Source organism: Archaeoglobus sp. (assembly GCF_017656475.1).
Taxonomy (GTDB): domain Archaea; phylum Halobacteriota; class Archaeoglobi; order Archaeoglobales; family Archaeoglobaceae; genus Archaeoglobus.
The window spans coordinates 1-90,960 of the sequence record NZ_JACDNT010000003.1; the positions used below are offsets into that span (position 1 = coordinate 1).

88 protein-coding genes and 1 tRNA gene are annotated in these 90,960 nt (G+C 46.6%); 54 read left to right on the forward strand and 35 right to left on the reverse strand.

Annotation, left to right across the window (positions count from 1 at the left end; all coding sequences use genetic code 11):
• Positions 1-970: ABC transporter substrate-binding protein (locus tag H0Z19_RS01215; protein WP_290723014.1), on the reverse strand; the 970-nt coding region annotated here is incomplete at its 3' end.
• Between the two features lie 322 nt (positions 971-1,292).
• On the opposite strand from H0Z19_RS01215, the gene H0Z19_RS01220 reads away from it, so the two are divergent.
• The gene (locus H0Z19_RS01220) at positions 1,293-2,090 is read left to right on the forward strand and encodes an MBL fold metallo-hydrolase (RefSeq protein ID WP_290723016.1); all 798 of its coding nucleotides are present in this window, start codon (positions 1,293-1,295) and stop codon (positions 2,088-2,090) included.
• Between the two features lie 47 nt (positions 2,091-2,137).
• Here H0Z19_RS01220 and H0Z19_RS01225 read toward each other — a convergent pair whose 3' ends face one another.
• On the reverse strand, positions 2,138-3,319 hold the full coding sequence (locus H0Z19_RS01225) for an Nre family DNA repair protein (RefSeq protein ID WP_290723019.1): 1,182 nt from the start codon (positions 3,317-3,319) through the stop codon (positions 2,138-2,140).
• A gap of 32 nt (positions 3,320-3,351) precedes the next feature.
• Here H0Z19_RS01225 and H0Z19_RS01230 point away from each other — a divergent pair, with 32 nt between their 5' ends.
• Complete coding sequence (locus H0Z19_RS01230) at positions 3,352-3,639, forward strand: DUF1805 domain-containing protein (protein WP_290723021.1); 288 nt, start codon at positions 3,352-3,354, stop codon at positions 3,637-3,639.
• Between the two features lies 1 nt (position 3,640).
• Here H0Z19_RS01230 and H0Z19_RS01235 read toward each other — a convergent pair whose 3' ends face one another.
• Positions 3,641-4,510, reverse strand: a complete 870-nt coding sequence (locus H0Z19_RS01235; RefSeq protein ID WP_290723023.1) for a twin-arginine translocase subunit TatC — start codon at positions 4,508-4,510, stop codon at positions 3,641-3,643.
• Positions 4,511-4,545: 35 nt separating this feature from the next.
• Positions 4,546-5,469: an MBL fold metallo-hydrolase gene (locus tag H0Z19_RS01240; RefSeq protein WP_290723025.1), complete on the reverse strand. Its 924-nt coding sequence runs from the start codon at positions 5,467-5,469 to the stop codon at positions 4,546-4,548.
• A gap of 125 nt (positions 5,470-5,594) precedes the next feature.
• Between H0Z19_RS01240 and H0Z19_RS01245 the strand changes: the two genes are divergently transcribed.
• The 12 genes from H0Z19_RS01245 (at position 5,595) to H0Z19_RS01300 (ending at position 16,555) form a co-directional block, all read left to right on the forward strand.
• Positions 5,595-7,112, forward strand: coding sequence for an AMP phosphorylase (locus H0Z19_RS01245; RefSeq protein WP_290723027.1), 1,518 nt, complete (start codon positions 5,595-5,597; stop codon positions 7,110-7,112).
• Positions 7,109-8,623 (forward strand): AMP phosphorylase, encoded by a 1,515-nt coding sequence (locus H0Z19_RS01250; protein WP_290723029.1) that lies wholly within the window; start codon positions 7,109-7,111, stop codon positions 8,621-8,623. The genes H0Z19_RS01245 and H0Z19_RS01250 overlap by 4 nt, the downstream gene beginning before the upstream one ends.
• Before the next feature lies 1 nt (position 8,624).
• Positions 8,625-9,743 (forward strand): citrate/2-methylcitrate synthase, encoded by a 1,119-nt coding sequence (locus H0Z19_RS01255; protein ID WP_290723031.1) that lies wholly within the window; start codon positions 8,625-8,627, stop codon positions 9,741-9,743.
• A 37-nt stretch (positions 9,744-9,780) separates the two neighbouring features.
• Entirely contained in the window at positions 9,781-10,305 is a 525-nt protein-coding gene (gene rplJ / locus H0Z19_RS01260; RefSeq protein WP_290723033.1) for a 50S ribosomal protein L16, read from the forward strand.
• Positions 10,306-10,338: 33 nt separating this feature from the next.
• Positions 10,339-11,733, forward strand: coding sequence for a cobyric acid synthase CobQ (gene cobQ, locus H0Z19_RS01265; RefSeq protein ID WP_290723035.1), 1,395 nt, complete (start codon positions 10,339-10,341; stop codon positions 11,731-11,733).
• A gap of 59 nt (positions 11,734-11,792) precedes the next feature.
• Positions 11,793-11,930: a hypothetical protein gene (locus H0Z19_RS01270; protein ID WP_290723037.1), complete on the forward strand. Its 138-nt coding sequence runs from the start codon at positions 11,793-11,795 to the stop codon at positions 11,928-11,930.
• Between the two features lie 45 nt (positions 11,931-11,975).
• Positions 11,976-12,872 carry a DsbA family protein gene (locus H0Z19_RS01275; protein ID WP_290723038.1) on the forward strand — a complete coding sequence of 299 codons (897 nt, stop codon included), beginning with the start codon at positions 11,976-11,978 and terminating at the stop codon, positions 12,870-12,872.
• A gap of 96 nt (positions 12,873-12,968) precedes the next feature.
• Positions 12,969-14,012: an acyltransferase gene (locus H0Z19_RS01280; protein WP_290723040.1), complete on the forward strand. Its 1,044-nt coding sequence runs from the start codon at positions 12,969-12,971 to the stop codon at positions 14,010-14,012.
• The gene (locus H0Z19_RS01285; RefSeq protein ID WP_290723041.1) at positions 13,972-14,235 is read left to right on the forward strand and encodes a DUF2095 family protein; all 264 of its coding nucleotides are present in this window, start codon (positions 13,972-13,974) and stop codon (positions 14,233-14,235) included. Before H0Z19_RS01280 ends, H0Z19_RS01285 begins: the two co-directional genes overlap by 41 nt.
• Positions 14,228-15,391, forward strand: a complete 1,164-nt coding sequence (locus H0Z19_RS01290; protein ID WP_290723042.1) for a redox-regulated ATPase YchF — start codon at positions 14,228-14,230, stop codon at positions 15,389-15,391. Before H0Z19_RS01285 ends, H0Z19_RS01290 begins: the two co-directional genes overlap by 8 nt.
• 688 nt (positions 15,392-16,079) lie before the next feature.
• Positions 16,080-16,397 (forward strand): hypothetical protein, encoded by a 318-nt coding sequence (locus H0Z19_RS01295; protein ID WP_290723044.1) that lies wholly within the window; start codon positions 16,080-16,082, stop codon positions 16,395-16,397.
• 86 nt (positions 16,398-16,483) lie between these two features.
• Positions 16,484-16,555, forward strand: a tRNA-Cys gene (locus H0Z19_RS01300).
• Positions 16,556-16,881: 326 nt separating this feature from the next.
• Here the strand turns inward: H0Z19_RS01300 and H0Z19_RS01305 are convergent.
• Positions 16,882-17,616, reverse strand: coding sequence for a hypothetical protein (locus tag H0Z19_RS01305; protein WP_290723046.1), 735 nt, complete (start codon positions 17,614-17,616; stop codon positions 16,882-16,884).
• Positions 17,617-17,684: 68 nt separating this feature from the next.
• Positions 17,685-24,911 carry a right-handed parallel beta-helix repeat-containing protein gene (locus H0Z19_RS01310; RefSeq protein ID WP_290723048.1) on the reverse strand — a complete coding sequence of 2,409 codons (7,227 nt, stop codon included), beginning with the start codon at positions 24,909-24,911 and terminating at the stop codon, positions 17,685-17,687.
• Between the two features lie 113 nt (positions 24,912-25,024).
• Between H0Z19_RS01310 and H0Z19_RS01315 the strand changes: the two genes are divergently transcribed.
• The 21 genes from H0Z19_RS01315 to pth2 all read left to right on the forward strand — a co-directional run bounded on the left by H0Z19_RS01315 (position 25,025) and on the right by pth2 (position 40,694).
• On the forward strand, positions 25,025-25,966 hold the full coding sequence (locus H0Z19_RS01315; protein ID WP_290723050.1) for a beta-ribofuranosylaminobenzene 5'-phosphate synthase: 942 nt from the start codon (positions 25,025-25,027) through the stop codon (positions 25,964-25,966).
• Positions 25,947-26,732 carry an RNA-processing protein gene (locus tag H0Z19_RS01320; RefSeq protein WP_290723052.1) on the forward strand — a complete coding sequence of 262 codons (786 nt, stop codon included), beginning with the start codon at positions 25,947-25,949 and terminating at the stop codon, positions 26,730-26,732. Before H0Z19_RS01315 ends, H0Z19_RS01320 begins: the two co-directional genes overlap by 20 nt.
• The gene (locus tag H0Z19_RS01325; protein ID WP_290723054.1) at positions 26,729-27,364 is read left to right on the forward strand and encodes a fibrillarin-like rRNA/tRNA 2'-O-methyltransferase; all 636 of its coding nucleotides are present in this window, start codon (positions 26,729-26,731) and stop codon (positions 27,362-27,364) included. Before H0Z19_RS01320 ends, H0Z19_RS01325 begins: the two co-directional genes overlap by 4 nt.
• Before the next feature lie 37 nt (positions 27,365-27,401).
• Positions 27,402-27,698: an OadG family protein gene (locus tag H0Z19_RS01330; RefSeq protein WP_290723056.1), complete on the forward strand. Its 297-nt coding sequence runs from the start codon at positions 27,402-27,404 to the stop codon at positions 27,696-27,698.
• Entirely contained in the window at positions 27,695-28,129 is a 435-nt protein-coding gene (locus H0Z19_RS01335; RefSeq protein WP_290723057.1) for a biotin/lipoyl-containing protein, read from the forward strand. The genes H0Z19_RS01330 and H0Z19_RS01335 overlap by 4 nt, the downstream gene beginning before the upstream one ends.
• Positions 28,130-28,133: 4 nt before the next feature.
• Positions 28,134-29,198 (forward strand): sodium ion-translocating decarboxylase subunit beta, encoded by a 1,065-nt coding sequence (locus H0Z19_RS01340; RefSeq protein WP_290723058.1) that lies wholly within the window; start codon positions 28,134-28,136, stop codon positions 29,196-29,198.
• Positions 29,199-29,340: 142 nt separating this feature from the next.
• Positions 29,341-29,592 (forward strand): winged helix-turn-helix domain-containing protein, encoded by a 252-nt coding sequence (locus H0Z19_RS01345; RefSeq protein WP_290723060.1) that lies wholly within the window; start codon positions 29,341-29,343, stop codon positions 29,590-29,592.
• Positions 29,593-29,690: 98 nt separating this feature from the next.
• Positions 29,691-29,837 (forward strand): hypothetical protein, encoded by a 147-nt coding sequence (locus H0Z19_RS01350; RefSeq protein ID WP_290723062.1) that lies wholly within the window; start codon positions 29,691-29,693, stop codon positions 29,835-29,837.
• A 113-nt stretch (positions 29,838-29,950) separates the two neighbouring features.
• Positions 29,951-30,541 carry a DUF1102 domain-containing protein gene (locus H0Z19_RS01355; protein ID WP_290723064.1) on the forward strand — a complete coding sequence of 197 codons (591 nt, stop codon included), beginning with the start codon at positions 29,951-29,953 and terminating at the stop codon, positions 30,539-30,541.
• Complete coding sequence (locus H0Z19_RS01360) at positions 30,541-31,071, forward strand: DUF1102 domain-containing protein (protein ID WP_290723067.1); 531 nt, start codon at positions 30,541-30,543, stop codon at positions 31,069-31,071. The genes H0Z19_RS01355 and H0Z19_RS01360 overlap by 1 nt, the downstream gene beginning before the upstream one ends.
• Before the next feature lie 34 nt (positions 31,072-31,105).
• The gene (locus tag H0Z19_RS01365; RefSeq protein ID WP_290723069.1) at positions 31,106-31,564 is read left to right on the forward strand and encodes a DUF1102 domain-containing protein; all 459 of its coding nucleotides are present in this window, start codon (positions 31,106-31,108) and stop codon (positions 31,562-31,564) included.
• Positions 31,551-32,573, forward strand: coding sequence for a signal peptidase I (locus H0Z19_RS01370; RefSeq protein WP_290723070.1), 1,023 nt, complete (start codon positions 31,551-31,553; stop codon positions 32,571-32,573). Before H0Z19_RS01365 ends, H0Z19_RS01370 begins: the two co-directional genes overlap by 14 nt.
• On the forward strand, positions 32,570-33,400 hold the full coding sequence (locus H0Z19_RS01375; RefSeq protein WP_290723072.1) for a hypothetical protein: 831 nt from the start codon (positions 32,570-32,572) through the stop codon (positions 33,398-33,400). The genes H0Z19_RS01370 and H0Z19_RS01375 overlap by 4 nt, the downstream gene beginning before the upstream one ends.
• The gene (locus H0Z19_RS01380; protein WP_290723074.1) at positions 33,390-34,301 is read left to right on the forward strand and encodes a hypothetical protein; all 912 of its coding nucleotides are present in this window, start codon (positions 33,390-33,392) and stop codon (positions 34,299-34,301) included. The genes H0Z19_RS01375 and H0Z19_RS01380 overlap by 11 nt, the downstream gene beginning before the upstream one ends.
• A 222-nt stretch (positions 34,302-34,523) precedes the next feature.
• Positions 34,524-35,741, forward strand: coding sequence for an acyl-CoA dehydrogenase family protein (locus H0Z19_RS01385; RefSeq protein ID WP_290723076.1), 1,218 nt, complete (start codon positions 34,524-34,526; stop codon positions 35,739-35,741).
• 28 nt (positions 35,742-35,769) lie between these two features.
• On the forward strand, positions 35,770-37,299 hold the full coding sequence (locus tag H0Z19_RS01390) for an AMP-binding protein (RefSeq protein WP_290723079.1): 1,530 nt from the start codon (positions 35,770-35,772) through the stop codon (positions 37,297-37,299).
• A 53-nt stretch (positions 37,300-37,352) separates the two neighbouring features.
• Positions 37,353-38,360 carry a PAS domain-containing sensor histidine kinase gene (locus tag H0Z19_RS01395; RefSeq protein WP_290723081.1) on the forward strand — a complete coding sequence of 336 codons (1,008 nt, stop codon included), beginning with the start codon at positions 37,353-37,355 and terminating at the stop codon, positions 38,358-38,360.
• Between the two features lie 31 nt (positions 38,361-38,391).
• Positions 38,392-39,024, forward strand: coding sequence for a thiamine phosphate synthase (gene thiE, locus H0Z19_RS01400; protein WP_290723082.1), 633 nt, complete (start codon positions 38,392-38,394; stop codon positions 39,022-39,024).
• Between the two features lie 47 nt (positions 39,025-39,071).
• Entirely contained in the window at positions 39,072-39,977 is a 906-nt protein-coding gene (locus H0Z19_RS01405; protein ID WP_290723084.1) for a formylmethanofuran--tetrahydromethanopterin N-formyltransferase, read from the forward strand.
• 97 nt (positions 39,978-40,074) lie between these two features.
• On the forward strand, positions 40,075-40,347 hold the full coding sequence (locus tag H0Z19_RS01410) for a DUF5749 family beta-barrel protein (protein WP_290723085.1): 273 nt from the start codon (positions 40,075-40,077) through the stop codon (positions 40,345-40,347).
• Positions 40,347-40,694: an aminoacyl-tRNA hydrolase gene (gene pth2, locus H0Z19_RS01415; protein WP_290723087.1), complete on the forward strand. Its 348-nt coding sequence runs from the start codon at positions 40,347-40,349 to the stop codon at positions 40,692-40,694. The genes H0Z19_RS01410 and pth2 overlap by 1 nt, the downstream gene beginning before the upstream one ends.
• Here pth2 and radB read toward each other — a convergent pair whose 3' ends face one another.
• Positions 40,695-41,360: a DNA repair and recombination protein RadB gene (radB, locus tag H0Z19_RS01420; protein WP_365892179.1), complete on the reverse strand. Its 666-nt coding sequence runs from the start codon at positions 41,358-41,360 to the stop codon at positions 40,695-40,697. It abuts the gene before it with no gap.
• Complete coding sequence (gene larC, locus H0Z19_RS01425; RefSeq protein WP_290723091.1) at positions 41,329-42,516, reverse strand: nickel pincer cofactor biosynthesis protein LarC; 1,188 nt, start codon at positions 42,514-42,516, stop codon at positions 41,329-41,331. The genes radB and larC overlap by 32 nt, the downstream gene beginning before the upstream one ends.
• A gap of 71 nt (positions 42,517-42,587) precedes the next feature.
• On the opposite strand from larC, the gene H0Z19_RS01430 reads away from it, so the two are divergent.
• Positions 42,588-45,008, forward strand: a complete 2,421-nt coding sequence (locus H0Z19_RS01430) for a CDC48 family AAA ATPase (protein ID WP_290723094.1) — start codon at positions 42,588-42,590, stop codon at positions 45,006-45,008.
• A 160-nt stretch (positions 45,009-45,168) separates the two neighbouring features.
• On the opposite strand, the gene H0Z19_RS01435 is transcribed toward H0Z19_RS01430, so the two are convergent.
• The gene (locus H0Z19_RS01435) at positions 45,169-46,125 is read right to left on the reverse strand and encodes a mandelate racemase/muconate lactonizing enzyme family protein (RefSeq protein WP_290723096.1); all 957 of its coding nucleotides are present in this window, start codon (positions 46,123-46,125) and stop codon (positions 45,169-45,171) included.
• A gap of 94 nt (positions 46,126-46,219) precedes the next feature.
• Here H0Z19_RS01435 and H0Z19_RS01440 point away from each other — a divergent pair, with 94 nt between their 5' ends.
• Both H0Z19_RS01440 and H0Z19_RS01445 read left to right on the forward strand, forming a co-directional pair.
• Complete coding sequence (locus H0Z19_RS01440) at positions 46,220-47,950, forward strand: thiamine pyrophosphate-binding protein (RefSeq protein WP_290723098.1); 1,731 nt, start codon at positions 46,220-46,222, stop codon at positions 47,948-47,950.
• A complete protein-coding gene (locus H0Z19_RS01445; protein WP_290723100.1) occupies positions 47,947-49,155 on the forward strand; it encodes a zinc-binding dehydrogenase in 1,209 nt (402 codons plus the stop codon). The genes H0Z19_RS01440 and H0Z19_RS01445 overlap by 4 nt, the downstream gene beginning before the upstream one ends.
• On the opposite strand, the gene H0Z19_RS01450 is transcribed toward H0Z19_RS01445, so the two are convergent.
• From H0Z19_RS01450 to H0Z19_RS01460, 3 genes are all read right to left on the reverse strand, one after another.
• Positions 49,145-50,293 (reverse strand): MFS transporter, encoded by a 1,149-nt coding sequence (locus H0Z19_RS01450; RefSeq protein ID WP_290723102.1) that lies wholly within the window; start codon positions 50,291-50,293, stop codon positions 49,145-49,147. The genes H0Z19_RS01445 and H0Z19_RS01450 overlap by 11 nt on opposite strands.
• Positions 50,294-50,355: 62 nt before the next feature.
• Complete coding sequence (locus H0Z19_RS01455; RefSeq protein WP_290723104.1) at positions 50,356-51,495, reverse strand: radical SAM/SPASM domain-containing protein; 1,140 nt, start codon at positions 51,493-51,495, stop codon at positions 50,356-50,358.
• Positions 51,492-51,761, reverse strand: a complete 270-nt coding sequence (locus H0Z19_RS01460; protein ID WP_290723106.1) for a MoaD/ThiS family protein — start codon at positions 51,759-51,761, stop codon at positions 51,492-51,494. The genes H0Z19_RS01455 and H0Z19_RS01460 overlap by 4 nt, the downstream gene beginning before the upstream one ends.
• Positions 51,762-51,839: 78 nt before the next feature.
• On the opposite strand from H0Z19_RS01460, the gene H0Z19_RS01465 reads away from it, so the two are divergent.
• From H0Z19_RS01465 to H0Z19_RS01475, 3 genes are read left to right on the forward strand one after another with little or no spacing between them, the layout of a single operon-like run.
• Positions 51,840-52,505, forward strand: coding sequence for a winged helix-turn-helix domain-containing protein/riboflavin kinase (locus H0Z19_RS01465; protein ID WP_290723108.1), 666 nt, complete (start codon positions 51,840-51,842; stop codon positions 52,503-52,505).
• On the forward strand, positions 52,502-53,218 hold the full coding sequence (ribB, locus tag H0Z19_RS01470; protein ID WP_290723111.1) for a 3,4-dihydroxy-2-butanone-4-phosphate synthase: 717 nt from the start codon (positions 52,502-52,504) through the stop codon (positions 53,216-53,218). Before H0Z19_RS01465 ends, ribB begins: the two co-directional genes overlap by 4 nt.
• 54 nt (positions 53,219-53,272) lie before the next feature.
• Positions 53,273-54,115, forward strand: coding sequence for a DUF166 domain-containing protein (locus H0Z19_RS01475; RefSeq protein WP_290723113.1), 843 nt, complete (start codon positions 53,273-53,275; stop codon positions 54,113-54,115).
• Here H0Z19_RS01475 and H0Z19_RS01480 read toward each other — a convergent pair.
• Positions 54,096-55,844, reverse strand: coding sequence for a PAS domain S-box protein (locus H0Z19_RS01480; protein ID WP_290723115.1), 1,749 nt, complete (start codon positions 55,842-55,844; stop codon positions 54,096-54,098). The genes H0Z19_RS01475 and H0Z19_RS01480 overlap by 20 nt on opposite strands.
• Before the next feature lie 73 nt (positions 55,845-55,917).
• Between H0Z19_RS01480 and H0Z19_RS01485 the strand changes: the two genes are divergently transcribed.
• Positions 55,918-56,643 carry a queuosine precursor transporter gene (locus tag H0Z19_RS01485; protein WP_290723116.1) on the forward strand — a complete coding sequence of 242 codons (726 nt, stop codon included), beginning with the start codon at positions 55,918-55,920 and terminating at the stop codon, positions 56,641-56,643.
• On the opposite strand, the gene H0Z19_RS01490 is transcribed toward H0Z19_RS01485, so the two are convergent.
• Genes H0Z19_RS01490 through gatB form a run of 6 tightly spaced genes read right to left on the reverse strand, consistent with a single transcriptional unit; the run spans position 56,629 to position 61,744 of the window.
• On the reverse strand, positions 56,629-57,270 hold the full coding sequence (locus H0Z19_RS01490) for an NAAT family transporter (protein WP_290723117.1): 642 nt from the start codon (positions 57,268-57,270) through the stop codon (positions 56,629-56,631). The genes H0Z19_RS01485 and H0Z19_RS01490 overlap by 15 nt on opposite strands.
• A 2-nt stretch (positions 57,271-57,272) precedes the next feature.
• A complete protein-coding gene (locus H0Z19_RS01495) occupies positions 57,273-58,208 on the reverse strand; it encodes a methionine synthase (protein WP_290723119.1) in 936 nt (311 codons plus the stop codon).
• A gap of 1 nt (position 58,209) precedes the next feature.
• A complete protein-coding gene (locus H0Z19_RS01500; RefSeq protein ID WP_290723121.1) occupies positions 58,210-58,512 on the reverse strand; it encodes a hypothetical protein in 303 nt (100 codons plus the stop codon).
• Positions 58,513-58,554: 42 nt separating this feature from the next.
• Positions 58,555-59,400, reverse strand: coding sequence for a hypothetical protein (locus H0Z19_RS01505; protein WP_290723123.1), 846 nt, complete (start codon positions 59,398-59,400; stop codon positions 58,555-58,557).
• On the reverse strand, positions 59,370-60,332 hold the full coding sequence (locus H0Z19_RS01510) for a glycosyltransferase family 2 protein (RefSeq protein ID WP_290723125.1): 963 nt from the start codon (positions 60,330-60,332) through the stop codon (positions 59,370-59,372). The genes H0Z19_RS01505 and H0Z19_RS01510 overlap by 31 nt, the downstream gene beginning before the upstream one ends.
• A complete protein-coding gene (gene gatB / locus H0Z19_RS01515; protein WP_290723127.1) occupies positions 60,329-61,744 on the reverse strand; it encodes an Asp-tRNA(Asn)/Glu-tRNA(Gln) amidotransferase subunit GatB in 1,416 nt (471 codons plus the stop codon). Before gatB ends, H0Z19_RS01510 begins: the two co-directional genes overlap by 4 nt.
• Positions 61,745-61,783: 39 nt before the next feature.
• Between gatB and H0Z19_RS01520 the strand changes: the two genes are divergently transcribed.
• On the forward strand, positions 61,784-62,671 hold the full coding sequence (locus tag H0Z19_RS01520; protein ID WP_290723129.1) for a DNA-3-methyladenine glycosylase: 888 nt from the start codon (positions 61,784-61,786) through the stop codon (positions 62,669-62,671).
• On the forward strand, positions 62,671-63,225 hold the full coding sequence (locus H0Z19_RS01525; protein WP_290723131.1) for a CBS domain-containing protein: 555 nt from the start codon (positions 62,671-62,673) through the stop codon (positions 63,223-63,225). The genes H0Z19_RS01520 and H0Z19_RS01525 overlap by 1 nt, the downstream gene beginning before the upstream one ends.
• Before the next feature lie 41 nt (positions 63,226-63,266).
• On the opposite strand, the gene H0Z19_RS01530 is transcribed toward H0Z19_RS01525, so the two are convergent.
• Both H0Z19_RS01530 and H0Z19_RS01535 read right to left on the reverse strand, forming a co-directional pair.
• Positions 63,267-64,877 carry a cation acetate symporter gene (locus tag H0Z19_RS01530; protein ID WP_290723132.1) on the reverse strand — a complete coding sequence of 537 codons (1,611 nt, stop codon included), beginning with the start codon at positions 64,875-64,877 and terminating at the stop codon, positions 63,267-63,269.
• A complete protein-coding gene (locus tag H0Z19_RS01535) occupies positions 64,877-65,056 on the reverse strand; it encodes a hypothetical protein (RefSeq protein ID WP_290723133.1) in 180 nt (59 codons plus the stop codon). The genes H0Z19_RS01530 and H0Z19_RS01535 overlap by 1 nt, the downstream gene beginning before the upstream one ends.
• A 182-nt stretch (positions 65,057-65,238) precedes the next feature.
• On the opposite strand from H0Z19_RS01535, the gene H0Z19_RS01540 reads away from it, so the two are divergent.
• The 6 genes from H0Z19_RS01540 to H0Z19_RS01565 all read left to right on the forward strand — a co-directional run bounded on the left by H0Z19_RS01540 (position 65,239) and on the right by H0Z19_RS01565 (position 74,044).
• On the forward strand, positions 65,239-67,041 hold the full coding sequence (locus H0Z19_RS01540) for a putative nucleotidyltransferase substrate binding domain-containing protein (protein ID WP_290723135.1): 1,803 nt from the start codon (positions 65,239-65,241) through the stop codon (positions 67,039-67,041).
• A complete protein-coding gene (locus H0Z19_RS01545) occupies positions 67,041-67,658 on the forward strand; it encodes an exonuclease domain-containing protein (RefSeq protein ID WP_290723136.1) in 618 nt (205 codons plus the stop codon). The genes H0Z19_RS01540 and H0Z19_RS01545 overlap by 1 nt, the downstream gene beginning before the upstream one ends.
• Before the next feature lie 88 nt (positions 67,659-67,746).
• The gene (locus H0Z19_RS01550) at positions 67,747-69,075 is read left to right on the forward strand and encodes a CoA transferase (RefSeq protein WP_290723137.1); all 1,329 of its coding nucleotides are present in this window, start codon (positions 67,747-67,749) and stop codon (positions 69,073-69,075) included.
• 9 nt (positions 69,076-69,084) lie between these two features.
• Positions 69,085-70,437 carry a CoA transferase gene (locus tag H0Z19_RS01555; protein WP_290723139.1) on the forward strand — a complete coding sequence of 451 codons (1,353 nt, stop codon included), beginning with the start codon at positions 69,085-69,087 and terminating at the stop codon, positions 70,435-70,437.
• 27 nt (positions 70,438-70,464) lie between these two features.
• Positions 70,465-72,384, forward strand: a complete 1,920-nt coding sequence (locus H0Z19_RS01560; protein ID WP_290723141.1) for an AMP-binding protein — start codon at positions 70,465-70,467, stop codon at positions 72,382-72,384.
• 4 nt (positions 72,385-72,388) lie between these two features.
• Complete coding sequence (locus H0Z19_RS01565) at positions 72,389-74,044, forward strand: acyl-CoA synthetase (protein ID WP_290723143.1); 1,656 nt, start codon at positions 72,389-72,391, stop codon at positions 74,042-74,044.
• Positions 74,045-74,081: 37 nt separating this feature from the next.
• Here H0Z19_RS01565 and H0Z19_RS01570 read toward each other — a convergent pair whose 3' ends face one another.
• The 12 genes from H0Z19_RS01570 to H0Z19_RS01625 form a co-directional block, all read right to left on the reverse strand.
• Positions 74,082-74,714 (reverse strand): heme exporter protein CcmB, encoded by a 633-nt coding sequence (locus H0Z19_RS01570; protein ID WP_290723145.1) that lies wholly within the window; start codon positions 74,712-74,714, stop codon positions 74,082-74,084.
• Positions 74,701-75,354, reverse strand: a complete 654-nt coding sequence (locus H0Z19_RS01575) for an ABC transporter ATP-binding protein (protein WP_290723146.1) — start codon at positions 75,352-75,354, stop codon at positions 74,701-74,703. The genes H0Z19_RS01570 and H0Z19_RS01575 overlap by 14 nt, the downstream gene beginning before the upstream one ends.
• A 2-nt stretch (positions 75,355-75,356) precedes the next feature.
• Positions 75,357-75,896 (reverse strand): imidazoleglycerol-phosphate dehydratase, encoded by a 540-nt coding sequence (locus tag H0Z19_RS01580; RefSeq protein WP_290723148.1) that lies wholly within the window; start codon positions 75,894-75,896, stop codon positions 75,357-75,359.
• On the reverse strand, positions 75,883-76,599 hold the full coding sequence (hisA, locus tag H0Z19_RS01585; RefSeq protein WP_290723149.1) for a 1-(5-phosphoribosyl)-5-[(5-phosphoribosylamino)methylideneamino]imidazole-4-carboxamide isomerase: 717 nt from the start codon (positions 76,597-76,599) through the stop codon (positions 75,883-75,885). The genes H0Z19_RS01580 and hisA overlap by 14 nt, the downstream gene beginning before the upstream one ends.
• A gap of 37 nt (positions 76,600-76,636) precedes the next feature.
• Entirely contained in the window at positions 76,637-77,029 is a 393-nt protein-coding gene (locus tag H0Z19_RS01590) for a universal stress protein (RefSeq protein ID WP_290723151.1), read from the reverse strand.
• A gap of 2 nt (positions 77,030-77,031) precedes the next feature.
• Complete coding sequence (locus H0Z19_RS01595) at positions 77,032-77,736, reverse strand: ABC transporter ATP-binding protein (RefSeq protein ID WP_290723154.1); 705 nt, start codon at positions 77,734-77,736, stop codon at positions 77,032-77,034.
• Positions 77,737-77,740: 4 nt separating this feature from the next.
• Positions 77,741-78,478 carry an ABC transporter ATP-binding protein gene (locus H0Z19_RS01600; RefSeq protein WP_365892190.1) on the reverse strand — a complete coding sequence of 246 codons (738 nt, stop codon included), beginning with the start codon at positions 78,476-78,478 and terminating at the stop codon, positions 77,741-77,743.
• Position 78,479: 1 nt separating this feature from the next.
• Positions 78,480-79,463, reverse strand: coding sequence for a branched-chain amino acid ABC transporter permease (locus H0Z19_RS01605; RefSeq protein WP_290723157.1), 984 nt, complete (start codon positions 79,461-79,463; stop codon positions 78,480-78,482).
• Positions 79,464-80,354 carry a branched-chain amino acid ABC transporter permease gene (locus H0Z19_RS01610; RefSeq protein WP_290723159.1) on the reverse strand — a complete coding sequence of 297 codons (891 nt, stop codon included), beginning with the start codon at positions 80,352-80,354 and terminating at the stop codon, positions 79,464-79,466.
• 37 nt (positions 80,355-80,391) lie between these two features.
• Positions 80,392-81,696 carry an amino acid ABC transporter substrate-binding protein gene (locus tag H0Z19_RS01615; protein WP_290723161.1) on the reverse strand — a complete coding sequence of 435 codons (1,305 nt, stop codon included), beginning with the start codon at positions 81,694-81,696 and terminating at the stop codon, positions 80,392-80,394.
• Between the two features lie 90 nt (positions 81,697-81,786).
• Entirely contained in the window at positions 81,787-82,977 is a 1,191-nt protein-coding gene (locus H0Z19_RS01620; RefSeq protein WP_290723163.1) for a CaiB/BaiF CoA-transferase family protein, read from the reverse strand.
• Between the two features lie 4 nt (positions 82,978-82,981).
• Entirely contained in the window at positions 82,982-84,169 is a 1,188-nt protein-coding gene (locus H0Z19_RS01625; protein ID WP_290723166.1) for an acyl-CoA dehydrogenase, read from the reverse strand.
• Between the two features lie 270 nt (positions 84,170-84,439).
• Here H0Z19_RS01625 and H0Z19_RS01630 point away from each other — a divergent pair, with 270 nt between their 5' ends.
• From H0Z19_RS01630 to H0Z19_RS01640, 3 genes are all read left to right on the forward strand, one after another.
• Positions 84,440-85,249, forward strand: a complete 810-nt coding sequence (locus tag H0Z19_RS01630) for a hypothetical protein (protein ID WP_290723169.1) — start codon at positions 84,440-84,442, stop codon at positions 85,247-85,249.
• Between the two features lie 248 nt (positions 85,250-85,497).
• Positions 85,498-85,698 carry a hypothetical protein gene (locus H0Z19_RS01635; protein ID WP_290723171.1) on the forward strand — a complete coding sequence of 67 codons (201 nt, stop codon included), beginning with the start codon at positions 85,498-85,500 and terminating at the stop codon, positions 85,696-85,698.
• Positions 85,686-87,242, forward strand: a complete 1,557-nt coding sequence (locus H0Z19_RS01640; RefSeq protein ID WP_290723173.1) for a CHASE4 domain-containing protein — start codon at positions 85,686-85,688, stop codon at positions 87,240-87,242. Before H0Z19_RS01635 ends, H0Z19_RS01640 begins: the two co-directional genes overlap by 13 nt.
• A gap of 39 nt (positions 87,243-87,281) precedes the next feature.
• Here the strand turns inward: H0Z19_RS01640 and radA are convergent, their stop codons facing one another.
• Positions 87,282-88,295, reverse strand: coding sequence for a DNA repair and recombination protein RadA (gene radA / locus H0Z19_RS01645; protein WP_290723175.1), 1,014 nt, complete (start codon positions 88,293-88,295; stop codon positions 87,282-87,284).
• 56 nt (positions 88,296-88,351) lie between these two features.
• On the opposite strand from radA, the gene H0Z19_RS01650 reads away from it, so the two are divergent.
• Entirely contained in the window at positions 88,352-88,867 is a 516-nt protein-coding gene (locus H0Z19_RS01650) for an HD domain-containing protein (RefSeq protein ID WP_290723177.1), read from the forward strand.
• Here the strand turns inward: H0Z19_RS01650 and H0Z19_RS01655 are convergent.
• Entirely contained in the window at positions 88,844-90,799 is a 1,956-nt protein-coding gene (locus H0Z19_RS01655) for a type II secretion system F family protein (RefSeq protein WP_290723180.1), read from the reverse strand. The genes H0Z19_RS01650 and H0Z19_RS01655 overlap by 24 nt on opposite strands.
• Positions 90,800-90,960 lie beyond the last annotated feature (161 nt).

The following is a 90,960-nucleotide window of genomic DNA, read 5'->3' on the forward strand; positions in this document are numbered from 1 at the left end:
TGACCTCAGGAAGCTTCACCAGAGCCTCCGGCGCTGAAGTTCCTGCAGTTTTATCTAGGAGTGAAAGGTCTCCCTTCTTGACCGTCTTTGTCGCGAAATCGTACTCTATTCCGAGGAAGTGCATGATCTCCTCAATCTTGGCCTGTTCTGCCACCAAAAAGCCACCCTCATAACCCATGTCTCTTGCAGTCTTTATCAGGTTGGCGATGGGTTCAGATGGGCCAACCACGAGAATCACTTCGGGATCTGCAGCAAGTACTTTCTGGAGGTGTGTTGTAAAGTCCGTCTCTGTATAGTAATTTACTGGAGCCTCTGCAACGATTTCTCCTCCCTTGGACGTCCAGTATTCCTTGAATTTCTCACCCCAGAGAACGCCGTATTCGTGCGTTCCCTCCATCGTTGCTGCCCTCTTTATACCCTTCTCAAGGAATACGTTTGAAAGGAAAGGCACGTAAACAAGCTCGAAGTTGGGCGGAATTTGGAAAATGTGCTTGTTTCCACCCTGCAGTATTGCGGGACTTGAGGTGTAGGCACCAATTATAAAGCCTCTCTCCTCGTTTATTTTCTCCAGTGCAAGGACTCCACCGCTGTGTGGACAGAAAATAACCGGTGTATTGTACATTTCAAGCATTTTCTCCGCGTTTGGAATCGTTAAAGCCGGGCTGTATTTGTCATCTGCTGAAACGACTTCAAGTTTGTACTTCTTTCCTGCTATTTCGACACCACCATGTTCGTTTATGTCTTCAACAGCATACTGAATTCCCTGAAGGTTGTTCTGCCCGTAGAGAGCCGCGCCGCCACTAAGAGGTCCGCTGTAGCCGATGTAGATGGTACCTGCGAACTCCTCAGTTGGGGTTTCACCGGGGGTTGTTGCCGGTTGTTCTGGCTGCTGGCAACCTGCAATCATCAAACCTACGGCTAGCAGCGCTACAATTACTATACTCTTTAATTTCACACTCTTTATTTTCATCTATATCACCATTTACCATTTTACATCATTACATTTATAAGCTTTTCTGAATCTACGAATTTAAAGATTTTAGATTTTGCATAATTTAGAAATGTTTGAGGAAATTATTTCGGAGTGTAATAAGGCTAACTCACTATTTTGTGCTTCCAAACTATTTCGCAGCCTTAAATGCAATCTCCATCCACACTACCGCAAAATTAGTAAAATGTTGTCTGAGCATATATAAATAATGATAAAAAATTACTTTTAATCAGTCACATTTAAACCTAATCAATTCGACAATTTTGAAAAACTTGAAATAAGACTCAGCTAATGAATGAGCATGCTAATTTCTGAGATGCATGGAGACGTTGAGGCTGTTAAAGTTGGTACAGAGGTGCAGGGAAGAGTTTTACACTGGGTTTACCTTTACTACTACCGCAGCCTACTTTTTGATGCCGGCTGTCCCAACACGGCAAGAGAGGTTTTTGAGCACTTCAAAGGGAGAGAAATCAAGGCAGTGCTTATAACGCACTACCATGAAGACCACGTTGGGGCTGTAAACCTCTTCAAGGAGATAACTGACATCTACGTCCCTGAAGAGTCAATCGAAATTTTGAGGAACCCTCCGGACATACCAGAGTACAGGAAGATTGGCTGGGGGCAGCCGGAAAGGATAGAGGGAGTTAAGGTAGCGAGAGAGGTAATGAAGTTTGATGGTGTTGAAGTGAGGATGATAAAAACCCCTGGCCACAGCTTCGACCATGTCAGCTACCTTGTCGATGACAAGCTCTTCTGCGGAGACCTCGTTATCAACACCTCCCAGATGGTCTGCATGCGGGAAGAGGACTTGCTTAAGACGATAGAGTCAACCGAAAAAGTCCTGAAATACGATTTCAGCTACGCCTACACGGGTGTCGGTGTGGCGAGCAGAGATGAGGTGGTTGAGTACCTGAACTACCTTAAAGGGCTCAAAGAGAAGGCCGAGAAGCTTTATGCTGAGGGGAAGAGCATTGACGAGATAGTGGCTGCATGCTTTCCCAAGCCATCTCAGAAGGCAATACTGATGGAGTTTGTCAGCGAGAAGGAGTGGGCGAGAGAGAACATGGTGAAATCGCTTCTGGGATTGCCGAGGGGGTAGTTTAAAGAAAGGTTTAATTAGATAAGATATACCAAACTCCTCCTATCTCAAAACCCGAAAAATGACGAAAGGGAGGTCTGCCTTGTAATCAGTTCCTTCCACTTTACGTTTTCCACTCTCCGTGAAGCAGTGGCTATTGCCTCCTCAAAACTGTCGAACGATTCCGGCTTTTCTTTGAGGGCTTTCCTCACACCCTCCTCAACAACCCACACGCCGAGAGGGGCGTAGTATGAGGGCTTTATTTCCCTCACAACAAGAACCGAAGCCTGCCTCCTAATTTTTCTCAGATACTCAAGTACTGGAAGGCGTGCAGCATAGTAGCCACCGCTCAGATTTGAGTACTCCTTTTTAGGCCTTACGTCCTCGCTGTCAACACCAATCCAGTCCTCTTTGGGGCTCCAGAACGATTTTCTCTGCCAGATTTCGATAAGCTGGAAGAAGTACCTCTCAGGAGACAGGATTATTTCAAAATGGTTGCCGAAATGCTCGTAGTGGAAGAGAAGTGTGTTTTCAATTACTTTGAAGTCCGCAATCTCCCTCTTTATGGCCTCGCCGAGAATGCTGTGGACTGCAGTGATACTCCATCTTGTTGGGACAAGCTTTCTGTTTTGCTTTTCTCCGAGAATTCCGGCTGAGAAAATTTTCTGAAGGTAATAGGTTGAGAATCCGTGGTTGTAGAGGTATTTAAGCCCATCAAAGGCTTTCATGTCGTCGTAGTATACTTTCTCCACCTTATCGGGGATTTCTGGATTTTCAGCAAGCCTGATGGATTCTGCAATTGCTGAGTAACCCATTGGCTGCATCACGTCATCGAACTCTGCCTTTCTGTTCACCTTCTCAATTTCCGCCTCAACATCCACTGGCTTTATTGCTGCCGTCATCTCCTGAAGTTCCACAATTTCCCTTTTCTCCTCTCTGACGTCTTCAATTCTGAACCTCCTCGAAACTCTGAGCAGAGAGGTTCTAAGTTTGATAACCTCCTCCACACTCTTCCACAACCATGGCGAGTCTGCGTAAACAGGGTCGGCGTTTAGGGAAACGAGTGGGCCAACGTAAACCTTTGGATAACCAATCCTGCCAACGAAAATTGATGGTGGGGTGGGGTCGAGAATTCTGCTGTCTATCTTAACATCTTTCAGAAACCTGTACTTTTCAAGCAGGGGGCATTTGCTCCTTCCGCACAGCAGTTTCCCCTTGCACTCGGTACACTTCACAAAATAACTTGGCATCAGTTTTTAAGTGTGCTTCCATAACTTAACGTATGATTGAGGTGGATATAGTCAATGTTGATGGAAAATCGCTGCTTGGTCTGAGGGTAGAGCTTCCGAACGCCCCTTTGCTGCTTTTACTTCATGAAAAGCTTGTTGTTGGCTGTGGTTACATCAGTGCTGAGGTTATGGAGAAAATGGGCAATGCTGCGTGCATTGTAAAAGGAGTCAGAAGCTTTCAGGAAATGCTTGATGCAGAAATTGCAGAAATTACTTCAAAGACTGAAGAGCTTGGGTTGAAAAAAGGAATGAAGCTGGAGGATGCCTTGAAAATGCTATAATTCATCTGGCAAAAATTCTGACAAAGAGGAGACTAATCTCGAAAAAGGCCACCATCGGCACCGCGACCATTAGCTGTGTGAAGACGTCGGGAGGAGTGGTGATCGCTCCGATGACGAAAAATGCAACGTAAATGTGCCTTCTGTAGTATGAAAGCGTCTCGTAGCTTACGATGTTGTTTCTAACGAGGAAGAACATGATGAGGGGGAGCTCGAAAACCATCCCGAAGAGAACCAGCATCAAGGCAACAAAGTTCACAAACTCTGATAGGCTGTAAAGCGGTATCGCTCCCTGCGAAACTGCCATCGTGTAGAGGAAGCGTATGAAGAACTTCATCATGTTGTAACCGTAGATTACCCCGAGAATGAAAAGCAAGACTGCAACAATTCCGTACTTGAATGCTGTTGTTCTTCTCAAACTGAAATTCACAACTCCCCTGTCCTTAAGCGTCGTAAGAACGAGGTGGAAGATGTAAGGCAGAGCGGCAGCAATTCCAACCGCGAGAGAGATTTTAAGGTATAGCAGCAATCCCTCCAGCGGTGTGAGGAGAACTGGGGATGTTGAGAGCTGCATGGCTATCCTCACAAGACTTTTTGATGCTGCTAATGCAAGGCTCTGGTTCGTTTCTGATGGGTGTAAGGCGTAGCTCTCCAGATCTGAGGCTATCTTCCTCAGCTCCTCTGCAATCGCCAGTATTTTCTCCCTGTTCTCGATAACCGCCTCGCCAGGGAATAGGTCTCCAATAATTTTTCCGATGACTACGTTTGCACCGAATGTGAAGAAAATGGAGCTGACCACTATGACTATTAAAGCGACTTTGAGAAATTCCCTCCTGAGTCGGGCGATTATTGCCAGCCAGTCCCTTGCCTCCACAATACTTCAAGTTGTTTTGTTGGGGGTATTTAAACTTAGGGCTGGCAGTAGTTTGTGTAGACATAATCGACTATTCCTCTCAGAGAGTTCTCGATGAAGAAATCCTCCCTTTTCTGGATATCCTCATCAAGGAGATGGTAGCGGGCAAACCTCCTGTCTTTCTCAAGCAGCTCCTCCTTGGCCAGCTTTACTATTTCATCCTCATCCTCGAAGTCCCTCCTGCATGCAATGTCGTAAACAGTGTCGAACCAGATTCCCAGCTGCTTTCTCGCTTTTTGTATTATCTCCACGCTGTCTCTCTTGAAGCCGAAGTGGGCGAAGCAGACTCTCAGACTGCCAAGTTTTTCAAGTCTGTCAAGAGTGGACTGCGCAACTTCGAGTATAAACCTCTTGGGTGTGGCGGGGCGGAGGTAGTAGTCGTTTTTGAGGGGCATGTGAACTCCCGCAGCCTCTCCAATGAACAGAAATTCCCTGAAGACGTAGCACTGGTGGTGAGGAGCATGGCCCGGAGCATCGATAACTTCTATACTCTCTCCTGCAAATTCAATCTCCCCGTCCCATATCGCGTCGGCACTTATCGGCTTTGGTGGTCCGTAAACTTCTGCAATATCACCCAAGGCGACCTTTGAAGCTTCCCAGAGCTTTTCAGTGTTAACGAGGTGCCTTTTACCTTTCTCGTGAACCACAACCTTTGCATCTGGAAAGTTCTCAAGAATGTCGGATATCCCGCCTGCATGGTCAAGGTGGATGTGGGTGAGAAGAATATACGGAACCTTCTTTATTCCCAAATATTTTAAAGATTCTAGGAGCCTTGGAATGGTTGACGATGGCCCCACATCAACCAAAACGGCCTCATCACCACTTTTTATTACCCAGGAGCTTATAAACCTCCTGAAACCCTCCTTTTTTTGTGGAAGGTCTATCAAGTAGAGATTTTCCGCCACTTCAAGTATGTTCATAATGTTAAATTGTCGTCAGCTTTAAAACCTTTTCAGGTGAGGATTTTTAAATATAAACAGCATTATTTGTAATTTCTTCACGATAACGAGAAAAAGTTAATATTCTTTCAGAGATTTTAACTTCAATGAAGTTCAGGATTAAGACCTTACCTCTAAGGACGGAAAGGATAGCTGTAGTCCTCAGTCAGGATGATGCGGCTGAGCTTGGATTACTTCCCGGAGACAGGGTGAAGGTTAGTTACGATGGCAAGTCATTCGTGGCTGAGGTTGAAGTATCTCAGGAGTTTATCGGCAGTGGAGAGGCTGGGGTTTGCAGCTTCACCGCTGAAGCGTGCAGCCTTACAGAGGAATGTCTTGTTGAAATAGTCCCATTCGCAAGACCAAAATCCGTTGAATACATAAGAAAGAAGCTTGATGGGGCCAAATACGAAAGAGAGGAGATAAAGGACATAATAAGTAGCATATCTTCGGACATACTTTCAGACATCGAAATTTCAGCTTTCATCCTCGCCAACGAGATTGTGGGAATGCTGAACGATGAGATTCAATGGATGATTGAGGCGATGGTTGAAGTAGGCAAGAAAATCGTTTTCGAAAGGGGAACTGTTGTGGACATGCACAGCGTTGGAGGGTTGCCAGGGAACAGGTTCTCGTTAATTGCCGTCCCAACAGTTGCGGCAGCGGGGCTTCTGATTCCCAAAACAGCAAGCAGAGCAATAACCTCGGCCAGTGGAACTGCTGACACAATGGAAGTTCTGGCGAACGTGAACCTGAGCGTTGATGAGATAAAGGAGATTACTGAGGAGGTTGGAGGGGTTATAGCCTGGAACGCCGCTACCGGAATAGCTCCGGCGGATGAAAAAATAATAAGGGTTGAATATCAGCTCGAACTCAGTCCCAAGCCTCACCTCATGGCGAGTGTGTTATCCAAAAAGCTGGGTTGCGGGGCAAAGTTTGTTGCTATCGACATCCCGGTTGGGAGTAAGGCCAAAATCGAGAACGTGGATGTTGGAAGGAGTTTTGCAAACTCCATGATGGAGATTGGCAGAAATCTTGGTCTGAAGGTTGCGACTGCGTTGACTGACGGCTCTCAACCACTTGGGAGGGCAATAGGGCCAGCACTTGAAGCTAAGGAGGTTCTGGAAGTTATGGAAAAGAAGCATGAAGGAGACCTGCTTGAAAAGGCTCTGGGCATAGCGGGAATCCTCTTTGAGATGACCGGAATTGCTGCCAACGGCTACCAGCATGCGAGAAAGATATTCGAGAGCGGTAAGACACTTGAGAAGTTCAGAGAGATTGTTGCCGCCCAGGGGGGAGATGAAAACATTAAGGCTGAGGATATTGCTGTTGGAGACAAAACCTACACTCTCACATCCTCCGTTGAGGGTGCGGTGGTTTCGGTAAACAATAAAAGCATAGTGAAAATAGCAAGAACAGCAGGCGCTCCCAAGGACAAGGGAGCGGGAGTTTATGTGCACAAGAAGAGAGGTGAGGTTGTAAAAGCTGGTGACCCCCTTCTCACGATATATGCCGAGAAGGAGTGGAAGCTTGACAACGCGATTGAGGTTGCGAACACCAAACAGGCTTTCGAGATATCTGGTGTGATTATCGAGAGGTACACGATGGGAAGGTGGTGGTCATGATTTTCAAAGCTGTAAGGGTTCCGTTCAAGTCGGGGAGGTATGCGGTAATTCTGAATGAAGAGGATGCAAGCGAGCTGGGAGTCAGAGAGGGAGACAGGGTGAGGGTAAGGTTTGGCAGGACAGGAGTCGTTGCGACTGTTCAGATAACGAGAGAAATCGTTGAGAGAGGGTTTGTTGGATTAACCGACCTCGCTTCGAGAGAACTCGGAATATCGGATGGTGTTGAAGTTGATGTTTATCCATCGCCAAAACCGAAAAGCGTTGAACTGATTAAGAAAAAGACGCGCGGTGAAAAGCTAAATCAGGACGAAATCAGGAAAATTGTTGAAGACATCACTAACAACGCTCTGAGCGAGGTGGAGCTGACGGCATTTGTCATTTCTTCGATGCTTCGCGGAATGGACTTTGACGAAATAGAGTGGTTGACAAGGGCTATGATTGAAACCGGCGAGAGGATAGAGTTTGACAGAGGGACAGTTGTGGACAAGCACAGCATTGGGGGTGTGCCGGGCAACAAGATATCTCTGCTCATCGTTCCTACAGTTGCGGCAGCGGGGCTTCTGATTCCCAAAACAGCAAGCAGAGCAATAACCTCGGCCAGTGGAACTGCTGACACAATGGAAGTTCTGGCGAACGTGAACCTGAGCGTTGATGAGATAAAGGAAATTACAGAGAAAGTTGGTGGAGTTATAGCCTGGGGCGGAGCAACGAACATCGCTCCAGCGGATGACAAGATAATCAGAGTTGAGCATCCGCTTTCCATCGACCCCCGACCCCAGCTTCTTGCCAGCGTCATGGCCAAAAAAGGCTCGGTGGGGGCAAAGCACGTAGTCATCGACATTCCTGTTGGAGAGGGGGCGAAGATAGAGAAAATGGATGTGGGCAGGTCATTATCGAACGACTTCATAGAGCTTGGCAGGAGACTTGGTTTGAATGTCATGACGGCCATCACCTACGGAGGTCAGCCGATCGGAAGAGCGATAGGGCCTGCAATCGAGGCCAAGGAAGCCCTTAAAACAATGGAGGACAGACATGGCCCCTCAAGTCTGGTTGAAAAGTCCCTCGGTATAGCGGGAATCCTCTTTGAGATGACCGGAATTGCTGCCAACGGCTACCAGCATGCGAGAAAGATATTCGAGAGCGGTAAGACACTTGAGAAGTTCAGAGAGATTGTTGCCGCCCAGGGGGGAGATGAAAACATTAAGGCTGAGGATATTGCTGTTGGAGACAAAACCTACACTCTCACATCCTCCGTTGAGGGTGCGGTGGTTTCGGTAAACAATAAAAGCATAGTGAAAATAGCAAGAACAGCAGGCGCTCCCAAGGACAAGGGAGCGGGAGTTTATGTGCACAAGAAGAGAGGTGAGGTTGTAAAAGCTGGTGACCCCCTTCTCACGATATATGCCGAGAAGGAGTGGAAGCTTGACAACGCAATTGAGGTTGCAAACACCGAGAGGCCAATCGTGGTTTCGGGAATGGTGCTGGAAGTTCACGGAAAAAGAGGTGTTTGAAATGAAGGAAGGATTAGAAGGTGTGATTGCATGTCAAACCACAATTTCGAGGATTGCCCTTGAGAACGGCAGGGCAGTTCTTGAGTACAGAGGTTACGATATCCGCGACCTTGCGAGAAAGGCGTGCTTTGAGGAGGTGGTTTACCTTCTGCTTTACGGAGAACTGCCCAAAAGATACGAGCTTCAGGACTTCAAGATTGAGCTGGCTGAAAGAAGAGAGCTCCCTCCGCAGATAATAGGGCTGCTCACTCATCTACCCCCTTACACTCATCCGATGGTTGTACTGAGAACGGCAACGAGCTATCTTGGTAGCCTTGACAAAAAAATAAATGTGAAAACAAGGGAGGAGACCTTTAACAAGGCAAAAGATTTGATTGCCAAATTTCCGACAATTATTGCTTACTACCACAGAATCAGAACAGGGAGGAATATTATCCCACCTGCTCTCGAATTCAGCCACGCTGCAAACTTTCTGTACATGCTTCACGGAGAAGAGCCCTCTAAAACCGCTGAAAGGGCTCTGGACATGGATTTGATCCTCCATGCCGAACATGAGCTGAATGCATCAACCTTTGCAGCAAGAATTGCTGCCTCAACTCTTGCCGACATTTATGCATGCGTTGTTGCCGCCACAGGAACATTAATGGGGCCACTGCACGGTGGAGCAGCGCAGGAAGTCATGAAAATGCTCAGAGAGGTTGCATCTCCAAGAAGGGCTGATGAGTACGTGAGAAGAAAAGTGGAGGCTGGAGAGAGAATAATGGGCTTCGGACACAGAGTTTACAGAGGTGTGATTGACCCAAGGGCCGAGTTGCTGAGATACCTTGCCAGAAGGCTTGCTGCAGAGGGATCGACGAAGTGGTTCGAGATCAGCGAGTCCATTGCGAAGGCCGCTTACAAGTACAAGAAGTTACTTCCAAACGTTGACTTCTATTCTGCTAGCGTTTACGCCAATCTTGGCATTCCAGACGACCTATTCGTTAACATCTTTGCGATGGGTAGAATTTCCGGGTGGACGGCTCATATCATAGAGCAGTACGAGAACAACAGGCTCATAAGACCCAGAGCGGAGTATGTTGGGGAGAAGGGGAAGAAGTTTGTCCCCATTTCCAAGAGGTGACGAAACCTTTATTTGACATGCTGAGGTGGTGGGGAGCATGGCAAGAAAACCAGCGAGAATGTGGAGAAGACTTGAAAGACCATACACGAGAACCGAGTATATTGATGGTGCTCCAGGAACGAGAGTCAGGATGTTCGACATGGGTAACAAGAGCGCTGACTTCCCCGTCATGGTCACACTTGTCGCAAAGGAGGCTGTGCAGATCAGGGAGAATGCTCTGGAGGCGGCGAGAGTTGTAGCGAACAAGTATGTATCAAGGAGGGCTGGAGCGAGCAACTACAAGCTGAAACTCCGCATCTTCCCGCACCACATTCTGAGAGAGCACAAGATGGCTGTTGGTGCTGGAGCTGATAGAATTTCTCAGGGTATGAGGGCAGCGTTCGGCAAGCCTGTTGGCAGAGCTGCGAGAGTCAAGCCCGGGACAAAGATAATGTCCGTCTGGGTTAAGCCAGAGCACTTTGAGATAGCCAAGGAAGCTCTGAGAAGGGCTGCAATGAAAATGCCAACCCCCACAAAAATTGTTGTTGAGAAAGGGCACGAGCTGCTCAAGGGCAAGGTTTAGTAAAGTTTTTTTGATTTGAATAAACTTTTATTGATGCTCTCATTAATGGTAGGTGGCACTACAAGCAGTGCCGGAAAGAGTCTGATCGTTGCCGCCTTCTGCAGAATTTTGGCAAGAAGGGGCTATGATGTTGCCCCTTTTAAGGCTCAAAACATGAGTCTCAACTCCTACGTGACCAGAAATGGTAAGGAGGTTGCGATAGCACAGGCTTATCAGGCTTTTGCTGCCGGGATAGAGCCGGATGAGAGGATGAATCCGATACTCCTGAAGCCGAAAGGGAACTTTACTTCTCAGCTTGTTGTGATGGGTGAGGCTGTTGGAGATGTGGATTCAAGGAATTACTATGAAGAGGTTGAATGGCTGAAGAAGGTTGTCGAGGATGCATACACGAGCCTCGCTGAGGAGTATGATGTTGTGGTTATTGAGGGTGCGGGTGGAATGGCTGAGATAAACCTCTACAAGAAGGATCTGGCGAACATACACATCGCGAGGTTTGCCAAGCCCGATATAATCATAGTGGGGGATATAGACAGAGGGGGCGTGTTTGCATCCCTTTTCGGCACCTTCTCTCTTTTGCCCGAAGATGTCAGAAGAATGGTGAAGGGGTTCATTATAAACAGGCTGAGGGGTAGAAAGGACATTCTGCAGAGTGGGATAACGCAGCTTGAAAGGTTGACCGGCATTCCCGTTCTTGGAGTGCTCCCCTTTCTTGACTACAACTTTCCCTCGGAAGACTCCCTGAACATTGATGAGTGGGGAAAAGATGGGCCTGTGGGGATAGTAAGGCTGCCCAGAGTTTCAAACTTCACGGATTTTGAGTTCATAAGGGGTTATACGCGCTTTCTCGATCTGAACTCAAAACTGGATGGGTGTGAAGCAGTCATAATTCCGGGAACGAAGGACACCATTGCTGATTTGATGGAGCTGAAGAAGTCGAGGCTTGGTGAGGAAATTGTCAGAAAGGCGGGTGAAATTCCGGTTATAGGAATATGCGGTGGCTACCAGATTATGGGGAAGGAGCTGATTGACTACGGGGTGGAGCATGGGAAAGTCAGGGTGAAGGGGTTGGGGCTGCTTGATGCCGTAACGAGATTTGAGAACTACAGAAAGAGGACGGTTCAGGTTGTGAAGAGGGTCAGGGGCAATGCAGTGATTCTGGACAGGATTGCCGGGCAGGATGTCTGGGGTTATGAGATACACAAGGGTGTTACGGAGACGTCAAGGCCTTTGTTTGAGGATGAAGGGTGTGTTAGCGAGGACGGGATGTGCTGGGGGACTTACCTGCACGGTTTGTTCTGGAATGAAAACGTTGTGGATGCCTTGGGGAAGTATCTCGGTGTGAAAATTAAAAGGGAGGATGACTGGGCGGAAGTTATTGCTGGGGAAGTGGAGAGGAGGCTGAAACTCGGAGTTGTTCTCGATTTCTGAATTTTGGAGTATTGTCGCAATTCTCAGTTCAAGATTAGCTTTAACCAATGGTGTTCATTGTGACTGCAGCTCCGCTTGCAATTTACATTGAGGCTTGCGGAGCTTGCAGGGAGTTTGCCTGCAATCTGGGTGTGCGGGAGTGCAGCATCTTGTGGAGAGGTATATTGGAAGTGCAGACTAAATGCTTATGCAAGTAATCACTTCACGCTTAACTATTTATATCCCCACAATGTTTGTTGTCCATGAGAGATTTGGCAGCAGGAATCGTTATAGGCTTGATAATAGGCGCCATCGCCGTTTACGCAATCACCGCAACGCCATCGGGAGAGGAATTCTGCCCAGCGAGTCCGGGATCATCATCTTTGGACCAGCAAACTATAGAAAGTGTCACCAAGAAGCTAAACAATCTTGTTCACCAGAACAATCCTGAGGTCAATGTGAGAATCGCCGATTATTCTCTGTATGGGGAAGTTTACAAGGTGAGAGTTGAATTTTACGACGAGAATGGAACTCTCGAAAGTTACGACATGTTTTTAACTGGCAACGGCTCCCTCCTTTTCACGAATCAAATTGATTTGACTAAATTGAGCGAAGAGCAGAAGGAAGATAGGATAAATGTAAGTGCTGACGACGACCCTTATAGGGGGGCTGAGGATGCAAAGGTCGTAATTATCGAGTTCTCTGACTATACATGTCCCTACTGTGCCAAATTCGCTACTGAGGTTGAACCGAAAATTCTGGAAAATTATGGTGACAAAGTAAAAATCGTTTTCAGAAACTTTCCGGTGCATGGAGAAACAGCCTACTTTGCAGCAGAAGCGGTAAACTGTGCAGGGGAGCAGGGGAAGTACTGGGAGATGCACGAGATGCTTTTTGGAAACCAAAAGAAGTGGATTGGTAACAACTCAAAAGTTTACGACTACGCACAGCAGCTTGGGCTGAACGTTGACGAATTCAAGGCCTGCATCGAGTCTGGCAAATACAGGGAGGAAGTGGAAAAGGACCTGCAGGATGGAATTAGCTACGGAGTTACAGGCACTCCCACGTTCTTCATCAACGGAAAGAAGGTTGTTGGATACAGGAGTTACGACCAGTTTGCGGCTTTGATAGAAGAGGAGCTTCAGAAGGTAAACTCTTAAACTTTTTTGAATTTAGAATTTTGTGCCTCATTGTAATAATTTTCATCCAAAAACAGCATGCAAACCTTTAAAAGTGAGAAAAGCAACAATCGTTGGATGCTGGAGAAACTTGCAATCCCTCCCAACACGAGATTTGAAGAGAGAAACATAGTGGCCAGTGGGGATGTTATCATAGGCCCAAACTCGAAGCTCAGCTACGGTATAATTGCAAAGAAGATAATCGTGGGGGAAAGAACCACAATCGATGGTGACCTGCTTGGGGAGGAAATAAGGCTCGATGCATGGTGTAGCGTTACCGGGAGCGTCACCTCAAAGCAGGACGCCTACATTGGGGAGTTCGCGTCAATCGGAGGGAAATTAACGGTTTACGGTGACCTTGAAATTGGGAGAAACGTCAGAATTAAGAATGGTTTTGAGGCCAAGGGTTTGATTACCATTCAAGATCCAACGCCAGCACTTTTCTTCATCTTCCTGTATCTCATGGTTCTCCTGCGTCTTGGAAGGCTTGAGGAGGCTGAAAAGCTGCTGGAGGAGGTGGAGGAGTTTGACACTCCACTGATTATCCCCGAAAACTCTCAGGTCAGCATCGACAGAATTTCGGCGAGAAAGGATGCGGAGATTGTAGGCAGCAGAGTTCTTGGGAATATCAAAGCGAGGGATGTTTACGCAGAGGACAGCGAGATTTTTGGCAGCGTGAGGGGCAGAGACATAGTTGTGAGCAACTGCAGAATTCATGGGGCAATAGAGGGCAGGGTGGTTTATCTCGTAAACAATTCGGAAGTTTTTGGATACATAAGGGCTGACAGGGTTTACATGGAGGATGGATGCAGCGTAGAGGGCGGGATTATGGGCAGAGAGGGAGTCTGGATTAAGGAGAAGGTCGAGATTCCGGGAAGAGAGGAAGTGGACGAGGAAGAGACTGAAGAGGAGGAAGAAGCTGAAGAGATGGGGGAAACGGTTGAGGGCGATGAAGCAGAAGCAGAGAAAAGCGAAGAAAACGAGAAAGAAGAGGTGGTTGAGCTTAACACTCAAGAGCAGAAAGAGGAGGCAAATGAGTTAAAAGAAGCTCCCCCCGAAGTAAAAGCAGAGGAAGAGAAGGATGGAGTGGAAGAAGGAGAAGTTCAAAAAGATGTTTCCTAACCTTTTTCACGAGATAGAGGGCGAAAATCTGCCCACCGTCTTAGACCACCTTGAGGTATGCAAGACGATTAGTGAAGCAATCGAAGTTATAGATTATTTTGAAAAACGCGGGGAAATAAGCAAGGAATACTCCAACTTTTTAAAGAGCAACCCGTCACTTCTCAAAAGTATCATAGGAACGAGGGAAAGAGGAGAATACACAAGGAGGGGTTTGAGTGATTGAGATAGGAATTGCTGGTAAGCCAAATGCAGGAAAGTCCACTTTTTTTAAGGCCGCAACACTTGCTGATGCTGAAATCGCAAACTATCCTTTCACGACAATAAAGCCCAATGTCGGAATTGGATATGTGAGGGTTAAATGTGTATGCCAGGAGCTTGGAGTGAAGTGCAACGAATGTATAGACGGCTGGAGATTCATTCCCGTTAAGCTGATTGATGTGGCAGGGCTTGTGCCGGATGCACACAAAGGTAGGGGGCTGGGCAACGAGTTTCTCGACAATCTGAGGCAGAGTGAGGCAGTCATACATGTTGTCGATGCTTCAGGCTCAACAGATGAGGAGGGAAACGAAATAGGTTTGGGAGAGAGAAATCCTGTCGAAGATGTCAGGTTTCTGTATCATGAAATTGACATGTGGCTTTTCGGCATCCTCAAGAGAAATTGGGACAAGATAATCAGGAGAATGAAGGCTGAGAAGAGAGATCCGGCAAAGTTTTTGACAGAGCAGCTTGCAGGTCTTGGTTTTGAGGAGTGGATGGTCAGAGAGGCGATGAGAGGGTTTGACGTCTCAGCACTCAGCGATGAAGAGCTCAAGAGTTTTGCAGTTGAATTGAGGAAGAGAAGAATGCAGATGGTCATCGCAGCAAACAAAGCTGACAAAGCACCCAGAAAAATGCTGGAAGAGTTGATGAAGCTCGACGAGATAGTTGTTCCAACGTCTGCGGCTTACGAGCTGATTCTCAGAACAGCCGCCAAAAACGGCTACATAAAGTATCTTCCCGGCGACTCTGACTTTGAAATCATCAAAGAGCTGAACGAGAAGCAGGTAAAGGCTTTGGAGAAAATAAGGGAGTTTTTGAAAGAATTTAGGAGCACCGGTGTTCAGGAGGCAATAAACAGAGCCGTCTTCGATCTCCTTGACTACATAGTCGTTTATCCTGTCGAGGATGAGAACAAGTTTACCGACTCGAAGGGAAATGTTCTACCGGATGCGATGCTGGTTAAGAGAGGTACGACGGCAAAGGAACTTGCCTTTAAAATCCACACGGATATAGGAAAGCACTTCATCTACGCCCTTGATGCAAAAACTAAGATGAGGGTGGCAGACGATTATGAGTTAAAGAACAATGATGTGATTAAGATCGTTTCAGGTGCGAAGTGATAATTGTAATGATGAAATTCATGATAATGAAGCAATATAAAAAAGAAAGATTTAAATACTTTCAAAACTGAAATTACAATATGGTGTGCAGGATGTGTAAATTCTGGTTGAGGGACCTCTCATTTCCAGATCATTCAGGATTCTGCTCATTGAAACAGGGTGTTACTGCCGCCTCGTTTTCATGCGAGCTATTCAGAAGGAAAGATGAGGAGTCAGTGGCCATAAGAGTAATTTCTTACTAATTTTAACACAGGTGCAATAAAATCGACATTTGCAAGACTTTTACTGAGTCATTTAATTTTATAAGTTTTCTTATTATAGAACTAATTCTAAATGTCAGCAAAACCGGTGAGAAGAGTACATTCCGAGGAATATATGAAGGAAGCAGACATTATATAATTCGATACATCGGTGCAGCTACCTATTTTTTTGTTGATTAATTGTCTTTGCCTTGACAACACCTCTAACACCAACTATCTAAATTCCTTGTTTGCATACCTGGCCATCTCTGCATTATAAAACTCCAAAAGCCATCGATAAAAGATGGAAACACAAAGAAGCCCTTGACCTCAACCTTTTTCATCCTCACGATGCACCTTTTTCTTCTATCCCACTCGAACTATTAGAGTATACAAATCCTGCAAATTTAGAAAAAAGATATATAGTATCAGGACACATAAACTAAACAATGGATGCGAGAGACGTTGTGCTGTCGGTTATTAGTGTGTTCTCTGCGGCGGCACTTGTGTACAGATGGCTTTCACTTTACGACCGTGTCGATGCGACGGTGATTTTTTTTGCCACACTACTCATAGCATCTCTGACTCTACTTCTGATCAGCATTGAGCTGAGAATGCAGAAGATTATGGACGAGTTTAAGAGCGTAAAGAGAACCATAGCTGTTAACTCCGACGATCTTGAGGGGAGAATCGAGAGACTTTTCATAGAAAAAGTGAGAGATCTGGAGGACAAACTTGAATCAATAGAGAGGAGAATGTACAGGTAAAAGCAGCGAACCCAATTTTTCCGTGTAGCAGATGGCATCATCGACAGCAACCTTTAAATACAAATTTATACACTTACTTCTATCAAGCCAGGGTGGCAGAGGGGCTATGCGGCGGACTGCAGATCCGCTTTACCCCGGTTCGAATCCGGGCCCTGGCTTCTCTTCTTCGAGTTCTAATCCCTACTGTAATCCTCAGCAAGCTTGATCTCATAGAACTTTATATCAAAAACTAAACTGGGGACACTTGTCATATTTTTTTGGGGTTTAAGGGTACTACTATAAAAACTCAATTGGGTAATCGGGACATATTCGCGGCGCGAGTCTGGATACTTTGCCGATTGTAAAATTAAGTGTAGAAGATTATTCCAACATTTGCCAATACTGTTGGAGGCAAAAGGTGGGAAAGAGGAGAACTATTACTTCTCAATAATCTAGCAGAATCCAACAAATGTTTCAACAGCGATAAAAAGCAGAAAAAGCAAAACTAGTCCAGCTCCTTAACATCCACTCTCCAGTAGGTGCTGACAAGAGCAGCAGCTTTGGGGTTCTTAAAGCCCTTCAGCAGCTTGAAATCCTTTGGATAGCCTATAAACGGATCAATTGTTTTTTCTTCAGGATTTACGACCCAGATTTTAAGCCCTGCTCTTTTTGCGTCCTCCGAATAACGCTTGAAAAACTTCAAGAATGGGTTGAGTTCCTTTTCAGTTGGAACTACAACCACGTACTCTCCATCCACCTTTGATAGCATGTTTAAATGATGCTTCACATCATCAAAGACGTCATCAATCGTGGAATAGAAGACGCTATAGCTCTTATCCTTGCTATATTTTCTCAAATACAATCCATTTGCAGAATACCCCTCAAAAAACCTGTCAGTAGTTTCAATCATGGCTTCAAGACCCTCAAGATATCTTGTTGACTTGAGGTACTCCTCATACGCCAGCTCAAAATCCTCCTTTTCCGGCTTCTCTGTGTGCAGGTAGTAGAAGAAGATATCACCAATCTTGACCTTCTCCGAAAAGTGAAGACTTTTAAGGCTGATTGGGCAATCTATAAGGCTGCAGGTAACGTCTTCAATAAAAACATCATCTGCTTCAGCGAGCTTTGGCCCAAGAACTTTGAGGGCACATCTTATTGCCTTCCGTCTTACTTCTTCTTCAGTTACTACTTTTCTTCCAACAAGCATTTTTGAGAGTTCCTCAACTACCTGAACATCCATGTAACATTCTTTTCATTCCTTGTTTATTATCTCTTTCGGGGTTGGGAGTGCTGAGTAAACTCCTCTGACTACCGAGGGTCAATACCGATGTTAAAGGCCCGGAGCATACTATAGTCTCCCGTGGGCCGTACTGCCAAATCCACATACTTCGTTTCTCCAGCAGCGATGCTGCTGAACTCCCACCAGTAAACGTTTCCTGACGTGCCGTTTGCATCAAAATCGCCTGTCATTGATGTTATGGACAGGTTGTCCGGTTTTATCCAGTAGACTTTTATGTCGTTTAGATCTCCCCTCGCCTTTACGGAAATATTAACAGAGTTTATATTGACATTAAGCGTGGCTTCAGCGTTAATACTCTTCATGGATACTGTTGTGTCTGGGCCAAACTCAGAAATGTTGTTGTTTAGGTTCGTGACTGCAGAGATGAGAGAACCAATTTCGACACCTTTTCCTGAAACGTCTAGATTTCCTGCGAAGCTACCGGAAGCGTCAGTTGAAAGCGATCCGAGGTAGATCCACCCCTCTCCATAGAAATCGCTCAGGACAGAGCCGTCAGAGGACACATTATTACCATTTAAGTTATCTCCGCGATTCGAATTCTTGACAAGGTATACATCAACAATAGCATTTGCAAAGCTTGGATCTCCTCCCACATTATCTGGACCAACGAATCCTGTTAGGTGAAGTGTGTCATCATTGAGCACAGCCGAAGTTATCACAGGATAGTCAATTCCGCAGTTGGGTTGTGAACAATCAATCTGGCCATCGTTTTGCGTAACATTGTCTCCAGTGTAGGTACCGGGGTTGTTTAAGCGTTCATCTATGTCGATTCCTATCCTGTCATTGTTGTAGATTGAATTAAATCTAACAAGTACACCTCTAACGCTGTATTCGCTCATTCTACCAATGACAACTCCAGGCCCGTTGTTTTCCCTTATCAGATTGTAGAAAACGAAGCTTTCGTTCGTTAGAATTCTTATCCCTCCAGTCTCTGTTATCTGTCCTGCCTCATTGCCGATGCCGTTGTATTCAAAAGTGCTGTTGTTAACGCTCAGACCTTCATCACCGTACCATGTGTCGATACCCATAGCCGCATTGTTTGAAGCAAGACACTTGTTGAATGATACATTACTCGCTCTTTGGTCGTAACCGTCAGTTAAATATCCTTCAACAGCGGATCCATCAGCATTTGAGCTTTGCAATCCATTTCTGTAAGCTATTACTTCATCAACTTTTCCGTAGTCAACACCACCACCCCAGAAGTAAAGTCCCGTCCCTCCATTGAATGCAAAGATTGAATTGTGGATGCTTGTGTTGTTAGAATAAACAACCATTCCAATCCCAGCGTTTCTGCTCAATCCACTTTCCGCAGGATCAGTACCATTTGCTCTCGACCCAACAAATACATGGCTTAATTTGGCGTTGTTGCCATATATCCTTTCAGCTTCACCAATTTTAATTCCATTACTGCTGGAACCGAAGAGTGCAAGCCCGCTAATCTCCACATTGTCTGCTGTTACGTTAATAATTTCCGCAATTCCACTTCCATAAATTTCCACTTCTGGCTTGGGAATTGCCTCAAGCACTTCTTCATCTCCACTGAAGGGAATTCCATCTTTACCAACTCCGACTGGTATTGTTTTCTGGCTTGCTGTTGATTCAAGGCTTTGGGTGGAGTAGTTGTAAATCACATATCCCGGATTTGAGTCCCTTATCGTCATGTCTGGATTGAGCACCGTTCCGCTCAGCTCCACTGAATCGGTGATGGTCGGTAACTCTGAGTTCAATTGTATGCTCCACCAGCTTCCGCTTGAATCCTGAGAGTTTGGATTAACAGCCATTACGAAATAAGATCTTTGCTTTCCTAGTATGGCATTTGAGTTAAGAATGAACTGCCTTAAACAGCCTTGGCAGGCTCTTTCCGAATCGATGCGAGCAGTTAAAACCCCTGACTTGTTGAAAACCCAGTAGGCAACCTGTTCATGTGTGTGTCTTCTCTCATCGTCACTAATTTGATCTTCATCTATTGCAAGCTGAATTACATTGCTAACAGGATTTGAACCGTAAAGCACAGCCCATCCACCGTTCCCACCATCCATGGCGTTTTGAGTAGCTATACTTATGGAATAGTCACCAGTGAGAGTGTAGGTGTAGGGTGGGCCGTTATCCACGCCCCGTATACTGTCATCACCGAGCTTTGCTTCATAACTCATACCGTTCACAACTCCTGAACCCTGTTCAACGACTATAACTCCAAGCAGTTCTGGATTTCTTGTTGTGTCTATATCTTCACCAATGTGCTTTCCTACATAGAGGTTTGAAGAATCAGGAGGATTATTTTTATTTCCGTTGCAAGTCCAGAAGACGCTCCATCTACTGTCGTTATAGCTCATAACCTGTCCTAAGACCACAGGGTTTGTGTAACTCCAGTTGTAAGATATTTGCTCCATTAGCGAAGATTGCCAGTTACCCAGCCTATTTGTCCCGCCGCTCAAAACCCTATGTGCCTCAACCTTCCTCTCATCCTCAAGCGTCCAGCTTCCTTCCTCCATCACAATGCAGTGAACATCTGAAGGTGTTGGACTCATCGAATCTCCGGGGTTCTGGATTCTGATCTCAAAGCTGTAATGGTCTACGTTTCTCAATCTTACGACAGCAGAAGGATCAGATGAGCTTGGTAAATTGTACGTGCAGACGATGACGGGATTTTCGTAGTAGTTATGGAGGTAAACTTTCTTCCAGCTCGATCCAACGTCATTTACAATGAAAACTTCTCCGATTGGTTTTAATGTAGCTGCATTCTCATCCTTTGTGTTAACCACTACATCGAAGCTGAATCCGAAGTCTATGCTCTCCCCGTTATAATGGCTCAAGTTGACACCTGTATAGTGTTCAAAGTTCAATCCAAAATTGTCGCTAATTTCTGGATTTTGACCTCCAAATTTTTTAACAACGACCCAATTGCTACCGTCCCATTCTGTCTGGTAAGTTTGCTCTGCCCATGTCTGGGATTGAGTATAGCCGGGGTTTAATCCTCTTGTAGAACTTACAGTTTTCGAATCAACAGCAACGATAAAATTATCTACGTTTCTTGTGATGGTAAAAATGTAATTTCCATTGCTATCTGTGTAGGAAATTTGCCTGATTTTGTCGGAGAAATCTATCTGACCATTTCCGTTTCTATCTTCGAACAACGCCACTCTTACGTTCGAAACTCCCACATCTTCGCCGTTGTTGACCCCAAGGGGGTAAAAATCTTCTAAAACTCTTCCTTTTATATTAACAACGGGTTTGAAGAACAATCCACCACTTAGGTTTACAGCAACTCTCATAAAGTTACCGGTAGAGTAATCGTCAAAATTATTTGTTTGATTAAGCAGAATTCTAAACCATCCAGCATCAAAAACATCTATCGATTGGGTCCACCATCGATTGTTCCCAGCGGGTGCAAATAACAGAGTAGTCCCATCTGGATATGTAACCTCAAGAGTTGCTACATTAGAGTCTGGATCGAAAATTGCAATTTCAAAATCGTTGTCAGCATAAACCCAGAACTCTCTCGTGTTTGATATTCCAGAATTATCGTACTCGAGAATTATTGCATCTGGAGTTCCGTAAAAAGTTTCACCGCCGATATTCCAGCTCTCGTTCACTTTAATGTTGATAGCATCACTACCTGTGATGTTCAGTCCGTAGTAGTTGCCGTTGTAACCAGACCAATCGTCTGCATGAACTTCAACTCTCCACCAGCCGAACTGATTGTTCGTGTTTATGTTGAAATAATCCCAGGCATCACTTGAGGTAGCGTTAAAGCTATTGTAAAATGTTCCACCATTTGGATAATAAACATCGAGCCAGAAATGATAGGTTCGCCTGTTATACACAAAGCCGTCATCCCCATCGTAAACACTTATCGTAAATCTATCCCCGTATGGAACGTAAACCCAGTAGGTATGCACTTCATTTGTTTTTCCATCCCTGCAAATTGATGCACTCCATTCTCCTGTGAAACCAGCCCACCCTATACCTCCATCATCCACTAAAACACCATTCTCCTTTCCATCCTCATCCCCATATCCGCCATCTCTCAGTTTTAAAATCACGGTGCTGTTTTCAGCCATTGCATAAAAATTAGACCAGTTAAGGCTTTCAGGATTGAACTTGTAGTATTTCACTCCGTTATCCGTTAAAGCACCTTCAAGGTTTGGATAGGCAATCTTAACCTCAACCTCCTCCCCAGCTTCCAACCCTTCAACCCTAAACTTAACGAGCTGGTATGGAAACTCTGCAGGCCTTTCAGGCAGGTTTTCAGAATCAACGAAAGCTAAATAGCTCAGATTTCCCTTGCTGACCTCAACCTTCACATCATAAAGCTTCGTTCCGTTCAAATCGAAAACATGCAGCTTCCCCGATTTACCATTCAACTCTCTCTCAACCTTAAAGCGAGGTATGTAGAACTTTATGGGGTCAACTATAACTCCATCGGCTTTTCCGTCCTCATCCACAACACCATCCTGAAGTGTAAATGTAATCTCCCTTCCGTGGGCTGTGTAGTTAACTGGAATGAACTTCCCATCAAACTCCTTCCAGTAGTAGATGTGCATGCCCTCTGGAATTTCGAATGGCAGTTCAACAGTAACGTTAACTTTCTCCCCAACTTTCAGGTTTGCTATAACAATCGAGACGTTTTCACCGTCAAACTTGAGTTCGTCAAATTTACCCTTGTCTAAGGAAACGTTAAACTTCATTCCCTCGAATTCAACAACTCTTTTATCTGATACGATTTTCCAGCTCAGCTCCAACTCAGCATTTCCACACCTTAGCCTTACAGAGGTTACGTTCTCCGGTATGGGAATAACGAAGCTCCCATTAATGACATCAACATTACCACTTAAGTTCATGGGCAACAAAACATATTCTACAAACTCTGGCTTGACGAAGTTCCACTCAACCTCTCCAACCACTTCTGAACCAACAGCTTCAGCTCTCAACTTATAGGAATCGACAATGAAACTGAAAGTTGAATTGTCTAGAACCAGCTCGTAAATTCCTACCTTCTCTGGTTTAAATGTTGCTTTTCCATCCTCAAAAGTCAAATCAAAGGTCTCATTACCCAACCTGATAAAGGCCACTTTGGGTTCAAATCCAACATCCAATACAACGGTCTCATTAATGAAGTAAAAATCCCTTAAACCAACCGTAAGGTTGAGTTTAAATTCAGCATTACCGCATTCAATCAAAACGAATTCTGAGTTCCCAGGAATCTCTATCCTGAAGCTACCGTTTGTCAGCTCTGCAACACCGGAGATTTTTGATGGTTCAAAGGTGTAGTTTACAAACTCCGGCTCAACAAAATGCCAGCTAACTTTTCCTTCCACAAAGCTGCCGTTCAGTTCTGCTTCTATCTGGTAATCATCAACATAAAAACTCACACTCACGTTATCAGCGTAAACCTCGTACTTCCCAACTCTCTCTGCCTTAAAACTGTAAACCCAGTCTTTTTCAGACCTTTCAAAAATGATTGGTGTGGTGTTATTCTCAAAAATGATGTAAGCATTAGCAGGTTCAAAGTTGGCCTTTACAACAACTTCTTCGCCAATGAAATACAGGTCCTTTGCTATCAGAGTCCTTTCCATCACGATTTCCAATGAAAACTTGGCATTCCCACACTCTATCTCAATTTTCTCAGCCTTAGAGGAGATGTGCTTAACTGGAATGACAAACCTGCCCTCATCATCCACCTCAACCTTGCCAGTCTCTTTTCCTGCAGTGTAGAAAACAAACTCTGGCTTAACGAAATGCCATTTAACTTCCCCGACAACTGCTGAACCATTAAAACTCACATTAATGCTGTAATCGTCAACGAAAAAGCTCTTGTTGAGTTCATCAACATGCAACTCGTATTTCCCAACCTCTTCAGCCAGAATTTCGGCAACATATAATTCTCCCTTCTTTGAAAAGTTCAACTCCACCGTCCTGTTTGATGGTGTAATGATATAAGCTTCCAAGGGCATGAAGTTCGCCTTAACCTCCACCGTATCGTTGATGAAGTATAATTCTTCAACAAAAACCTCCTTATGGCTGATTTTGAGGGTAACTTCGGCATTACCACACCTTATAAAAACCTCTCCTGCCTTTTCTGGCAGTTTAACCTCAAAGGTGCCATTTATAACCTCTGCAACACCCTCAAATTTCTCATCCTCGGTAACAATTTGGTACTCAACGAAGGGTTTCGAGAAGAAACAGCTTGCTTCTCCCTCAATCACGCTTCCGTTAGTTTTGGCATTAAGCTCGCAGAAGTCAACTGTGAATCTCTTCACAACACCATCCACAACAACTGTGTAGTTTCCGAGAACTACATCCTTTTTCAGCTCAAATTTCGCTGTATAATTCTCAAACTCAAGCTTATACTTTACATCAGCCGGACTTAAAACAAACGCTTTCTTAAGCTTGAAATTCGTCTTAATAACTACAACATCTCCGGGATAGTAAACTTCACCTACCTCAACTTCCCTCTTTTCTTTACCGATTTTCAGAACCTTCTCGACAATCAGGCTTCCAACCTCTGCCCTCAAATGGAGCTTACCGGTCTTGTTCAAAACTAACTCAAAGCTTCCATTTACGCGAATCTCTTTTTTCTCCTCCCCATCAAACCAGTAGCTTAGATTTCCTCTGACATTTTTGCCATCAACGGTTATTAAACCCCAAACCACGCTGGTGTTGTTGGCAGCCTCAACCTCAACATTCAGTTCCAGCTTTGGCGATATGTTCAGCTTGTGCCCGGCATTTCCACATTTTAAAAGCACTTCATACTCCCCAAAACCGACAGGAATTGTAAAGCTACCATTAATTACTTCAACGCTCCCCTTTCTACCATCAGGTTTGATCTCGTACTCAACGTATTTGGGCTCAATAAAAAAGTAGCTCACGTTACCGACAATTGCTCCATCCCTGTAATCTGCCGAGATGGAATAGCTGTCCACATAAAATTCAGCGGTAATGTTGTCCACAAAAACCAGATATTCCCCCAAAACAATGTCTTTCTTTAGCTCGAATTCTGCCTCAAAGCCACTATCCTTTTCCTCAAACTTCAGCTCATGAACCTTGCCCGATGGATCGACCAGCTTTGCCACTTCAGGCACAAAACTTGACCAGACAACAACTTTTTCACCGGGAAAGTAAACTTGTCCCACAGAGATTGTTTTATTTCCAGAAACGTCATTCTCCAAACTACCGGCTAAGTTGGAGATTAGAACTAATGCTACTGCAACTGCTATCAGTCTAACCTCTTTCATCTTTACTCTCTGAAAAGTAATTACACTATATTAAAACCTTTAGCTGATGACTATTATTGTAATCAAGGCCAATATTTGAAAAGCGTTTTTAAACCTTAAATCAATAACCTGCTATGCTAAAATTGAGGACGCCCTCAAGAGTTCACATCACGCTCATCGACCTCAACGGTGCGATAGGGAGAGTGGATGGTGGTGTGGGGCTGGCTCTGGAAGAGCCCCACATCGAAATCAGAGTTAAAGAACACGATGATTTTATTCTCAAAGGAGAGCCAATCAACCGCGAGAGATTCAATCTCTCAGCAGAAAAAATGATCAAATACTGCGGGAAAGGTGCCGAAATTGAGGTGCTCTCCGATTATGAAGCTCACGTCGGACTTGGAAGTGGTACGCAGATCAGCCTTGCCGTTGGAAAAGCGTTCAGCGAGCTTTACAGTTTGAATCTAACAACGAGGCAGATTGCAGAAATAATGGGCAGAGGGGGGACTTCTGGCATTGGAGTTGCTGTCTTTGACTACGGAGGGCTGGTTGTAGATGGCGGCCACTCAACGAAGGAGAAGAAGAGCTTCCTGCCATCATCAGCCAGCAAGGCCAAACCTGCCCCTATGATTGCGAGGCTCGACTTCCCTAACTGGGATGTTGTTCTTGCAATTCCTGAACTGAAGGGCTTTTTTGGGGATGCGGAAATCAACCTGTTTCAGAAAAGCTGTCCCGTTCCGCTTGATGATGTCAGGGAGATTTGCCACCTCATACTCATGAAAATGCTCCCGGCGGTTGTTGAAGCCGATCTCGACAGTCTTGCAGCGACAATAAAACGAATTCAGGAGCTTGGCTTCAAGAAAGCGGAAGTTGAGCAGTATGGTGATCTGATTAAAGGTTGCTTCGACCTTGCAGACTGCGCGGGAATGAGCTCCACTGGCCCTACAGTTTACGCCATCACAGACACGAATGCTAGGGAGATTGAGAGGAGCTTTAGAGATTACTTCGCAGAAAGGGGGTATGAGTGCAGGACTTTGATAACAAAGGCGAGAAACAGAGGTGTCGAAATTGAAATATAACCTCTGGTTTGGTGTTTACGACGGAAAAGAAGTTAAGCTCAGTGAGAATTTCGAAGAATCTTTTTTAAAGGCCGAAAATCCCTCTCCGCTTCCTTTTAACGTTTCTGAGCTTGGAATGCAGGTTTTGGGGGAGAGTTATTACCGAATTTTACGCAAAACCGCTCTGCAGGTGTCTGAAAAGCAGGTTGAGAGGGAACTGAAGAGGGAGGACAGGTATGTTGTTGCACTCGTGAAAGCTCTTGAGGAGATTGATGAAGCAATAAACATGCTCAACGAGAAGCTTGAGGACATAAAAGCCGTCAAGGAGTCCGATATAACGGAGAGCTTTGAGAGTAAAATCAGAGAGTTGAGGGAGCTGAGGAAGGAAGTGGAGAGAGAAATTGAAGACGTAATGAAAAAGATAGCACCGAACATGACGGAGCTTGTTGGGGCAAAGATTGCAGCAAAGATCCTCGAAAGGGCTGGGAGTATGGAAAAGCTGGTAAGGTTGCCGGCAAGCAAGGTTCAGGTAATTGGAGCTGAAAAGAGCCTTTACAAGGCATTTGCAAGAATGAGGAAGGGTAAGAAGGCAAAAATACCAAAGCACGGAATTATATTCCTGCACCCCTTCATAAGAACTCTGCCTAAAACCAAAAGGGGAAAGATGGCAAGGTTCTTGGCTGCAAAGCTTGCTATTGCGGCAAAAATCGACTATTTCAGGGGAGAGGTCGATGAAAACCTTTACGAGAGCATCAGGAGGAGATACGAGGAGTTGAGGAGGAAATGAAAGAACTAATGAGAAACGTTTACCTGAAGGACGGAACGCTGGTGACTAAGAGCAAGTACGGCTCTCACTACGGCGAAAAAGTCTTTGATGGCTTCAGAGAGTGGATTCCGTGGAGAAGCAAGCTTGCAGCGATGATTTTAAAAGGTCACAGGCTTAAGCTGAAAGGGGATGAGAAAGTACTCTACCTTGGTGCTGCAAGCGGGACGACTGTAAGTCATCTGGCAGACATCGTGGATGAAGGGGTGATTTATGCTGTTGAGTACGCAGCCAAGCCCTTTGAAAAGCTTTTAGAGCTTGCCAGGGAAAGGGACAACATAATCCCCCTTCTATTCGATGCATCAAAGCCCTGGAAGTACAGCGGAATAGTTGAGAAGGTCGACCTCATCTATCAAGATATTGCCCAGAAAAACCAGATTGAAATACTGGAGAGCAATGCTGAGTTCTTCCTCGAAAAGGGTGGTGAGATAGTTATAATGGTCAAGGCGAGGAGCGTAGACTCCACTGCTGAGCCTGAAGAGGTTTTTGAGTCGGTTCTGAGAAAAATGGGTGAGAGGTTTAAAATCGTCAACCATGGAAGCTTGATGCCCTACCATAAGGATCACATATTCGTCCACGCTTACAAATCCGAGTAAACCAAAACTTTTTAATCATAAGGTTTAGGGAGGATGGATGATAGATCTGGCCTTAATGCTCACAGTGGAGGGAATGAGCGTTGTATTTCTCGTTCTATCTGTTTTGGCGCTATTTATGTGGATTATGGGAAAGCTGGCAGGAAGGGGAGAGGTTAAGGAGAAAATTGAAGTAAAACCAGTCTCCGAGTTGAAGGAGGCAGGGTTTAGCGATAAGGAGATTTTTGCAATCGTTGCCGCACTGATGAGGCATGAAGGGGTGCAGGTTGTGGATGTTAAAGCTCCAAAGAACTGGAAAAAGGTTGCCAGGCTGTATGCAATGAGGTGGGTGGAATGAGGTTTTACAGAATCAGGGTGGACGGAGCGGACTTCAAAGTTGGGGTGGAGAAGCTCAGAGAGGGTGTTTACAGAGTAAAGGTTGGCGAAAAGGAGGCTGAGGTTGTTGTTGAGGACATCTACGAGAGGGTGGAAAGAACAGTGGAAAGAACACAGTTCGAGCCAGTTGCACCTTCTGCTCTGATATCTGAAGTCAGGAATGAGCTGAAGGGAACTGGAGATGCTGTAACGTCGATGCTTCCGGGAGTCGTGCTGAAAGTCCTTGTTAATCCGGGAGACAGGGTAAAGGCTGGAGATCCGGTTGTGATAATCGAGTCGATGAAGATGGAAAATGAAATCGTAAGCCCCGTTGATGGTGTTGTGGCCGAAATCACGGTGAAGGAGGGGCAGAGGATAGAAGCGGGAGATGTTGTGGCAATCATTCAGCGGTGAGCTGATGCTCGGAAGCCTTGTGATGATAGGTGCTGGATTGGTTTTGATTTATTTAGGGATAGCCAAGAAAATGGAACCCCTCCTCCTCGTCCCGATCGGGATAGGGGCAATTCTAGTCAACATTCCCTGTGCGGGGCTGGCTGAGGAGGGAAGCATTTTCGACCTCTTCCTGAAGTACCTCATCCACACTGAAATAGTCCCCCTGCTAATATTCCTCGGTTTGGGAGCTTTAACGGACTTCTCGCCTTTACTCGCAAATCCGAAAACGTTCTTGCTGGGCGCTGCAGCCCAGATTGGCATTTTTGCAGCCCTGATTGCCGCCCTATTTCTCGGCTTCACCCCGCAGGAGGCTGCATCAATAGGCATAATCGGCGGCGCTGACGGCCCGACGACGATTTACACAACAACGATCCTCGCCCCACACCTGCTCGCAGCTACAGCTGTTGCAGCCTACAGCTACATGTCTCTCGTCCCGATTATCCAGCCGCCCATCATCAAAGCACTCACGACGAGCAGGGAGAGAAAGATAAAGATGAAGCAGCTCAGAGTGGTGTCAAAGAGGGAGAAAATAATCTTTCCGATTGCAACAATAATCATTTCCGGTTTCCTCGCCCCTAAAGCTCTCCCCCTTGTGGGAATGCTCATGACGGGCAACCTGTTCAGAGAGAGCGGTGTCACCGACAGGCTGGCGAAGGGGGCGAGTGAGGAGCTGATGAACATAATGACGATAATTCTCGGCCTCTCCGTTGGAAGCACGATGAGGGCAGAGAGTTTCCTCACTCAGAAAACACTTCTTGTCTTAGCTCTTGGAGTTGTTGCCTTTGCCGCAGCAACTGCAGGAGGTGTGCTGCTTGCCAAGCTGATGAACCTGTTTCTTGAGGAGAAGATCAACCCAATGATTGGTGCTGCAGGAGTTTCAGCTGTTCCAATGTCAGCAAGAGTCGTGCAGAGGCTCGCAGTCGAGGAGGATCCTTCAAACCACATTCTCATGCATGCGATGGGGCCGAACGTGGCTGGGGTTATCGGATCTGCGGTTGCTGCAGGAGTGCTGATTCAGCTTCTTGGCTGAGCCTGAATCAGAATAAAAAGCTTTAGAGAAAAAGATTTTATAAATATTTGATTCTTTTATTTATTCACGAATTTCGAAATATTATGATGATAACAATAATAGAAACAGAAATCTATAAATAATTTGTAAATTTAATGTGGTTATGGGAGAGAAAAGGTCGCGTTTCGAGATTTTCGTTGCCATTTTGAAAGTGACAGGCAGCGGGGCAAATATGACCAGGATAGTTTACGGTGCGAACATAAACTTCAAAATGGCTCAAAATTACATTGAATACCTTCTCGATAAAGATTTTCTTGTGTTAACCTCAGAAAACGGGAAAAAGATATACAGCACCACTGAGAAGGGGAGAGATTTTGTAAAAAAATACGGTGAACTGGAAGTGTTAGCTGAGTAAACCTCAGAGCATAAGTTCAGTAGCTATACTTCGAATTCTTTAAATATTCTTGCCACACAATTCAAACCATGTTAAAAAATATTGACAAAATCCTGGAAATGATAAAAGACAAAAGGCTGCCAAAAGAAAAGTTATCGCGAAAAGAACTCAATATTTTGCTTGAACTCGGATTGGTAGAAATAAAAGACGGAGAAATCGTGATTACTGAGTGGGGAGATAAGTTTCTGAACCTTCCTACTGAGTAATCTTACTGAAAATCCTTTCTAATTTTGGCTTCTGATTTTATTTTCAAATATTATATATAACATTTTGAACAACATATCTTATCGGCTGAATGCCGAGAAAGTGAGGTGAAAAAATGAGAAAAATGCCATTGGGTATATTGGGAGCAATGGTGGCTCTGAGCCTTGTCATTGGTGTAAGCGCTACCTTTAGTGACTACAACGCAGATAGAAGCATCCACTGGAACATAACAACTGACGATACGGAGCTGATAGACCTGAAACCTATTCAGCCCTATGCTTATATCGCTGACAACGGAGAGCTTGTAGTTGACTTCTCGCCCAACAACCCGAATTATCCGGGTTACGGCGATGGAATTAGCCCGGCAAGCGAGTACAACTTCAACGAGGTTTTTGCAGTGAGCAACCATCTCTGGGAAAACATGCCAATAGTTGTGAGAATTACATCATCCAACACGCACGTTGAATTCTACTCACACGAGGGTGGAGTTTATGCGGTGGATGGTGGTGCAGCAGCAACAGCTTCAGACAGTGCCAGGGATGATGTGTGCTTCGTTCTTGGGCCAAACTCAGAGAAGAAGATTGGAATGGACCTCAGCGCTAACGGAGACAGTCCGGGAGATGTGTGGGATTTGACAATGACAGTGAAGGCCTACAGGCTTGGAACAGAGCCTGCTGAGCTGAGTAACTGTGGACAGGTGATATAATGAAAAAGTTAGCAGGTCTTCTGCTTCTGATTGTTGGCTTAACGCTGACGATAGGGGCGGGAGCAAACTTTAGGTATTACGAAGCTGAAAGGAGCATAACCGTGAACATTACGTCAGATGACAACGAGTTCATCGATCTAACTCCATTGCAACCCTATGCCTACCTGAATAATGGAAAGTTGACCATTGAGATGTCACCCAACAACCCGAATTATCCGGGTTATGGTGACGGAATGAGCGTCAACACAATATACGTGTTTGAAGAGATGTTCAACGTAAGCAACGAGCTTTGGGAGAATGAAAATGGTGATTTCCCGGTTTGCGTGCAGATATCGATAAGTGATGGTGTTGAAGTCTTTGCCGGGGACTACGACAACCCAATTAGTGGTCCAGGAACGCAATTGCAGTTTACCGTGTACCATGACGAGCCAGTTCCAGTTGGATTCGTATTCAACAACACCGACAAAGAAATGGGCGCACAACATGTTCAGATGAGTATTGTTGCCGTAGCAGGAGCTTGCGGTGAGTAAGCTCCCAACTTTAATTTTTTTATGAGGAAAGCAAATGAAAAAAATCATAATTGCGATAATATTACTTCTCATAGCTCTCGGATTGAGAGCTCCAGCCATATCTGTCATGGCTGCAGATACCATTAGTGGAATTTTGCTTTACTCTACCTCACCCTACGCAAATAACGAGAACAACCTGACGATAGATATTACCGAAAACAACCCGAACTATCCGGGCTATGGCAATGGCCTGAGTCCGGGGTCAGTTTACAGATTTGATGACCTTTTAACCATAGAAAACAGCAACAGCTTTCCGGTTTGCGTTGAACTCGAGTCTCAGAGTGATCTGGTAAAATTTTACACTGACGGAGACTCTTTGCCAGCAATCAGCTTCACACTCGCTGTGAATGAAAGCATGTCTGTGGGTGTGGAGTTCAACGCAGCAGAGCTTGGACTGATGGAGGAGTATTACAGCATTCAGATACTGGAAGGCGGTTGCAATGAAACTGTCTGATATTCTCCTGCTCGTTTTACTGGCGTTCCTGCTGGCATCAACAGCAGGATTCGTGCTTAACAGGCCAGTTCTGCTGTCTTACGTAACTTCAGACAGCATGACTCCAACTTTAAACAGAGGTGACCTTTTCCTCATAAATCCACTTGCAGAAGCAAAGCCGGACGACATAGTCGTTTTCAACCTGAACGGTCACTGGACAGTTCACAGAGTTGTGGCGGAGACTGATGGAGGTTACATTACCAAAGGTGACCACAATATTGCCACAGACCAGCAGGGAGGTACGAACACGGTCAAAAGGGAGAGCGTTGCTGGAGTAGTTCCAATAATCTTTGGCACTCCACTAAAAGTTCCAGAAGTTGGAAACTATATCCAGAAACTTTCTGGAACAACGATAAACATATTGTTGGCAGTTTTCATGATAATAGGCGGAGCGACGCTGTTAACAGGGAGGGGAGAAGAAAGGAAAAAGGAAAAGAAGGTTTACAGGCTGAGATACGAGACTCTCTATGTTGCAGTCTCAACAGTGTCGATTGCCATGCTTCTTCTCTCCATACTGGCCACATGGGGGACTGCTGGTTTCAGCTATGCCTCAACCTTAGCAGGTGGTCAGAGGGAGGGATGGTATCTGCCCGATTCGGAGTTTGATAAGCAGATTGAGATAAAGAACAACGCCCTATTCCCGCTCATTTACGTTTTCAGTTTAGAAAGTGATAGGGCTGAATTGCAGGAATCAAGCAAAATTCTCTCAGCAGGGGAGAAGGCAGAATTGAACGTTCACGTTAAAGTTCCTTCAGAAACGAGAATTTATTATGACGAAATAGTGGTTCAGGCTTATCCGCTAATTCTTCCGTCGGAGATCATAATCAGAATGCACAGTTTAAGTCCTCTCCTACCGCTTGCAGCCTTCGCAATGGAGTTTGCGGTGGTTTTGAGTGTAATCTACTACGCAACAAATGCGGGAGAGGAGGAGGTTATAAGATTGAATAAAAGAAGGAGGTTGAAATTATGAAAAAGTTAATATTAATTCTTGCAGCTACTCTCGTGCTCGTTCTGGGGGCGAGCGGGAACTTCAGAGAGTATTATGGAGCGAGGGGTGTTGCCGTCAGCATCGCGGACAACAACAGCTCTTACATAGCATTTGAATGTCCGGAAATAACGCTCTACTTGCAGAGCGGAGAAAGCTCAGGTGTAATTTCAGTTAGAAACAACCTTGGAGAGGACGCTGAGCTGTATTTCTCCACACCTGATGACATTTTAACATTCACCAATCCAACGTTTCTGTATGCAGGTGAGGAGAAGCTTGTTCAGGCTGAGTTCACAGGAGATCAGGGTGAATACACAATCCCGATAGATATCGAAGCGTTCTGGGCAAACGGCTCAGCCAGAATCCCTGCGTGCAGCGTTAAGGTTGTTGATCCGCTGGTAAAAATAAGCAAGATACTTTTCGAAGGGGACACAGAAGTTCCGCTGTTTGAGAGAGAGGTCTGGACGTTCAGAATTCTTGTTGAAAGTAAAATCGGGGGTAATTATACAATCCTTGACACAATCCCGGCAGAATTCGAGGTTCTGAGTATAACTTCATCCAGTGGCAGTCACACAGAGCATCATCCTGGAGTGGGAAGAAGCGGTGTGACTAAAATAGTATGGGAAGTCCACGTTGAAGGGTCAGAATTTATGGACGTTACGGTTGCAACGAAGCTCAACCCTGCAGGGAAGCAGGAGTTCACGAGTCCGGGAAGTTACAATCTTAACGATGGTGCGGAAATAAAGGGGCTTGGAATAGTCAGCAATCCCATCATCGTTAATGCAGTGAGAGGTGTTAATAATGGAGAGTAAGTATAAAAATATAGCCACGGTGGCGCTGTCAGTCACAGGGGTTCTGCTGGCTGTTATGGCTGTTTACGCGTTCTCAACGCCATCTGAGAACGTCAAAAATGTTGTTGATGAGGTTGTTGTGCAGAAGGGGAACTTTGAGCATTATGCAACGCTCTCGAATGAATCAATTTACGGCAGGAAGGCGTCGCTTGATTACTATCCTGAGGGGATAACCGAGAGCATTGAAGGTGTTTACAGCTACACTGTAAGCCCTGAAAAGGTCGGAGAGTATAGAATGGTTGTAAAGACAACATACTACGTGCAGGAAGGCAGGAGCAAGGTTCAGGTCTGGGAGGAAACGCTGAGGGAAGAGCAGGGAGAATTTGTTGGAAACGTAACCATTCCAGTTACGCTGAACTTCGCCGAGATGAATGAAATGCTCAATGTGGTGAAAGATGGGACGGCATTGCCGAGACTTGCAGGAGTTACGGAAATCATTTTCACGGCAAACACCGAAAATGAGAGTTTTAACCACACAGTTACGCTGAATGAAGGTAGCAGCCTTTACAGCTTCTCAGATACATCGAAGAGCACAAGAACGGTTTACAGTACGAGAGAGGTTACGGAGAACAGCTTTGGCGGTGTCAGTGTGAACAACGCAAGGATATTCTATGCTGCGATGGCCATTTTTACTGCAATACCAGTTGCGGTGATCAACAGAGACTTGATAAGGAGGGAGAAGAAGAACCCACACGTCGTCAGCGGTAGAAGAGAGGGGGACAAAATTATACTTGAAAGTGAGGAAGACCTCAAAAAGGTTTTTGCAATGTCGGACAGCCCTGTAGTCAGAACGGAGATTGACGGTGTTGCTGTTTACTCGATAGTAGCAGAAGGTGTGGTTTACGAGTATCGGGAGCGGTAATTTTAAAAACTCAATTTTTATTTTTCATATGATATCTTGAAAGACTTAACACGTAGTTGTAAAATTTATTCCACTAAGTTCCATTAGTCAGCCCTCTAAGAATCTATCTTCCTCGCAGAATTGGTAGTTATATAGTCGTTCATGGTGATAATTACAATTTATCACAATATATAACGAAAAATTAAAAAATGGTTGTTAGTTGTGTGTTTTGGTGAGGATGATATGGAGTTGGAATTCAGCCAAGAGCACAGACTGTTTAGGGATAGCCTGAGGGAGTTTCTGGCAAAGGAAATAGAACCGATTGTAGATGAAAAGGAAAAGAAGGGGCCACTGACGAAGGATGAGGTTCTGGACCTTTATGCCAAATTCAAGAAGCTCGGAATTGGCTACGATCCGGAAAGTCTTTCAGTATACTTCGAAGACCCGTTTTATTACGGAATAGCAAGTGAGGAGATAAGCAGGGTTTGGGCGAGTCTAAACGTTGTTCTCGGGATGTCCTTCCCGGTTGTTTTTGTAAATCTCGCCTCAGAACAAACGAAAGAGGTGATGATGCCGAAGCTGGAGAAAAATCAGCTTATAGGGTGCTTGGCAGCTACAGAGCCTGAGGGGGGAAGCGATACAACCACAATGAAGACAACAGCAGAGCTTGACGGGGATGAGTGGGTTCTGAATGGCACAAAGACGTGGATCAGCAACGCCACAATTGCTGATGTTGCATTGGTGGTGGCAACGAACAAGGAAACGGGAATGCAGGACATGTTTCTCGTTGATAGAGTTAACTCTCCCTTCGAGACGAGTGAGCTTCACAAGCTTGGATGGAGAGCATCACCGACAGGTGAGATATACCTCAAGAACTGCAGGGTGCCAAGGGAAAATGCCCTGAGCATAATGATTCAGAAGGCGTTGAGTGAGGGGACTATGGTCGAGTCTCTGCCCATCGCAGCCTCAATATCAAAACTTTACGCGTACATGTCTCCCCTAAGTGCTGTTTTCTGCTTGATGCGTTCAGGGATGGCGTTAATGGCCACTGGAATCTCTCAGGCAGCGCTTGACGCTTCCGTAGCCTACGCAAAGCAGAGAAAAGCCTTCGGAAAGCCGATAGGTAAGTTCCAGCTTATTCAGGACATGCTTTACAAGATGGCTGCTATAACTGAATCTTCAAGGCTGCTTGGCTACAAGGCGCTTTACATGATACAGAAAGGCGATCCCAAGGCAAGATACATGTCATCTCTGGCAAAGGGGTATGCTTGTGAGGGATGCGTGAAGGTTACCTATTACGGCATTCAGATACACGGCGGTCTTGGGCTCAGCGATGAATATCCGCTGGAGAGGTACTTCAGAGATGCGAGGGTTATGACAATTCCCGACGGCACAACGGAGATTCAGAAGCTCATAGTCGGCAGAGAGTTGCTTGGCAAGGGATTCTCGGCATATTCTTAGCATGAAGCCTTGGTTTAAATCCTACCAGATGATGGGTCTCAGGGAGTCCATTGAGCCGTATCCAGAGGTTCCCTTATATTATTTTCTTGAGGAATCCGCAAAGAACTTTCCCGATTCAACAGCAATCACATATCTCGAAAAGCAGATGACATATTCAGAGCTGCTCGATGCTGTCAACAGGCTGGCCAATGGATTCTCGGAGTATCTGAGCAGGGGAGACAGAGTTCTGATAACTTTAAGAAACTGTCCTCAGCTCCTCATTGCCGAGCTTGCAGCTCTGAAGTGTGGAGCTTCAGCCGTGCTCGTAAGTCCGCTACTGCCAGAAAAAGAGTTGAAGGATATCGCTGAAAAAACCGAACCAAAAATTGTGGTGGGAGAAAAGAAATTTTCTGAATACGGAATCTTTGTCGAAACCAAGCCGTCCAATTTAATGGGAGATGACGACTTCTGGAGTATTATCAAATCAAGCCAACCCGATCCACCTGATGCAGAAATTAATCCAAAAGAGGACGTTGCGGTTATCCTGTTCACGGGTGGAGTCACGGGCGTGCCGAAGGGGGTTATGCTCACCCACCACAATCTGACGACCAACGTTCTTCAGGTCTTGCCGTGGCTTCTTGGCGGTGCGGCAGAAGCTGTAAGGGGTTCCGGTTCTGTATTGCTCGCATCTCCAGTCTTCCACTCGTACGGACACTGGGGCATGCATGTGGGGCTTTATTGGGCATTCAACTTGCTTATAGTCTCCGATCCGAGAAACTACGATGAAATACTTGGCTACATGAAGAAATACGGCCCTTGGGTTACTGTTGGCGTTCCCGGACAGTATATGAAGCTCATAAAAAGGGAAATCGAGGGGCTATGGACCATAAGCGTGTCTGGTTCGGCACCGCTGCCAAAAAGTACCGCAAAGGAGTATGAGAAAAAGGCCGGTATTCCAATAGTTGAAGGCTACGGGTTGACGGAAACCTCCCCGGTTACGCACATCAACATCGCAAGCATTGCAAGATTCCTCGGCCTGGATGCTCCGGACAAGACTGGCTCAATAGGTGTCCCTGTCCCAGATACCGATGTCAGGATTGTAAGAGAGGATGGAAGTGAGGCAGAATTGGGAGAGGAGGGAGAGATGCAGATAAAAGGCCCCCAGCTCATGAAAGGATACTGGAACGCTGAAGACCCATTCATTGACGGCTGGTTACCAACGGGTGATGTAGCCTACGTGGATGAGGACGGATTCTTCTACATCGTTGACAGGGTTAAGGATATGATAAACGTGTCTGGTTACAAGGTGTATTCGAGAGTTGTCGAGGAGGTTCTTCACCAGCACCCTGCTGTTGAGCTTGCTGCGGTGGTAGGAATTCCGGACAAGGAAAAAGAGGGGTCTGAGAGGGTCAAGGCCTTTGTAAAGCTCTTTGACGGAGCATCAGCAACGCCGGATGAAATAAAGGAGTTCTGCAGGGAGAGACTTCCCCCTTACGCCGTTCCCGTTGAAATTGAGGTGAGGGAAACGCTGCCACAGACGGAAACGCAGAAGATTCTGAAGAGGTTACTATTACAATAGAAATAGAATTAGTAAAACGTCAAAGTTAAATCTTACGAGTAAAGTCTCAGTATATGTTCGACTGGAAGGTTGCGGCGGATGAATTTCCAGCAGCTTTATTTATTGTTAATCAATACGGCAGGGTAATTTACATCAACAAGATACTGTCGGAAAGAGGTGAGGTGGACTTCAAAGAAGCGAGCGAGGAGCCTTACAAGTTTTATCCGCCTGAAGATTATACAAAACTCGTAAATTTAATTATTAAGACGTTCCAGGAGAAAAAGAAGAATCCAGATCCCGCTTTAATCATAAGGTCTTTCTCAAAAACCAGGGAGGAATTCTGGCTTGAGGTGAGAACTAGGTATGCGGAGATAGGCGGAGAACCTTACTGTCTGGTTGCACTTACAGACGTTACGGATAGGGTGAGACTTCAAAGGGAGGTAAATTCGCTCAACGAATACCTCAGGTTTTTGAACAGCATGCTGAGGCACGATATACTGAACATCTTCACGAGAATGCTGGTGTATATCGAACTCTTAGAAGAAAAGTGCAATGGTAACGAAGTTAAAAAAATAAAAGAGAGCATAGAGGCCGGAGTAAGCCTCATCCGCAAGATCAGGGAGCTTGAACTATCAACAGACCAAACAAAGAAGATTTACAGCCTTAAGGAGGTTATCGACGAAGTTTCCAGAGGGTACGATGTAAAAGTCACTGTAGATGGGGATGCTAAGATTCTCGCCAATGAGGGAATATTCAACGTGTTTGAAAACCTAATAGGCAATGCCGTCAAGCACGGTGGGGCGACGGAGGTAAAAGTAACAATAACCGAAAATCAGAAGGTCACGGTCAGAGTGGAGGACAACGGAAAAGGCATCCCCGAAGAAGTCATAGAAATAATTTTCGAGCGCGGGTTCACAACAGGTAAGGGGAGCGGTCTGGGACTTTACATCGTCAAGAAGCTCGTAGAAAGTTACGGAGGGGAAATAAAAGTAGAGAAAGCTGATAGAGGAGCCGTTTTCGTGATAGAGTTGCCCCTGTCAAAGCAATCCGGAGGAGCAGGTATGACAAAATCTTCCGAATAAAAACTTAAATCTCAATGAAAAATGTGGTGTGATGGGCAAGCTTGAAGATTACTTGGGCGTTTACTTCATAACAGACTCAAGGTTTGGTTACACACACGAGGAACTTGCAGAAAAAGCTCTAAGGGCGGGAGTCAGGGCTATACAGTTCAGGGAAAAGAAGCTGAGCACCAAGAGAATGTACGAAATAGGGAAGAAGATACGGGCACTAACGAAAGATTACGGGGCATTATTTTTCGTAAACGACAGAATAGATGTGGCCTTGGCTGTTGATGCAGACGGCGTCCACATCGGTCAGGACGATATGCCTGCGGAGGTTGCAAGAGAGGTTTTTCCCGGCTACATTGGTGTCTCAGCGAGCAGTATTGAGGAGGCAAAGAAAGACGAGAAGTATGCGGACTATCTTGGCGTGGGTTCAGTTTTCCCAACAAAAACGAAGGAGGATGCGGGAGAGGCGATAGGTGTTGAGGGGCTGAGAAAGATAGTTGAGAGCGTTAGAATTCCCGTTGTTGCCATCGGCTCGATAAATATAGAAAATGCAGTTGAAGTTCTGAAGACCGGCGTGGCAGGAATTGCGGTTATATCAGCCATAGCTGCGGCTGAAGACCCTGAGAAAGCTGCAAGAGAGCTGGTTGAGCTCGTAAGAAAGTTTAAATCGAGATTGTAATCAAAGCAAATTCGCAGGATTTTTATAGTTTCATGAAACCTTATAACATGCTTGAGCTGAATGGTGTGCCGGTTGACGACACCTACTGTGAGGCATTTGACGGTATCTACTCGAGAATTATCGTAACTGCAAAGCACAAGTGGTTGCTCAAGAAAGCTGCTTATTCCGCTACTGCTTTGCCCTCAACAGTTTTTGGAGAGGCTGAGGGTGGAGTTGAGCTGTGGCTGTCCCCTCAAGAAACTCCAGATGGACGGCTGGGGGCAATCTGTCAGATATGGGTTCAGAAGTCCAAGAAGTTTTTGGACGTGCTGATGAGGGAGATGGGGAAAAGAATAAGGCAGGGAATCCTCGTCGTCCCCACAACCAGAGTATTCAACGCCACGGACAGCGAAACGACTTTCGATGCCGAAATCAATGTGGGAAGGTGCGGAGACGGCTACGAGTGGGAAGACGAGATGTGGGGTAGGAAAGTCATCAGAGTGCCGATAATGTTCGGGGAGTTTATAATCGAGCGCTATATCGGCTACGCTGAGGGCATAGCGGGTGGAAACATCTGGTACTTCTGCGAGAGTGAGGAAGCAGCTCTGGAAGCAGGAGAGGCAGCGGTTGAGGCCCTCAAGAAGATTGAGGGGGTCATTACCTCCTTCGACATCTGCTCTGCCGGAAGCAAGCCCGAAACCAAGTATCCGGAAATGGGGCCGAGCACCAACCACTACTTCTGCCCAACGCTGAAAGGCAAAATCCCCGACTCGAAAGTTCCCGATGGTGTCAAATCGATTCCCGAAATCGTCATCAACGGAATAACAAGGGAAGCAGTTGAGAAGGCCATGTACGTTTGCATGGATGTCGTGAGCAGAATCGATGGTGTTGTGAGAATTTCTGCTGGCAACTATGGAGGAAAGCTCGGCCAGCACAAGATATACCTGAAGGATATTATAGAGAAGTACTCTTAAATATTTTTGATTTTATTTCCTAGATTTTTATTCAATTTAAAGCAAAAATTAAATTGTCCCCAGAGCAAAGCTTTTAAGATTGAGAATAACATTGGGCATGGATTTGATATGCATGTACGTTTTCAAGGGTGAAGAGAGCTTTGGGGAGAGCATAGATGTTTATGGCGACTACCTGATAGTAAAGGTCGGGTCGGAATTTCTTGCAGTTCCCAAGAAGAGCATAAAATCAGTTGAGGATGGAAAAATCGTTCTGGAAGAGTTCGACGAAGAGGAAGCGAGAGAGATTGGGAGTAAATGGGTTGAGGAAAAGTCGAAGCCCGTAACTCTTGAAGAGCTAAAATCGTACGGGTTTGGTGAGGAAGAGGGTTAATGGCCCTTAAGCAGGTAATCGTCGTCAGGGACGACCTGAAGCTATCGAGGGGTAAGCTTGCAGTCCAGGTAGCCCATGCGGCTATTATTGGCTACCTCAGGTCTGACAGCAGTTTGAGGAGGAAGTGGCTTGACGAGGGTCAGAAGAAAGTCGTTTTGAGGGTAAAAAGCCTTGAAGAGTTGCTTGCAGTCAAGTACAAAGCGGAATCGCTCAAACTTGTAACCGGGGTTGTGCAGGATGCTGGCTTGACGGAAATCCCACCCGGAACGATTACCGCTGTTGTAATCGGGCCTGATGAGGAAAAGAAAATTGACAGGGTGACGGGCAGCCTCCCCCTGCTGAAGTGACTAAGGTTCTATACCTCTCTCGGTAATCCGGTAAAAGCAGCTTTTTCCCTCTTTCATCCACCTGTGCTTTATCAGTGTTGCTTTCCTCAGCTCATCGCTTCTCTCAAGGGCAATTATGACCTTTGACAGGTGCTCAAGGCTCGGCCCGCCGAGCGGTCGGTCGGTTCCTGAAGCTACATCTGTGTACATCTGGTTGGTAATCACAACAGCCACGTCGTACTTTCTCGCAAGGCCAAGCAGGAAGGTGAGCTGTGAGGTAAGCTCCCTTTTTATCTTAATCTGCTTTTTCTCATCCTCAAGCTCACTTCTGTATAATGAGGTGAAGCAGTCCACGATAACGAGCTTTACTTTTTCACTTCTGCAGAGCTTTTCCGCCTCCTTAATTGCCACTCCCTGCTGTCTGAAGCTGAAAACCTCATACACAAAAACGTTGGAAAAGAGCTTCTCGTCACCAAAAATTTGTCTCACTCTCTCCCCTGAAAGCCCCTCGGTGTCGATGTAGGCCACTTTGAACTGCTCCGCGGCATTTTTAGCCAGCATCAGACACAGGGTAGTCTTGCCCGTACCTCCATGCCCGTAAATCTGCGTGACAGTTCCAGTCTCAACTCCCCCACCGAGAAGCGAGTCTATGCACTTACTCCCGCTCGGAATCAGCATCTTTCGCACCGTCGATTTTTTTCAAAATCTCCCTATAAACGACATGCGGTGGAATGTTTAAATCCTCTGCTATTGCCACAACATCGTCAAACTCTGGCTTAAGGTGCAAGAATCCGGGATGCGACCTTTTCACCCTCACCTCAAACTTCTTGCCACGAATTTCAACATTCACAACCTCTTCGCCCCTCTCTGAAATCACCCTGTGGTGTACAGGCATAACCCTGACACCCAGACTTCCCGTGAGCCTCATAACCTCCCTGGCAACCTCCTCCGACCTGTGCATGGGGGAGATGACCTTTAAAATGCTCGCAGGCCTCATTTTCTTGCCGTAAGCCGGAAGAATTACAACGTCCAGCACATCATCTCTTTCAAGTAGCTTTCTCATCGCGTAACCAAGCATTTCACCGCTCAAGTCATCTACGTTAGTCTCGATAACTGCAACGCTGTCGTGAAAAGCCGTCTCACCGAGAATCAATCTCAGAACGTTTGGTACATCGGTTTGTCTCTTTCCTGCCCCGTATGAGACCTCTCTGACCTTTATCGGAAAGGGCTTTAGCGGTTTGCAGTAATGAGACAGAATTGCCGCTCCTGTTGCCGTCAGAAGCTCTCCCTCGCCGTCCATTATAAACTCCAGAGGTGAGCTTTTCAGAATTTCAAGAACTGCCGGAGCGGGAACGGGATACTTACCGTGGGAGAACTCGACGAATCCAGAACCAGCTCTGATTGGTGTGGCAAAAAAGGTGTATCCTTCCTTTTTTAAATTTTCAAACGCCTTTACGCAGCAAACAACATCGAAAATTGCATCGTCAGCACTAACTTCGTGAAAAACACTCTGTCTGTAATCTCTACCATGAACTTTCCCCTCGGCTTTGGCCATGATCTCAAAAATCGCTAATGCATTTTCCTTGACATCATCCTCAAGATTTGAGTTCTTTATTATCTTTAAAACGTCCTCAAATCTCCTTTCCCCACCTTTTTCCTCAACATCGACACTTTTTGCACTTATTCCATTAATGTTAACATTGGTAACTTTATAACTGACATCGATGCCAAGAGAACTCACCAATTCCTCAATTTCCTCTTTACCAATCCCAACATCGAGCAGCGAGGCGAGGATCATATCTCCGCTTGCCCCGTTAAAGGCATCGAATATTGCAACCTTCATCAAATCACCACAAGCCTTTTTTATCTCTAAAATAAAAACTGTTTAGGTGTAAAAGATTGGTGGGTGATAATATGGAAATCACGTTAAAAGTAAATCAGGCGTATCCGAGCGATTCGGGAAGAGGAATTGCCAGATTGGATCCAGATACAATGTTAAAACTTCAAATTTCTCCCGGAGATATAATAGAGATAGAGGGAGCCAGGAAAACCGTTGCAAAAGTATGGAGGGCTCCAAAGAGGGACTGGGGGAAGAATATCATCAGAGTTGATAGGTTTATTAGGGAGAATGCAGGAGTTGGTGTTGGAGATGTTGTAAAGGTAAGAAGAGTTGATTATCAGCCTGCAAAAACCGTAATCCTCGCACCACTTAAGAAGATGGATTTAAGAATTTACGGAGTTGATATTGGGGAGTATCTCAAGCATCAATTCCTTAAGAGGCCAGTTGTTGAGGGAGATTTAGTCCCACTCGTTGGATCTCCGGCCCTCTCAGGATTTGGAAGGTACAACCAGCAGAACCAGGCCGTGGTTTTTGTTGCAGTCAAGACCGAGCCTAAAGGGCCTGTTGTCATCGATGAAACCACGAAGGTCGTTTACAGGGACAGGCCGGCAAAGGGGTTTGAGAGATTCGGAAAGGCCGGAATCACATACGAGGACATAGGAGGTCTCAAGGAAGAACTGCAGAAGGTAAGGGAAGTTATAGAACTGCCTTTGAGGTATCCAGAGCTTTTCCAGAGACTCGGAATTGACCCACCGAAGGGTGTGCTGCTCTACGGCCCGCCCGGAACGGGAAAGACGCTGATAGCCAAGGCTGTGGCAAATGAGATTGGGGCGAGCTTCTTCACCATTAACGGTCCGGAAATCATGAGCAAGTTCTACGGAGAGTCCGAGCAGAGGCTAAGGGAAATCTTTGAAGAGGCTAAGGAGAATGCTCCGTCGATAATATTCATAGATGAGATTGATTCAATTGCCCCTAAGAGAGAGGAAGTTACTGGAGAGGTCGAGAGAAGAGTTGTGGCACAGCTTCTAACTCTGATGGATGGGCTGGAGGAAAGGGGGCAGGTCATAGTCATCGGAGCCACGAACAGAATTGATGCAGTCGATCCGGCTCTGAGAAGGCCCGGCAGGTTTGACAGGGAGATTGAAATTGGTGTGCCTGACAGAGAGGGCAGATACGAGATTTTCCAGATACACACGAGGAACATGCCTCTTGAGGCCAAATATAGCAGAGAGTTTGTTCTCGATGCGATTGAAAGGTATAGAAGACAAATCGACGATCCGGAGTTGATTAAGAACCTTGATTTCCTTTACGACGAGATCAAGAACTCGGAGAAGGAGGAAGAGGTCAGAAGCGCTGTGAAAAACCTCTTACCGCAGGAAGTTATCGACGAGCTTGAGGTTGAGATAACGAAGGCGATGCTTCGCAGTCTTGCTGACCAAACTCATGGATTCGTTGGGGCGGACATTGAGGCTCTGTGTAAAGAGGCTGCCATGAAAGCTTTGCGTAGATATTTACCCCAAATAGACCTCAACGAGGACGAGATTCCGCTGGAACTCCTCGAATCAATCAGGGTTACATGGAATGACTTCATGGATGCTTTGAGGGAAATCGAACCGTCAGCGATGAGAGAGGTGTTTGTGGAGATTCCGAAGGTTACATGGGACGATGTGGGTGGACTTAAAGACGTTAAGAGAGAAATAATAGAGGCTGTTGAGTGGCCTCTTAAGTTCCCGGAGAAGTTCAGGAAGTTCGGAATCAAGCCACCGAAGGGAGTGCTGCTATTCGGGCCACCCGGAACAGGAAAAACGCTGATAGCCAAGGCTGTGGCGAATGAGAGCGAGGCGAACTTTATAAGCATTAAAGGCGGGCAGATTCTGAGCAAGTGGCTCGGAGAGAGTGAAAAAGCGGTGAGAAAAATTTTCAGAAAGGCAAGGCAAGTCGCTCCATGTATAATCTTCTTTGACGAGATTGACGCCATAGCACAGATGAGAGGAATAGATGAGGGCAGCAGGGCTGTTGAGAGAGTATTGAACCAACTTCTTACCGAGATGGACGGGCTTGAGGAGCTTCATGGGGTTGTAGTAATAGGTGCGACCAACAGACCCGATATCCTTGATCCAGCGTTGCTCAGGCCCGGCAGGTTTGACAGGCTCGTTTACGTCAGGCCACCAGACAAAAGGAGCAGACTGGCGATTTTCAAGATACACACGAGGGACATGCCGCTCTCAGACGATGTTGACCTTGAGGAGCTTGCTGAACTCACCGAGGGCTATGTCGGTGCAGACATAGAGGCAATATGCAGGGAGGCAGTGATGCTGGCGATCAGAGAGAACATCAATGCAGAGAAGGTGGAGATGAGGCACTTCTTAGAGGCTTTGAAGAAGATAAAGCCGAGCGTCAACGAGACGATGCTAAACTTCTACGAGAGATTCGAGGAAAGAATGAAGACGGAAAGAATGCAGGTCACAACAAAGCCCTTCGTTGGCTACGGTTGAGGATTTCAGGTTATCCTGTACTTTTTCAATTTTTCGTAATCTGGCTCAGCTCCAAGTCCATTTTTCTCGGGAAGCTTTGCGTAGCCCTTCTCGATTTCAACGCTGTCGTCCAGCACTCCAAACATCACCTCTTTCCACCACAGCGGGTCGAGCGGAGTTTCTATATATAAGGACAAAGATTCTCAGGCAGCGAGGCGGCAAGATGTAAATTTGCGAGCCACCCCAATCCTGGATCCCAGGCGTGTGGCATGAACTTCAGATTGAACGCTTCTGCAACAGCCGCAACTTTTCTGCACTCGCTGATTCCATTCGAATAAACGGCATCTGCCTGCACGATGTCAAATGCACCGCTTTCAATCAGCATCCTGAACCTCTGCAAGCCGTGTTCCAGCTCTCCACCAGAGATTTCAACTGTGGTGTTCTCTCTAAGCCATCTGTAACCCTCAATGTCATCCTTCCACAGCGGTTCCTCAAGCCACAGCACTTCATATTTTTCAAGTTCTCTCGCAACCTTCAGAGCAGTTTTCCTGCTCCAGTAAGGTGGGGTGTAGCTCCACGCCTGATTTGCGTCAACTGCAAGCTTTAAATCCGGAAACTCCTTAGAGACAGTTTTAAGCACTTCGAGATCATCATCAACTCTTGCCCTCCTAAACCTCAGCTTCACAACGTCAATTCCCATCTCTGCATACTTCTCAACAAGCTTCAGCGTTTCTTCTGGATTAAGAAGTCTGCCTGTACTCGCATATATTTTAACCTTCCTCCTCCCCCCTCCAAGAAGTCTGTAAAGCGGCAATCCCTCTCTTTTTGCTATCAAATCCCAGATGGCAACTTCAAGAGCACCAAGCCTCTGTATCGCCCAGCTACCGATCTCAAGCAATCGAGAATCTACTTCTTCAATATCCATGTCCAAACTCTGGACGGTAAGTTTAACAGTAGTTTCAAGGAAGTGTTTGTAAGCTGCACCAAACTCGATTGCCGAGTAACCTTTGTAGCCCCCGCTCTCCACCTCAACAATGCTGAAAACATAGACAGGGTGGGGAAATGGCTCCCACGAGAACTTAATGGGTTCAGGAAGTGGAACGGCAAGAGTATGAACCCTAAGATCATCAAGTCTCATTCTTCAATTTTGCCGTCTTTAAATATTAGTTTTTTGCTTCAGATGTTCAACCAACCTTTGGCAAACTTTTTAAAATTATAATCATAAATCAAACATGGCACAGATTTCTGGAGGAGAATTGCTCGTAAGGTGTTTAATCAAGGAGAACGTCAAGTACATTTTCGGGGTTCCGGGAGGACAGCTTCTAACCTTCCTCGATGCGATAAAGAGGGTTGGGGAGAAGCACGGGATGAAGTTCGTCAACTGCAGGCACGAGCAGGCTGCAGCAAGCATGGCGGATGCCTATGCGAGGACAAGCGGTGAGATTGGTGTTTGTGTTGGTACAATAGGCCCGGGTGGGGCTGATTTAGTTCCCGGAGTTTACCCTGCTTACGCCGACAGCGTTCCGATGCTGGTGATAACAGCACAGAACCAGACATGGAAGAGCTATCCAGACCACGGCTCCATGCAGGCTTTGGATCAGTTTCACCTCTTCAAGCCGATAACGAAGTGGAATGCTGTGGTTTCACACTGGGAAAGAATTCCTGAGCTCGTTCAGAGGGCGATAAGGGTTGCCCTCTCAGGCAGACCCGGGCCGGTGCACCTCGATTTTCCATCAGACGTGCTTTACAACGGTAACGAGGAAAATTTCGCAAAGGTTTACCCTCCTGAACGCTACAGACCGATGAAACCGCCAGTCGGAAATCCTGAGCTTGTAGAGACTGCTGCGGAAATGCTTTACAGTGCTGAAAGACCACTCATCCATGCAGGCACAGGAGTTCTGAGAGCAAAGGCATGGAATGAGCTGAGGGAGCTTGCAGAATATCTGGGAGCAGTGGTTACGACCACAATGGGTGGAAGAGGAGCCATTCCGGAAGATCATCTTTTATGCATCCTTCCAGCCAGTCCGGCAGCAATAATGGCCCAGAACGAGGCTGATGTAGTCCTAGTTGTGGGAAGCAAGATGGGAGATCTGGATTTCCGGGGCAGACCGCCTGCATGGGGTGATCCTGATCAGCAGAAGACGATTCAGATTGACATCGAGCCTGAGATGATCGCCCTCAACCGTCCCGTTAATGTTGGAATCGTGGGTGATGCAAAGGAGACGCTTAAGGCTTTGATTGATGCTGTTAAAAAGAAAGGTGAGAGAAGAGAACCGGTTGACAGGCTTAAAGACTACAGGAAAATGCAGCAGGAGTGGTTAGAAGGATTTTTGAATCTGGCAGAAAGCAGAGAGAAGCCAATTCATCCGTTGAGAGTGATAAAGGAGGTCAGAGAGTTCTATCCGAGGAACGCGATTTCCTGTGTAGATGGCGGCAACACGGCAGTCTGGGCTTCTTATCTGAACAGGATTTACGAGCCCAACACATTTCTATGGGCTGCTGATTCGGGGCATCTCGGCACAGGCCTGCCGTACGCCATTGGAGCAAAGCTTGCAAACCCTGACAGGCCCGTTTACCTCATTGCAGGTGATGGAGCTTTCGGTCTGACAATGGAGGAGCTTGAGACTGCGAGCAGGGAAGGGGTGAAAGTTACGTCAATCGTCATGAACGACGGCTGCTGGGGGATGATCAAGGGCTCGCAGAAGGCTGCGTTTGGTGGGAGATTCATCGGAGTCGACTTCAAAGATGTCAGGTACGATAAGGTTGCGGAGTCAATGGGATGGTACGGGCAGAGGGTTGAGGAACCTGAAGACATTGCAACCGCCCTTGACAAAGCTGAGAGCTCAGACAAGCCAGCCCTGCTGGACGTGAAAATCTCGCAAGAAGCAAACCTCTCGCCGCCCGACTTAATAACTCTCTCGATTGTGTGGCTCGAAGGCTGCAATCCGCCTCCGGTGGAATGAGGGCCTTAGTAGTTGACCTAAACCTCTTTAAAGCAGCACTGAACCTCCTGCTTGGAAGGATCACGAAGAGCGTTTACTACAGCCCGCTGTCACTGCTGAAATACCACGAAAACTATCCCGAACCGAAATTGCCAGGAGAGGACTGGGTTAAGATTGAAACCAGACTCTGCGGGATATGCGGCTCAGACCTGAGAGTCATAACTCTCGAAGAGAGCTTCTACTTAGCTCCTCTAACCTCTTTTCCATTTATTCCTGGCCATGAGGTTGTGGGAGAGGTTGTTGAGGTTGGAGACAACTCGAATGTTTCAGAAGGGGAGAGGGTGGTTATAAATCCAGCCTTATCCTGCAGGGTAAGGGGATTTGAAGAATGTGAAGCCTGCAGAAAAGGACACTTTGCAGTCTGCCACAACACGGACAGAGGAAGGATCTTTCCCGGCATCTTCACCGGTATTTGCAGAGACACCGGCGGAGGTTGGGCTGAGTATTTCGTTGCCCACAACTCTCAGCTTGTAAACGTTCCTGCCAGCATTAAGGACGAGAACGCGGTGTTTGCAGAGCCGTTGACCATAGGAATCCACTCAGCCCTTAGAAGCTTTCCAGGAGATGATGAGGTTGTTGCGGTAGTTGGATGTGGAGTTATCGGCATCTGCACCATTATTGCGCTCAGACACCTTGGCTTTAAGGGCGAGATTATCGGAATTGACATCAGCGAAAGACAGGCGGAGATGGCGAAGAAATTCGGCGCTAACGAAGTGATAACGGAAAATCCCGTGAAGAGCATTGCGGAAATGACGGGAGGAAGGGTCTATCATCCACCAATGGATAGACCAATGTTTGTTGGTGGTGGTGTGGATGTTGCCTACGAGTGCACGGGAATTCAGCGGACAGTTGACACCGCTCTAAGAATTACCAAACCGCTTGGAAGAGTGGTGATTGCTGGCACTGTTGCGAAAATGGACGTGGACTGGGCTCCGGTGTTTGCCAAAGAGCTAACTGTTCTGGGAACCTTTGGGTGTGGGATTGAGGAAGTGAACGGGGAGAAAAAGGATACCTTCGACATCGCACTCGACATTCTCCAAAAGGTCGACATCTCGCACCTTCTGACCCACAGATTTGCAATTGAGGACTACAGGAAAGTTCTGAAGGCTGCAATTGAAAAAAGGAAAAGTGGGGCAGTTAAGGTAGCCTTCGACTTCACTCTTTGAGCAGCATAGCGAGAAGGAAGGACACAACGAGAAGTGCTGCAGAAAGAATCAGAGTTGAATCCCAGCCTGCAACTCTCGCCATGCTCTCAAATCCGACAATCAACACCACCGAGCCCACCTGGGAGAATAGCCATAGTGATGAGTTGGCAGTCCCGGCAAATTTCTCCCCCACGGACGTGGCGGAGAGGTCGAGAGCAAGCGGAAGAGAGGAGATAAAGAAGAATCCCAGTATGAACAGCACTGCTGCCACCATTCCCATACCGATCACAGCGGTATGGGCGTAGAACAGGATGGCGGATAGGATGAAGCACAGGTAAAGAAATGGCTTTCTTTTACCTGCTTTGTCCGATAACGCTGGTATGACTATACTGCCAAAAATTCCGCCCAGAAGGAAAGCTGAGGCTGTCAGCCCGGCTGTTTCCACATCCAGTCCATGTTCTTCAAGAACCGGCTCAACCCACGTAAGGTAGGCGGTGAATATCCCTACCCCCACGAAGGCAATGAGTGAGAGGATCAGAACGTTCCTGTTTTTCAGCACATTGAGGTACTCTCTGAGCTTGTGTTCCTCCTCAAACCCTCCTTCTGCCTCCTTGCCGAGTAGGTAAAAAAGAATCAGCACAATGAAGGCGAAAGCACCGTAAGTCAGCAGCATGCTCTCGAAGCCCGTGCTAACAGTCAGGGCAGGAGTTAAGCTGAGGCCAGCAATCGTGCCAATGAAGAGTGAAATGCTCCCCAAACCCGTTGCGAGCCCCGCCTCCTCGATGGGAAACCAGCTTTTTACGAGCTTTGATATGCTGTTGAAAATGAAGGGCTGCCCGACGGCTGTTAGAGTTTGAAATACTAGCAGAGCTTCAAATGTAGTTGCAAACGCCCTAAGCAATCCAAATACTGCAAAAAAGGCGCTGCCAATCAGAACTGCCTTTCTGAACCCCCTTCTGTCCACGTAATATCCCACAGGCAGTGCAAGAACTATGAAGACAATCGGAAAAACTGCAGAGAGCAGTCCAACCTCAGCATCTCCCACGCCGTAGATTTCCTCCACGATGGGCAGAATGGGCGAGAAGGTTATCCACATAACCTGCGAAACGATACCTGCGAGAATGTACACTGCAAGAACAACCCAGCGGTAGGAACTCATAATACAAATAATTAATTTTAGTATTTATTGTTTTTCACGATTGAACGGAAGCCAAACTGAATCTAATCCCCAAGCAGACACCTCGCTATTCTGCTGCTGTATAGACATTCGCTGCACGACGGCTGGTTTGCATAACAATCAACATTTGTCTCAGCATACCAGCAACCCTCGACGTAAGGACAGTCGGCACACCATGGAAAGTTCTCCATGTCCTCTCTGAGCTTCTCGAACTTGCTCATTTTTTCAATTACATCATCAACATCCTCTCTCAGAACATTGCCGACGGTGTACTCCTCAATTTTCTTGTAATGCTCGTTAACATACTCGTTGTGAGTGTATGCGAAGGTCATACAGCTTGAAATTGACCCGTCAACTCTCAGAAAAGCAGAATTTTTGTAAGGACACTCTCTTGCTTTTGAATCCCCGAAAAATGAGGGCTCAATAAGCTCTACACCATACTCCCTTGCCGTTTCTCTCAGCCTCTCGAAAACATCTTCCGCCCTGAAAGCCGTCTCGATTCTGTCCTTCCTCCCAAATATTGAGAGAAGGTTGATGGAGTAGCCTTTCGAATAAATATCCTTCAGCAAGTGCTTGTACCTTCTGAGAGACTCACCCCCACCTCTTGAGCAGTCCCTGATAGCCTCAACAAGAATGCTCTCGTCCAGTCCGAGTACTTCTTCAACCGTTATCCTGCTGCCCTCGAAGTAAACACCCTGCTCGTAAATTGCGGGATTTGATGCAACAACGTTCGTTGCGAGCATCCCTGCACCAAATTCGGCTATTCTTTCGAAGAACTGTGGAAGGAGTTCGAGGTTCTGCCTTGTTACAACAACCTCCGCAATCGCCCTCTCACCCAGCTTTTTAAGCAGTCCAATAGCTCTATCAACCTCAAGCCCCTTCCTGAACTTGTCGTTAACGTCGATCGACACTCCTACTTTATCCACCACATCGAGAATTTCCGAGTCGAGCATCCCGTTGGTGCTGATTATAATCTTCCCGTTAAAACCCTCAATTTTCCTGAAAAATTCGGGATACAGTAGCGGTTCTCCATAGCCATAGATAACGTACTCCTTGGCCACACCCTCTACCTTTTCAAGTACTTCAAGAGGCAGATCTCCCGGAGTAACATTTTTTCGGTGACAGTACTCGCAATCGAGTGTGCAGAAAGTTGTTGGTTCAATTTGAAGCTTCTTTAGTCTCATCCTCCAGCCACCGGTGGAAAGACAGCTATTCTGGCATTTTCACTCAATTTCCCAATCATCTCGTCCTTTATGTTCCTTCCGTTGACGGTTATTATCCTGTCATTTCTGAAATTCCCGTTTTCGTCGAAAATTTCTCTCAAAAAATCTTCTCCAAGTTTTTTTGAAGCAGCAATAAAAGCTCCCTTTAAAGTGCCATCGCACTCAACTTCGATGGATTTTCCGTACTTTTCTCTCAGGGTTGCGTAAAATTCAATCTTTACTTTCACAAAGAAGGTTAGTTTTTCAGGATAAAAACCTTCTTTCGAAACGATTGATCGAGTATAAAAACCTTTAAATTTTCTGAGATGCTTCTCACATATGAGATGCTTGAAGTCCTCAAATCCTTGGCAATGATGAACGCAACAAGGAAAGTTGTGAAGATAAGCTCAAAGGAACTTGCCGAGCGTATTGGTCAAAGTCTTCAGACCGCGGCAAGAAAGCTGAAAGAGCTTGAGGATGAAGGACTGATAGACCGCACACTCACGAAAGATGGACAGTTCGTCGTTATAACGGAGAAGGGAAAGCAACTCCTTTACAAGGAGTACATGGACTACAAGAAAATTTTCGAGGACGAGGGAACGATTAAGATAAAGGGAGAGGTTTTCAGCGGAGTTGGAGAGGGGAGATACTACGTTTCACTCGACGGATACAGAAAGCAGTTCAAGGAAAAGCTGGGTTTCGAACCCTATCCCGGCACACTCAACCTCAGAATTCCGAAGGAGCAGATGTACTTCAGGAGAAGGCTTGATGAGGAGAGAGGGATTCTGATTGACGGATTCTCGACAGAGGACAGAACCTTTGGAGAGGTTAAAGCCTTCAAGTGCAGGATTAACGGTATTGAGGGTGCTATAGTAATTCCGAAAAGGACACACTACCCGTCGGAAATCTTTGAGGTAATTTCTCCCGTAAAGCTTAGAGATAAGCTCGGATTGAAGGACGGGGACTTCGTGGAGGTGGAGGTGATTTTATGATACTCGACTTTGAGGAATCGTTGAGAGCCTTCAGGAAAGGCTCACCCGTGCTGATTTACGACTTCGAGGATAGAGAGGGGGAGACGGACATAGCAATCCCTGCGATCCATGTGGGAAAGGAAGAGGTTGCAATGATGAGGATTGATGGAGGGGGGTTGATTTGCGTCGCGATACACCCGGTTGCAGCAGAGAAGCTCGGATTGCCGTTCATGCATGACGTTCTAAGGGTTGCGAGTGAGGAACTGCCGGAAATAAAGAAAGTTGCCGATGCGGATGACATAAAATACGACTCAAGAAGCTCCTTTTCCCTCTGGGTGAACCACAGAGACACTTTTACGGGGATAACTGACATCGACAGGGCTTTGACGATAAGGAGAATCGGGGAGGTTGTTGACGAAGTAATGATGGGCAAAAAAGTCGATTTTGGCAGCGAGTTCAGGAGTCCGGGGCACGTTGCTCTGCTTAGGGCTGCAGATAAGTTAACCTACGAAAGGGTTGGACAGACTGAGCTCAGTGTTGCTCTCGCAGAGATGGCGGGAATCGCTCCTGCAGTTGCAATCTGCGAGATGCTTGATGCCGAAACCGGCAGGGCTTTGACGAAGGAGAAGGCGATGGAGTATGCTGAGGAGAAGGGCATACCGTTCATCGATGGAAGAACGATAGTTGAGCACTACAGAAAGTTCAGGGAAGTGGAGGTTAGTCTGTTCGTTTAATCTTTCGAAGTTTTTCGGGGATACAATTATATCCCCTCAAACAATTCTAATTTCATGTTCCAGTCAGACCTCAAACTGATAGTGTTCCAGCACGGTTTCTTTGGAGAAAGATTTGTGGCAAATCTGATGAACTATCCCAACTCCTGTCCCTCTTACGGTGCATGCGGGATTGATGGCTGCACTCAGTGCAAGGAGGGATTATACAACTTCTCCAAGAACATAATCGCCGTTTTTTCCATGCCGGATCCAACGACAATGCCAGACTTCATCGAAAATGCGGAGGACTTCCTGCCCAAGGCCATTCCAGAAGCCGACATTGCAGTAGCAATCAACCTCCATCCCGACGTTCTTGCGGTGCTGCCTGAGAAGCTGGCTGGGAAAGTCAAGGCTCTCATAGTGCCTGTTGAGGAGTCGAGATGGTGCTCTCCGGGACTGGCGAAGCAGATCAAGGAGAAGTGTGATGAACTCGGAATTGAGTTCGCAGCACCCAAACCTTTCTGCAACTTAAGGCCGAATGAGGAGCATCCGGTCATCAACCGGATGATTGAGGAGATGAGAATAGGCTATCCGGAGTTCGAGATCGAGCTGCTGGAGGATGGCAAGGCATACGTCAGGATTTCAAGATCCCAGCCTTGCGGATGTGCTTACTACATCGGCATAAAGCTGAGGGGGTTTGACTTCACTGAGGTGAAAGAGGGGAAGATGAGGGAGCTCTGGAATGTTGTTGCCGAGGCTCATCACAGCTATCCGTGCACAGCGAGCATGGAGAGAGACAACGAGTACAATGAAACCCTGCTCCATATTGGCGGCTACATAGCAAGGCATGCGGTTAATAAAGCCCTTGGCTATGAAGGGGACGAGGACATTCCGGAACACATCAAACACATCGTTCTGTGAACTTTTTTGGTAGTCTTACGATGAACACAGCACCACTCGGCTCGTTATCCTTAACCCCTATGCTTCCCCCGTAAAGCTCCACAATCTTTTTAACGATGAAAAGACCCACTCCGGTACCCCATCCCGAGGAAAAACCTTCTTCGAAAATTTTATCCTTAATTTCGTCTGGGATACCCTTCCCGTTATCCTTAACAACGAGAACCCCCCATCCGTTCTCGGCATGCGTTTCCACAACTATTTCAACATCCGATTTTCCCGAATGCTTGACGGCGTTGTTCAGAAGGTTGAATACGACGGTTTTGATCCCTTCGTTGGCGATGACGTTGACTTCTTCAAGATTCAGTTTAATGTTTGCCTCTTTGAAACTCTCTGCAACCTCTCTCACAACCTCAGCGAGGTTAATTTCCTTTCTGACATCTCCGGCAATTTCGAGGTTCTTGGCCTCGTAAATCAACCTTGAAATTCTATCTATCCTTGACATGGCTGTCTTAAAAAGCCCATCATCCTTTACCTCGATAGCTGCCCTTATAACAGTCAGGTCGTTGAGAATGTCGTGCCTGAGCATTTTGTTTAACAGGGAGAGGTAATCACTCTTGCGCTCAAGCTCACTCGTAAGCGTGTGGATTTCGGTAGTGTCCATTGCGGTAGAGGCTACGGCGGGTTTACCTTGGTAGTTTATTCTTACCAGCCTAACAGTAACCCACCTGACCTCTCCACTTCTTGTTATTATCCTGAAACTAACATCGCTGGATTCCTCTTCTCCAGCCTCTATGTCCCTGTATTTCTTTAAAACATCCTCTCTGTCTTCGGGATGAATCAGCAAACTCAGGTTTTCCATGCAGGAAAGTTCATCTTCTCTATAACCAGTTACTTTTTCGAATGACTCGTTTGCATAAACGATTCTCCCATTCTGGACGATGTGAATCGGGGCAAGAGACTTTTCAATCAGAGACCTGTGGAATTCCTCACTCTTCTTAATTTCCGTTATGTCAATGCCTGTGATTGCCACAGCAGGCTCGTTCTTGTAGGTTATTCTGGTACCTCTTACTCTCACCCAAATATCCTCCCCCGATTTTGAGAAAACTCTGAAGTCGTGGAATTCAACGTCGCTCTTCCCGGAAATAAGTCTTTGATATTTCTCGGCAATAGTTCCGAGGTCTTCCGGATGAATAAAGAATTCGAACGGATTTCTGCCAATGATCTCCTCTCTTTTGTAGCCGGAAATTTCTTCGAATGCTTTGTTCACATAAGCAAAAACACCATTCTGGATAATTGCAACAGGCGCGATGGAATCCTCGATCAGCGACCTGTGGAACTCCTCGCTCTCTCTCAGCTTGCTCTGGAGCACCTTGTTTGCTGTAATGTCTATCCAGTTGCCGACCCCCATCAGTTCGTTGCCAATTTTCATGGGTAGTACGTATCCCCAGACCCACCTTCTTTCGTTGTTCTTTGTTAAGTAGCTGATTTCAAGAAAAACGGGTTTTCCCCCTATGCCTTTCTTGTACGCCTTGGCAACCTTCTCATGATGTTCGGGAACAACGAGTTCGAAAACGTCCATTCCGCAAATCTCCTCTTTTTTGTAGCCTGTGGTCATCTCCACAACCTTGTTCACATACTTTATTCTCAAATTTTCATCAACTATTATTAACCCCACCAGCGAGTTCTCTACAATCTTGCTGAGAGACTCAGGGTCATTCATCAGATTCATCATTACAATTACTATTGTCATCAACAGTATTTAAATTATTCTATTTGCCTTCCCACTTTCACAAATTTTTTACGTCAAAATGGTAATTTCAGCCATGCATAACGAGCTGCTATGGTTTGCATTGCTGCTGGCAAGCTTTACAGGAATAATCATAGCATACAGAATTTTTGGCAGGACTGGACTCTACGCGTGGACGGCAATGGCGATAGTTCTGGCAAACATTCAGGTCATGAAAACGATAAAGTTCTTCGGTCTGGTTACTGCGATGGGCAACATCGTTTACGGGACAACCTTCCTCGTTACAGACATATTATGCGAAAATTACGGGAAAAGGGAGGCCAAGAAAGCTGTTGAGGTTGGATTCTTCGTCCTCATAGTCTTCACCCTACTCATGCAGATCTGCCTAGCTTTCATACCCGACGAAAGCGACACTCTCAGCCCAGCACTAGAGCAGATTTTCGGCATCATGCCGAGAATAACGGTGGCAAGCCTTACAGCCTACCTGGTTTCGCAGTTACACGACGTGTGGGCGTTTGACTTCTGGAAAAGGAGGACGAAGGGCAGATTTCTGTGGCTCAGGAACAACGCTTCAACAATGGTCTCACAGCTCATCGACAACGCAGTCTTTACATGGATTGCCTTCGTCGGCTTCGGCGTATTCTGGGAGCAGGTGTTTCCGTGGGAGCTTATAGCTGAGATTTTCGTAACTTCCTACATAATGAAGTTCATAGTCGCAGCTCTCGATACGCCATTCGTTTACCTCGCAAAAATGATTAAGAGCGATGCTGACAGGGCAGAGGTTGTATTAAAGACCCATTGAAACCAATTTTTCTGCAAGTCCGTCAAAGACGAACTCAACGGCAATCGCAGCCAGGAATATGGCGAGTATTCTTGCTGCAATATCCGCACCGCTCCTGCCGAGCAGCCTGATGATAGGGGCGCTGTAAATGTGGCTCAGCCTGACGATTAGGTAAACCAGAGCGGCGCTGAGCACCACAAGCAGCTTCATGATCACGTCTCCTGCCTGCGAGTAAAGCACGATTCCTGCCGTAATCGCTCCAGGACCTGTGTAAAGGGGTAGAGCGAGAGGAAACACGGCTATTGAGTCAACGTCTATGCTTTCCTCGGCTCTTCTTCTGTAAGCCTCTCTCCTCGTTCCACCGAGGAGAATGTCAACAGAGGAGATGAAGAGGAGTATTCCACCTGCAATCTTTAAACTGCTAATCGAAACGCCGAAGTAGTCGAGAACTTTCCCGCCCGTCACCATGGTGATGAAGAGAATCAGGAAAGCGATGATTGTGGCCCTTTTCGATATCTTCTCTCTATATTCATCGCTGAACCTCTCCGTTAAGGCTATGAAAATCGGCAGATTTCCTGGGGGGTCGATTATTATGAACAGCGTCGTGAAGCTTGCCAGAAAGAAGCTGAGGTAAGCAGCGACATCCATATTCAGCCCTCATCCACTGCTCTTCTCACATTTTCCAGCAGCTGGACAGCAAGTTCCTGAGATGGGAAGGAGAACAGCCCACAATCAGGACCAATGTAAGCAAGCAGTTCTCCAAAGCGTTCTTTGGCCATTTTTATTCTCTCTGCAATTTTTTCCACAGGCTCAATCTCCTGAATTGCGAAGGAGATTAGTTCCTCATCCCCCCAGGCGTTAACCCCGTGCATGGTGTTGAACTCTGCGATTATCCCGTCTATGTCGCTCCTTGCAACACCAATTCTCAGCTTTTTTTCAGCAGAAGCTACCACCTCAGCGTCGATGAAGTCCATGTTCTCAGGCTTCTTTGCACACTCAATGCCTATGACGTCAATGGAAGTCTCCAGGATTTTTTCGTAGTAGAGGGGTTCGTGCAGGTGAATCTGAACGTCCTGGGGAATACTGTATTCCAGAGCTTTCTGGAGGAGTTCTTCATCCGGCTGGAGGTCAGGAGCTAATCCAAGGCTCGGCTCGTCAATGCTTATGCAGACAACGTTCTCATACTTGGCCGCGTTCTCAACGAAACGCCTTACAGATTCTGCGAGGTTCAGCAGAACGTCCTCGTAAATCACACCTCCGAACTCCTTGTAGTACAGCTCGAACGGGCCTGTGATGCAGACTCTCACTGACTCAGCTTTAATTTTCTCCACGTATTCAAGCTCTGGTATCACAGCCTTATTTTTAGAAATCAGGTAGGGCTCCTCCTGGAAGGCCTTTATTGGCTCAATGAACATTTTTATCATGTCCCTGAACTGAGGGTAGGTGGGAGCGTCGAGAAACTTTGCCTTCATCAGGAATGCCCTCTGAACCATTTCCTCGTATTCCTTTGTGCCGAGATTCCGCTCAACCCAGTCCCTTTTGATTCCCTTCGGAAGCGGGAAACTGCCGATATCGTCAACCTTCATATTACTGCTCTAGGATTCCTCCTCTAATGGCGAGCCTCTCAATCTGGTCCCTCAGCTCTTCCAGACTATCCATAAGCTCTCTCCAGCAATCGTCTTTGCAGTTTGCATAATTTTCTCTCAGCTCTCTCAGCCTTAACTTTATTCTCCTTACCTGATCAGCGTAAATCTCCTCGTTCTCAGTCCCGTAGAATATGTTGCTTATTCTCCCTATTGCAGCTCTTAGAAGTCTTATCCTTTCCTCAACATCCCCGCTATAGTCAAAGGTTTCGAGAAGCTCTTCAAGATGTTCTTTTATTGAAACCATATAACAGAGTTACTTTCTTGTTAAAAAATTTTGCAGTTACATTTACCCCCAGCCTCCCCTCTTGCTGAGTAGGTAGAGGAAAAGCAGTCCAGATGCTGCGATGATAAGGACTGCTGATGTTTTATCCACTTTTATCTCAGGCTCTGCCTTGAATTCGAGTGTGCAGTCTGATTTGCACCGATAAACGCTGTAATCCTCACCGCTGAACTGCTTAACTCCCAGATAGCTCGTGTTGTTTTGCTTAATGACTGGAAGAGTTGTCAAAATAAAAATGCTCTGGTTTTCAATGGTGGCTAATGAGAAAAATGGTTTTGCCAGCTTGTAAGTGATTGATATTTCACCCGTGCTGTTTGCGGGGACGATTATTTTTTCCAGAATAAGTTTTCCGTCAACTTCGGGTACATCGAGAAAACTAAGCGATGAGTCCGTTATCTCCAGGCCAGAATGCTGGGGGAGTGGAATTGTGACGTCGCCTTCAAAGTTTGCTTGCCCTGAATTTGTTATGAGGACTATCTCCAGAACTTCGAGGTTGGGCTGGATGATTACATGCCTAATCACGCTCAAATTTTCCGTTTTGTTGGTGAACAGCAGGTTGAAGGTGATGGTTTTGTTACCATCAAGTTTCAGATCCTCTACAAACGTTTTGTTCAGTGCAAAAAGCTTCAGGGTGTAGTTTCCTGGTGGTAAGCTTAAAACTGAACCATTTTTCACCGTTTCAACTTTTGAAAAGTTCTCTCCAAGTATGTTCAGCTCCGCCGTGCCATTGTAACCCTTTGTAAAAATCTGGACACTAAACTGGTTGGCTGAGGCTACCACAATTCCTGCTGTGATCAAAAGCAAAAAAAATGCAAGCTTCCTCAATCTACCACCCTCTGCATCGCTCCCCACTCAACCTCCCTTTTTCTGACAAAGGAGAACAAAGCTTTTACCGCTGCGTACTGAAGCATGAGAGCGTGGATAAATAGGCCGAAAGTCACCTTTACCTTTGAAATCTTTCGGAAGTGAGCAAGGAGGAAGAAGGGCGACAAAAGCAGGAGAGGCAAGTAGAGCATGGGTACGAATGTGAGAGTGAGGGCCATGTACCATGAAAGCCTCACACCTAACGAGGCTTTTCTCATCTCCTTTCTATAGCGCCACAGCTGCAAACCCCCGTAGTACCACCTCTTCCTCTGATTGTAGAGGTCTTTCCAAGTGATTGGTGCCTGCTCGTAAATCCTGGAAGTTTTAACCAACACCGCTTTTCTTCCTTTCGCGTGCATTCTCGTCGCAAAGTCTGCATCCTCCGCAACAGCCCACTCATTCAAACCCTCTTGCATCAAAAATTCCGCCCTTAAAACCCCAATGAGCCCGTTGAACTGTCTGAACTTGCTTTTTCCAAGAAGAAAGTTGATCAGATAGTATTCTGCCTCCACAGTCTCAGAGACGAGGTTAATCGGGTTGCTTATGTATCTCTTAGTGGAGGCGATGTAGCAATCCTCGCAGCTTTCCAAGGCTTTGACACATTCAACGATAAAGTTCATCTCAGGCCTCGAATCGACGTCGAAGATTGCGACATAGTCAGGTTTGAAGTCGGACAGGTATTTGAGAGCGTCGTTTATGGCTCCAGCCCTCTTTCCCCTCCTGTTTTCCCTGAAAACAACCTCGACCCCTAATCTTATGGCAGTTTCCGGTCTCCTGTCATTTTCACCGTTGGAGTCTATTACGTACACTAATTTAACGTCAAAATCATCGTAATCAAGGGATTTCAGGTGCTCAATGCTTCGCCTGATTATCTCCTCATCCTCGAAGGGAGAAACGGGAACCACTACGGCAAGCTTCATGAGAGCAATTCTTCTATCAGCTTGGCAGTGTCTGCAGGATCAGCTCTTCCGCGCGTCTTCTTCATAACCTGCCCGACGAGGAAATTCAGAGCCTGCTTCTTGCCACTCAGGTAATCCTCCACCGCTTTTGGATTCTCCTCGATAGCCTCCTTGCAGAATCTGATAATCTCATCTTTGGGAATTGCAAAAAGGCCTTTCTTTTGAATTATCGCGTCGATTTCTCCGCCTTCGTCAAGCTTGGTCCTTATTACCTCTACAACACCTTTCTCCGTTATCCTTTCTTCGTCAAAATACTTCAGGAGCTTTGAAAACTCTTCAGGCTTGAAAATCTCCCAGCACTTTGCAAAGTTCCATCCTCTGTAGTTCAGTTCTCCTCTCAGAACATCAACAATCCAGCTCGCTGCAAGTTTTGGATCGACGTGCTTTGCAACCTCCTCGAAGTAGTCAGCCATCTTTACATCCAGAATAAGGACTTTTGCGAAGTTATCTCCAATGCCGTATTCTCGCTTTAACCTCTCCCTCTTCTCCTCAGGCATCTCAGGCAGAGTTCCCTCAACCTCTTTCACGATTTCATCGGTTAAAATTGGTACCAGGTCTGGCTCAGGGAAGTAGCGGTAGTCCTGCTCCTCCTCTTTGCTCCTCAGCGAGACCGTTATGTTTCTGGCCTCATCAAAGTGCCTTGTCTCTCTTACAACAGCCCTGCCTCTCTGCAGCAGGTTTTTCTGTCGCATTATCTCATAGCTCAGGGCTTTTTCAACACCTTTGAAGGATGAGATGTTCTTGACCTCAACTCTACCGCTCCCCTTGATGGAGATGTTGGCATCGACCCTCATCGCACCTTCCAAATCGCCGTCAAAGACATCAAGGTACTCAAGAATCATTCTCAGCTTGTTCAGAAAGAGTCTCGCCTCTTTCGGGGAGTTCATTACGGGCTCGGTGACGATTTCGAGCAGAGGAGCTCCGCTTCTGTTGTAGTCAACAAGCGAGTACTTTGCTGTTGTTATGGAGCCTTTGTAACTCAGCTTCCCCGGATCTTCTTCCATGTGTATTCTCTTTAGCTGAATTCTTTTTTCCTGGCCGTCAAGCTCAATTGTAACATGCCCGCCAAGGGCGAGGGGGCGGTCGTACTGGCTGATCTGAAATCCCTTTGGAAGGTCGGGATAGAAGTAATTCTTCCTGTCAAAAACCGTGAAGGGTTTAATTTCGGCATTCAATGCCATGGCAACCTTAACTGCAGCCTTAACAGCCTCCTTGTTGACTACAGGCATCGCCCCCGGCATTCCGAGGCATACGGGGCAGACGTGTGTGTTGGGAGGGCTGTGATGATAGTTGAGGGGGCATGAGCAGAAAAGTTTAGTTCTGAGCTTGTTAAGCTGAACGTGAACTTCAAGACCTATTACCACGTCATCCATAATGGCTGCACTAAAAGTCGTATTAAAAAGGTTGTGAACATGTGGAGGATTGAGCTGGAGCGCGAGGTGAACTGGGAGCTCAAGATGAAGTTTTTTCTGCTGCCAGAACTGCCAACTCCCGATGTTGTGGAGGGTAACGTTTGGAGAAGGGCGATTGTGCTGGAGAACGAAGCATTTGCCGTTCTTGCTTATCCTAAAGGGGAGAAAGCAATAGCTGTTGAAGGGAACTTCTCCACTAAGGAGTGGAAGACAATCAGGGAGAAGCTTGTCGAGTACTTTGGCCTTCAAAATCCAGAGGAGCTTTACAAATTCATGGAGGGCGATGAGAAGCTGAAAATGCTCAGGGAACGGTTTTACGGATTTGGAAAGGCCGGTTTGATGTCGATGAGCGTTTTTGAAGGCATTGCCAAAGCTGTAATCCAGCAGCAGATTTCCTTTGTCGTTGCGGAGAAAATAGCTGCAAGAATTGTCCAGAAATTTGGCGAAACTGTTGAGTGGAACGGTTTGAAGTTCTACAGCTTCCCCACTCAGAGAGCCATACTTCAGGCTGGAGTGGAGAGGTTGAGGGAGTGCGGGCTGAGCAGGAGGAAAGCCGGGCTGATTCTGGAGATTGCTGGAGAGGAAAACCTTGAGGAGTTGAGGAAGGCAAGTGAGGATGAGGCGTATGAGTATCTCACGTCGTTCAAAGGCATCGGAAGGTGGACAGCAGAGCTGGTTCTGTCGATGGTATTGGGGAAGAACGTTTTTCCTGCAGATGATCTGGGGGTGAGGAGGGCAGTTTCTAAGCTGTACTTCAACGGCGAGCTTCAGAGTGCTGATAAAGTTAGAGAGGTGGCGAGAAAGAGGTTCGGGAAGTATGCGAGAGACATACTGTTTTACCTCTTCCTCTACGACAGATTTTTTAGTAAAGAGTCAGAATTAATTTGATGTTCCCCGAAATAGAGGAAATCAGAAGGAAGAGAAAGAAGCTCGGAGTTAGCCAGAAAAAGCTTGCCGAGCTTGTAGGGGTAAGTCAGCCTTTAATAGCTAGAATTGAGGCTGGTAAGTTTGATCCAAAGCTCTCTCTTGTTAAAAAGATGATGAGGGTTCTTGAAGAGATTGAGGGTGGGAGAGTTGAGGCGAGGGTTGTGATGAATTCTCCCGTCATTTCCGTCTCCCCGAATGACTTATTGAAGAGGGTTGCGGAACTTATGATGGAAAAGGAGATATCCCAGATTCCGGTAATGGAAAACGATGAGCCTGTTGGCGGGATAACTGAGGCAGACATCGTAAAGGCAGTGCTGGAAAAAGGTTCGAGGGCAGAGAGCGTAAGGGTGCGGGAGATAATGAGTGAACCTTTCCCTGCAGTTGACCCCGAAGAAAGCGTTAATACCGTTTCTAAGCTCCTCATGGAGCACCCTGCTGTGCTGGTTGTTGATAAAGGGAAGGTTGTTGGGATAATCACGAAGCAGGATGTGATGAAGTTTTTGACTCAAAACTGAGGTTTTTGGTAAAAGGCAAAAATCAAAAAATAAAAAATAGATTAAACTTCTTTCGTCAGCTCCACACAGTACTTCTGCACGGCTTCCTCCTCAACAGGCTTTGTAAGCAGTGAGACGACTATGAACAGTATGAATCCAACTGGTATCGCCCAGACTTGGTGCGGTGTGATTAGAGCAGTCTTGTCTCCGAACAGCACGTCGTTGAGGAAGAAGAACGCATGGTGTCCAAGCCCTCCTTGTTCAACTGGTAGTTTTGCTCTCAACCATGCAAATAGGTGCAGCGGTGTCATGATGACTGCAGTCGTCCACATCGCAGCTCTTGTTGCTCTCTTCCACCATAGGCCAAGAATTAATCCCGGACCGAGAGCGGAGATAATGACGACGAATGCCCACCCTGAGAGGTCAAGAACCAAGCCTGGCGGGTTGATGGCAATCACAAGTCCGACAAGCAGGAATATCACTGAAATGATTCTGGCGAGGGCGATTGGATTTTCCTTTGCATACCTGCTCTTAAGCATCATGTCTCCCCAGTCCCTCGTCACAATGGTGTTGACGACCATGACCCATCCTGCTGCTGTGGACATGGCTATAGCTAAACCACCAGCACAGAGAACGCCGAGAATCCACGGATTTTGCAGTGCTTCGACTGCTGCAACCATCGAGTAGTCTGTCCAGCCTCCAACTCCATACTGTGCCATGTAGCTCTTAAGTATCGCGACGGCGTTGGCCCCCTCTCCACCCATTGGGCCTGTCTCAATCATAAGCTTTGAAGCCGCACCGATAATCTGCAGTGCCATGTAGAATATACCAGCAGCCAGCGTACACCAGAAGATACTCCTCCTCGCAGTCTTGATGTCCATGGTTGTGAAGAACCTCACAACGGTGTAGGGCATTGTTGCGAAGCCGTAATGCCAGACGAAGAACCACCCTATGACAGCTATCCACGTTCCGCTGAGGAGGTGGGGCGGTTCAGGATCGCTTGGAGTGTTCCAGAATTTGGGGTTGTTTGCAGCAACCGCTTCATAAAATCCGTTAACTCCTCCAAGCTTTACAAGAATGGCAACTGCAGCGATAACTGCTGCGACCGTCATCAGGAAAGCCTGGAAGGCGGCATTCCAGCTTGTTGCAATCATTCCTCCCCAGACAACGTAGAGCATAACTATAATCGTTCCAACGACAATTCCAATAATGTACGGCACCTTTGCAACAGCCAAGAGGAAGAGAGCCATACCCACTATTGAAAGAGTGATGTACAGCACTGCACCAATGACTGTAACGATACCGACAACCCATCTCAGTCTTTCATCGTTGTACCTGTCTGCGTAGTAGTCAGCGAAGCTTGTTGGAGCGTACTTTCTCAGCGCTGATGCGGTGAGAAGTGTTGCTATTGGCATTCCTGCGATGATGGCTGCCATCGCCCACCAGAAAGGATATCCGAGAATGAAGACGTATGCTGGCAGTCCGAGCATTGATGCAGGGCTGAGATAAGTCGATTCCAGAGCAAGACCGTTAACAACAGCACCAACCTGCCTTCCTGCAACGTAGTAGTCAGTGGCGCTCTTCAACCTCTGCCTAGAATAATATCCTATCACAATTATGGCCAAGAAGTAAAGCACTGTTATTCCTACAACTGGAGCCTCTACTGTCGCCATCAGGCACCACCTCTCGCCTCTTCAGCCTTCTCCGGGAAGTAGAAGTAGATTACAGACATCACCAGTGGTATCACAAACGACCCCAAGAACGCTGCATACCAGAACGGCAGTCCAACGATGTGGTTAATCCCTGCAGTCGCCTCTGCAATCCAGCAAAGCGCTGTAAATCCGTAATACACTACTACACCTACCCAAAACACTTTTGGCGGCCAAGGCATATTTTCTCACCTACCTACTCTATTGTTTGTGATAAATTGAACATATTTAAATTTTTTCATTTATCAACACAACTAATGTTGATTGATATTTACCATGTAACTCTGGAAAAGCTTTATAATACGGGATTTGTTAATTATAAAAAATGTTGCCACCTAAGGAGTTTTTAAGAAAAATAAAACCTTTCAGCCTTTTGAGAGATGAGGAGCTGGAAAAAATAGTTGGCAAGCTGGAAGTCGAAGCCTTCGAGGAGGGAGAGGAAATAATAAAGGGTGGAAAGAGTGGTGATTACGTTTACTTCGTTTATTCTGGAGTTGTCGGCATCTACGAAAACGGAAAGCTGGTTGATCGATTTTCACGTGGAGAGATTTTTGGTCTCACCCACAATCCGCAGAGAGTGGCAGTTGCTGAGGAGGACACGATATGCTATCTCATCAAAAAAGATGTTTTCACGGAGATCATGGAAAAAAACAAGCTATTCTCTGATTTTTTCAAATCTTTTGAGGAGAAGAGATTTAGCAGAATTCCAGACCTCTTCAGAGAGGAAGAGATCACAGACAGGTTGTTTCTAACAAGAGTTGGAGATTTAATTACGAAAAAACCCGTTGTCTGCAGTCCATACACCTCAATCAGAGACGCTGCAGTCAAGATGGAACTCAACAACGTAGGCTCGATTGTGGTGGTTGATGATAACCTAAGACCTCTTGGAATTCTCACAAGCAAGGATTTCAGGACCTTCATAATCTACGGAAAAAGTCATGAGGAGAAAGTCTCTGCCTACATGACCTCACCTGTTGTTGCTGTCGATCACTCAACACCTGTTTTCGAGGCTCATCTGGAACTGCTAAAGAGGGGTATAAACCACCTCGTTGTTACAGATGATGGAAAGGTTAAGGGCGTTATAACCGCCAACGATATTTTAACTCTTTTCGAGCCCACGACATCGCTCATCGTTCTTTACAGAAGGCTAAAAAAGGCAAATAACCTTGAAGAAATAAAAATTACATTCAAGAACCTATCAAAATCGATTTCGGCACTCGTTACACGGGGCATGCACTTCTACGACCTTTCAAACCTCCTAACGGAAATCTACGACTACATGGTCGTAAAGGTGATTGAATTGGAGAGGGAGAAATTTGAGTCGGAGAAAGGAAAGCTACCTGATTTTGCATGGATCCACATGGGCAGTTCTGCGAGAAAGGAGCAGGTGATGGCCACAGACCAGGACAATGCGATCATTCACGAAGGTGATGGAGAGGAGCTTCTCCTGTTTGCTGAGAAAGTTAACACTGCACTTGATTACATTGGAATTCCCAAATGCAAGGGAGGGTATATGGCGATGAACTGGTGCAAAAGTGTTGAAGAGTGGAAGAATGTTTTTTCAGAGTGGTTTGAAAAGCTAACGCCGGAGAATATCAGGCTCTTATCAGTTTTTCTTGACTTAAGAGTGATCTATGGAAATGAGAAACTGTACAGGGAACTGATTGAGCATATAAAGCTTGAGCACACTCCTCAATCGCTAAGATTTCTCGCACACGATGCCACGATGACTGAACCTCCGCTTGGACTCTTCGGGCTTAGGATGAAAAGTAAGATTGACTTGAAGATGAATGGGATATACCCCATAGTGAATGGAACAAGAATTCTCGCATTGGAAAACGGTTTTCTCGAAATAACAAACACGAGAGAGAGGCTGGAAAAATTGAGGAGTTCTGGAATAATGGATGCTGAACTTGCCGAATCCCTAAAGGAAACATACGAGTTTCTCCAGGATTTGAGATTAAAAATGCAGGCCAAGGAAATTGTTGAGGGCAAAAAAGCTGACAACATTATCAAAGTGTCTGAGATGGACAGACTCGACGCCTTCGTTCTTAAAGAGGGTTTCAAGGTTATCAAAAGATTTCAGAACTTTTTGAAAGGACACTACGGTATTGAGAGGGGTCTGTGATGGAGGGCAACTTGAGAAAAATTCAATTTCTGTCAGTAGACCTCGAAACTACAGGTTTAAACCAGAAAAAAGATGAAATCATAGCCATAGGGGCTGTACCAATAGTGGGAACCAGAATTATGGCTGGAGAAAGCTACTACAGGCTGCTAAGACCAGAAAAATTCAAGTTTGAGTCAATGAAGTTTCACGGTCTCGACCCTGCCAGACTGAAAACAGCCAACAACTTTTCAGAAATTGCAGAAGAGGTTGTGGAACTCCTCAGGGGAAAAGTCCTCGTCGGCTACGCAGTTGAAATTGATTACGGATTTTTGAAGAGAGCCTTAAAGAAGGAGGGCTACAAACTTGAAAACAGAAGAATAGATGTGATAGACTTTGAAAGAGCTGTTTGCTACATTCTTGGAGAGAGACCTGTTGAGAAAATGTCTTTAGATAGTTTGGCGAAAAAGTACAAGATTGATGTGAGCTACAGACACAATGCTCTTGCCGATGCATTTATTACAGCCCAAATTTTTCAGTTTCAGCTTCTAAAAATCCTCAAATACGGAATAAAAACCATCAACATGCTGTTTGATTTGCTAAAAAGAGTGGAGAGAGACCGGCATTATCACATTTTCTAAGCATTTCTACATTTTTTTAAAGTTTTAAATCGAAAAACTTATACATTTGAAAATTACCGAATTATTAATACTGAATGGAGGGATTGTATTGAGCGTCGAGAAGTATATGGATTATGTGAAGAAACTGCTTGGTGCTGAAGACATCTTTGACCGTGATGAGCCCCTTAAAGGTGTGAGGGTTCTTGAGGTTTGCAGTGTCGTTCTTGGGCCTGCAGCTACTGACTACTTAGCGGAGTTTGGTGCTGAGGTGATAAAGTTCGAGGCGAGGCGAGGAGACCAGATGCGCTACGTCACACCATACGCATTTTTCTGGCGAAACCTCTCTCCAGGATTACTGGAGCAGAACCACAACAAGTACTGGGTTGGAATGCACCTCGGCCATCCGAAGGCAAGGGAGATTTTCTATGAGTTTGTGAAGAAGAGTGACGTTGTTGTGGACAATCTCACTCCTGGGAGGTTGTCGAAGTGGGGCTTGAGCTACGACAGACTCAGGGAGATAAACCCGAGAATTATACAGCTGCATGTTTCGGGATTTGGGAGTTGGGGACCTTATACCGGAAGAACTTCGTATGATGCCATCGCTCAGAGCGAGGGAGGGTTGGCTTACATTACAGGGTTCGAAGGGAGAGGGCCGCTAAAGTCGGGAGTGTGGATTGCAGACTGGACCACAGCTCTGATGTGCGCTGTTGCAATAGTTGCCGCCCTGAACTACAGGGAGAGGACGGGAGAAGGACAGTACATCGATTACTCTCAGGTGGAGAACGTCATCAGATTTCTGGACTGGACATGGACGTATGTGGACATGACGGGCGAGAACAGGGAAAGAGTGGGGAACAGAGATCTTGCAATCTGCCCCTCTGACCTGTTTGACTGCAAGGATGGATGGGTTGCGATTGTTGCCTTTACAGAGGAGGAGTTCATGGGACTCTGCAAGGCAATGGACAGAATGGATCTCTATGAGAAGTTTGCTGACCCACTTGAGAGGTTGAAGGACGAAAACGCCAGGCAAATTCTGAAAGAGATTGCAGAATGGGCAAAAACCAAGACGGTTAAGGAAGTCGAGGAGCTTGCAGATAAGTACGGTTTTGCAGCCACGCATGTCGTTGAGGCGGATGAGGCTTACTACAGTGAACATCTGCGAGAGAGAGGGGCAATTATGGCGTACGATGATCCACTTTACGGCGAGTTTGTTGAACCATGCTACCCGCCAAGAATGGAAACACCAGCAAGGCTGAAATGGGGTGCAAGACCTATTGGATTTGACAACGAGTTCGTTTTGACAAAGTACCTTGGCCTGAGTATGGAGGAAATCGAACAGCTGTATGAGGAAGGTGTCATCTACAGGTGGAATCCAGACGTGAAGCCGCAATGCCCACCACCCGACTGGGATGGAAAGAAGGGATTGAAGTTCCCGTGAGGTGGTAGAATGAAGGAGAAGGCTATTGTTGGAATGGCACTCGATCCTCAGTATGCGAGGTTCATCTACAACGAAACGAATCCTGATGATGTGATGAGAAAGCCCGAAGCGATTGACGACATGGTAGTTCTTGATATGAGTTACGGAAATTATGCTGGACTGTTTGCCTCTTCAATTCTTGCAGAACTTGGGGCTGAGGTTATCAGGATTGAGCCGCCTGAAGGAGATATCGCCAGAAAAATGACCCCCTACGGCATAATGGTCAAGGATGCAGGGCTTGCCTATCTTACAGAGGGGAGAAACAAGTTCCATGTTACCTTGAATATTGAGAGTGAGGAGGGGAGAGGCATACTAAAAAGGCTGGTAAAGAAAGCGGATGTGCTGATAGAGTCATTTAAGCCCGGATACATGGATTCCCTCGGCGTTGGCTACAGACAGCTTAGGGAAATCAATCCAGGGCTGATTTACTGTGCGGTCAACACCTATGGGCAATTCGGAAAGGATGCAAAGGAGCATGCATCTCAGCCCGACTACGACCTTGCAGATCAGGCAAGGGGAGTGATTATGTCGGTTACTGGAGAGCCGGAGCTTGATCCAGAGGTGCCAGATGAGTACAAGAAGCCCCTAAAACACGGAAACTGGATGGGGTGGTATGCTGGTGGAGCTTGGGCGGCTTTTGGCATTCTCCTAGCAATGTTTTACAAGAGAAAAACGGGCAAGGGCCAGATGATCGATGCCGCCCCGCCTGAGGGTATGCTTGCGATTTCGAACTATTTAATGCAGTACTTCCACCTGACGAAAAAGAAGATGGTAAGAGCTGGCAACTTTGACTACGCCGTCTTTCCGTACACCTACGTGAGATGTAAGGATGGCTACACCTTCATGTCTGGCTTTACTGATCCAAACTGGGCTGCTCTTTGTGAAATCATGAACCGTCCAGATCTGCAGAAGCAGTTCCCAACGATAAAGGAGAGGCTCACACCTGAGAACCAGCCAAAGATTCAGCACGAGATAGAGAAGTTCACGATGAACTACACTGCAGCAGAGCTTCTTGAAATCGTCACAGAGTACTCAAGGAGGCCAGACAAGAAGGGAACGGTTGTGACGGGAAGACTTAACGCTCCGAAAGAAGTTCTGGAAGTTGAGCACTTCAAAGTCAAGAGAATGTTTGTAAAGCTCAAAGATCCGCACTACGGAGAGGTGCTGGTTCCAAACTCTACACTGAGATTTATGTCGAAAACACCTGGGAGGGTAAAATGGGTCTGCAGGCCGATTGGTGCTGACAATGAGTATATTTATGGAAAGTATCTCGGTATATCTGGTAAGAGGCTTGAGGAACTAAAAGAGAAAGGAGTCGTTTAATCTTATTTTTTTTTGAGGTGGTGAAAAATGGGCTTTATCTGGCACCCTCCAAAGGAGCTGGTTGAAGAGTCCAACGTTAAGGCTTTCATGGATGCTGAGGGCCTTTCTGACTACAAACAGATGGTAGAGAAGTCCACTGAAGACATAGAGTGGTGGTGGAGCAAAGCAGTGGAGTGGCTCAACGTTGAGTGGTTCAGGCCTTACGAGAAGGTCTACGACATGTCCAAAGGAATTGAGTGGACGGACTGGTTCATCAACGGCAGAGTTAATGCTGCCTACAATGCATTAGACAGGCACAGGAAGAAGAGGAACAAGCTTGCATTCATCTGGCAGGGAGAGGATGGGGAAGTAAGGAAATACACCTACCTTGAGCTCTACAGGGAGGTGAACAGGCTTGCAAATGCTTTAAAGGCTTACGGAGTGAGCAAGGGGGATGTTGTGGCTCTCTACCTCCCCATGTTCCCTGAAACCGTTGTTACACTTTTCGCGGCAATGAAGATAGGAGCTATTGCGATGCCGATATTTTCCGGCTACAGCTCTGCCGCAATTCAGACGAGACTTGCAGACTCGGATGCGAAGGTTGCTGTTACAGCAGATGCCAGCTACAGGAGGGGCAGACCTGTCCCATTGAAGCCGGAGCTCGACAAAGCCCTAGAGGGAACGAAGGTTGAGAAAGTTGTTGTGGTGAACAGGGCAAACACTGAGGTGGAGATGAAGGAGGACAGGGACGTTTTCTGGGATGAGATTGAGGAGAGCAGCAAGTGCGAGACTGTTGAAATGGATCCAAACGATCCTGCATTGCTGCTCTACACCTCAGGAACTACCGGTAAGCCAAAGGGTGTTGTGCTATCCCACGCGGGAGTGATGCTGCAGAGCAGCAAGGAGATATTCTTCAACATGGACTTAAAGCCTGAAGACGTCTTCCTCTGGATTACAGACATTGGCTGGATGATGGGGCCCTGGCAGATAATAGGCTGCCAGCATCTTGGTGGCACACATGTCCTCTTTGAAGGCGCTCCTGATTATCCGGAGAAGGACAGGATATGGGCGATGATCGAGGAGTTTGAGATAACTCAGCTCGGCGGTTCTGCAACAGTCTACAGGCTGCTGAAGAGGTACGGAGATGAAGCGGTCAAGCAGCACGATCTGAGCAGTTTAAAAGCTACAGGCAACACTGGAGAGCCGATAGATCACGACACGTGGATGTGGCTGCTGAAGGTTGTTGGAGAGGAGAGGTGTCCAATCATAAACCTCTCAGGTGGAACTGAGATTTTCGGTTGCTTCCTTCTCCCATCACCAGCTATGCCACTTAAGCCCACAACACTCGGATATCCGGGTCTGGGGATGGATGTGGATGTGTTTGATGATGCTGGCAATTCTGTAAGGCAGCAGATTGGTTACTTGGTCTGCAAGAAGCCTGCTCCTTCAATGACAAGAGGTTTCTGGAGAGATCCTGAGAGATACATAAAGACCTACTGGAGCCGGTGGAAGGGAGTGTGGTACCACGGAGACTGGGCCTACGTTGATGAAGATGGGTTCTGGTTCCTCTTTGGAAGGGCAGATGACGTCATAAAGGTTGCAGGAAAGAGGATGGGGCCTGCGGAGATAGAAACCATCGTCAACTCCATTCCTGCTGTTCAGGAGTCTGCGTGCATCGGAGTTCCGCACGAGTTGAAGGGAGAGGTTGTTTGGGTATTCGTCACTCTGAAGCCCGGCTACTCTCCATCCGAGGAGCTGGAGAAGGAGATCATTGACAAAATCGTCAAAGAATTCGGTAAGCCGTTCAAGCCTGAAAGAGTCGTCTTCGTCCCCGATCTTCCGAGGACGAGGAGTGGAAAGATAATGAGAAGGCTGATAAAAGCGGTTGTTGCCAGACAGGAGCTTGGTGATACCTCTGCTTTGGAGAATCCGGATTCGCTGGACAAGATAAAGGAGGTTTTGGGGTGATATTGTGGATATTGAGAAGTTTATTGTACCAAAAGAAACCTGGCCTGAAATAATAATCCCCGATGAGGTGCAGGAATATATCGGGGATAGGAAGGAGCTTAACTTGGCTGAAGAGCTGCTCGACAAAAACGTCAAAGAGGGGAGAGGAAGAAAGGTAGCGGTTTACTTTGAGGACAGAAGAGTTACTTATAGGGACATCTACAGGTTGAGCAACAAGATTGCCAACTTCCTTGTTGGAATTGGGGTCAAACCATACGACAGAGTTGGATTCAGAACAAGAAACATGCCCGAAGCCATCGCGGTAAACCTTGGTATAATGAAGGCCGGAGCAATTCCCGTACCGCTCAACCCGATGTGGGCCGGGAAGGAGGTTTCATTTGTCTCGAACAATGCCGAAATAAAAGCCTTGTTCGTTAGTGGCGATGAAAGGGTTTTTCCAGCGGTAAATGAGGTCAAGGATGAGCTAAAGACTGCCAAGGCACTGGTCGTTATGGACGGTGAGAAGGAGGGCTTTATACCATTATCGGAAGTTATGGCGGAGAGTGCAAAATTCGATCCTATTCCGCTAAAAATCGGGACTCCGGCCCTGATTCTATACACTTCAGGAACCACCGGTCTGCCCAAGGGATGCGTGCACTTCGTGGAGAACGTTATCTCATCTGTTTACCTCGTTGGAAAGTACGTCTGGAAGCTCACTCCGGATGATGTGGTTGGTGGCCCAGCTCCGGTCAGCTTCGCAATGGGTTATGGCAATGGCTGCCTCATCCCTTACTTCCACGGTGCTGCGGCAAGCATCTGGCCGAGATTCAGTGTTGAGAACTTCTTCAGATATGTTGAGGAGCACGGCATCACCGTGTTCTCATCCCTGCCAACATCATACAGAATGATTCTTGCTGATCCAAAGCTGGAGGAATACATGCAGAAATACGATATAAGCAGCCTGAGGCTTTTCACAGGTGGCGGAGAAGCTCTGGGTGCTGAAACAGCAAAGAGATGGAAGGAAGTGTTCGGCATGGATATATACGAGTCTCTTGGAGCAACGGAAATGCTTCACATCTGCATCGCCAATGCCTGCGCTCCTAAGCCCGTTGCAGGGAGCATAGGCTTCCCCGTGCCTGGGTATATAGCCAAAATCGTTGATCCTGAGACTGGAAAGGAGTGCGGGGCTGATGAGGTAGGAAATCTGTATATCAAGGGCCCAACAGGAATCAGATACTGGAATCATCCGTCAAGAGACTTGCAGGAGAAGCAGGCGAAAAGCGTAAAGAAGGGATGGAATGTCCTCGGCGATTTCGTCAGAAAGGACGAAAACGGATATATATACTTCGTTTCCAGAGATGATGATCTAATCAAGTCCAGCGGTTACAGAATAGGCCCGGATGAGATAGAGCAGCCGTTGAACACGCATCCAGCAGTTGCCGAGTGCGCAGTGATTGGTGTTCCCGATCCCGAGGGTATAAGGGGTCAGGTGGTGAAGGCAATAATAAGGCTCAAAGAAGGTTATCAGCCGGATGATAAGCTCAAGGAAGATATCCTTGCCTTCCTTGAGAAGCACATCGCCAAATACAAGCTTCCGAGGATAATTGAGTTCACAGATAAGCCACTGCCAAGAACACCCACCGGAAAGTTGCTCAGGAGGTTGTTGAAACAGAGTTCTTAGTCTTTCTTTTATTTTTTGAGTTTGAACTTGCGTGACTTTAAACCACTCTTTCTGCAGTAATCATTGACAGGCTCAAGATGATGCCTGAGTAGGCTACAACAAACAGGATTCTTTCGAAGTCAAGAAAACCTTCAAGAGCGGCATTAACGGCCACAACTGTTGAGTTGATAAGGGGGAAAATTACGGGAAAAAGCATAACCGGGAGGAGCATCTCTCTCGCCCTAGAATGAGAAAGCAAGGGAGATAGGGAGGTGATGGTGACTGATAAAGCAGCATTGCAGATGGCAAAGGCGGTGAATGCAAGGGCAAAGTTACCTTCAACATCGAAAAGAGCGTAGCAGATAGGAAAGATGAATGTCTGGACGGCAAGCATTAGGAAGAGGTTGAAAACCATTTTTCCGGCAATTATCTCCTGAGGAGTTAGGGGTGAAGCCTTCAGCCCCTCAATCGTGCCTGAATCGTATTCTTTGAGAAAAGACGCTGAGTAGCCGAGCATTCCTGTTAGAAAGAAAATAATGAGGAGTAAAGGGGAAAATATTCTTCCTGGCTCCGTAATTGATGCGCTGAAAAGGAAAGCTGCAGTAAGGCTGAAGAGAAGCATTAAACTTATGTTCGACTTGTTTTTTAACTCAAGCCTCAAATCCTTCTTTGCAAGTTCAAGAAACCTCATTTAGTGCCTCCACAGCCTCTTCAAAACTATTTCCGTTGTAAAGGAGCTTTCCATTTCTCAAAACTATAAATGTATCACAAATTTTTGCCTCCTCAAGATTGTGGGTTGTGAAAAGCAATGTTCCGTTAAAACTCTCAGCAACATCCAGAACCTTTCTTCTAACTGCTAAATCAAGTCCCGACGTTATCTCGTCGAGGATGAGCAAATCGGGGTCGTTTATAATAGCTTTTGCAAGTGAAACTCTCTGCAGATAACCTCTGGACAGCTCATTGACCTTGGCGTCAAGGTAATCCGAAAATCCAAACCTATCCGCCAGCTCCTCTATTTTTCGCTCTTTTCCGTAAATTTTTGCGTAAAATTTTAGATTCTGCCCGACAGTGAGTTCACCGTAGAGCATGGGGTTGTGAGTGGCAATGCCAATTCTTTTTCTTGCATCTGGAGATGTAGAGGGATCTTTCCCGAAAACCCTCACTTCTCCTTGAGTAGGCTTGAGTATTCCTGCGATTATTTTGGCAAGTGTGGACTTGCCAGCACCGTTGTAACCTAATACGGCTACTTTTCCTGAATTTACCTCAAAATTTATGCCTTTCAACACAGTTTTCCTTCCGAATCGCTTTGAAAGACCTCTGACTTCAATCATAACTAGTCCAGAACGCCCTTAGCACTCCTGTAGTCATTACTACTCTTTTTTAAGGCTTTTTTCAGAGATAGGGCAATTGCCTTGACAGCAGCCTCCATTTTGTGGTGTGAGTTCTTTCCTTTCACGCTGAGGTAAACGTTAAGCCCCGCGTTTCTGCAGAGAGTGTCGAGAAAGTGCAGAAAATCCTCCTCTTCCATCTCTCCATCTCCAAACTCCCCATCAACCACAAGTACACCTCTTCCGCTGAAGTCGAGACCGCAGATAGCAACGGCATCGTCCATTGGAACTATCGCGTCACCGAACCTCTCCAAACCCTTTTTCTCCATCTCAGCCAGAGCTTTGCCGAGCAAAATAGCAACATCCTCTATGATGTGATGCTCAAGGTCTCCTCTAGCCTTCACCTTCATCGCAATCCCGGAGTGTCTTGAAAGCGTTTTCAGCATGTGGTCGAGAAATGCAATTGAGGTGTCAACCTCAGTCTTTTCTGTACCCAAAGTTACAGCAACTTCAGTCTCTTCAGTTTTTCTGCTAAACTTTTTCATACTCCACCTTTATTGCTTCCTCAAATTTAAGCTTTTTAGTGTATAAAGCTGAGCCGATTACAACTCCAGCCGCTCCAGACCTTTTGATGAACCTGATATCCTCAACGCTCGTTATACCGCCAGCAACGTAAACGGGATTCCTTAGAGCCTTGACGACCTCTACAATCTTTTCTCTCTCTATCCCTGAAACAAGACCCTCAACGTCGATGTTTGTGTAGAGGAAGGAGACTTTGAGGTCGTCGTAAATTTTTGCCAGCTGAATTGGAGTTAAGCTTGCAGTCTCTTTCCAGCCTTTAACCGCAGCTTTTCCTTTTTTCGAGTCTATGGCTATCATGACCCTTCTCTCCCAACTCTCTGCAAATTCTCTAACCTCATCTACTTTCTCTACCGCAAGAGTCCCGAAAATAACCCTCTCCACACCCAGATCTAAAAGTCGCTCTGCGACCTTGAAATCCCTTATTCCTCCGCCTACCTGCACCTCTGCAAATGAGACAATCTCCGCAATAATGTCCTCATGCCTCATCTTTCCCTGAAAGGCACCGTCGAGGTCGATTACATGGAGAACCTTCGCCCCCTTCTCCACCCAATTTTTTGCTACTTCTACCGGATTCTCCGCTTCAAAAGTTACCTCATTCTCCTTTCCCTGTCTCAATCTCACAACTTTGCCATCCTTGAGGTCAACAGCAGGAATTACTCGAAACATTGAGGAAAATAAACAAGAAGAATTAAAAAATTTGGTGTTATTTGATGCAGATTACAGGCTGCTTTGCGTGCAGAATTACGTGTTGAGCAACACTTCCGAAGAGGAGCTTTCCCGCCGGCCTTCGTTTTCTGACGCCGATGATGATTATGCTCGCATCAACCTCATCCGCAAACTCCACTATGTCCTCTTCCGGCTCCTTTCCTCTCACAAGAAGGTGCTTTTCGGCCTCGACACCTCTGCTCTCGGCCAAGCTGGCGACATAGTCCAGCAGCCTCTCTCCCGCCTCGATTTCCTTATCGCTCGTTTTGTCCCCTCCGTAGAGAGAGTGGACGAACAGGAGTTTCTCTCCCCTCAGCTTCGCCTCTTCGATGGCGAAATCTACGATTCTCGGTGTTCTCTCGGAGTGATCTACCGCAACGACGATTGCCATACTCACACCCCCAAATATGCTCTCTTTACCTCCTCACTCTCCTTGACCTCATCAACCGTTCCACCGAAGGCTATCTTGCCTTCATGCAGGATGTAAGCGTAATCTGAAATTTCGAGGGAGGCAAAAACATTTTGCTCGACAAGCAGAATCGTCAAACCCTCGTCTTTCAGCTTCAGAATAGTTTCAAAAACCTCCTTCACGAGCTTTGGTGCTAAACCCTGACTCGGTTCGTCCATGAGAATTAGATTTGGTGATGTCATCAGCGCTCTTGCTATCGCTAGCATCTGCTGCTCTCCACCGCTTAGCGTTCCTGCCTTCTGGCTCTCTCTCTCCTTAAGTCTGGGGAATAGTGAATATACGAGCTCTAAGGAGTCCTCAAACCTCTCTTCTGCCCTCTTGAGGTAAGCACCCATGTACAGGTTGTCCTTAACGGTCATGTTGGGGAACAGGTGTCTGCCTTCCGGTACGAGCGTCATGCCCAGCTCTACTTTCTTGTGTGGTGGCAGAAATGTTATGTCCTGTCCAATGTATTCTATTCTACCGTTCCACGGCTTCAACGTTCCGAAAATCGTTTTCAGAGTTGTGCTCTTCCCAGCTCCGTTGGGGCCGAGAATAACCGTGATGCTCTTTTCCTTCACCTCAAGGTCAATGCCCCAGAGAACCTGCATCTCTCCATAACCGGATTGGAGGTCAGTAACGTTCAGCATGTGATCACCCTATTTTCAGCTTTTCACCCAAATAAACTTCGACAACCTTTGGATGGTTGAGGACCTCCATAGTTGGCCCCTCTATGAGCTTACTCCCCTGATGCATCACAACAACCCTCTCAGCAAACTTCGTTATGGCGTGCATTAAGTGCTCGACCATCGCTATTGTAGCTATATTCTCTTCCTCTTTAACTTTGTTTATCAAATCCAGTATTCTGTTTATATCCTGCGGATTCATTCCAGCAAGGAGTTCATCGAGAAGCAGAAGTTTCGGTTTCATTGCCAGCGCTCTCGCAAGCTCCATGAGCTTCTTTTCGAGAGGCGTTAGTAGCTTCGCCTCCTTTTCCCTTAACTCGTAAATTCCAACCATTTCCAGATACCTGTCCGCCATTTCGAGAGCCTCATCAACTCCCGCATTGGCTCTTCCAAACATCGCTCCTATTGCTACATTCTCCCTCACAGTTGCCGAACCGAAAGGCCTCGGAACCTGAAAGGTTCTCGCTATGCCAAGCTTCGTCCTCTCATGAGCCGGGAGATTTGTGATTTCCTTGCCTTCGAAGAATATTCTTCCTCCATCTGGAGCGTAAACACCGCTGATAACGTTGTAGAGAGTAGTCTTTCCGCTTCCGTTTGGCCCGACAATTCCAACCTTCTCTCCCTCATCGATTTCCAGGCTGACAGAGTTCACGGCAACGAGCCCGCCGAACCTTTTTGTAACTTCCTCAAGCTTAAGGAGCATCAAATCACCTCACGAACTTCTCGAATCTTGTACCTCTTGCAGCTTTGGCCAAATACCCCACAACGCCTTCAGGGAACAGAAGAATTACAATTATCAGCAATGGAGCCAAGATGAGAAGCTGCATTCCCGGAAATGCTATGGTAAGGTAGTACTTCAGCAGAGCGTAGATGAGACCACCAACAACCGGGCCAAGCAGAGTACCCGCACCACCAAGCATCACTATGACTATTGCCTCAACAGTGTAGTTTATAGCAAACACATCCTGCGGAAACACGTAAGTCAGCTTCAGCGTCCAGGCTGTGGCTCCAATCAATCCAGCAAGTATGCAGCTTATCACAAACGCTATCTGCTTGTATCTTCTGACGTTTATACCCATAACCTTGGCGGCATCTTCATCTTCTCTAAGGGCTATCAGCCCGTATCCAAGACGACTGTTGAGGATGTACATCGTAATTATTCCTGAAAGGATGGCCACAACAATCAACCCGGCATCAGCGAACACCGTCGAGAGGAACCTCATCGTCTCTGCCCCGTAAGCTTTTCTGAGAATACCTGAGAGGACTATACCGCTTGAACCACCCCAAATCTTTCCACCAAGAATCAGGTACTTTATTCCCTCATTCACACCGATTGTGGCAATGGCAAAGTATGCTCCCCTAAGCCTCAGAGCAATTCCTCCCACGACCATTGAGACGATGAAGGCAAGCAGTATTGCGAGGATGAAGCCTAAAGTCAGCGCCGGAATTAAACCTAAGTCAGTGTAATACCCAAGAGCCACGGCCATTCCGTAAGCACCCACACCCAGCAGTGCAACGTAGCCGAAGTTTACGTAGCCAGTCATGCCGAGGAAGATGTTCAGGGCTTGACCGACGGCAATGTAGAAGATTACAAGCATTATCGGCTGCCACATTCCCTGAATGCCCTGACCTATGGCTATCATCACCGCGTATATCAACAGCAGAGTCACAAGGGGCGTGTAGTTCCTCATTTATTCACCTCCAAGCAATCCTGTGGGTTTGACCAGCAGGACGAGCATCAGGACAACGGAACTCAGGAACCTGGTAAGGCCGAAAGGCTCTACTCCAGGTATAAGCCCGAGTAATGTGTAGCTACCGTTCTCTATAAGTCCGAAAATAAACCCTGCGTAGAAAGCTCCCCACGGTGAAGCAAGCCCGCCGAGAACGGCGATGACGAATGCCTTGAGCGTGTACTCACCGCCCATATAGACGTTAATTCCGACCGGTGTAAAGAGCGTAACAAGAACTCCGCTAAGCACCGTAAGCCCAATTCCAAGTGAGAAGCTGAGCGCATAAATTCTGTTGACATCGATACCGCACGTCGTTGCCCCCTCTCTATCCTCAACAACCGCCCTCACTGCTTTTCCAATTTTTGTTTTTCTGAACCACACATAAACAACTGCGGCAATCACTATGCTCGAAGCAAATGCCAGGAGCTTTGTAAACGGCACTTCTGTAAAGAGCATCGACACTCCACCGATTTCCCAGCTGTAGCCCACGTAATCTGCCCCCCAGATCTGCTTTGCAAATTCCTCGATGAAAATTCCGATAGCAAACATCGCAAGCAGTGAGGCGAGTTCAGGAGCATCTACAAGTCTTTTCACAACCAGCATATATATTGCCAGTCCAATGGCCATACCCACAGCGATTGCCAGGAAAAGTGAGATCAGTGGAGGGATTCCGTAAAGTATGAACATCCAGTACGCGATAAATGCACCCACCATTATGAAAGCTCCATGACCGACGTTTACTATCCTTAGCACTCCAAAGATAAGGCTGAGACCCATTGTTGCCAGTCCGTAGACTGAGCCGAGTATGGCTCCGTATAAGAGGTTTGAAATAAGCTGCTCTACAAAAGCCATCCAACCACCTTAAAAAATTAAAAAATTTTAAAGTTTTTTAACTTCCGCAAGTAGCTCCACCTTCCTTCTCATCCCAGGTTGGCATCGGATAACAAGGCTCGGCGTTGGCAGCGCTTTCAGGCCACACAATCTTCTTCTCTCCGTTCTGCCACTGTATTATGACCATCTCGTGTCCAATCTGCTTCCCTGTCTCGGGGTCAATCTTCCAGACACCATAGATGCTCATGAACTCGAGGTCGTTCATAGCCTCTCTGACCTTCGCAGGGTCAAGGCTCTGGGCCTTCTCTATAGCCTTTGCATAGCTCAGAACTGCTGCTGCAGCTTCAGCGGCCTGATATGGTGGCTCTTCTCCCATGGCCTCCTTGTATGCACTCAAAAACTCCTCCTGTGTCGGGCCGTACCACTCAATACCGAGCTTTTCAGCAGCTTCTGGGCTGTATTTGACACCAACCTCCCACTGTGCTGGCCCAGCGATTCCTTCAGCCTTGTTTCCAAGTGCCTCGTAGAATGATGTGAATGTCGGAGCAACAAGGATTGAAATCGCTTTCAGGTCTATCTTAAGTTCAGCAAGCTGCTTTGCGAGGAGCTGCCCGTCAGCAAAGTGCCCTCCACCAATGAGTACGTCTGGATTTGCCGCTTTCAATTCATTGAGAATTGGCGAGAGGTCTGTTGCACCAGCCGGATATGTCTTCTCATAAACAATTTCGAAACCGAGCTGCTTCGCATACTCTCTTGCCGCTTCATGGACTGCACGTGAGAATTCGCCATCCTCGTAAACCAAGGCCAGTCTCTTTGCATTTGGATCTTTAGCCTTCACCATGTCGAGGAATCCCGTCTGGTATCTGCTTGCTGGGCTCAGAGTCTGCACAACATAGTAGTAGCCCTGCTCGAAGATGTAGTCACTCGCACCGCCGTGGCTGTTCAAAAGAACCTGGTATTTTTCGGCAATCGGCGCTGCGGCAAGCGTGAGCCCTGAGCTGTAAGGTGCGAGAATGAACTTTACCTTATCAACAGTTGCAAGCCTTTCTATGAGGCTCTGCACGTTCTCTTTCTTCGACTCATCATCATACGCCTTGATCTCAATCTTGTATGTTACATCTCCTACCTTAATGCCTCCGTTCTCGTTTATCCACTTAGCTGCTATTTTCATTCCTTCAAGCGAAGCTTTACCCTCCTCGGCAAACTTGCCGGAGAGGCTTATTGGTGCTCCGAAATACAGGGTTTCAACCTTCCCCTCACCACTTGGCGCTGGAGTGGTGGGTTGCTGCTGCTGAGCACAACCCAGTATCAAGGCTGTTGATACGACCAAAATTGCCACCAGCAACCATTTACTCTTACTCACATTTTCACCTCCTACATTTTTTAACATGAATATCAAAAAAATTTATCTTTAAAAATCTTTTCATTTTACCGTCCATGCACTGGATTTCCATCACACCACACTCTCTTCCCTCAAACTCTCGATTTCATCTCTGGCGTAACCCAGCCTTTCCAGAATTTCCTCCGTGTGCTCACCAAGCCTCGGTGGTCTTCTTACATCAACCTCAAAGCCTGAGAACTTCACAGGGTTGTTGAAAAGCTTGATTTTTCCGAGCCCCGGATACTCAACATCGACAACAGTCCTTCTGAATTTGGTTTGGGGGTGTTCAACAACCTCCTGTATGGTGTTCACAGCTCCACACGGCACACCGGCTTTGAGCAGTATTTCTATCCACTCATCTCTCGGCTTCTCCTTGAACTTCTCGACGATGATTTTCTCAAGCTCCTCTCGATGTTTCAACCTCTGCTGATTTGTGGCGAATCTCGGGTCATCAAGAAGCTCTTCCAATCCCACAGCCTTGCAGAACTCCTTCCAGTGCCACTCTGTTGCGACAACAACGTTGACGAGCTTTCCATCTCCAGCAGGATACGGCTCGTAAGGCGTTGCGAGGAAGTACTTTGTTCCCATTCTCAGCTCTTCATCTTTCATGCCCTCAACAATGGCCATGTTCATCAGGTTCAGCATCATTGTCACTGCACAGTCGAACAAAGAGACGTCTATCTCCATCCCTTCCCCTGTTTTCTCTCTCCTGAGAAGGGCTGCCAGAACCGCATAGGCTCCATACATCGAAGCCAGCAGGTCCGTGATGGGGACGTTAATTTTGCAGGGGGTTTCTCTTGTCCCGGTGTAGCTTATTATCCCAGCCTCACCCTGAATTAGCTGGTCAAAAGCCGGTCTTTCCCTGTAAGGTCCATCCTGACCGAATCCCGAAACGTGGCAGTAGATGATGTCGGGATTAACTTTCTTCACTGCCTCGTAATCAACTCCGAGCTTACTCACAACTCCCGGAACAAAGTTTTCGATGATAACGTCAGCCTTCTCGGCCAGCTTGAAGAATATCTCCTTGCCTTTCTCTTGCTTTAAATCGAGCGTCATCGATTTTTTGTTTCTGTTGACCACCCCAAAATAGAAGCTCAGGTCGCCCCTTATTGGAATCCAGTGCCTCGCCAAATCGCCGACTTTCGGTCTTTCGATGTGTATAACTTCAGCCCCAAGGTCGGCCAGCAGAGTTCCTATGTAGGGCCCTGCAACTGCCTGCCCCAGTTCGAGGACGAGCAGGTTGTTGAAGGGCTGGAAGGCCAAAGTATCACCTTAACTCCCTTCTAAATGCCTGGTAGCCTGTAATCGCCCTTCCGAGTATTAGCGTGTGGATATCGTCAGTCCCCTCGTACGTATAGACTGACTCGATGTTCGCCATGTGCCTTATCGGGGAGTAGTCCAGGCTTATACCATTCGCTCCCAGCATCTCTCTTGCAGTCCTGGCACAATATCTTGCCACCCTAACATTGTTCTTCTTCGCCAGGGAAATCTGTTCAGGTGTCGCTTTTCCTTCATCCATGAGTTTTCCGAGTCTCCAGCACAGCAACTGCCCCTTTGTTATTTCAATGAGCATTTTAACAAGCTTCTCCTGAACGAGCTGGAAGGATGCTAAAGGCGCCCCAAACTGCTTCCTTTCTTTGGTATAGTTCAAAGCGGTTTCGTAGCAGTCCATTGCCGCCCCTATCGCTCCCCAGGATATCCCGTATCTGGCCTGATCCAGGCAGCTTAGCGGTGCCCTCAACCCCCTCGCGTTGGGCAATCTGTTCTCCTCAGGAACCCTGCAGTTTACTAAACCAATTTCACCTACTCCACCTGCCCTCATTGACCCCTTCTTTGTAAGAGCGTGCTGCTGGAATCCCTTCATTCCCTTTTCTACAATGAATCCTTTTATTTTGCCGTCGTCAACATCCCTCGCCCATACAACGGCTATATCCGCAACATCTGCCTCAGTAATCCAGGTCTTAGTTCCATTTAGGATCCATTCATCGCCATCTCTTTTCGCGGTAGCTTCCATACTGCCAGGATCGCTTCCGTGGTTCGGCTCTGTAAGGCCGAAGCAGCCGATGATCTCACCGCTGGCGAGCTTTGGCAAATATTTGTGCTTCTGCTCCTCACTTCCGTACTGCCAGATTGGGTACATCACCAGTCCAGAAGTAACAGCAACAAAGCTCCTCAGAGCGCTGTCGACTCTCTCAACCTCCTGGCAGATTATGCCAAAAGTTGTGTAGCTCATTCCAGGGCAGCCGTACTCTTCAGGAATGAAGGCTCCTAGCATTCCAAGCTCTCCGAATTTCTTTCCGAGTTCGTGGAAGTTCAATGGCTTCTCCTCATGCCATGCGTCCGCAACAAGCGAGACAACTTCGTTCTCAAGGAACTCTCTTACTGACTGCCTCACAAGCCTGTCCTCGTCGCTCAGAAGCTCGTCAACATTGTAAAAGTCCACTCCTCTGAACATGCTATCACCTTTTTTCTGTATTTACCATTTTCAATTTTCACGCTTAAAAATATTTCGGAAAAAGTTTGCCAATAAAAATGAAGGACATAACGCACTAACAAGTTGCCACAACGAAATTCGGCACTAAAGCCACAATATGAAATTTGGAGGTTATTCGAAGAATTGTGAAACTAAATAAACCACAATAAAGCTTTAAATTTGCTTTTAAAGCCTCAGATTCGAAAGTTTCGTTATATTTTTCAGGGTTGAAGCTTAGACTGGTGATGCGAGATGTTGAGGAAGTTTGGTAGACTGGCTGGAGTGCTGGCGTTGCTGGTGCTGGTTGCACCAGCGGTGATGGCGGCTGGAAATGGAGGAGAGGATTTAAAAAATACAGCAAACCTGTTTGAGAGAGTAAGGGACTGGCACAGGTTTGGGATTGTGCTGAACAACGACACGTTTGACGAGGCAAAGAACCTCGGCGTTTCTATGGTCGACTTCGGCATCGCCTCGCTTGAAAGCATTAAGAGTAGGCTTGAGAACAGCAACCTGAGCATGAAGGAAGAGATAATTGATGAAATAAATGAGCACATTACAGACCTAATCAATGCAAAGGAAGAGATTGAGGATGCTGAGACTGTCGAGGAGCTCAAAGAGGCGATGAAGAATGCAAGGGAGGTTTGGAGAGATGCAAAGGTCTCACTTCAGAAAAGCATAATCATTGCGGTGCTCGACAGGCTTGAAACCTTCGTTGAGAAAGGGGACAGGCTTGAAACCTTCGTGGAGGAGAAGATCGCAGAATTTGAGGAGGGGGGAAAGGACACAACACTGCTTGAAAACTGGCTCGAGAACTACAGTGATCACAGAGATATGGCTCTGGGCAGAATAGCAGAGGCTAAGGAGAAAGTACTCGAAATAGAGACTCCTCAGCAGGGATTTGAGGCGGTGAAAGATGCAAGAGAGGCGGTCAAGACTGCAATGCAGCACAGCAAGGAGTGCGTTGAAGATCTGAGAGAGATAATCAGGTTAATTAACCAGTACGGCGATGCGGAGGATGCTGAAGAACTAATGGAAGTTGTGGAAGAGGTTGTCCAAGAGTAAAAAATTTATTTTATTTTTCTTCCTTTCTTCTTGACAAACTCGTTTTGAGTACTGGATGAATGCAGCATTGAAAGTTGGTATAATGGGCTATCCTTCGCCAGAAACTCATGATCCGGAAACTCGCTTAATATCTTTAAAGAGAGTTTGCTACTGAAGTACAGCGTAATTGCTGCTGTAAAATTACATTGCTGAGGAAGCCTCGAAACATTTAAAGTTCAAGATTGTGATTATAATAATAACGAGGTGAGATGTTGGAGATTGCCTTCGGTGACCTTTCAGAGGAGACTGGGGTTAACTCGGAGGCAAGTCTTCAGAAAGCCGACCACACTATCATGCGCAAGGCAGCCAAACGTGGATGTCCTGCCATGGTAAACAAAATGCAGCGGGATGTTGCTGATCGGCTTGAAAAGGATAATCGAAAGTGCGGGGTGACAGCGTGGCATCAGTGAGGTGGAAGTTCGTAGTAGCGATGGGGCTCACGATCTTGGTAATGGCATTGGTATCAATGGCCCTTGCAGTCTTCACTGTGTCGAATCTATCGGAGGAAATTGGAGAGAGAGTGCTGGAAGAGAAGGTTGAACTGGTCAAAAACGCGCTGGACAGAGAGGTAGAGGAGCTTGATAAGATTTGTATGGACTGGGCTTACTGGGATGACACTTACGAGTTCATTCTCAACAAAAATAAAGATTATATAGAGGCAAATCTCGTTAACGAAACTTTCGTCGACATCGAGGTTAACTACATCATATTCGTCGACAGACAGGAAAATGTGGTCTGGGCGGGAGCTTACGACTGGAAAAACGAAACTCCGATGGAGATTCCCGGAGAACTCTACGAGTTCGCCGAAAGTGTTAACGGCGAAGTTAAAGGAATTGCGGACTTCGGCTCTCCCACCTTTATCGCTGTGAGGGGTATCCTCCCCAGTAACGAGAGCGGTGAGGCGAGAGGGTGGCTTATCTTCGCCAGAAAGGTTTACGATGAGGAGATCTCAGCATTAACAGGTTTTCCGGTCCACATCGTGGGTCCAAGAACCACTACGCTCAGTCACTCCCACAACGGTAACGTTGCGGTTCTCGTGCCGGTGAGGGACATGCGAGGAGCTACAATCGCAAATGCTATGTTCTCAGTATATCCCTTCTGGCTCGAAATTTCGTCCGATTCGATTAGAATTGTTCTGGTATCTGTGGTCATTACGTCCTCAGCCTTGTCTATTGCAGTCATCGCAATGCTGGACAGGGAACTTCGGAGAATTTTGTCAGTGGGTGAGTTCTTAAAAGGACTCAAGGATGTCAGAGAGAGAATCAGCGTGACAGGAAACGATGAGATCTCCGAACTGGCGAAAAACGTCAATACTCTTCTCGAAAGGATAGAGAGGTACACACAGGAGATGAAGTCACTAAATGACACTCTGTCTTTTATGAACAAAATACTGAGGCACGACGTGAAGAACAAACTTGCGGCAATCTCTATCCTCGCGGAACTGGGGTCGGAGAGTGGAGAAAAGGAGTACTATGACAAAATTCGTCGGACTTGTAATGAGATTGTGAGGACATTAAACAGAATGCGAGATTTGGAGGACAAGGAGGGAGTTAGGAGTTTAAGGCTCAGTGAAGTTGTAAGGGAAGTGATGGATGGGTATGATGTGGAGTGGAACTGGAAAGGTGATGAGGAGATTGCAGTCTTGGCGGACTCTGGACTTTACACAGTCGTCGATAACCTCGTCCACAACGCCATAGCTCATGGAAAGACGAAAAGAATTGATTTTGAGGCAGTTGATAGAAGAAAAACTGTTGAACTGAGAGTTAAAGACTACGGTGTGGGAATCCCGGAAGAAGTAAGGGACAGGATATTTGAGGAAGGATTCAGCACGTCCGGTAGCACCGGACTGGGATTGTTTATTATCAAAAAGCTCGTGGAGAGATATGGAGGAAAATTGACTTTTGAGAACGATACAGATGGGGCAGTCTTTATAGTTGAGCTGCCCAAGGGTTAGAAGGCTAGTGCTCTTGCTGGCTAACAAATAAAGAGAAAATTATTTCTTCCTCCTCTTCTTATCCTTCTCGTCCGCATCCTCAATCCCTCTCTCCGTAACTTTGAAAATGGCCTCTCCTTCCGGCAAGTGCGGTGAGTCGATCAGCCTTGCGATTCTGAGATCCTCCTTGCCCTTCTTGAGATAAACTCTGAAGGTTGCTGTGTGTGCTACTATATGCCCTCCTACCGGCTTCGTTGGATCTCCAAATAACACGTCTGGCCTCGCCATAACCTGGTTTGTAACAACAATTGCGGCGTTGTAAAGCTCGCCGAACTTCATCAGGTCGTGCAGATGCCTGTTCAACTTCTGCTGCCTGTCAGCCAGAGTTCCCCTGCCCACGTACTCTGCTCTGAAGTGGGACATGAGGGAGTCCACGATTATGAGCCTCACAGGTCTCCCATCTTTCTTTAGCTTCTCGGCCAGCTCCTTTGCGTTATCGACGAGAAGCATCTGGTGGTTGGAGTTGTAGGCCTGAGCGACGTAGATGTTTTTCAAAACCTCATTCCCATCGAGCCCCTTAGCTTCAGCCATCTGGATTATCCTCTCAGGCCTGAAGGTGTTCTCAGTATCTATGATTATAACAGACCCCTCAAGTCCACCCTCATCTTCTGGAAGCTGAACGTTCACAGCGAGCTGATGGCAGATTTGCGTCTTACCACTACCGAACTCACCGAAAAACTCCGTAATGGACTGAGTCTCAACTCCCCCGCCCAGCAATTCGTCAAGGTCTTTACTTCCGGTAGTTATCTTCTTCACAGATTTTCTCCTTTCAAAAACCTTATCTCCGCTCTCAAATCCACCTATGTTGGCCAACTTTCTTGCAGCCTGGATAATCTTTACAGCATTACCTTCAGTAATTCCCCCTACATTGGCGAGTTCTGAGGGTGAAGCTACAGCAACAGCCTCGATTGTTGAATAACCAGCATCTCTAAGCTTTCTTGCTGTTTCAGGACCAACTCCGGGAATATCCTCAAGCTCAATAATCTTTGTTTCTTCGTTGCTCTCTTCGCTCATTGCCTTACCTCATACACAAATCCATTAAATTTTTTTGGTCTCAATCTACCTTGGGAGTGTCGTCGCACGATAAAGGACATGTGGAAAGAGTCGTTAAAATCGCCCGATATATAGCTGAAAAAGAGGGGGCAAGGCTGGATGTGGTTTTAAAGGCTGCGGAGCTACACGATATTGCGAGGGATTATCCAAATCATGCATTAAAGTCCGCCGAAATCGCAAGGGAGCTTTTGAAGGGTTGTGATGCAGAATTTGTGGATGCCGTCTGCCACGCCATCGAGGCTCATTCCTTTTCAGGAAATGTGAGGCCGAAAACGTTGGAAGCCAAAGTCCTGAGTGATGCAGACAAGCTCGACGCGATGGGGGCTGTTGGTGTGGCAAGAGCTTTTCTCTTCAGCGGTGAAAAGGGGCGAAACATCGAGGAGACCTTAATTCACTTCGAGGAGAAGCTTCTGAAACTGAAAGATATGCTTTACACAGAAACGGCAAGGGAGATTGCCAGAGAGAGGCATAAATTCCTCGAAGAATTTTACCGGCAAATTAAAAAAGAATTAAATGAGTTTGAATCCGAATAGGACGCTGAACACTACGTAGGCAATGGCCAGCATTACGAAGGAGTGCTTCGCACCCGCACTCAAACTGCCCTCTCCCATAACTCCTGCAACCATTCCGGCAAAGATTCCCTGAAACACTGCCGCGTGCAGGAATATGTTTCTGTAGAGTGTGACATCAACACCCTGCAGCATCTGGAAGCTCTGCCCCGTCGCCTGAACTTTCGCAGCACTCTCGGCGAGAGTTGACAGGAATGTTGATGAAATGATGTAAACTATGCCGATGAAGACGAAAAAGGCTATGTAGACTATAATCACGTACATGAACATGTTTGTCATCCTCTCCCTCCTCAGAAGTTCAGCACTCGTGGCATCCTTTGCTGATATCATCAGAACCTCTGTGACGTTTCCAGTAGATTTCAACGCCTCGTTGAGCAGCGCCATCGTCCTTGAAATCTCGAATATCTTTAGCCTGTTGGCAAACCTCACAAGCGCATCCGAAAGGCTGATTCCCCAGTCGAGGTCTGCTTTTATTTTCGCTATTTCCTTTCTCAGCGGGCTGGTATCGGTTTTTGCTATCATCGTAATTGCTCGGTAGATGGGCATACCGCTCTCGTTGGCTGAGGCAAGCTTGCTGAGGAAAATCGGTGTCAGGCGCATGTATGTCTTCACTCCCCTCCTGCCGAGCTCGAAGAAGAATGCAAAAGGAGCGAGCACGACCATTAGAGATATGAAGATATAGTCATCATAGGAGAAGAACCAGTTCTTCAAATCCATGCCCGGGATGTAGGGGTTTGCCAGCATCCCGTAAACCAGTATTATGATGGCTGCGGGAATCGTGAATGCAAATGTGTAGTAAGGATTCTCCACGATGAGTCTGAATGGATTCCGTAGCTTCTTTTTGAGCCTGTATCTACCCACCTTCTTCTCAACCTTTTTCTTTTCATCCGGGTCAAGTTCTGACGACCGCCTGATGTAGAGATACCTTTCTCTCAGCGTCGGGGCTCTACCTTCCTCTCCGGGAGTTAATAGCTTGATGAGCATTGCGAACATGAAGGATCCGATAGGAATTACGAAGTAAATAATTGAGAACAGTGCAACCTCGTTGGTCTGTCCCATAACCGACATGACTGTTTGAATAATTATAAGGAAGAGAGGGCCTGCGACAAATGCGGTGATGTATGTTTCCGCCATCAATCCGAGAAACTCAAGGAAGCTCTTCTGATCCTGCCTCGCCCTCTCAAAGTAGAACTCTGCCCTCTCCTCAAAATATCTTGTGACATCACCACCGCTGTCAATTATTGTGATGAGCCCGTGCAAGAACTCCTTGAAATTGTCGGATGGTGTGGTATCTACGGCCTCAGCCAGAGCTGTTCTCAAGTCCTTGCCCAGCCCCTCAACCTCCCACAGAATTCTCGAAGCCTCCTTTGAAACCTCTCCGTAAACCTCGTGGTTGTCTGCAAGAGCTTTGAGGATCTGAACAAGACTCATTCCTCCCTTGCTTAGAGAGTACATGAAGGTGATTGCATGCGGAAGGACTCTGTTGATCTTGCTCTTCCTGTCGCTTATAACGGTTGAGGGGTAGATCGCAAAGATGAGATTTCCGATGTAATATAAAACCAATGTTATGCCTATCGCCAGAATGCCGGCATAGACAAAGGGGCGGTAGAACAGCCAGTAGGTTGCGATGGGTTCAGGAAGGCGTACGTTGAAGAATGGGGGCACACCAACGTACTTAACGAGTATAAAAGCTGCAATCAATCCTATAATCGCACCTATTACTCCAAAAAGGAGCGAGAACATTCTTGCAGTGGCTATGTACATTTCAGGAGGCATCGAAATCATGGCTTTTTTCAAAGACCTCTCAAGTTCGAAGTACTTCGGTTCATTCTTTGCAATCTCTTTCTCAAAAAGCCTATATCCTATGTAAGTTAGCCTGTTCGCCTCTTTAAACATCTTACCCCTCCTTACCCTTCGAAATTGCCTCCATAATCTTATCCGGCTTTGTCTGGTAGGTGTGAATGATGTTGCTAACTCTCTTGAAATCCCTTATGTTGTGTTCCAGCATAAACTCCAGCACTCTCTTCCTCCTCTCCAGCTCCTCATTAAGCTCCCTA

Bases quoted from the DNA above. Each gene is read 5' to 3' on its own strand.
- H0Z19_RS01395 (WP_290723081.1), top strand. From the start codon at position 37,353: ATGTTCGACTGGAAGGTTGCGGCGGATGAATTTCCAGCAGCTTTATTT.
- H0Z19_RS01485 (WP_290723116.1), top strand. From the start codon at position 55,918: ATGCATAACGAGCTGCTATGGTTTGCATTGCTGCTGGCAAGCTTTACA.
- H0Z19_RS01250 (WP_290723029.1), top strand. From the start codon at position 7,109: ATGATTTTCAAAGCTGTAAGGGTTCCGTTCAAGTCGGGGAGGTATGCG.
- H0Z19_RS01595 (WP_290723154.1), bottom strand. From the start codon at position 77,736: ATGCTGAACGTTACTGACCTCCAATCCGGTTATGGAGAGATGCAGGTT.
- ribB (WP_290723111.1), top strand. From the start codon at position 52,502: ATGATACTCGACTTTGAGGAATCGTTGAGAGCCTTCAGGAAAGGCTCA.
- H0Z19_RS01655 (WP_290723180.1), bottom strand. From the start codon at position 90,799: ATGTTTAAAGAGGCGAACAGGCTAACTTACATAGGATATAGGCTTTTT.
- hisA (WP_290723149.1), bottom strand. From the start codon at position 76,599: ATGTTTCGAGTAATTCCTGCTGTTGACCTCAAGGATGGCAAAGTTGTG.
- H0Z19_RS01350 (WP_290723062.1), top strand. From the start codon at position 29,691: ATGATAAAAGACAAAAGGCTGCCAAAAGAAAAGTTATCGCGAAAAGAA.
- H0Z19_RS01330 (WP_290723056.1), top strand. From the start codon at position 27,402: ATGATAGATCTGGCCTTAATGCTCACAGTGGAGGGAATGAGCGTTGTA.
- H0Z19_RS01430 (WP_290723094.1), top strand. From the start codon at position 42,588: ATGGAAATCACGTTAAAAGTAAATCAGGCGTATCCGAGCGATTCGGGA.
- H0Z19_RS01490 (WP_290723117.1), bottom strand. From the start codon at position 57,270: ATGGATGTCGCTGCTTACCTCAGCTTCTTTCTGGCAAGCTTCACGACG.
- H0Z19_RS01440 (WP_290723098.1), top strand. From the start codon at position 46,220: ATGGCACAGATTTCTGGAGGAGAATTGCTCGTAAGGTGTTTAATCAAG.
- H0Z19_RS01500 (WP_290723121.1), bottom strand. From the start codon at position 58,512: ATGGTTTCAATAAAAGAACATCTTGAAGAGCTTCTCGAAACCTTTGAC.
- H0Z19_RS01245 (WP_290723027.1), top strand. From the start codon at position 5,595: ATGAAGTTCAGGATTAAGACCTTACCTCTAAGGACGGAAAGGATAGCT.
- radA (WP_290723175.1), bottom strand. From the start codon at position 88,295: ATGAGCGAAGAGAGCAACGAAGAAACAAAGATTATTGAGCTTGAGGAT.
- H0Z19_RS01220 (WP_290723016.1), top strand. From the start codon at position 1,293: ATGCTAATTTCTGAGATGCATGGAGACGTTGAGGCTGTTAAAGTTGGT.
- H0Z19_RS01335 (WP_290723057.1), top strand. From the start codon at position 27,695: ATGAGGTTTTACAGAATCAGGGTGGACGGAGCGGACTTCAAAGTTGGG.
- H0Z19_RS01525 (WP_290723131.1), top strand. From the start codon at position 62,671: ATGTTCCCCGAAATAGAGGAAATCAGAAGGAAGAGAAAGAAGCTCGGA.
- H0Z19_RS01605 (WP_290723157.1), bottom strand. From the start codon at position 79,463: ATGAGGAACTACACGCCCCTTGTGACTCTGCTGTTGATATACGCGGTG.
- H0Z19_RS01405 (WP_290723084.1), top strand. From the start codon at position 39,072: ATGCTTGAGCTGAATGGTGTGCCGGTTGACGACACCTACTGTGAGGCA.
- H0Z19_RS01635 (WP_290723171.1), top strand. From the start codon at position 85,498: ATGTTGGAGATTGCCTTCGGTGACCTTTCAGAGGAGACTGGGGTTAAC.
- gatB (WP_290723127.1), bottom strand. From the start codon at position 61,744: ATGGATGACGTGGTAATAGGTCTTGAAGTTCACGTTCAGCTTAACAAG.
- H0Z19_RS01255 (WP_290723031.1), top strand. From the start codon at position 8,625: ATGAAGGAAGGATTAGAAGGTGTGATTGCATGTCAAACCACAATTTCG.
- H0Z19_RS01555 (WP_290723139.1), top strand. From the start codon at position 69,085: ATGAAGGAGAAGGCTATTGTTGGAATGGCACTCGATCCTCAGTATGCG.
- rplJ (WP_290723033.1), top strand. From the start codon at position 9,781: ATGGCAAGAAAACCAGCGAGAATGTGGAGAAGACTTGAAAGACCATAC.
- H0Z19_RS01435 (WP_290723096.1), bottom strand. From the start codon at position 46,125: ATGAGACTTGATGATCTTAGGGTTCATACTCTTGCCGTTCCACTTCCT.
- H0Z19_RS01520 (WP_290723129.1), top strand. From the start codon at position 61,784: ATGTGGAGGATTGAGCTGGAGCGCGAGGTGAACTGGGAGCTCAAGATG.
- H0Z19_RS01385 (WP_290723076.1), top strand. From the start codon at position 34,524: ATGGAGTTGGAATTCAGCCAAGAGCACAGACTGTTTAGGGATAGCCTG.
- H0Z19_RS01475 (WP_290723113.1), top strand. From the start codon at position 53,273: ATGTTCCAGTCAGACCTCAAACTGATAGTGTTCCAGCACGGTTTCTTT.
- H0Z19_RS01275 (WP_290723038.1), top strand. From the start codon at position 11,976: ATGAGAGATTTGGCAGCAGGAATCGTTATAGGCTTGATAATAGGCGCC.
- H0Z19_RS01380 (WP_290723074.1), top strand. From the start codon at position 33,390: ATGGAGAGTAAGTATAAAAATATAGCCACGGTGGCGCTGTCAGTCACA.
- H0Z19_RS01545 (WP_290723136.1), top strand. From the start codon at position 67,041: ATGGAGGGCAACTTGAGAAAAATTCAATTTCTGTCAGTAGACCTCGAA.
- H0Z19_RS01325 (WP_290723054.1), top strand. From the start codon at position 26,729: ATGAAAGAACTAATGAGAAACGTTTACCTGAAGGACGGAACGCTGGTG.
- H0Z19_RS01355 (WP_290723064.1), top strand. From the start codon at position 29,951: ATGAGAAAAATGCCATTGGGTATATTGGGAGCAATGGTGGCTCTGAGC.
- H0Z19_RS01625 (WP_290723166.1), bottom strand. From the start codon at position 84,169: ATGTTCAGAGGAGTGGACTTTTACAATGTTGACGAGCTTCTGAGCGAC.
- H0Z19_RS01345 (WP_290723060.1), top strand. From the start codon at position 29,341: ATGGGAGAGAAAAGGTCGCGTTTCGAGATTTTCGTTGCCATTTTGAAA.
- H0Z19_RS01510 (WP_290723125.1), bottom strand. From the start codon at position 60,332: ATGAAGCTTGCCGTAGTGGTTCCCGTTTCTCCCTTCGAGGATGAGGAG.
- H0Z19_RS01410 (WP_290723085.1), top strand. From the start codon at position 40,075: ATGGATTTGATATGCATGTACGTTTTCAAGGGTGAAGAGAGCTTTGGG.
- H0Z19_RS01225 (WP_290723019.1), bottom strand. From the start codon at position 3,319: ATGCCAAGTTATTTTGTGAAGTGTACCGAGTGCAAGGGGAAACTGCTG.
- H0Z19_RS01610 (WP_290723159.1), bottom strand. From the start codon at position 80,354: ATGGCTTTTGTAGAGCAGCTTATTTCAAACCTCTTATACGGAGCCATA.
- H0Z19_RS01580 (WP_290723148.1), bottom strand. From the start codon at position 75,896: ATGAAAAAGTTTAGCAGAAAAACTGAAGAGACTGAAGTTGCTGTAACT.
- H0Z19_RS01360 (WP_290723067.1), top strand. From the start codon at position 30,541: ATGAAAAAGTTAGCAGGTCTTCTGCTTCTGATTGTTGGCTTAACGCTG.
- pth2 (WP_290723087.1), top strand. From the start codon at position 40,347: ATGGCCCTTAAGCAGGTAATCGTCGTCAGGGACGACCTGAAGCTATCG.
- H0Z19_RS01530 (WP_290723132.1), bottom strand. From the start codon at position 64,877: ATGGCGACAGTAGAGGCTCCAGTTGTAGGAATAACAGTGCTTTACTTC.
- H0Z19_RS01375 (WP_290723072.1), top strand. From the start codon at position 32,570: ATGAAAAAGTTAATATTAATTCTTGCAGCTACTCTCGTGCTCGTTCTG.
- H0Z19_RS01570 (WP_290723145.1), bottom strand. From the start codon at position 74,714: ATGAGGTTTCTTGAACTTGCAAAGAAGGATTTGAGGCTTGAGTTAAAA.
- H0Z19_RS01455 (WP_290723104.1), bottom strand. From the start codon at position 51,495: ATGAGACTAAAGAAGCTTCAAATTGAACCAACAACTTTCTGCACACTC.
- H0Z19_RS01370 (WP_290723070.1), top strand. From the start codon at position 31,551: ATGAAACTGTCTGATATTCTCCTGCTCGTTTTACTGGCGTTCCTGCTG.
- H0Z19_RS01315 (WP_290723050.1), top strand. From the start codon at position 25,025: ATGCTAAAATTGAGGACGCCCTCAAGAGTTCACATCACGCTCATCGAC.
- H0Z19_RS01480 (WP_290723115.1), bottom strand. From the start codon at position 55,844: ATGACAATAGTAATTGTAATGATGAATCTGATGAATGACCCTGAGTCT.
- H0Z19_RS01230 (WP_290723021.1), top strand. From the start codon at position 3,352: ATGATTGAGGTGGATATAGTCAATGTTGATGGAAAATCGCTGCTTGGT.
- H0Z19_RS01280 (WP_290723040.1), top strand. From the start codon at position 12,969: ATGCTGGAGAAACTTGCAATCCCTCCCAACACGAGATTTGAAGAGAGA.
- H0Z19_RS01560 (WP_290723141.1), top strand. From the start codon at position 70,465: ATGGGCTTTATCTGGCACCCTCCAAAGGAGCTGGTTGAAGAGTCCAAC.
- H0Z19_RS01575 (WP_290723146.1), bottom strand. From the start codon at position 75,354: ATGATTGAAGTCAGAGGTCTTTCAAAGCGATTCGGAAGGAAAACTGTG.
- H0Z19_RS01590 (WP_290723151.1), bottom strand. From the start codon at position 77,029: ATGGCAATCGTCGTTGCGGTAGATCACTCCGAGAGAACACCGAGAATC.
- H0Z19_RS01630 (WP_290723169.1), top strand. From the start codon at position 84,440: ATGTTGAGGAAGTTTGGTAGACTGGCTGGAGTGCTGGCGTTGCTGGTG.
- H0Z19_RS01340 (WP_290723058.1), top strand. From the start codon at position 28,134: ATGCTCGGAAGCCTTGTGATGATAGGTGCTGGATTGGTTTTGATTTAT.
- H0Z19_RS01540 (WP_290723135.1), top strand. From the start codon at position 65,239: ATGTTGCCACCTAAGGAGTTTTTAAGAAAAATAAAACCTTTCAGCCTT.
- H0Z19_RS01240 (WP_290723025.1), bottom strand. From the start codon at position 5,469: ATGAACATACTTGAAGTGGCGGAAAATCTCTACTTGATAGACCTTCCA.
- H0Z19_RS01365 (WP_290723069.1), top strand. From the start codon at position 31,106: ATGAAAAAAATCATAATTGCGATAATATTACTTCTCATAGCTCTCGGA.
- H0Z19_RS01305 (WP_290723046.1), bottom strand. From the start codon at position 17,616: ATGGATGTTCAGGTAGTTGAGGAACTCTCAAAAATGCTTGTTGGAAGA.
- H0Z19_RS01450 (WP_290723102.1), bottom strand. From the start codon at position 50,293: ATGAGTTCCTACCGCTGGGTTGTTCTTGCAGTGTACATTCTCGCAGGT.
- H0Z19_RS01495 (WP_290723119.1), bottom strand. From the start codon at position 58,208: ATGAAGGTTGACGATATCGGCAGTTTCCCGCTTCCGAAGGGAATCAAA.
- larC (WP_290723091.1), bottom strand. From the start codon at position 42,516: ATGAAGGTTGCAATATTCGATGCCTTTAACGGGGCAAGCGGAGATATG.
- H0Z19_RS01390 (WP_290723079.1), top strand. From the start codon at position 35,770: ATGATGGGTCTCAGGGAGTCCATTGAGCCGTATCCAGAGGTTCCCTTA.
- H0Z19_RS01465 (WP_290723108.1), top strand. From the start codon at position 51,840: ATGCTTCTCACATATGAGATGCTTGAAGTCCTCAAATCCTTGGCAATG.
- H0Z19_RS01285 (WP_290723041.1), top strand. From the start codon at position 13,972: ATGGAGTGGAAGAAGGAGAAGTTCAAAAAGATGTTTCCTAACCTTTTT.
- H0Z19_RS01310 (WP_290723048.1), bottom strand. From the start codon at position 24,911: ATGAAAGAGGTTAGACTGATAGCAGTTGCAGTAGCATTAGTTCTAATC.
- thiE (WP_290723082.1), top strand. From the start codon at position 38,392: ATGGGCAAGCTTGAAGATTACTTGGGCGTTTACTTCATAACAGACTCA.
- cobQ (WP_290723035.1), top strand. From the start codon at position 10,339: ATGCTCTCATTAATGGTAGGTGGCACTACAAGCAGTGCCGGAAAGAGT.
- H0Z19_RS01295 (WP_290723044.1), top strand. From the start codon at position 16,080: ATGGATGCGAGAGACGTTGTGCTGTCGGTTATTAGTGTGTTCTCTGCG.
- H0Z19_RS01445 (WP_290723100.1), top strand. From the start codon at position 47,947: ATGAGGGCCTTAGTAGTTGACCTAAACCTCTTTAAAGCAGCACTGAAC.